The following is a 115,343-nucleotide window of genomic DNA, read 5'->3' as shown; positions in this document are numbered from 1 at the left end:
GGGCGTTTGTAGTTCCGCCGCAAGTATTAGAAGTTCTGTGCGCTCCATCAAATTGCACCCTCACACCAGCTGTCATATTCGTGAAGACGCCATTTGAACCTGCAAAAGCGGCAGAATAAGCTAGAGTATTTGCGCCACTTGCAATTGTAAAGGCTCCGCCTGCGCCACTCCCTGTTAGAGTAATAAAATATCTGCGGTTTGCAGCTCCACCAGCGCTATCATAAATACAAACTGCATCCGTAAGCTGCAAATCTCCTGACCCGCTCCAAGTCCCAAAAGCAAAATCATTCATATTGCTGATGCGCACAACTGCAAGAGCTGGATTTGTCCAAAATAAGATACAACTTAAGATTAGACATAAACTTTTTTTCATAGGCTTAATTAAAAACACTTCAACTGAAAACACAACGGGGCTGAAAAACAGCCCCGTTGTTACGATTTTCAATTAACAAGCACTATTCAGGGGTAACGACTAGTGTTAGTGTTCCAGAAAATGCACCGGCGTCAACTGATTGCATGTTAGCTTCAAGAATTTCAACGCTGTAGTTTGCGTTATCAGAACTACTTGAAAGTGGCTTTGACGCACCGCCTTGGGCTGTCAAGTTTATGTTTGTAGTAAGTGCAACACGCCCAGATGTTCCTGTCGCATCGTTCCAATAAACTGCATATGGAATAGTCTGCGATCCATCAGTCAATGTAAATGCGCTACTTGCACCACTACCTGTCGCCCTGATGCGATATGTACGAGCAGCAGTTCCGTAGTTTGTTGAAACAACAACGTTTTCATTGCCGTTAAAGTCACCTGTGCCCGTATATGTACCAAAAGCAAAATCCGCCAGTCCTACTAACTTAATTAACTTTGGAATTGTTAATGTAATATTGGCAGTTCCGGTTGAGGTTGCACCAACTGTTCCGTCTGTCGCAGCAAGAGCAGTAGTCGTTGACATTAAAGCTCCTACCACTAAAACCTTTGCGATTATCTTTTTCATTGCAGCTCTCCTTAAGGATAAAAAATAGAGGCCTCACACAGCGCCCCAACTAAGTATTTATTTCGTCATTAGAAGAAAATAACTATAGCTTTTAGTGAAATTCTTATTCATAAAAACTACATGGAATAGTAAAGTAAATACAGCTAGATAGCATTCCTCATGGGAACTCGTAGTGAAAATTACGGAAATGTCGTGAAAGTCAATTGAGGAGTTGATGTGAATGTTGAGAGCTGGAATCGCTCTATCTCTATTCGGACCAGGGGCCCGAGGTTGGCAAGTTGCTAAGTAATTCAGGAGAATTTCTATGCCGAGAGCCGGAATCGAACCGGCACGTCGCTTTCGCAACCCAGGATTTTAAGTCCTGTGCGTCTACCAATTCCGCCATCCCGGCATAAGGTGTGGATTTGAAGTAAGCTACACTTACTTATCTTTTAACAGAAAGAAAAGAATCAGTGAATTTCCCCAGAAGAGAGTTAAGATTTTGTTTTTTTGGTTGTGCGCCTAGGGACGCACAGGACTTGCTATTATATTTTTTCAGGGCCTGAGTTACTTAGCGACGTGCCAACCTCGGGCCCCTGGCCCGAATAGACATAGAGCGATTCCGGCTCTCGGCATTACTTATCTTTTTAGTATCACAAACCACTAGCGCATAAAGAGTCTAGCAATTTGCGAAGCTTCCTCCCTACGACGAGAAACTTGCTCGGCCGGAGTTATCCGATTGTAGCGATAAATTAAAAGCTGATTGCCACTACCTTCGATATGCAAATCACGATTCTGCATCAAATAAGTAATAACAGTTGGAGAAAATAAGGCTTGAACGTGCTGCTGCTCGGCGCCTTTGATTAGAAAGGTCTTAGAAAATTCCGGGTGCTGCGGCAAATCAATATCCTTAAACCCAAAAGTATCAGCAAGCTTATCGAAAAAATTCTCTGGGCGTAATTCGAATTGAGGCAAAGATAATTTATCAGATTGTAAAAGCATAATTGTCTGATTACGCGTATGCTTATTTTTACCTGAACCGGAGGTGTAACGGTAATCAGCAAGGATTAGTTCACCTTCCGAAATACGCCCTTTGAGAATATTAAAAAGCTTACGGCTGTAGGCTTTGCCAAAAGTAGCAAGCTGGAATGGAGCGAGCTGGGCAAAAAATGTGCCCGGATCGCTCTCTAAATATTGGAATCCAATTTGCCGCGATACTGCAAGCAAAGCCTCCCGCCGCTTCTTTGCCGTAAGATAGGCATAGTAAAGTATTGCGCCGACAAAAATAATTGCGCCGACAAAGAAATACGCTGGAAAATTTTGCGGGTTCATCGCCAAGGATTCTCTCTTTAAAGATCTAAGCTAGATCTGAATCAGCGTGTCTTCAAATAGGCTTCAAGCGCAGTGGTATCAATTGCTTCAGCCACTGATGCTAACTCCTCAGCCTTAAGTTCTTGCCCGCTGGTTTGCTCGACTTTAAACATCAAGCCCGAAGGAAGGTTAAGACTAAGTTCAGAATATCGTCCATTCTTTGCAACAACAGCGCGGTTGCCTTTGACGCGAACAGTTTCAGCGCCGTTTTGCCCATCCATCATCGCAGCCATTTGAGCAAAACCAGCAAGAGCTCCAAAACCCTGAGCTGCTGAGCCTTGACTGTTACTTGCGCCAAGTAAACTGACCTTTACTCCTGCTCCAGCTTGACTCTTATAATCACGCTCAACATTCATAAATCCCATTGCGTTATTGGCATCAAATTTACCGCCCGTAAAACTTCCCGCGGTGTCAGGAAAAAATTTCTTCAAACTCTCTTGATGTAGCTTTTCCAGTTGCTTGTTGGCCCAACTTAGTTCTTCCATTGCTGCAGGGTATTTTCCTTGCGCTTTAAGTTCTTCCGCACGCTTTAGAAGTCCTGCAAAATCTTCTTCAGCTAGTGCTGGCAATGCAAGTAAGATCACGAAAATGGTTAGTGTTAGTTTTTTCATAGTTATGCTCCTTAAAGTTTAAGTTATTAAGTTATTGTTGGCAAATCAACACGCTCTTTAATTGCAAAGCGCCCCTTCTCGTCACGGTGAATAATCGCTGCGGCAACATCAGGGTCATGTTCAAACACAATCACCCACTCCTCTTCAACTGCCTGATTTAAAAATTGAGCTTTCTCATCCATCGTAGACTGAGCGCACAAGTCATAGCCCATGACATAAGGGATTTGTAGATGTCTTGAAGTCGGAATTAAATCGGCAGGAAAAGCAATCGATCCTTTGCCATACCCAACCCGCACCCACTGCAATCCTGGAGTATGGCCATTTGATTGGAACACAAAAACGTTGGGTAAAACTTCTTTGCCATCAACACAAAACTCAAGTGGACCCTGAAGCAAGGGCTCAATATTTTCCTGCAGATAGCTCGCCCGCTCACGTGGACCAGGTGCACATGCATGTTTAAAATTTTTCTCGGAAACAAAAACTCTTTGGTGGAGAAAACGTCGCTTAGTAGTCCCGTCTTCTAGCCGTTTGGTAATTCCTCCGGCATGATCAAAGTGTAGATGAGTTAAGATAATGTCTGTTGGATTTCCAACAACTTCTTCAAGATCAGCTTTAAGCTTTGAATGAATTTTAAAGATTGCCCGTTCTTTGTCGCTCCATTTATCACCACAACCAACATCAATTAGCGCGCGACGAGGGTTAGAGCTTGCGCTAGACTCAAGCAGTAATAAGCGGGTGCAGAGTTGGATACGGTTCTGGTCATCGACCGTAATGAGCTTGCTCCACAAGGTTTTTGGCACTGACCCAAACATCGCGCCGCCGTCAAGCCAAAATTCTTCGGCAACGAGTTGAGAAATTTTATATCCAAAAGCTACGCTCATTGATTTAGCCCCACGGTGGATTTGAAGAATTATGCGTAGTTCTTCTGCGGAAGAAAAGATCTGCCCTAGTTGCCTGACTTTTCTTGCTCGGGCAGTCAAATCTTGACCGAAAAATGGCCTATGCTAGGCTAAGATGCAGCCAGGAGACTAAAATTGTGTTTACGCTACGTCATGTTTTATCGATTCTTTTTTTCGTAACATTTGTTTCTAAAACCTGGGCGATTGATCCTGCTTTAATCCCAGGAGTTGATCCTGGATCATTAAAAGACGCAGTCGTCGAGGACAGTAACCGTAATGGCGTCCTTGAACTAGCTGCCTTTGGAGATAGTATTACTTTTGGTATTGGCGATGAAGTCGGCCCTGAGCGCGGTTATCCCTTACGTTTAGAACAGTATTTCGCAGTCGGAGTTACAAATTTAGGTGACCCCGGCGAAAAATTAACGACCGAAGGTGTGCGTAGATATATTCAAACAATTCCCGGCGTGAATCCAGATCTAGTAACGATTGGAGAAGGAACAAATGACGCATTCTTTTCGATTTCTTCTGCAGTCTATCAGCGCAGTGTGCAGATGCTGATTAATTACACCCGTGGACTTGGAGCAATTCCAGTATTAGTTACCGCACCTCCAGCCTGCTGCGGACGTGTTGTTGCCAATAATGGTGCAATTAAACGCTACAATGAGATTCTTCGAAGTTTAGCAGCAGTCAACGCTGTGCCCCTTGCTGAAGTTAATCAAGCTTTTAGAAATTCCTGTCCAGAAATTGATCAATGCAATCTAATCGACACTGATGGAATTCATCCAAATAGCCTCGGTTACGATATTATGGGCGAGGTTGTGAGTGCCACCTATTTGGGTATTGATTTATTAGCTGAAGGAAACGCCACTAAACTGGAAAAAGCCTTGCGTTTGCCGGAAGGCAGCGTAAAGACTTTGCCCACAGTCGAAGGCTAGATGACTTTAGCTTCCTTAGCGCATTTGCAGATTCGGCAACTTCTCTTACGCTCGTTAATCTTAGTTTGCCTAGGAGTGACTTCTGGCTGCTCTCCATTTTTCGTCATGCGTGCTGGCTATGAAGAAAGCCGTATTCTTTTGGGCAAAAAACCAATCACTAAAGTGATTGAAAAGACAGCTAACCAAAAAACAAAAGCCAAGCTAGAGCTGGTTCAGCAGGCGCGAAGCTTTGCTGCAGCGCTTGGTCTTAAGCCGCGAGGAAGTTTTACCGAGTACTACGACATTCAGCGCGATGTATTAGTTTGGGTTTTAAGTGCTACACCAAAATTTTCTTTTGAGCCTTATACCTGGTGGTTTCCAATCGTAGGCAGCATGCCCTATCGTGGTTATTTTTCTAAGACAGCTGGGATAAATGCAGCAAAAGTACTTGCCGCAAAAAATTATGATACGTTTCTAAGATCAAGCGCGGCTTTTAGCACGCTGGGGTGGTTTGATGATCCACTACTCTCAACAACTCTTGCAGCTGATGAAGTGGCCCTGGTCGACACTGTCATTCACGAAATCGTCCACAATACGATTTGGGTGAAAGATAATGTTTTTTTCAACGAAACCATGGCAAATGTGATTGGTGGGCTTGGGGCTTATGAATTTTTTAAAGCTCGTGGCGATCTAGTGAATGCCGCAATTGCCGAAAAAAGAATTGCCCGCGAAAAGAAATTCTCGGAATTTATTCAGACAACAAAAACTCAGTTGATTACGCTTTTCCAAGAAAATATTGCAGCAAGAGATCAAGAACTGCGAAAGCAGGAAATCTTAGAAGCGGCAGTGCGAAACTGGGATGAAATTCACATTTTGGTCATGGGAGAAAAGCTAAAAAATCCTCTGGTCTTAAATAACGCTGCAATTATTGCCTATGAAATTTATTTAAAAGATTATCAGAAATTTCATGACTATGTTACCGCAAGAAAAAGTCAGAATACCACTTACGACTTAGCACAATTTATTGCAGAGCTTGAAAAACTAGCTAGACTTGCCGACAGCGAGCAAGTCGACCCTTATAGTTTATTGAATGCTAAATTAAATCCTTAAGTAAGGTTAAGGCCGGCATAGACTTATCTATCTGAAAATTGCGTAATTTAGACTAGGGGTGAAATTACACATGTGCAATTTCACCCCTAGTCTAAATTACGCAACGCTAAAATAGTCTATGCGAGCGTGCCCTACTCAAAACTATCTAATCCGCCAAAACTTGTGTTGCTGAACAGATAGTCTCCACTGCGGATTTTCTTCAACAAGCTTAATACACCAGGCAAGCGTCTTGGGGTCGAGCGTTGTGCCTTGAAATGCTGGAGAAATTAATTTGTAATCTGCCTGTACACTCGATTTAGGAATTCCCTGCCCATAAGCGCGCACATATTTGACTTCATTCGCAGTTAATTGCCTGAGTGTATGTTCCGCTGACTTTGGACTCACGCAAATCCAATCAATGCCCGCCGGGAGCTCCTTACTGCCATTAGTCTCAACTGCCAAAAAATATCCTGCAGATTTTAGGGCACTTACTAACTCAGCATCGACCTGCAAACTCGGCTCACCACCTGTTAAAATAACTGCCTTGCATCCCTGCCCACACGCAGCAAGTTCGACAAGAATTTCATCGAGCGCAAGCTTTCTTCCACTGACAAATTCCGTGTCACAGTCAAAACCATGAGTTTCTATGGCACAAGTCTCGTTACAGCCAGAAAACCGGATAAAGATATTTGGCGTGCCAACTCTAACGCCTTCGCCCTGCAGAGAATAAAATATTTCATTGATTGTATATGTTTTCATCTTACTTAGACATAAACTTAGACTTAATCGCTAACTAATCCCTTAACTCTGATAATTCGTCGGGTCAGCAACATTAGCAAGTGCAAACGCCTCTTTGCGTTCCACACATGTTCCACATGTGCCGCAATGTTTTTCCCCACCGCGGTAACAAGAATAAGTCAGTTCAAACGGGGCACCCGCTGCTGCACCAGCTTGGACAATTTCTGCTTTAGAGTAATTTAAAAACGGCGTGATTAATTTAATTGACGAATAATCACAGCACTGCAAAGCGTTCTGCATCGCTGCTACAAATTCAGCCCTACAATCAGGGTAAATTGCATGATCTCCGCGATGCGCTCCAAAAGCCACCGCTTCAAACCCCAGACTTAAAGCACGGCCAGTTGCAACTGCTAAGAAAATCATATTGCGGTTCGGCACAACCGTAATACGCATTGATTGATCGGTATAATGTCCAGAGGGTACGTCAAGTGCTGTATCAGTTTGAGATGAGCCAGTTAAGATCGCTCCCAAATTCGAAAGGTCAACAATCTCGTGCGGGATATGTAGTCGTGCGGCAACCTGTACTGCATGGTCAATTTCACGCCTGTGACGCTGTCCATAATTGATCGAAATAGATCGAAGCTGATGGCCTGCCGCCGCCAAAACAGCAATTAATGCAGTTGAATCTAATCCCCCTGAAAAAATACTCAATATTTTCATCTTTTGATCCGATATTCTCTTAAGCGATCTTCTTATAGATGATAAAGGATGTAAAGAGTCATGGGCATCGGATTAGCTGATATTGCACTATTTTCCTTACTTTTAATTACTGGGATTTATGTTTTTGTGCGCGGCAACAACAAAGCTGCACCATATGTAGCTCAAGGGGAGCCTAGAAAACGCCGCGAAATTGTCGCTGCCGATTTCAGCGAACCGACAAAGAGCGGTGTTTTTAGGGTGCATGAAATGCTTCGTGCTACAGAAAAAGCAACGCGCAAAACTGACGAACGTGTAATTCCAGTGCAAGATATCTTCAAAACTACCGACGAGGCTATTTCCGCGCTGCCTGATCCATTTAAAACTCACTAGGGCGTTCTAGTTACTAAGTAATTCTGCATTACTCTAAATGAGTAATGCTCAGCAATAATCATTGATCATCACTCATTTCTGTGTAATGACATCTGCTTTGCACGGAATTCGAGATGCGCCCTAAAATTACTCCACATCCAAGTCATACAGTTGATAGTTCACGCATCGACTCTGGCGCAATCGTTGAATACGAAAATAATGGTGAACCAATTCTGGCAGCTGCCCTACAAGAGAAAAAGGGCAAATGGGTTTTACTGAATGACCGCGGTAGAGAGATTGAATTAACTCCTGACAGGCTTTATCTTTATCCTGGAAAAGTTAAAATTGGCTTGGAGTCTTCAAATGAGAAACAGCAATACTTAGCGTCGCTAAGCAAAAAAGCAGATCAGGAGGCTGAAAACTTAGATCTCAATCAACTCTGGGAGCTCGTCCAAGGCGAGCAGCAAGAGTATAGCATCAAGTCCCTAACAGAATTATTGTTTAGCAATGACACTCTAGAAAAACGACTGGTCACACGACGTGCGCTGATTATTGACAAAGTATATTTTAAGCGCACTAAGTTTGGATTTGAGCCACGCAGTCCAGAGATTGTCGAAGAATTGCGTATTAAGCTTGCTGAGGAGCAAGCGCAGGCTAAGCTACGCTACGAATTAGTCCAAGCATTAATTGCGCGCATCAAAGGTGACTCTGCGACAATCCCTGAAATGGTTTCAATTCTTGAATCTCTCGCAGCAAGCGGCATTTCGGGAAAGGAAGGTAAGCTTGCGGCCGAAATTGTCGAGCAAATCGCCAGCGAAGTTCACTTAAATCTACCCCAGCGCATTGAAGACCAGGCATTTGAAATTTTAGTAGCAGCAAAGCACTTTACCAAGCATGAGAATTTATCACTGATCCGCTATCAACGTTCTCCACGCTTTACATCAGCAGTTGAAAATGCGGTCAGCGAATTAAAGACAAAATCTCAACCAAATCGCGCAAAAGTAAAGGCTTTCTCGGTTACAATCGACGCAGAAACAACCCGCGACATTGACGATGCCTTAACAATCCAAGCAGGAGCTGAGCAGACTACCGTTGGAATTCATATCGCTGATGTCAGTGCGCTGATCGAACAAGACTCCCCGCTCTTTAACGAAGCCCTGAAGCGCGCTACCTCCGTCTATTGTCCAGATATCCACGTGCCTATGCTACCGCGGTCACTTTCTGAGGATGCACTCAGCTTAGTGCAGGGTCAAAGCCGCCCCGTGATGAGTTTTTACGTCAGTTTCGATGCAGCGGGAGCAATCATTGATCGCCAAATTAACCTTGAGCTGATCGAAGTAACCCAACGCCTTACATACGACTTTGCCGACAAAATAATCTACGGAGAAGAGCAAGCAAGTCCTGAACTTACTGAAACATTAACAACTCTCTGGCAGCTTAGTGAGAAGCTCTATGAAAGAAGAATTGCGCAAGGTGCTTTCGATTTTGACCCTAAAGAGTTGCAGCCAACACTCGACGAGTCTGGGCGAGTAGTACTCGAATCGCAAAGCACAGATAGCCCCAGCAAGTCACTCGTCAGTGAGTTTATGATTCTGACAAACGAAACTGCTGCGCTCTATGCTGAGGAAAAAGCCTTGCCATTTTTATTCCGTAGTCAAGAAAAGCCTGACACTCCACTTAGTCAGTGGGGATTAGATATCCCCGAAGGTCCGGCACGTGAGTTTCAGCGAAAAACTTTACTGAAGCGATCAACCGTAACAACTCAAGCATTGCCCCATGCCGGCTTAGGTCTGAAGGCATACACCCAGCTAACGTCCCCAATTCGCCGTTTTCTTGACTTGATTGGCCAAACACAGCTGCGCAATTTAATAGAAAAGTCTGATCCATTATATAGTCCCAATGACTTAATGACCTTCATCGAACGCGCCACACCGGCCCTTGACGAAGCAAACTCCATTCAACGCGAAAGCAATCGTTACTGGCTGCTCCAATATTTGCGGCAAGAAAGAATTCGAGAAATTCAAGCTACGGTGGTGCGTACCGACGGTGTGCGCCCACTTGCAGAGCTTGATCAAATTTGCACGATTATTCCATTTGAGCCGGTAGATTTTGTGCGGGGCAAGCCATCCAGTAAAAAACTGGGTGAAGTCGTAACTCTTGTTTTTGAGGATATTAATCCGCGCAAAGACATTTTACGTACGAAGGAAAAGAAGATTTAATCTTTTAGAAAAACTAGAGAGTGAAAGCTACAGCCGGTAAACCAAATAAAACCAAAAAGAACCAAGGTGAGTGCACGCTTACGGCTGTAGCCTCGCCCTAGCTATGTTATCGGCAAGCGGTCGTTAATTCTTGAGGAAATTGATCTTTGGGAATGATTTCCGAGAGTTGTTCTTGAATTGTTTGTTGATCTTCTCCAGAAAGCAGGTTGTTTGGGCTACGGATTTCCACAAGTTCGGCCACAACCCTGCCCACCCAGACTTTAGTTTCTAGCCTTAAAATTCGCCTTGAGTTATCAGCAGAAATCCACAGTGCCGCACTGGTGAGACGCTTTTCAGGTTCCGTATCCGTGAGGCGACGGATATTAGGAATAACTTTATAGGCCTCAATTTCTCCAAATTTTGTTTTGAGCATTTCCTTCTCGCCAATCTCGAAAGAAATAATGAAACGATGTTTTCCACTCCAAATATCAAAATCTTTGACCTCGCCTGTATCAAATTTAAGCGCTCTAGCGAACATCGCTCCAGTAACAGGATCAAGCATTTCCTTGCCTTTAGGAAAATCCATCGCCAAGTCTAACTTTTCATTTTTCCATACACTTGTATGCACCATACCCTCAGGCTTAAAATGAATGAAGCGCATGCGTTCCCGAGAATTTTCCTTCTGCCAGGAAAAATAACAACTCGGGAGATATGTCTCATTGGTAAAAATGTTTTCAGAGTAGTGACGAAGTTTGTAAAAAATATCTATCGCTCCATTGGTTTCAACGTATATTCTGACGCGATTTAGCACCCGGGCTACTGTTGACTCTAAGTTGGATTTAAATTCACCACGCGTCGTAATAATTTCAGCATTCGCAACAGTAATTCCCTGCCATTTTATTTTATATACGTAGGTAGCAGCTTCAAATGAGGGAATTTCGACTTGATGATGCGGGACGTTAACTTCCAAAGTTGAAGGGTGAATATATTCCGCTAAGGCTGAGCAAACTAGAACAAAGACTAGCAAAGAAGGAATAAAAAATGTAATTAATCTAGATTTTAGCACCTAGCACCTTTAACATAAGGAACAGTTGTGGAACAAATCTCAGAAATCCTGGCACAAAGTTCTCCGCATTTAGACGGCGTGTTCAGACGGCTTCAGAAATATAGTCCCCAAGAACTGGAATTACTTAAGACTGCCTACCAAACAGCAATTCTGAATCACGGAGCAGTGGAACCTGATTTTTCACGCGACCCAGGGGTGTCATTCAATCCTCGACCAGCACGCATTAGTTTAATTTTAATCAACACAGTAGATATCAGCGATCTGCAATCAATCTGCGCCGGCATGCTTGCCTGTATTCCTAATTTAGACAGCGTTGACAAGTTACCACAAAGATTAAGCGACGCTGCCGCAATTGCCCAAGCGAGCCAATTGCCAGCAACCGCAATTAAACTCCCTGAAGCATTAATCATTAATGCCGCACTATTTCTCGATCGCGCACGACAATCTCATCGTTCTAGCAAACAAGAATTACCCACACTCCTGCTCGAAGAATCAAAGCAAATCTTGGAATTAATTACTCCGCTTTCGTCTCCACTGGCTGCACTTATTCAAGCCTGGCAGCAGCGAACCCGTTTAAGGCAAAGTCAATCCTAATGCCTAGTTCACGTATAATTGATTGGCTCCTTACACCAATTTATTTCGTAATCTTCCTTACGATTTTAGTTTTGTTCGATCTCCTGCAACGTATCGCACTTTACTGTCTTGGGAAAACAGCACATTTGAGATGCGTCAAGTTACTCAATCTCTGCCTTTTTTACTCGCTGCGGATCATTCGAACTAAAATCGAGGTTAATCACCAAGCAAAGCTTGAAGCACATCGTTCGTATCTAATCGTTGCAAACCATCAATCGCTTTTTGATATTTCAATCATCGCGCACATTCTTGCTCCACTTGATTGTTCGTTTATTGCTAAAAAAGAACTCAGTAGAAATATCCCTAGCGTTTCATTTAATCTTAAACACGGAAGAAATTTAGTAATTGATCGCGCCGATGGGTCAAGCGCCGTGAAAGAAATGATTCGCTTTAGCAAACAACTTCAGCAAGATCACTTTGGACTAGTAATTTTCCCTGAGGGCACTCGCGCCAAAGACGGGGTGCTAAAGCCTTTTAAGCAGGCTGGCTTAGTGACGCTACTACGCACCTTACCTGAGATTGAAGTAGTGCCAGTAACAATCGACGGGTGCTGGAGGATTGTTGCTCATCGTGGTCTTCCGCTTTTAAGCAACCAAGTAGTAAGAATTAGTATTGCTCAAGCATCTACCCGCAAAGAAGGCCAAAGTCCCGAAGACTTTGCCGGGCAAATTGAAAGAACTATTGCAAGTCAATTCATGCACACACGATAACATTCGCAATAACATTGCAGGATATGGTGCAAATTTTCTGTGCCTAGACGCAACAACGGCATCAAACCGGCCGAATATATAGTTGTAACCTCTACTTTTCTAAATATTAATTACAAATCATAGCTAACTTGCGGAGATCACATATGATTCAGGGCACAAATTTAAATAAATTTACATTTTGGGGACTTGCGCCACAAACGCAAGCAACTACTAAACCAGCTACAGTTGGCACAACTACGCCTTCAAGCACGAATTCCATTACGCAATACCAGGCATTAACCCGCCCTGTGCCTGTGACTCAACACAACCAAATTCCAGCGGGTTTACTCGGTGCACCGAACGCGAAAGAAGCAGAGAAGGTGTACATTAAAGCTTATGTCCCGACCCCGCCAATTGCGGGAGAACTCCGCCAAGCTGGGGTTGCTAATATTTTTACACCTGCCTGGCGTGAGCAGATTGAGGCGGCACGTAAGTTAAACGGCGGAATGGGAAATGCCACTGATGGGTATTTAGCGTTTAGTAAAAATGGTTTTATGCGTTTAAAGAACGATCACCTCACAGACGAACAAAATCGCAAACTTGCTGAATTCACTCTATTGACCGGTACTCCCGTAGAAAACACCCCCGCCCGGGCTTTGAATGAAATGGATCGCAAAGCAACGATGCAGGAATGGGCCAGCGAGTTCTTAGGTAAACACGAAGCTGCAATGACCGGCTTTATGACTGACCCTGCGGCTGGCTACAAAATTAAAGATGGGCGCAATCTATATACCATGCAGCTCGACCAAGCTTCAGGTTATGTTGTGTCTCAGCATCAAAAGTTACATGGTGGATTTAGAGGCTTTATTCAGAAACACTTACCAACAATTTCCAAAGTTCTAGGCGGAATCTCGACAATTGCCTCATTCATTCCTGGAGCAGGAACTTTAGTTGCAGCGGGAGCAAAGGCCCTTCAAGTCGGCGCCACCGCTATTGCTACAGGCAAGGCAAAGCTTGGTGATTTATTATCAACCGCAGCTAGTTTTATCCCGGGCGGCGGAATCATTAAGAATCTTGCGCGTGAAGGAATTTCATTACTAGGCAGCGTAATTGACAATGGAAAGGTCGCTCTGGGGGATTTAATTTCGAGTGGATTAAATCTCCTTGCTGACACGAAATTTGGTAAGGCGATTGGTGGCACACTCGGTAAGGGCCTAGATTTCGTCAAGGACCTTGCCGGCAAGGTTTGGAATTTACCAAATACAGTGATTGGAACGCTCTGGGGGATGTTGGGAGTGCCTTTTGGGGCAAATGTTACTTTTGATAATAACGCAATTCAATTTGAGAATCATCCGTTTATGTTTGATGAGGGTGCGATCACTCTTGGGAATACTACAATATATGATACCAATGCTTGGCCTAGTAAAACTATTGAGGCTCAACCTGGCGTCACTTATGCGCAACACGAGATACAGCACACTTTCCAAGGAGAGCTATTTGGTCCATTGTATCTACCAGCAAATATTTTAGGTGGGCTATTGGCTAATCTGAATCAAGGATTCTGGCATGGCGATTCAAATTTTATGGAAACTGGGCCGAAAAGCAGTTCACCAAAGCCATTTTAATATAGTAGATACTTTATGAATATTTACAAAATCATCGTGGTCTGTGTGTTCCTAGGATTGAGCTCCTGCGATCGGATGCATCGAGAAATAGTTGAAAGTCGCCCTTTAGATCTCAAATTTTCGGAGCAATGTCTGGCAACATATTTAAAAACTGATCCGTCGCTAGAATATCACTCTTATCAACCAGATCATAATGGACAAGCCTATCATCTGGTTTATAGGAGAAATCAAGATATCATATTTAGTGGTCAGCCGATGAATATTTGGGCTGGAATTAAACGAGATCTTAACGGTCAGAAAAAATTAATTTTCATGACTGGTTGGAACGAACTTTCCAACGATAAAGTTCGGCATAAAAAAGTTAATGCCATTCTTGAAGATCTCAAAGATAAAATCACTAGGAAATGCTTCTGAAAGCATCGTTTATGAAGTAGATTTTATGTAGGCCTTACTTATAAGCTCCAAATGACGAGGACTTATCTGCCTTCTTTATCTTAATGGCCGTAGCAATGCATTAGCATTTAACTCCATTGCAAACATTAGTTAGGTTTGACAATGCTTTTATCCCACAACGCTTTTCTACTGAAGCATCGATAGCTTTGATAACGTTCATCGCGTTGTCAACTTCAACTTGAGATGGCTTTTTATTGATCTGCTGATATCCGTGACGATACTCTAAGGTACCATCGAATTCCTCAGCGATTAAAAGCGAATGTTGAAAGCTATCAGTTTTATAAATGAAATAGTGTAAAAGTTTAGGCTTCTGTAGACCTGTTAGAGTTAATCTTCGGCCACCTTCCACAGTTCTAAGTTCAGCCTCGACAATTCCAGACACGGCACGGATCGCGCTGAGCACGCATTCATAAGAAGTAGGTTGTTCGATGATTGTATGTCGACTTACGCCGTAATAAATATCACAAGCACTCGTGGCGATCATAAAAAAGAAAACAATAAAGAGTTGGTGTCGCATATAGTTTACACTCTGCTGAAGATTATCACCTAGGCTTAGTTTACTTTTTTTTCTCGCACCCTATGACTTGTCGTCCTTATGGACGACGGTCAAAAGTACAAAAAGCAAGCTTACCGCTTTCTTTTTGCTTACTGCTTCTTTCTCGCACCCTATGACTTGTCGTCCTTACGGACGACGGTCAAAAGTACAAAAAGCAAGCTTACCGCTTTCTTTTTGCTTACTTTTTCTTTCTCGCGAAAGAAAAAGTAAGTAAGTGCCGGAGGAGAGACTCGAACTCTCACATCGTTGCCGATACTGGATTTTGAGTCCAGCGCGTCTACCAATTTCACCACTCCGGCGGGAGCGCAGAAAATAATGGATTTTGTAAAAAAAGCAAGAAAAAGAAAAAGCTTGAGAGGAAGCACGCTTGGCCGTTACTTTTAAAACAAGGCGGCGGCTGAGAGGGCGATATTTGAGCCGGTGTAGCGGTCGAAATAAATTCTTACTTCCCCCTTAGAGCGTTCTTCAGTTGTTAAAGGAATGAAATACCAGCGTCCATCGTGTAAGCCTTGAGCAAGTTCATTAAAACCCTGGCTTCGTATTCTGCCCATTCTCCAGTAGGAGTCGCCATCGGTCATAAAAACTCCCACAGCTTGAACTTGATCTGGGGGAAACTCGAAACGAAGCATTCCGGAATTATTCGCATAAACATACCAAGGAACTGCGCGATTCCAGCCTGAGCCAATTTCAAAACCTTCTAACCAAATCTTATGTCCGCGGGCTGGCAAGCGATCTTCGCCGAGTGTCGAATTTTTTCCAAGCTCAACCCAATACTGTGGTTTGAGTATTTTTTGATCTTGTTGATAGAGCGGATTCTGATAGTGCGCTTGTGTTAAGCTATGGGCCCGACGCGGTTGAAGTTGACGATAGACAATCGTATTTAATTGAGAAAAAATAACACAGAGTGCGGCACAAAATAGTGCGAGCGCGCACCGTTTAAACCAACCTTGGCGACGTGCTAAAATTTGCGCTGCTGCGACGTCTTGCATAATAATTAAACTTAAGAGAGTAATCTCAGCGCAGAAAGTTTAACGCCGCTGCCGGTTAATTCACGCAGGTTGATTTTCATAACGCCAGATTTTCTAACTTCCGGGCGCATGTTAATTCTATACCAGCTCCCAGACTGTGGAACGACGGCAACCTGCTTGAACTTGCCGCTACGAATTAGCGTTGTTCTTAAATTCGAATCATAATCTGAAAGGTAGATTTCGACTGCATTTACTTGGGAGATGATGCTGTTCGCAATAAATATTTCGATTGTGCCAGAGTAATTAGTATACACACACCAATCCACTATTTGCCGGTCATTTCTTTTTCCAGAGCAAGCGTTGCGAAAGCCGCTAAGCCTTATGCTAGTATGATCTATTTCTTCTGCCGGTGAGATTAGCGTGTCGATTCCAAACTCGAAGCGTAATAATTCATTGGCACTGACCTTAAAGTATTGATTGAAATCTAATGTTCTTGCGGTTGAGGTTGATTTCAATGCCCGAGAGATGGCAATGGCAGTAGTTGCAGAAAGCAGCAACAAAGTGACCAGCACTATGCGAGAAATTGCTGTTAAAACGCGAGGGTTAACAGGGCTTTGGTCAACTAAGAATTTCCTCGCAAATTTATCGCGCAGGCAGGGAATCGATAAGATAATCAACAAATATTGGAAGGGAATTAGATAACGTGGCTGTCCCATGGTTAGGAAAATTAGAGCGACAGTCATAGCCACAGGTAAAAATAAAAATATTATGCGTGAGCGTTCTTGATCGAAGCTAATCGTTGTTAATAATGTGTATAGAACTGGAATCATAATCAGCACTAGAAAAACAATGCGGCTAATCTTCTCGTAATACTCTGGCACATCAAGTAAGCGTAAGGGCCATTCCGGGTAGGGAGAGAAGAGTTCAATCACGCTTTGCAAGCTTCTTACAATCTGTCGCTTGAAGTCCTGCTGCCACAAGATTGCAACTTGATTCATGAAAAATTCTCGATCATGAATAGAAGCCTTAAACATTTGTGGCGCAGATAAATCCTGGTCAAAGAAGGCGTTATTGTTATGAAAAACATAGTAGTAACCTGCCCCGGGGTTATGTACGCCCAAGGCTTCAAGTCGGCTTTGACCTAGGAATGCATTAAATGCTCCGTTTGATGACAAGAAGAGGTCATCAGTATTTGTTAAATGCTGATTAAATTTAGCTTGGGCGTAGAGAGGGAGAGTAAGCGCAACGCTAAAAGCCAAAAGCAATTGAGGGTTTCTAAAAATGCGTTTAAATCCAAAGCAACCATAAAGTGTAATTGTTGCGGCAAAGCAGATACCTTGGCCGCGCAGCAGCATTGACCAGCCTAAGAGCAGTCCTAAAAGAATTACTTGTTCTAATCTAGCTTCAGTACGGTTAATTTTAAGAAAAAACCACATTGCAAAAAGTGTCATTGCAATAAACAGGGGTTCGGACATGAAAAAACTTGCTTGCCCAAAGAAGGGATAAAAGAGGCTTGCGAAAAGTGCTCCCCAGAGGGCGCCTCTGCGCCATTGAAATAATTCTTCCGCGAGTAAAAATGTAAAAAGCACTGCAAGTGCAAGTGCGCCAACCTGCAGCCAAGTTAAGACAGATAGGCCAGTAACAAAGTTAAAAACTTGAAAAATAGCGGAAAAGATATATGTCGTCCCAGCTGGATAGAATGCATCATATGTAACAAAATTGTCAGCTTGAGTGAGGCGCCAGGCTCGTTCGATATAGCCCTTCATGTCGGACTGGACGTATTCGACAGGGCTTGCAATGTAGATCACTTGAATGGCGCACGGCAGCAATGCAAACAAGAACACAAACAGACCAACAAGCGGCCGGGGTAAGTGATTTACATTGTTGCAATTTGAGTCAGTCATTAATTTGCGACAGTTTTAGCCTTAAAATTTAGTAATTGCACCTTAAAATACCTGGTGAATTTATAGTGTTTGGCAGATCAAGAATTTATGAACTCTGCCACCAGTGGACGCATCTAATTATATATAATCTCACGTTTTATGCACTGATTTTTAGGGGGTTTTAAGCGATGAAAACGATTTCTACTGAGCAGCATACTGCACCAACTGTCATTCTTAATGTGGACACAACGATTGGCGATTTAATCTGCGCGATTGCTGACGCTGCGCGGGAGTCGAGAATTGGCGATGATGATATCGCAAGTATCACTCACTATATCGTTTCTAAAATGGTCCGTGCCCAGCAAAAATCAGGTAACTAGGACTACACGGCAATGTCTTCAAGATTACTGCCACGAATGATCAGCATGCTTTTGATTATTACATGGGTACCAACCTTTGTAATTGGCACAAATCGACTTGTCGAACGTCACAATCGACAACATAACAGTATTTTTTCCGCTTTAACGAATGGGAAGAAACTCTTCGGCGTAAGAGTTAAAAACGATGAAGACTCTTGTGTTGGGATCATCGAAAGTACTTTTATGGAAGACGAGATCTCTACATGGGAGCTTGATGGAGTACTCAATGTCTCAGCTTTCAATCGATCGCACACAGCAGATATTAATTTCGCAGCATCCTTCGACGTTAGCCATCAACTCACCCATGCCGAAGCAAAAATTAAGTGGGGCACGTTAACAATTACAGCACGAAATGATGGTATTCACGATTACCTAGAATTGGCGATGAAAAATAGCGGCTTAGAAAAAACATTTAAGTTGCCGTTTCCTCAGCCACTGCGCCTCGAAGAAGTTGCTGGGAATCAGTATAAGCTAACTTTTCCAAGAGACTTTCAAACATATCTCAACACCCGCTCATTACTCCCAGGGCTAGAAATGTTCGTGCTGCGACGCGATCATCAAATTTACTGCAATGCGATCGATGCGCCAGAGCAAGAAAACTTAAAACTAGAAAGTGCCTTCCCAGAATTAGTAGGTAAAGCTTTATGATTGAATTATCTCAATTGACAAAGCGTTATGGCTCATTTTTAGCGGTAGACAACGTTTCCCTCGCGGTCGAGCGTGGTAATCTTTTTGCCTTTCTGGGAACTAACGGCGCTGGAAAAACGACAACAATTCGCATGATGACAGGAGTTCTACGACCGACAATTGGAACAATTCGCATTGGTGGCTATGATATTCAAACTCATCCGATTGAAGCTAAGAGTATTATGGGCGTTGTTCCCGACCGGCCATATATCTATGGTAAATTAACAGGTCGCGAATTTTTGCAATTCATGGCGGATCTTTATCGCGTAGACCCGAAATTAGCGCGCGTGCGTATCAGTGAATTACTTGAGCGTTATGGATTAGAGCGTGCCCAGCACGACCTAATTGATGGCTATTCACATGGCATGCGTCAACGCTTAATGATGTGCGCCGCACGAATTCACAATCCGCAAGTACTCGTTGTCGACGAACCGATGGTCGGGCTTGACCCTCCAGGAGCAAAACTTCTCAAAGATACTTTTCGCGAATTAACTCAGGCAGGAACAACTGTTTTTATGTCAACGCATTCCTTAAGCGTTGCTGAGGAGTTGGCACACAAACTTGCGATAATTAAAAATGGGCGAATCATTGCTTACGGAACGCTTGAAGATTTGTACAAAGAAGCGCGCACCGAGGACCGCGACCTAGAGCAGGTTTTTCTGGAAATCATCGAACGTCCGGAAGGTTAAAGCCAGCATGCTATTCTTACCTTTTCGACCGGCGCTACTATCGTTTAAGAATCGACTGAAAAGCGAAGAATGGCCTCGCGCACTCATTTTGTTGCTAACGATTGCGGGCATTAGCGTTGTCATATATTTTGCATCGCTTGAATCTCTCCGTAGCATTAATGGCAATGGGCAAGATCTAATTTATCCACTACGCAGGTTAATTTCTTCATTAACATCTGTAATTTTTGTTTTATTATGCTTCTCCAATATCGTTGGTGCCTTAAATTTTCTCTACTTATCTGCCGATCTATCATTACTACTAGTCACTCCAATTTCTCCAACTGCATTATTTTTTAATCGACTCACTGTCAGTATGATTAATTCAAGCTGGGTCATGGCGTTACTCTCCATCCCCGCACTACTTGCACTAGCTGATGCCCTGAACCTCTCTCCAGTTTATACACTACAAAGTTTGGCAATTGTGTTTCTCTTATTCACAATTCCTGCTGGGCTTGGAGCTTGCGTGGCGACGTTACTTGTATCGCTTTGCCCCCCTGAGCGCTTGCGGCAAATACTAACCATCATTTCCTTTGTAGTCGTTGCGATCTTGCTACTTTATCTGCACAGTGGTGCAAACAGTCTGCACTCTTCAGCGACTAGCTCAATTCGCCAAATCATCGAATATAATTTAACGAGCAATAGCTATCTTGAGTTCTGGTTCCCTCCTGCATGGGCAACTTCTGCCCTGCTCGCCCCACTGCTGCCTCAAGGTTCAGCCGCTAATCCTGAACTCGAATTTTTACTATTATTCTCAAGTGCACTGGCTGCTACAGCTGTTGCCTTCCTAGCTTATGAATTTTTGTTTCTTCAAGGACACTCGCAATCAACCACGCAAGAAAAATCTGCCCATGAATCAACTATCATTTTCGCCGATCTACTACCTGCTCAATACCGCGCGATTCTATCAAAAGAGTGGCATACTCTCACGCGCGACATGAGCCAGCTTGTGCAGTTAATACTTTTTGTCTCGCTGGGCATTCTCTACTTAGGGCATCTTAAGCAACTTGCTGCACGCCCACCAAGTGATCTTTCGGGAACAGATTGGTGGTCTTCGGGATTACTAATTTCGGCATACATCTTAAATAGCTGTGTCCTTGGAGCAATCGTCGGACGCTTTGTTTACCCGACAATCAGCTTAGAGGGGCGCTCCTACCCTACGCTGCTGCGCGCCGCCCCGCTTTGGGTTGGAGATTACGTCACAATCAAGTTTGCAATCTTTGCAACTGCGACAGGCATGATTTCAATATTAATGGCGCTAATCTCAGGCTTTAACCTGGCCTATAACACCCTCGGGTTAATTCTTTATGTTGGACTACATATTGCGACAAGCATTCTACTTGTTGCCTATGCACTACGCACAGGCTGCTACTATGCGCGTTTTGACTGGGAAGCTCCCTCACAAGTAATCTCCAATATGGGCAGCCTAGTTTTCATGGTGCATAGCTTTATTTTAATGATCGCACACATCCCCTTTGCCCTGATCATTATTGGGCTGGGATCGGTACCATCAACGCAACTGCAAATTGGTGTATTTTGGCCAGTGATTCTCGGCGGTGTAATTTTAGTTTACACCTCGATGACAATTAAACTAACTCGTGAAGCTCTTAAAAAAGGATCCCTAAGCCTGCTTCGTAAGGGTGGCTTTGTGGGTGCTCAAGAGCCTTTACATTAAAGTTATCTGGGATTGAAAGCCTGAATGGGGCTTCAAGGTTTCCCGGCTGACTAGCAAAATTCAAGCGATCGACATCGAGCTTGATTTGCAAGTCTTGATCGGGAAGATCGATCTCAACCCAGGAGAGCTTACCCTCTGATTGCCACTGTAAGGTCGAGTCAAAACTCAAGACTTGATCTACACCGGAGAACCAGCGTAATCGAATTGGGCGCGTCTCGTACAAATCAATCAAATATACGCTGCCATCTTGTAAATCATAGCGCAGTAAGTCGCGTTGCGTCTGTGGGTCGCTAGCAGCGCTACTTTGCTTAATCAACGTCGATTCAAATGGGAAAAAATAACCGCTGAGCCAAAAGCTTGCTTGCTTAGTCGAGAGTGGAATAAATAACAAATCCCGCATACGTTCGGATGTCGGCGCTTCGTCGGCAAGATAAACCAGGCGTTCTCGCGGGTTTAGCACTGTCATAGTATCCTTACGCACTACAACAGCTGCAAACAGAGTATTTAGGGCTGGATCAAAAAAATCAGTCCTTAAGTCCTCTTCGTTAGCGAAAAGTAAAGTTTGCGTGAAAGATTGGGTGCCCACGCTAGCTTTTGCACTACCAGAATATTTTGCGCGAATGACTTGAATTTTATCACTGCGCGTTTTTAAAACCGATTCAATTTGGTTTAAAGTCTGATTGGAAATTGGTAAATATCCTTCCAGGGATTGATCTTTAAGGTAAACTTTAGTGGAAAAGCATCCGCAAAAAATTAAGCAAAACTGCAAGATTATAAATAATTTATTCGGCGCTGACATGAGGGATACAGGTTTAGTTATCAATAAAAGTTCGGCGCTGGTTATAGCTTATAATTTTGTTAAAAAAATAGCGTTCCATCCTAGCGATTTTCTCTAGAAATCCGCCACTCAACGAGTGAAATCTATAAATTCCAGGTACTTAGCATAATTTTCAACAAATTAGGCATTTGTAAATATAATTTTATTATAAATCTCAGTACAGTTATAATAATTTTATAGATTTTAACACTAAAGCACGAGAAGTGATAAAAGGAGCATATGACCTATAAAATCAAGAATTTTCTAGAAATGACTTACGACGAGCTAGAAGAAGTAAATCTTGAAGCAAAGAAGAGTGTCCTAAATCGCACCCCCGAGGACAAGCTTAAAGAAGATACCTTGAAGTTCATGACAGACGAAAAGGGACTTAAGGCCGTGACAGTTTGCTTTTCTGACCTCGAAGGTCGTTTCCACATGCTTGACTACGATAAAAAGTTTCTGACCAAGTCGCATGACAACTTGACGTTTGACGGTTCATCAATTCGTGGATTTAGCGTTGTGCGTGAATCAGATTTACGACTAGAAATTGACTGGGGGTCAACGCGCTTTTTACCTTCTGATGTTTTTGGCCCAGGCAAAGTTCTTGTGTTTGGTCTAATTCGCGATCGCGACGGCTCATCCTATGCATCAGATATGCGTGGCATGCTGCGTAATTTTACCGAACAACTTTGGAAAAAAGATAAGACAGTTGCTAACGTTGCTGTCGAGATCGAAGGATTTCTCTTTCAGGGCCTCAATGCTGAGCAAACCTTTAATTCGCGTCAAGGCTTCGAATTCGTCTCCAGCGGAGGATATTACCATTCGCTACCAAAAGATGGACTCAAGGTGTTTATTGACCGCTTTGCCGAAGCGCAACGTGCACTTGGCTTTGAAAATGAAAAGGATCACCCTGAGGTCGCGCCTTCGCAGTTCGAATTAAACTACTCGTATTGCGATGCACTGCTTGGGGCCGATCAAATTCAACTCTACAAATTACTTGCTCGACAAATTGCTAACGATTTGGGAATGACTGCTTCATTCTTACCAAAACCAATGGCTGGCATTAACGGTAGTGGCATGCATACGAATATGTCGCTTTCACGGGATGGCAAGAATTTGTTTTACGATAAAAACGGCCAAGAAGGGATTTCAACCTTTGCCTGGGAATTTGTTGACCGCATTCTCAACAACGCTAACGAGCTATGCTTAATTATGAATCCAAGCGTAAATGCTTACCGTCGCTTAGATCCAAATTATGAAGCCCCAAATCAAATTAAATCTTCTGCAGTCGACCGCACTTCGATGATTCGCATTCCGTTAGGAAATGAAAAGTCAGCACGTGTCGAGGTCCGCACCGTTGCCCCTGACGCTAATCCTTACATGACAATTTACTCGTTGTTTAAAACTGGATTAACTGGGCCAATCACTGAGCAACTTGATAGTGATTCGCGGCGCACGCGCACACGTTTCTTGCCAGATAATATCTATGATGCAATTCGCCACTTTAAGGGCAGCGAATACATGAAAGAATTGCTTGGAGAGGGTTCGCATGAAAAGTTCTACGAGTTGAAAGCTGCCTCAGCGGATCGTTGCCCGAGATTGCTGGGCACGATGATTAAAACAGAAGAGATTCTTTTCCATCATGAGGTCACCAACCAATATATCTGGAAACGCTTCTAGGAAAGTTTGATTTGTCCAATCTTGGCGAATCTCTTCAGCACGGGAGGTTGCTCCGGAGCTTAATAAGCTAGGAAAGCTCTGCGGCAGATCGCAATCTGTGTGCGACCTAAGTCATTGCGAAGGAGACCAAAGCCATTTGGTCGACTGCGGCAATCTGTTAACCGATATTTAATAATTAAGTGAACAGATTGCGGAACTTGTCCTGAGCGCAGTCGAACGGACTTTGTTCGCAATGACTGGTGAATAACTAAGCAAGCAGAGTGCGGAACTTGCCTTAAGAAAGGCTAGCTAGAGCGCAAGACCAAAGCACGCTGCATTAAAGTATGCCTTAATAAAGAGCGCTTGAGCATCATCGCTAGCTACAGAAGGACAACCTCCAACAGCCGTTGCAGTCTTAGCTGTGATCTTATTGTTCGGTAAACCTGCACAGACAATCGGAGCAAGCCCAGGAGGTGAATCGAGGGTAACGAAAATGTAAACTTTTTTACCTTTTGGATGGCAGGCATAAGAAACATAGCCCTTTCCAGCGTAAGTTGTTGGCGCTGTATCAGTTCCACCTGAACCGATCGCGAGAGATTTAGTTTTCTTATACCCAGATAGCGTAGTTTCGCATTCAGCCCCGCCGCAGGTAACTGTATTGTACGCTTGAGTCCCTGCATAGATAGCTTCATTGGCAAGCATTAACGATCGCACTTCGTTAAAAGCAATTCTGTCATAAACTTTCACTCGATACTGCGCGATTTCTGTCATTGCAACCGCAGATAAAATCCCGATACATGTAATGCAGGCAAGTAATTCAATCAATGTGAATCCTCGCTCAGAATGTAATCTCAATAAAGTCTGTGAACTCATAAAAGTTTAGATATCAACGCTTACTGTAAATATCGACTGGTTAACGCAGCAACATAAGCATAATAAGGTATTTGCGAGAATCTCGTAGATAATTTTACAAGTTATACAGAGGATCAACCCTAGGGAAACTATGATTAAATTTGAGGTTGAGCTGAGGGCGGACTTAACCGCGGCTCACTAGCGTAAGTCTAGAGACTCTAGGCGTTTTTCAATACGCTCAATGCTGCTGCGATCTTCGGACTGCGGAGCTGCTTGCAAAGCGCGCTTGAAAAGCTCCTGTGCCGTAGAGGAATTGCCAAGCTTAAGCTCAATCTCTGCGAGATGCTCAAGCAGCACTGCATCATCAGGTACAAGTTCTAAAGCTTTTAACTGCGTCTCCTTTGCTTTTTTATATTTGGCTTGATGGTAATAAACCCAAGCTAGACTATCTAAATAATATCCATTCTTCGGTTCAATTTCGAGCGCACGCCTGACAAGCTTTTCAGCTTCAACTAAGTCCTTACCTTCTTCAGCTAGAGCGTAACCAATAAAATTCAGCGCTGCGGCATGCTTCGGATTGATCGCAATTACACGCTGCATAGTTGCCAAAGCCTTCACGCGATCGCCTTGCTGATCGTAGAGATAGCCGAGGTTAAATAAGTTTAACTCATTCGTTGGATCGACTTCGATTAGTTTATTTGCCGTTTCTAAAGCGCCCTGACGATCGCCTGATTGTTGCTGCAAGGTCACTAAGTAGCCTAAGAGATCTTTATTTTCGGGATATTTTTGCCGCGCAGCATTAATAAAATTAATTGCACGTGGATAATCTTTATTTTTTGCAGAGATATACGACCCAAGCATGCGCGACTCAAGGTACATTGCCTGGTCGCTTTTAATTTTATCTAGTTCTTGCAAAGCGTCGCTAGCGCGATTAGTTGCCACCAAAGCTGAAGCGAGGAAATATCTGGCTCTGGATTGCTCGGGTTCTTCAGCTAAAACTAAAGATAGTTCCGTAATCGCTGCTTCATATTCCTGCTTCTCGAGGTTAATTAGCGCAATTCTGAGTCGCACTTCATTGGGATTTGCCCCGGCATCTTGCAAGGCTTTTAACTCACCCAAAGCTTCATTATATTTTTTCCCTTGCCAGAAAAGCTGGGTTAAAAATTCGCGTGCAGAGGTATTATGCGGATTAGTTTTAATCAGTTCGCGGCAAATACTAATTGCTTGCTCGGTTTTACCTTGCATTACTAATTCACGTGCGCGATCCAGTTGAATTGATTCAGAACCAGGATTAATTTTTAGAGCTTCTAAATAATAGCGATCAGAATCCTTATAGTTCCCCGTACTCTGGTAAATCCGCGCTAAATAATAATAGCCCAATACCGAGTCAGGAATGCGCTTAACTAATTTTTGCAAAGTTGCAATTGCTGCAGACACTTCACCGTGATCGGCTTGTAAACTTGCCAGAAAAATATAGTTATCCTGATTATCAGGTGTGCGGTTCATCAACTCTTCATAGAGCTTTGTCGCAGCAGCAAAATTCTTTTCTGCTGCAAGCAACCCTGCATAGAGTCGTAATAATTCATTATCCGTGCGATCGCTTGTCAGGATTTGTTCTAGTTCCTGTTTTGCAGACTCGACCTTGCCCGAACGCAAGTAAAGTTGCACTAGCCGTTTGCGAATTACGGGAGCTTCTTCGGGACTCAGCCGCAAAGCCTCCTCATAGGCTTGCTCTGCAGCTTCATAATTATCTTCACGTAAAAGTAATTCAGCTTGAAGAAAGGTAAAAAGTGCATTCGCATCTTTACGCACACCACTCAACGCTACACCGGGGCGAGTAGTTTCCTCTCGCAATAAGGCACCTTTTAATTTCTCCGCAGTTGTTCCGTAGTCAAGAGGAGCGGTCTGACGTTTAGTCACACACCCGGATAGTGTGCTCAAGGCTAAGAGCAAAATTGTAAAGTGGCGCATCTTTTCTAAGAACAGTTGCTATGGATTAATCGTTAACAGCACTATTCTTAACATTATCAGCCACGATTTCGCGCGCACGTCCAGTAGGAATTTGCTGAACACGGTCCGAAAGCGACGGAGCAATGATACTTTCATAGCGGGAATCACGAGAAAGTTTTTCGCGAGCTTCCATGACAGCTTGCTTGCTTTGTCTTAAAGTCAATTTGATGCCACCCCAAGGCAATCCACCACTCGTAGAAAGATTTTCGCGAGGCGCACGGTCCAGCAAATATTCAACCATGCCTAGTAAATCGATTGCTTCACCGAGTTGTCGAACTGATTCAGATTTATCCATAATATTTACTCTCTATTGCCTAAGTTTTACAGAGAGGGACTTATACTCTTATTGATAAAATTACTCAATATTAGGCGGCAAATATCTTTAAAATGTGTAAATTTGCGATAAAATTGATGCCTCTCGAAACTTGCAATCGAAGCAGATTTACACTAGTCTGATGCGACTTTTTGCGCCGTGAAGAAGGTCGCAAGCATTTTTATAATTATTAATCTTATTTAGAGGGACTAGATAGTCGGAATGATTGAAATAATTGTTGACCAAAATCTTGAGAAAGCAATGCGAGTCTTAAAGCGTAAACTCATTCGCGAAGGCTTGTTTAAGGAGCTCAAGGCCCGACGTTTCTACGAAAAGCCTTCTGAGAAGCGCAAGCGCAAATCTAAAGAAGCTCAAAAGAAGAAACGCAAAGACGCAGATCGTTCTAAGCGTTTTACACAAGTGTAGAGTTTCTTTAAGTTTCACTGCTGATCTACGCGGAATTTTGACAAGCAGTAAAATTTTAAGAGCACTTGATCCACCCCAACGCTGACAATGGTGGTCGCTGAGGTTTTTTAGTTAAGAACTACTTTTGTAGAGAAACCCTAAAAGCCCATTGAAAATAATCCATCGCTATATCTTAAGGGAAGTTGCAGTGCCGTTTACGGTCGCACTCTTTGTCTTTACAGGGATTCTTTTCTTAACGCGTGTTCTAAAACTCCTAGACTTAGTTGTTAATAAAAATGTCTCTTTAATTGAAATCTTAACTTTATTCTCATACATCATTCCACGCTTCCTAGAAGTCAGTTTACCAATGTCGCTACTAATTGGCGTGATCGTCGGCTTTAGTCGCTTAAGCGCAGAAAGCGAGCTGATTGTACTCAGAAGTGCGGGATTAAGCTTGCGCGCACTAGCTTTTCCAGTCGTAATTTTTTCAGCAGGGCTAGTGTTATGCACATTAATCGTGACCCAAGTTCTTCGTCCTGAAGCAAATTATCGCCTTGGTCTTGGGCTTTTTCAAATTGCCCGGGAGGTAACATCGGCTTCAATTATACCTGGTGCATTTACTTCACTGGGCCGGCTTACAATCTATGCCGAGAAAGGCAACGAAGATGGTTCCGAGTTAGAAAAAGTTTTAATTGCCGACCAACGCGAAGGACAAGAAAAAACGTTTATTGCAAAGCAAGCACAAATTCTATCTGACGAGGGTTCACGCCTACTGACACTAAGGCTTTTTGATGGAAACATGCTTGAAGGTCACGGCACGACATTTAATGTCACCCAATTCGATATCAATAACATCAATGTTGATTACGACACTTTAGTCGAAGGTGGTCCAGCGCAAAAAGGCAAAAAATCAAGTGAGCTTTCCCGTCGCGAACTTGATGCTACGATTGCTAACCTGCATACCAATCGCAAACAACTCTCTAAAGACGAACGCAAGCGACTGTGGAGCTTACTTGTCGAGCGACACTACCGCTACGCCATTCCTTTTGCTTGTCTTTGCGTTGCACTTGCTGGATTGGCATTAGGAGTTCAGCCCAGTCGCGGCGGAAATTCTTGGGGTCTAACAGTGAGCGTGATTGTCGGCATTGTCTTGATTGTTAGTTACTATATCTTACTGGCAATCGTTAGTGCCCTAGGCAAAGAAGGCTATCAGCCGATTGGGCTTTTCGTATGGGCACCGAACATAATTTTCATAGCACTAAGTATTTATATTTTTCGCCTTGCGGAATCTGAGGATTGGATGACGATCAGCGATCGTTTTGCCTCAAGCCTTAAAAATTTCATGCGCTTTTTCACACAACGCAGAGCTTTTACAGATAAAAATGCCCTAGAGTAAGTATGTACCAGCGAATACCATTACTTTATCGTTACCTACTAGAGCAATTTCTAAGCTCACTGGCTTTAACGCTTGCAATTACCACGGCACTGTTTGTGATTGTCGATCTTTTCGAACGGATTGATGATTTCATCCGCGAAGGTGCACAAATTCGAGATGTTCTTTCCTATATAATTTTTAATATCCCCGTGATTCTGCACTTAATGCTGCCTGTGGCAATACTGGTTGCCACAGTTTTAAGCATCGGACGCTTATCTCAGCGTTCAGAAATTACGGCAATGCGCGCGTGTGGCATGAGTCTATTTTCACTCGCCATGCCACTACTGACAAGTGGCATGATGCTTGCGGGTATACTTTTACTAAGTGATGAAACAATTGTTCCCTGGGCATCTGATAAAGTCGATGAAATTTATCATCTCGATATTAAGCGGAAATTTGAGAAAGGGCGCTACGATCGTTCAAATTTCTGGTTTCGCTCAGGAGAGCGCTTTTATCAAGTTGGCTACTATAATTCTAGACAGTCCACACTAAATCAAATCAGCTCGATTGATGTCGATAGCAACGAATTTTCCTTAAAGCGTTTTACCGAAGCGCGCAGTGCGGATTGGCTCGGCGAGGAACTAGGTTGGTCAATGAGCAAAGTTGTCGAAGTTGGTTATTCACCTGGCCAACCAATGCACATTTCAAAGTATCGCAATTTGCCGTTAGTAATCGATCAAACACCTGAGGATTTTTATCAACGTAATCGTGAACCAGAGACGATGAGTCGTTCTGAACTTAAAACTTATATAGACAAGTTGAAGGCAGAAGGCGTTTCAGTAAAGCGTTTTTTAGTGCAGTACTATAACAAATATTCTTTTCCATTTATTACTTGCCTAGCCGTGCTTTTTTCTTTTCCTTTTGCACTGAAATCTGCGCGGTCGGGCACTTTAACAGTAGGATTCGTTGCGGCAGTGGCCTTAGGCTTTAGCTACTATGTCGTCCATGCATTTGCCACTTCGCTGGGTAGTGCCGAATTAATCCCACCGCTTTTAGCCAGCTGGACAGCAAATATTATTTTCCTTGGAGTTGGTAGTTTTGTTTTTCTCGGAATGGAACACTAGGGCGTTTCACCGTATACCCGTTGAATTAATTATTTATCTCAATAGAGCATCCCAAATAGATAAAGCGGAATATTATTGGCAAAGCCAATTTGAATATCATCTAAGGCGGAATAGACTTCGGTTACTTGCTGCGTGGTCTTTAATTTTTTATTTCTACCCCCGATCTCCACACGGCAACCATGCTCCAAAACAAAATCATATTCAGAGTCGATAAAAACACCAGTTTTCACTCGCACTTGATGCAGAAAAAAACTCTCTCGCACAGAAGCGAGATGAATTTCAAGTCTCTGCGCCGTATTGATTGCAAAAAATAAATTGGGGTTATTTAAATATAATTTGGGAGATTTCCTACCAACTTTTTTGCCCTTAGCGCGTTGTCCAAGGATAGTAATTAACTCGCTCTTTTCTAGGTATCTTAAATAAAGCATTAAATACTCTTTAGAAACTCTTAGCTCCTGACTCAAATTATTTACCTCTAAAGTAAACGGTGGAGCTGAAGAAACGATTTGCAATAAACGCCTGAGCATTTGTACACGATCGGCCTTCATGCCAAAAATCATTGGGATGTCTTCGGCAATAACTTTCTCGATCGTTTCTTGCACGCACAGCGGATATTCCTTAATGCCTTCATTAAAATACGGATAGACGCCAAAACGTAAATAATCGCGAAAATGCCGGAGTAGATCGGCTGGTAATTTTAAGTCCGAGGCAAGTTCGATATGATTAGTAAAGATCTGATTCAGTTCAATCGGCTCGATCGACAGGCCTAGTGTTAAATTTAGGTATTCTCGAAAAGATAGGCCCCATAAAGGATAACGGATGGCGCGACGTGATAAGTCTGTAGACTTAGCTTGCAACTCAAGCGAAGAACTACCTGCGATAATTAATTTTAATGCAGGGAAGCTGTCGTAAATATTTTTTATTTCCTGGCCCCAATTCTTATGGCGATGGACTTCATCAATTAGTAGCAGTTTTCCGCCTCAGGCATGAAACTCCCTAGCAACACGAAAAAGTCCTAGTGAAGCAACTAGTATATTGTCCGCACTAAAATATAATTTTTGCTTAGCAGGTAAATTGCTTTGTTTAAGGATTTGTAAAAGTAAAGTTGTTTTCCCCGCACCTCTGGCTTCGGAGATAACGATCAATTTATTGCGTAAATTAATTTCGTTGAGTAAATAGCGCTGAAAGCTTGTTTGTAGCTGAGTGACCAGGATATTTTCAATGTTTTTAAGCTCTTCAAGCATTGGTAAAGTAGAGTTTACCAGAAAAGTATTGAGTGGTTAAGCTTACTTTACCACTCGAATAAGGGAGCTCTAATTAGAGCGTTTCATAATAAAATTATCTCTGCTCGCCGCAGGCGAGTCACTTATAGCTAAACTTTAACGTGAAACGCTCTAAGCTACGATCTTAGCCATTAATTAAAATCTCAATTTGCTCCAAAAGTTCTGGGAATTTTCGGTAGCCAGCCGCGGAATTTAAATGCTTGCCTCCTGGAACAAGCACTGGTTCAATCCCTAAATACGCTGCAATTTCTTGAGCGTATTCGACTGGCACATAAGGATCGTCAGTCCCAGACCAAATTTGAAAATATAAAGAGTTGGTTTGGATTTTCTTCCAGTTGAAAGGTTCTGCTACAAAAGTTTCAATCAGGGGATCGAACTCGGGATTATCGAGTTTACGGATAAATCCAGCTACTAAAAATGCTGCGTAGGCTTGTTGTCTGCTTTGCTCTGATAAGCGCAAGGCAAAAGTTGCTCCAATGCTATGGCCAATTAAAATCGTCTCGGCATCAATCTCGCCACATTCTTGCGCGAAGGTCTCAAGCCAATTCGCTAAGCTCTGCCCTTCCGGTGTTGGGAACTGGGGCACTATGACTTGGTGTCCAGCTTGCTCTAACTCTCCTTGAAGCCAACGGAACCAGTTTGCTTGAGGACTAGATTGCGTTCCATGAAGAATAATAAATCGCATCATCAATTAACCTCACCTTTGGTAACAATCATGCTAATCGCCTGCCCGCCAAAACCCAAGGCATTAATCATAATTTTTTGGATTGGCCTTGTGATTTGACCTTGCAATGGAGTCGGATTCAAGCCGTTAAAAATTTGGCAAGCATAAGCTAAACTTAAGGCTCCAGCTGCGCCAAAAGTATGGCCAATTAACTGTTTATTCGAAAGTATGACAGGTAGCCCTAAAGTTTTAAAGACTGCATTGAACGCAGACATTTCAGCGCAATCTCCAAGTAGCGTTCCTGGAGCGTGCAAAATAACTGCATCAACGGGCAGGTCTTTAGACATGCGATCGAGCGCTTGGGTCATCGCCACACGAATACCAACTCCATCTGGAGAAACTGAGGTATGCCCAGCATCAACTTCGAACCCGATGCCAAAAGATTCAATGCAGGCAACTGCAGGTAATTTTAGCTTTCCAAGTGGTGCAAGATAAAACGCAGCTGCACCCTCGCCTAAAACGAAAGTATTTTGCTCGCTGCCAAGCGGGCGGCAAGGTCTTTGGTCAGCTGAAAAGACAGAATAAATCCCCAAGGCCTGCATTTGCGCCAAGCTAAAGTCTGTAAGTGGCGCTTCGCTTGCGCCGACAATCATCGCTTCAACCAATCCAGCATTAATCCAGGCAATCGCATTGCAAATTGACTGGAGGCCAGTGCTGCAAGTCATAGAATGGTCAATTGCCACTCCAGATAGCCCTAAAACGCGGGCAACCCAGGAACTTAAATTTCCTGAAGTAGTTGTCGGCGAGCACTTTGCAAAAACTTTTCCTTTATCAAGAAAATCCCCATAGTGTTTTTCCAATAAATCTGTGGCACCTCGTGATGATCCAAAACTCACCCCGATAGAACTAACTTGCCCACGGTTGATGGCTGTTCCCGCCTCAAGTGCGGCAAGCACTCCAAGTTGAGTAACGCGGTCAACATCGCGTAGCGAATTATGACGTTGATACAATTGCTCAAGATCGATTTGCAGGTCGGCAGAAGCTCGACCGACGGCAATTTGTCCTAGACGGCTTTGCAAATTAGAGAAATTCCCCTTTCCTGCTTGCAAGTTTTGTAACGACTCTAGTCGAGACCTACCAGCAGCAGATACTTCGCCCCAAGCATAAATTCCAAGATTAAGTGGGAATACAGAATTACGCACAGCTAGACCAGAATTGTGTGAAGGCCCGATCAACTGCCTCCTGGACGCTAAAAGCTTGCTCTTGAATCCAGCTTGCATCAATTGAGCGGCGCGTCGGAATAAAGCCTAAATTCGCTACAGTGCTATATTTCGTGATGAAATCTTCACTATATGAGTTTCGATCGCCATTAAAAATCAGTCCTAAAATCGGTATTTGGTTTTGCTTTAAAATCTCAATTGTCATTAGCGTATGGTTAATGCTGCCTAGGTATGTGCGCGAGACAATTAGCGTAGGGAATGATATTTTTTTGATAAAATCAAGATTTAAGTGTTCAGCGCTAATTGGCGACATAATCCCACCAACGCCTTCGACAATGAGTGGTCGATTAGCTTTAGGGAGTAGCGTCAATCGAGAGAAATCAATTTCAACTTGCTCTTTCTGTGAGCCTTCATGCGGCGAAGCAAACGTGCCGAGCACATAGGTCTCCTGATGAATAACTGAGTTAGTCGGGCTTGTTAAGTTTGCAACAGTTGCCCGGTCTGTGCAATCGAGTGAGCCGGCCTGCAACGGCTTCCAGTAGTCTGCATTTAAAGCTTTAACTAGAATCGCCGAGACGACTGTTTTTCCAATTCCAGTGCCATTGCCAGTCACAAATATGCCTTTCATCTGTGAAGTTCCTTGCCAATTGCTAATTCAGCTATTTTAAGTCGGGCTAAATATCGCTTAAAATGCCCTCTTATCGCCCGGCTGTTACTTTACAATATAATTTAAATAATGCTAAATACCTGACATGCTTGGAGGCTAATATGAGTGACCCAAATACACAAACTCAATGCCCACTATGTGCGGGAGAATTTGCTTTACCACAAGGGGCAGAAATCGGTGAATTACTTGACTGCGGCGAGTGCGGTGAAGAGCTAGAAGTAATCAGTGTCAGCCCCCCTAAGCTTAAACAAGCCCCCGAAGAAGAAGAGGACTGGGGCGAATAAAAATCCAGAAAATTTATGATTCGTAAAGCCCAGACCTCTGATGAGGCTGGGCTTTTATATTTTATCTCAAGGCAAAGAGTATTTATGGCAAAAGATTTAGGAATAGCAGTACTGTGTTCGCTGGTCCGTCCAGAAGAGAAAATGATTTTTGATGCATTTCGTGCGCGCGATGTCGACTTTCAAAGAATAGATGACCGTGAAGTAATTTTAGACTTACACCAAATGAGTCTCCCCTACCGCATTGTTCTCGAGCGTTGTATCAATCACTCGCGTGCATTACACACTTTGAAATATTATAACGACCGTGAAGTGCGCACGATTAATTCCTACGACACGGCGAATATTTGTGGGGATAAATTACTTACTTCTCTTGCGCTCTCTAAAGCAGGCATTCCGATTCCGCGAAATCTAGTTGCCTACACTCCAGAATCAGCTCTCTTGGCGATCGAACAGCTTGGCTACCCAGTAGTGCTTAAGCCTGCGGTTGGTTCGTGGGGAAGATTACTTGCGAAAATCAATGACCGTGACGCAGCAGAAGCAATTTTAGAGCACAAGAAAACTCTCGGGTCGTACCATCATTCGACTTACTATATTCAAGAATTCATTGACTCAGGCAATCAAGATATTCGAGCCTTCGTTGTCGGTGGAGAGTTAATTGGAGCAATTTATCGCAAGGCCGATCATTGGATCACTAACACGGCACGTGGCGGGAAAGCTTCAAAAGTTGAATTAAATACGGACTTGAAAAATATCTGCGAAGCTGCTGCTCGGGCTGTGCTTGGAGATATTGTCGCAATTGATGTTTTTGAAACACCACAAGGTTACTTAGTCAATGAAGTCAACTATACGATGGAGTTTCGCAATTCGATTGCGGTTACTGGGGTAGATATTCCAGGAAAGATTGTGGATTATGTGATTGAATGCGCGGGGTAAAAGAATTAGGGGAAGGTTAAGGTAAGAAGGTTAAGTTCAAGTTCAAGTTCAAGTTCAAGCCTAAGCATAAGGATGATTTATGAGAGTGTCTGTCGTAGGAGCATCGGGATATACTGGAGGCGAGGCGCTAAGACTTTTGCTCGGTCATCCTCAAGTAACGATTCATCAAGTCACGAGCGAATCCAATGCAGGGAAACTTGTCCACGTGACACATCCCAATTTGCGGGGCGCGACTAAGTTAAAATATTCATCGATTAAGGATCTGGAACCAGTTGATTGTCTCTTCATTTGCTTACCAAACGGATTAAGCCAAGATCGCATGGAAGCATTTCTCAATTTAGCGCCACGAATTATTGATTTTGGTGCAGATTATCGCCTACGGGATCTTGCTGACTACGAAAAGTATTATGGAGAAAAACACAGGGCTCCTCAGCACATTGGAAAATTCATTTATGGCTGCCCCGAATTACATCGTGAAGAAATTCGCGCGGCAACTTTAGTCTCTGGCTGCGGCTGTATTGCCACAAGTGCGATTGTCGCACTTTATCCACTATTTGCCGCTGGCATCGTAAAAGACAATTCAGTCATGATTGATGCAAAAGTTGGTAGTTCTGCTGCCGGAGCTTCTCCTTCACTTGGATCACATCATCCGGAGCGGGCTGGTAGTTTGCGTTCGTTTAAACCGACAGGTCATCGACATGTTGCAGAAATCAGCGAACAACTAACGAATCAAAACGGCAAGCCTCAAGTTTATTTAACAGCGACCTCAACTGACGCTGTTAGAGGAATTTTAAGCACGTCTCAAATTTTCCTCAAGAATAACTTGAACGATCTTGAAATTCGCACAATTTACCGTGACTACTATAAAGACGAGCCCTTTGTACGTATCGTTAAAGAAAGCAAAGGAATTTATCGCTATCCTGAACCAAAATACGTAATCGGGACTAACTTTATTGATATCGGCTATGAAGTTGAGCCTGAAACCGGACGCGTTGTAGTAATCAGCGCAATTGATAACCTAGTTAAAGGGTCAGCCGGACACGCCATTCAGAGTTTAAATCTGATGTCTGGGTTTAAGGAAACTACAAGCTTGGAATTTTTAGGCTTACATCCAGTTTAGAATCTTATGACAAGCACAAGCGAGGGAGTAATCATTGTAAAAACTGGTGGCGCTAAAGGCATTGACGATACTCCAGTGCTTGACGACTTAGCTCAACTGCATCACAACGGACAGAAAGCTATTCTTGTTCACGGCGGTTCTGAAGAGACAAATGAAATTTCCGAGAAACTAGGTCACCCCCCGCGCTTTGTAACTTCTGTCTCTGGATTTGAAAGTCGTTTTACCGATCGAAAAACTCTTGAAATTTTCACAATGGTCTATTGTGGCAGACGCAATAAGGCTTTAGTCGAAGGCTTGCAACAACGCAGCGTAAATGCCGTCGGACTTTCTGGAGTAGATGGTAGAATCTTCGAAGGACCAATTAAGACCAGCGTAAAGGCGCTGGAAAACGGGAAAAAAGTTATTCTTCACGGTGACAATACGGGGAAAGTTACGCGCGTTAATCGCAAACTCATCGATCTATTACTTGCAAGTGGATTTTTTCCTGTCATTTGTCCTCCTGCAATTTCAGAAGAAAGTTCCTTGATGATGAATGTCGATGGAGATCGAGCTGCGGCCATGCTTGCACAAGCATATGAGGCAACTGCGCTGATTATTCTTAGTAATGTTCCGGGGCTTTTAAGAGAGTTTAAGCTTGGGCCGGCTGCTCCTGGAAATTTAATTTCGACAATAGACCTTTCTACAACTGTTGACCCTTATGTCTCGGCAGAAGGTCGCATGAAGAAAAAAATCATGGGAGCAGTTGAGGCAATTACAGGCGGAGTACAGCGAGTAATTCTTTCATCAGCAAATATTAGTAGGCCCATCAGCTCAGCACTAGCTGGAGCTGGAACTCATATTTTCAAAGCACAATGAATCAAGAAAAAGCTATCAGATTTCTCTACGATCTTGTGAGCATTTATTCACCAAGTTTAGCTGAACGGGCTGTCGCAGAGCGGGCACTTTGTGAATTAAAAGATTTAGGGTTTCGATCTGCGCACATTGATGAAGCTGGTAACGTCGTCGGCCAATGGGGCAAGCCTGGAGCATTAAGAAAAATTGCTCTCGTAGGCCATATTGATACTGTGAAGGGTGAACTACCAGTAACAATTACTGACACTGCCCACGGCGAAGTGTTGACGGGGCGTGGCAGTGTTGATGCTAAAGGACCATTTGCTACTTTTGTGTATGCTGTTGCAAATTTACCCTTAAATATTGATACCGAATTTACTGTTGTCGGCGCCGTAGAAGAAGAAGTTGCCAGCTCCAAAGGTGCGCGCTATCTAGCACGCACAATGCAATCACCTGATGCTGTGATTATTGGAGAACCTTCACAAACAGCCGGCATCACCCTCGGATATAAAGGGCGGTTAATCGTAGAAGCAACTGCCCAGCGATCAATGACTCACAGCGCGCACCAACATATTTCCGTAGCGGAGCTGTTGATTGACTACTTTACAGCAGTTCGAAACTGGGTAGCAGGCAAAAACGAGCATAAGACAAACGCATTCGAGACAATTGACCTCACAATTCAGAATTTCAATACAGAGTCTGATGGTTTAACTGAACGCGGCAAAATAACACTCGGGTTTAGATTGGGAATTGGATTTCATCCCGCAAGTGTCCAAGAAGATTTAATCAAGCTTAATTCATCGCCAAGCAATATCAATCTGCACGCCATGGGGCGCGAAATCCCGGTTCGTTTTGATAAAAAGATGCCTTTAGCCAACATCTTTCGCGCGGCAATTCGGCATCATGGGCTAGAACCAAGGTTATTTCTTAAAACTGGCACTTCCGATATGAATGTTCTAGCCCAAAGTTGGAATTGCCCAATGCTTGCCTACGGGCCGGGCGATTCCAGTCTAGATCACACTCCTGAGGAGCATATTCTCGTTGCAGATTATCTCAAAGCAATACAAATTCTAAGTGATGCACTTACGCGAATCAACTAAAACGAATCAAATCTTCTGCTCTTGTTGTTTGGCGTTACTCGCTGCGTTTTTTTCGCTTTTTCCAACAAATCAATACACTCAAGGGTTAGCAGCCTTAGTGACTTTGATGCTGCCTGGAGTAGTTGCCTGTGAGGTATTTTTTCAGACCAAATACAGTAGCTACGAAAAGTCATTTTTTCAATGTAGCTTTGGCTTTATTTCAGCCGCCGCAATACTTTATTTATTACAGTTACTCCCTGGTCCGATCTCAAGTAGTCTGACGATCGGCAGCAGCTGTATATTGACGCTTCTGATTGGCCATGTTGCGCTTCGACCCAATGTTGGTGAGCGCTCTCGTTCCCCTATCAACTGCGCCAACAAAGATTTAAAAACATCCTTCATCCTTCTTGCCGCAATAATAATTGGGTCCTATTTTCGTATTGCACACCTCGGATCTTCCGAATTTCAAGGCGATGAGGCGCGAGCGATGATCATGGTCGCAGCAATTCACGACGGCACAGAAGACATTTTATTTTCTCATACCAAAGGTCCGGTCGAAGTTTTAATGCCACTAGCTACCAGTATCGGGTCAGAAACAACCAATGAATTTTTGGCGCGTTTACCTTTTGCGCTTGCTGGCGTTTTTACGATTCTTGGAGTGTTCATTCTTGTTAATTATTTATCACTCCAGCGCTCCCCCTGGGTTGCGTCATTAGCTGCATTGCTAGTGGCAAATGATGGCTTTCTCATCGCGTTTTCTAGGATTGTGCAATATCAAAGCCTGGTTGTGCTCTGGTCACTTGCTGGACTGATTCTTGCACTTAAAGCATTACAAACTAAAAATCTAGAACAAACTTCCGAGCAGGCAATGCGCTATTTTGCCCTTTCTTATCTGGCGGTGGCATTTGCAGTACTTGCACACTATGACGGAATTTTTGTGCTTGCCCCAATTGGACTGCTAACTTTTGTATATCTATACCGCTATCCACGCGAGATTCTAAAAGTCGCCCTGGCAACACTTCCTAGCTTATTTGCGCTAGCAATATTTTTCATTCCTTATTTACAGAGTGACAATATTGGGTCCATTTATAATTACCTAGCACGGCGCACTACCAACAATCGACAGGGGCTTTCTTTAAGAAACAACTTTCCACAGTATTTTATGAAGCTTTGTTTCTACAATGAAGCTCGCTACCTCATACTACTGCTTTGCCTGAGTGCTTTTGGAGTAGTTAAAATGGTAGGAAATTGCCTGAATAAAAAGTATCGATTGCACGCATTCGTCGTTTTGGCTTGGTTAGCATTTGGCGCAATTACTTATGGATGCATCATCCGGCGCCCGAACACTCACTTCTACGTGGCAATCATTCCAGCTCTGCTCCTTGCCGCATTTGGCTTTGAATTTATAAAAACTAAAGCACTAGAGGCCAGGCCAACCGGCTGGCTGGCGACACTTTTATTTACCTCAGCATTTTGCTTTGCTCTCTTTTATAATTACCGGATTTACTTAGTGCAGTACCCATCATATCAAGTCTATTACCCAGAAGGGCGTAACCCACTATTTTATACCCCCTATGGCAACAAGCGTCCTTCCGGTGGTTATTTTGGATTCCCGCATAATGGAGGCTGGAAGTCAGTTGGCAGCTTAGATCAACAAGGGAAGTTAAATGGAAGTTTGCGTCCGAATGAAGATCCGCTGGTTGTTTCTTGGTATTTAGGCAGGCTGGTAACGCGTGAGCAAATTCCGCAATTTTATGCGCTAAGCACAAAGGCCAGAGAAACCCGCAAAGTCGAACAAAATATATTGGCTAAACATTACAAGCTAAAATATCAAGTGACTAGCCAAGGGCGCGATCTAATCAATATTTATCAAAGGGTTGAAGGCGATCTTTCTGCTGAAATCGAAAGGCTTGAGATCAAAGATTTAATCCAGAGTTTCGATCAGCGCAAGCTTAGCACCATCAAGCTCACGCAAAGTCTGAGTCGTGACCGCCACGGGCATCAACGTGGCTTTTAGTACTCTCAGTGGCACTATTAATTTATTTAAAATAAGGGTCAATCTGGCTTTTAGTCGCGCCTAAAATATCATTATGAGTGGCTTGAGAAGTTTTAATTAGAACGCTTCGACCAGTGCCACGATAGGCCTGGAGTATCTCGCCGCTCTGCTCAAACGGAATAATCGGGTCTTGTGGGCTGTGTGCAATAATTAAGTCTGTGGCTTTTAGCTCAGCAACATATTTCCGCACCGGGAATTCAAGTAGAATCAACGGCTGTAAAAAGCTGGGGTAGCCACGATCTTTCGCTACATCGGGAATACTACTAAATGGAGCTAATAAAATTAAACGTCTCACGCGATCTGTCGTGTGCTTAGCAGCAAGGTACGCGGCGGGCCCACCCCCAAGCGAGAAGCCAACAAGATTAATTTCCTGATCTTCTGGCGTAATTACTGCATCCCAAAACGCGTCAGCATCGCGATAAAGCCCAGACTCAGTCGGAATGCCTTGACTGCGGCCGTAACCACGATAATCCAAAACATAAGCATCAAAGCCAAGCTCTGCCATCCACTCAAGTAGGTATAAACACTGGTCAACTGTCTGGCCATTGCCATGAAAAATAAGAGTTTTACCTCGCGTCAGATTTGCAGATTTGCTCTGCATGCGCCAAACTTCAAGTTCAATGTTATCACTGGTTCTAATCCTACTCGAAGTAACCCCTGCAGGTAATTTAGTTGGCTCAGTTTGTTTTTGCTTATAGAGCAGTGAAGTATAATACTGTGGAAAGACTTGAGCGTGTTGCGTTGCCGCAATAGCACAAATCCCCAATACAAAAATTAGCAGCGGAATACGAATTTTTGCAATCAATTGCTGCATGCGACGTATGAATTTAAAGCATCAACCAAAGCAGAAATTTCTTGATTAGTGTTATAAGTATGTAAAGAAATTCTTAAGCGTTCACTTCCCTCAGAAACAGTCGGAGAGAGAATCGGATAGACAAAGAAGCCTCGTTCTTGGAGAAACCCTGCACATTTTTTTACAGCTGTATTCCCAGGCAGAATCACAGCTTGAATTGGACTTGCACTTTTAGTCATCATCGATTGAAGTTTAGCAGAGCGGAGTTCTTTAAAAAAAGCTATTTTTTGAGTTAGATCAGTTCGCAGGTTTACTGCTCTTGCTATGTACAAATGTGCTTGCCGAATAGTTTGCAGTGTTCCGACTGGAAGAGCGGTCGTATAGATAAAAGCACGCGAATAATTGACTAAAAAATCCTTCAGCATCTGAGAACCAACCACCACTGCCCCATGTGTGCCAAGCGCTTTTCCGAAGGTATGAACTCTTGCCCAAACTTTAGCAGTCAACTCGAGTTCAGTAACTAGACCTTGGCCCATTTGGCCATAGATGCCACTACTGTGCGCTTCGTCCACAATTAGCTGAGCTTGATATTTTTCGGCAAGCTCAACAAGCTCAAACAAGGGGGCCTGATCGCCATCCATAGAGTAAATACTCTCAACTACGATGGCCGAAGGCCCTTCACAACGAGACAGTTTTTCCGCTAAATCTATGGTGTCGTTATGCTTAAAGCAATAATTCTTGCCCATGCCTAGCCTTAGACCATCACGAATTGAGGCATGGACGAGCTGATCGTAAAAAATAGTAACTTCACGTCTAGCAATCGCACTAAAGACGCCCAGGTTTGCGTTGTAGCCAGAATTAAAAATTAAAGCCGCTTCGGCCTGATAAAAGTCCGCTAAATAACTTTCTAATTCCAAGTGCGCGACGGTTGTGCCAGAAATTAATCGAGAACCGGTTGATCCTGAAGCATGTCGATCGGACCTTTCAGATTCTTTTTCTCGAGCAAGCCCGAGATAATCGTTTGATGCGAAATCAATTAAATTACGCTGGCAAGGATTAAGCGTTCTTAGTCCTCCGCTCGCTTCGCGCTCGGCTAAGAGCTGCGCTAGTAATTCAGGTAGAGAATTAAGATCGGACTTGGCACGATTCATCAGTGTAAGGCTTTCTAGCTTCAAGGCCTAAGCTTTTAAATAAGAGCTGGTCTTGGTTTACAGCAGGATTTGGAGTGGTCAGTAGCTTATCACCACCAAAAATTGAATTGGCCCCCGCTAAAAAACAAAATGCCTGCATTTCTTCGCTCATTTCAAGTCGCCCCGCAGAGAGTCTGACCATTGATTTGGGCATCAGTATGCGGGCAGTTGCAACCATTCTCAACATTTCAAAGCCTGGAACGTCCGGGGCGTATTCAAGTGGCGTGCCCTTGATCTTAACCAATAAATTAATGGGCACAGACTCTGGGTGTGGGTCGAAATTCGCAAGTGTCGTTAACAGGTCAATTCGATCTTCACTCGATTCACCTAAGCCAATAATTCCACCACAACAAACTGTTAAGCCTGCTTCCCTTACTGCCTTAAGCGTATTTAAGCGATCCTGGTAGGTGCGTGTCGTAATTACTTCTTTATAGAAATCTTCGCCCGTATCGAGATTGTGATTATAGGCATAAAGACCAGCCGCCTTTAATTTACCGGCTTGCTCTGCGGTGAGCATACCTAAAGTGCAACAGACTTCTAAACCAAGCGCGCTGACATCTTTTACCATCTCAAGCACGCGGTCAAAGTCACGGTTATCCCGAACTTCACGCCAGGCTGCGCCCATACAAAAACGTGTTGCGCCTGAGTGCTTGGCATTTGTTGCCGCCTCCATGACTTGTCCGTGATCGAGCAAGGGATGAACCTTTACCTCAGTCTGATGCTTGACTGATTGCGAGCAATAACCACAATCTTCTGCACATCCACCAGTTTTGATTGAGAGTAAGGTGCAAACCTGAACTTCGTTTGCTTTGTGAAATTCGCGATGTAATGTCGCAGCTTGATAGACTAAATCAAGCAACGGACTTTGATAAATTTCTGCTACTTCTTGTTTTGTCCAATTATTGCGAATTGCAGTATTGTTGCTCATTTAAGCATTCCTTCGTATTCGAGCCAGTAAGCAAATAGACTGTGTAGCGTCGCTTCAAAGTCAATGCGTGGCTTCCAACCGACATCTTTCTGGGCCTTATCATAGCTGCCGTAGTGATCCGAAATATCAATTGGTCGCAGGCGTGCCTGGTCGACTTGAATTTCAACTTCGACCTCAGCAATCTTAATCAATTTTTGTAACACTTCTCCGACACCAATCGACTTTCCAGAGCAGAGGTTATAGACATCATGCTTTTTTCCGTTCAGCATAATTTCACGATAACCGCGAACGATATCAGAAACATCGCTAAAATCTCGCTTGGCTTCCAAATTACCAACTTCAATCACAGCTTTCTTTTTGCCGAGCTTGATTTGTGCAACTTGTCGGGCAAAGCTTGAGATAGAGAAACGATCTGTTTGACCCGGGCCGATATGAGGAAAGGGACGTATGCGAACGGTGTCCAAACTATCGCGCATGCTGTAGGTAAAAGTTGCCACATCAGCCCAAGCCTTAGATAAGCCATAGGAATTTACTGGGCGCATTGTCGCTAATTCCGTAAGCGGCAATGTCCCCGGCCGTGGCTCTCCGTAAACCTCAGAAGAACTAACAAATAGAAAGCGCGTTGCTGGCGAATGATGTTTCAAAGCCTCAAGCATATTAATCGTGCCTTGGACGTTCGTTTCGTTGACGCGTTGGAAATCATCGCCTGAAGCATCGTGAACAGTTGGCACTCCAGCTAAGTGATAGATTGCATCAGGACGAAGCACCATCATTAATTCCTTGCAAGCCTTCCCATCACGGATATCAAGCGCCAAAGTCTGCACAGCTTTCGGCAAAGGGCACAATTTATCCACAATTGGGTCTTTACTTTCTTCCTTAAAGTAAGTCAGTCCGACATCGTCTCCCGACTTAACTAAGTGCTGCGCTAGATGACGCCCAACAAAACCAAAACCACCCGTAACTAAGACTCGCATATTTCAACCAAAATTAATTTTTCTTACCATAAAGCGCGAGATCGGCATCGACCATCATCGCCACCATTTCTTCAAAACTTACCTCGGGTTCCCATCCAAGTTGGCGTTTGGCTTTCGTTGGGTCACCAATCAATAAATCGACCTCTGCAGGACGGATAAAGCGTTCATCGGTCTTCACGTAATCCTTCCACGATAGACCAACATGCTTAAACGCGAGGTCGACTAAGTATTCCACGGTATGAGTGCGCCCAGTTGCAATCACATAATCATCAGCTTGTGGTTGTTGTAGCATCAGCCACATTGCGCGCACGTAATCTCCAGCAAACCCCCAGTCACGCTTGGCATCGAGGTTACCCATGCGTAACTCCTTGGCTTGTCCAAGTTTAATTTTGGCAACAGTTGAAGTAACCTTACGCGTCACAAACTCGAGTCCACGTCGTGGAGATTCGTGGTTAAACAAAATCCCTGAAACTGCAAAAATATTATAACTCTCACGGTAGTTCACAGTAATATAGTGGCCATAGCACTTGGCTACGCCATAGGGTGAACGTGGATGAAATGCGGTTAACTCCGTTTGCGGGACATCACGCACTTTGCCGTACATTTCCGAGCTTGAAGCTTGATAAAAACGGATTGCGGGGTCAACTAAACGAATTGCTTCAAGCATGCGCGTAACACCAAGTGCCGTAAATTCACCCGTCAACACTGGTTGATCCCAGCTTGTTGGTACAAAACTCTGCGCTGCGAGATTGTATACTTCGCGAGGCTTGGCTTGTTTTAAAACTTGGATCAAGGAGTATTGATCAAGCAAATCTCCCTGCACTAACTCAATTTCATTTTGAATGTGTTTAATACGTTCGAAATTTTCCGTAGAAGAGCGTCGCACCATACCGACGACATGATAGCCCTTTTCTAGCAATAGCTCTGCAAGGTAAGAGCCGTCTTGCCCGGTAATTCCTGTAACAACTGCAGTTTTTTTCTCAGCCATAATTAATTTCCTACTCTCTTAAATTAAATCTGAGCGATCTTGTTTCTCTAGCATCTCCACAACTTCTCGCACTTTTTGACTCGAATCTTGATGGCAAACCAAGATTGCATCTTCCGTGTCGACAACGATCACATTGGAGAGCCCAACTAACACAACAGGTTTTTTATGACCTACAACCGCATAACGGTCAGAATCAATACCAATCACCTCACCGTGTGTTACGTTTTCAACCCCTAGGCGTTCTCGCAAACTTTCAGCCCAAGCATCCCAAGAACCAACATCGCTCCAGCGAAAACCATGCCCTGGCATGACGACCACATTTTTAGCGCGTTCTAAAACGCCGCGGTCGATCGAAACACCATCAAGCTTTAGATAAAGTTGGGCGACTGTCTCGAGCGGGTTTGCAGATTTAGCAACAGCATCAAAAGCCTCTGCGTGACCGGGTAGAAACTCTGCAATCGCCTTACGTAAGACACTTGGCCGCCAAGCAAAAATTCCTCCGTTCCAGGAATATTCTCCGGAAGCAACAAATTGTTCAGCGCGTTCTAGTGAAGGCTTTTCCACAAAAGATTTGACAATGCGCGATCTGCCAGGTCCGGGATTTCCGGCTTGGATATAGCCGTACCCTGTTTCTGGATGCGTCGGGTTAATGCCCACAGTAACTAAAACTTCATTTTGCTCAGCAACTTGCAAGGCTTCTTCGAGGATTGAACGAAAAGCATCTTCTTCGTGAATAATATGGTCTGAAGGAAAACAGACAATTGGGATATCTCCGACAAGTTCTTCAATCACGCGCGCTGCGAATCCAAGACAAGCTGCAGTATTTTTTGCCATCGGCTCACTAATAATTCTTGCCTCTGGTAAATGCTCTTTGACTAAGTCAGCTTGCGCGCGACTTGTCACAACGAGGACGTTTGACATTCCGCCGACAAGCGGAGCAACACGCTCTGCAGTCAATTGAATTAAGCTCTTTGAGCTACCAGCAAGTGGCAGATATTGTTTAGGACGTGATTTTCGGCTAAGCGGCCAAAAACGTTTACCTTCGCCACCTGCCATAATCAAAGCAAGTCGCGAGACTTCCTTAGGAAAACTACTAGAAACCAGTTCGCGCATAGGGGCTAAGGTCTACATTCCCTACGCTTAAGGTGCAAGTCCACACTTTCCTTCCAAGAAATAGCAGTATTTCCTAAGTATTTCTCGAGCTTATCGAGACAAAAGGTTGAATATGCTGGCCTCGGCGCAGGACGCCCAAGCTCTTTCGTAGAGATGCGTTTTACCCTGGTTTGCATCTTGGCGGCTTTAAAAATCTCTTCGGCAAAATCAGCCCAAGTAATATCGCCACGTGATGAAGCATGAAATGTCCCCGAGGCATTTTTAAGAATTAAGTCTCGGATGACTACACTAAGCCAACCGGTATAGGTTGGAGATCCGACCTGATCACTCACAACCGAGACTTCTTGCTTGTCAGCACCGACACGCAGCATTGTGTCGATGAAATTCGGACCATTTACTCCATGCAACCAACTTGTGCGGATAATCAGTGCTTGCTCCTGCAAGACCATTCTTGCAGCTTCCTCACCCAAAAATTTGGTCTTACCGTAGACTCCACACGGAGAAGCTAGGTCATCTTCTTTCCAAGGAGCGTGTTTAGCCCCGTATGGAATGTCAGACCCAAAAACATAATCTGTCGAGATCTGGGCAAATCTTGCACCGCCTAATTTTGCAGCTTGAGCAAGATACTCCACCGCACTAGTATTAACTTCTCGCGCAGCTTGATCATTTACTTCGGCATCATCGACCTTAGTGTAAGCCGAGCAATTAATAATCCAATCCGGATTTACAAAACTAACAAATTCCGAGACCTCATGCGCTTGCGTGACATCAAGAGCCTTAATGCGTTGATCCTCGCTTTGAGTTTTATCAGTTAGAATCAACTCAAAGTTTTCAGCTGCTAGGCAAGGGATCAAATCACTTGCGAGCATTCCTTTTGCACCGGTGATTAAGATTTTCATGGATTAGGCTATAAAAGCTTGCCCTGATTCAAGGCGCCCTTTGTAATAAGTTTGATAGAAACTTTGATATTCACCAGATTTAATTGCTTTCCACCAATCCTGGTTGCTAACATACCAGTCAATTGTGTCAGCGAGTCCCTTCTCGAAAGTTACTTGCGGGGACCAGCCCAGCTCAGTTTTAATTTTTGAAAAATCTACCGCATAGCGGCGGTCGTGCCCGAGGCGGTCTTCGACATGGCGAACTAGAGTCGCAGGCTTTTTCAAATGTGCCAAAATTAACTGAGTCACATTGACGTTTTCGCGCTCACTTTCCGGAGCACCGCCCACATTATAAACCTCACCAGCTTTTCCCTTTTGTAAAACTAACATTAGCGCATGTGAGTGATCGTCAACGTGAAGCCAACTGCGAATTTGCTTGCCGTCTCCATAAAGCGGCAAGGGCTGGTCGGCAAGGGCATTAGTTACAAAAAGCGGGATTAATTTTTCTGGGAATTGATACGGGCCGTAGTTATTTGAGCAACGCGTGACAACTGTATCAAAGCCATAAGTATGGTGAGCGGCTAAGACGAGTAAATCTGCGCCTGTTTTCGAGGCTGAGTAAGTGCTACTTGGTTGTAGTGGAGACTGTTCAGTGAATCTTCCTGTGGGACCAAGCGAGCCATAAACCTCATCTGTCGAGACCTGCAAGTAGCGCTTTACGCCGCAAGCGCGCGAGGCATTTAATAAAACTTGAGTGCCTTCAATATTCGTTTTTACAAAAGATAAAGGATCGACAATCGAGCGGTCAACATGTGACTCAGCTGCAAAATTTAGCACCCAGTCAATTTTTTCGTCAGTTAAAAGCTTAGTAACAAGTTCACTATCGCGAATATCACCTTTCACGAAGCGATAATCATATTTACCGTCGAGACCAGATAAATTTGCTAAGTTGCCAGCATAGGTCAGGCTATCAAGCACGATCACGCGATGTGCACCAAACTTTTTACCCTCGCGCTCAAAGAGCCAACGCACAAAATTTGAGCCGATAAAGCCTGCTCCACCTGTTACTAAAATCCGCATAGTCTTTTCCTCAATAATAGAGCGAAGACTAGAAAAAGACGCTTCAGAAAGCAATCTTTGAAGCAATTTTTGAAGTATGCCAATAATTCCTGGGATATCAAAAGCAGACCTATGGACCAAAATATCCTCGAGAGAGTAGCAAATTTAGAAACTCAGGTTGATAAAATTAACAACCGCAACGACCGCGTTGAGAAAGATAAGCTTTGGGAAAAAAGTAAAACCCGTCTAACCGCAATTTCTTTGATCACGTATTTTGTGATGGTGTTAGTTTTAAGAAGCTTAGGTGTAGGTCAGGCGTTTTTAAATGCAATCGTGCCTACATCTGGTTTTGTGCTTTCAACTTTATCATTGCCATATATTCGAAAATTTTGGGAAAAATTTTAATTAGATCTTTCTCTTTTTTAAAAACGCTTCAAGATCGGCAGCGTCTCTTAAATCCTTTTCACGTCCAGCGCTTCTTTTATTGATCATTAAATGTTTGCTAGATAAGAAATTAACTTTCAACCCATCCAGTTCTGAAGCAAACTTTTCTGCCCAAGCTTCATCAAATTCGACGCCAGAAATATCTGTAATAATATCAATACGACATGGCTCAACACCTAGCTGAACCACAAAATGAGCGCGACATAAATCCTCTTCGGTAATATCAAGTGAACCAAAACCAAATTCTTTCAAGACCTTTAAAATTTTCTTGGAATTATCCTTAGAACGTCGAACATAGAAATCGATATCGCCACTGAATCGAGGTCGGCCATGTGCAGCAAGTGCCCACGCACCAACTACTAAATAATCAACATTGTTCGAGTTTAGTAACTCGATAAACTCTTTCCAATCGGTGGGAAGCTGGGTCTTTTGCATCACGCCACATCCAATATAACTTGAGTGCCATTTGCAAGCGCTCAATTGCCGTTAGTTTACGATACGCCTCATAATCTGCATCTTCAGCTTGTTCAAAACTAGAAAATTTTTTCGCTATTTTCGGCCCAATCATTCCTAAATTATAGCATAAATCTAAAAGAAAATCACTGTCTAAATCTGATTTGCACCACTTTGAGAAACTAAGGTAGATGCCCTAAGCAATGACTCAAACGTCCCAGCATCGGACCACCAACCATCTAATTGATCGTAGGTTAAAGTTCCCTGCTCGAGATACATGTTGTTTACGTCCGTAATCTCTAGTTCGCCCCGGGCAGAAGGCTTACATTGCTTAACTAAGGAAAATACATTCTCATCGTAGAAATATATTCCAGTTACAGCCAAATTACTCTTAGGATTTTTGGGCTTCTCAATAATTCGTAGAACTTTGCCATTTTCAACTTCAGCCACTCCAAAACGCTCCGGGTCTGGAACTTCTTTTAGTAAAATTTTTCCGCCCTTACCTTGCTTACGGAAAGCATCCGCGGCAGCCTTAACGTTCTTTTCAATAATATTATCACCGAGAATTACACAAATCTTCTCGCCGGCCGCAAAATGCTCTGCAAGTGAAAGCGCTTCAGCAATGCCGCCTTCACCCTCCTGATAAGTATAATTAAAACCCTTGAGTCCAAAAGAACGACCGTTACCAAGCAACTTTAAAAAATCACCGGCAAACTGCCCACCTGTTACAATTAAAATATCCTCAATCCCAGCATTAATCAGTGCTTGAATTGGGTAAAAAATCATCGGCCGGTCATAAACAGGCAACAAGTGCTTGTTAGTAACAAGTGTACAGGGCTTGAGCCTTGTTCCTAAACCACCAGCTAGAATAACACCTTTCATCTTTGTCCAACTCCTGAAAATTATGTGTTGTTGTTATTGCGGCCAAACGCATCTTTAGAAAGGAAGGAACTACCAAACTCTCCAATCCCCATTAAAGTAAATGTCAACGAAAAGCGCGTTTCATCCGGATTTGAACGCTTCGTTAAATCAACATCGATAAACCAACAATCACACGAACTTAAAAAACGGACCCCCAGTTTATCTTCAATACTCTTATTTTGTAGATCATCATAGCGGCCATAATATCCAAGCCGCACGCGATCTGTTACACCAAGTTCCAAACCTGACTCGAGCTGACGGTATTGACCATCAACCATCGTCAAGCGATTACGCAACTCATCTCCACGCTTAGAAAGTAACTGCCACTGCGCAAAATAAGAACTAAAATTACTTTGATTTGTATCAAAGTTCGACCCTAACTTAACACGCACGTACTCGTTTGGATAAAAGCCAAGTGTCGCATTCACATCGCTCAATGCATCTACGTTTTCAAGACGATCATTTTGCGCTTCGTCAAGATCGTAGCTCTGGAGCAATGCAAAATTCATCAATTCACGCACCTGTGGTCGACCAAAAACTCCCGAATTCGGCAACTGCGTTACCGGAGCATCTAGCCCAAAAGGATCAGAAAGCGGACCGAGATCGCGCAGCGGAGTTAAGTCTTTAATTTCAGGAGTTGTTTCCTCTACACCATAACGATACTCGTCACGGTCTTCATAGCGCCCATAAAGTCGTTGAACCAATCCATAGGTAATCAGGTTTTTACGTGGAAGAAAATCAGCAGAATCAAAACGTGGATTCTCTGACTGATCAACAAAAGGCACATAGCGATAACGCAGCACTGGCTGAAGTGTGTGTTTAACTTTCTTTACTTCCTGCGCACGTCCCCGAGTACCCAGTTCAAATAAAGTTTTAAAATAACTCTCTGGTTCAAGTTCATACACGCGCTCAACAGTGGTCGATAGATTCGTATCAAAAAGCGGCACAACGCGGTCAGTTTTATCCTTTAACTCTGCCTCGGGGTTTGTCTTCGAGAGCGCATTACGATCAGCCAAGTCATAACTCGCTAAAACCAGCCCCGCTGATTGGTCGCCTTCTAGGAAATTACCAATATGAAAAGGAACTTTTAACTTCTGATTGGCCATTAAACGCATGCCATCAAAGCCCCGGTCACGTGCAAATTCAACCGCTTGTAGAGCATTGGTGTAAATTAAACGCGCCCCGAATGGATTGTCACCAAAGGGTCGAAATCGATGATAGCCAACTAAATCTAAAGCCGGCAAGCGCTGCAGCACTACATCATCATTGGTAATTAAGGCTTGACTATATTCGCTCGAGAGCTCCGTTGAATACGCATCAAAGAGGAAGGTGCGCATTACAGCAGTAGAGTTTACATAGCGATCATTACGGCGCGCCACACGTTGTACAGTCTCTGACTGATCCAGTTCGCGCGGTATTAAATCATCACTCGCATGCCTTCCATCAATTAAAATTTGCACTGGAAGCTGCGCCAGATCACCACTCCAGGTCTGTTTCCAAAATCCACTAAAGCGATGCACATCAAGATGCTCATCATCTAAGTTTAGTTGATCGAACTCAGTGCCCTGCGCCTCACCATTACGCCACTCTTCATTCGAATATAATCCGCCAGCAATTAGCGTATGTCGCCGAGAAAAAATCTTGCGAACCTCAAGCTCGCTCCCCACCCGAGTATTGGTTTCAACAAATGGCGTAATCGTAGCATCTGAAGTCTCATTCCAAACCCAGAAAAATGGTGCTTTAAGTTGAAAGCCGTGGCGCTTACTGTTGCCATATGTACCCGGCAAAAGGCCTGTTGCACGCTTAGTTTTCGCTGGAAAAATCATGTAAGGTAAGTAAAAAACTGGATAATCGTGAATTCGTAGCGTCGCATTCTTCAGTCGCGCGTAACCTTCCTTCTCCACACGACCACTGGTCGACTTTAAGCTCCACGGAAATGAACAATCTTCGTCACACTCGCAAGTAGTCAGCACTCCATCTTGAAAAGTAAATTCATCGCCTGCATACTTCTCAATTTCTCTAGCTTGAATGCGATAATCACCGTCAGCAAAATACATGTCCGGCTCAAAGAGTTTCCCCACCCTAGTTTTCAAATTCAAATCAGCACTGCTAGCAATAACATCCCCACCCGGCTCACTCAGCCAGACATCATCACTTAGCTTCGCATTATAGTTCTCTAAATTAACTTCCGCCTTCTTCGCTTCAAGCACCGCCGGACCATTGACAACCGTAATACCCTTATCCGTAGAGACTACATTTTTAGTTGAATCAAACTTAAGCTTTGAAGAGTCAAGGTCAATGTTCACACGCTCAGGGTCAAATTTTTGCAATTCACTGCGTGCGTCTGCAATTTTCTTTTGCCGCGCTTTTCTAACTTTTGAACGTAAGCGTTCCTCGCGGAAAAGGAATTTCTTATCTGGAGGCTCAACCTGTGCATGTGCAAGAGAACTGCTAAAAATCAAAAAAACAAAAACAGTGAGCGCACGCTTCATGCCCGACCCTCAAATTCTGAGACGATTAATAATAATAATGGAGACTATTTAAATTTAGATGAAGTTGCAAAGGGCAAAATCAGTGCTGCCAGCAAAGCATTTCCAAGAGATTTGCTAGCTGCTGACGCAAGTCCTTACGGTGAATAACCAGGTCAACCATGCCATGAGTTAATAGAAATTCTGAGCGTTGAAATCCCTCAGGAAGTTTACGCTTAATTGTTTGCTCAATTACCCGCGGGCCAGCAAAGCCAATCAAGGCTCCAGGTTCTGCAATAATAATATCGCCCTGCATCGCAAACGACGCGGCCACACCGCCAGTCGTGGGATCTGTTAAGATCGAAATATAAGGCAAACCCTTTTCACCCAGTTTATGCAGTGCAGCAGAAATTTTCGCCATCTGCATCAAGGAATAAATTCCCTCCTGCATCCGCGCACCCCCAGAAGAAGAAAGTATAACTACCGGCCGAAACTGCTCAATCGACTTCTCAATCATGCGCGTAAGCTTCTCGCCCACAACCGGCCCCATGCTTCCACCCATATAGGCAAATTCAAAAATCCCAATCCCAATCGGTCGTCCATTAACCCGACCAAAACCAGTGCGCACCGCCTCATTCTTTCCGGTCTTCTTCTCACTCTGACGAATCCGGTCGCGATACTTAATCGTGTCTTTAAATGCTAAAGGATCAACTGATTTTAAATCCTGATCCATCTCTTCAAAAGATTGGCGATCCAGCAAAAGTCGAATGCGGCTGTCGGTATTTAAACGAAAATGATGCTCACACTTCGGACAAACGTTCTCATTACGCTCAATCTCTCGTGTGTAAATAATCTCAGAACAACCATTACACTTCGTCCATAATCCAGTTGGCACCTGTAGACGATCGGACTCCTCCGTCGTCGTCGGCTTAGGAGCGCGAATTCGTGAAAACCATGCACACATAAAAATTATTCCAGCATTAACCTAGCGGTTTATAGCAATAATGCCCTGAGTTGTCTAATTAGCTCAACTCTTTCTGCTTCCACGCCAAATCTTCAAACGCCTTTTCAATCGCTTGAGAAATTTCATGCAAACGTAAAGATAATTCCTGAATTCTTGCCGGGCTTGACTCCAGCGCCAAAGCCTCAAGCTCTTTCTGCACCGCTACCTGCTCCCCTTCTAAAGCAATAATCGCCGCCTCTCCATCCGCAATCTCTTTTTCAAGCTTACGTCGCCTCGCTTCAGCACTCTTACTCACACGCGTAGTCTGATGATCCTGCACCACCTGCGTCTTAGGCTCAACTTTTGCCTCAATCATCGCACTTGGCTTTTGAACCTGAAACGGCGCCTCATCCTCCCAGCCATATTTATCAAGAAAATAGTCGTAACCACCTTCAATCAAAAACGGCTTCTCCCCCTGAAAAACAATCAGGCGCGTACAAAGCTCACGTAACAACATCTCGTTGTGCGTAACTAAAATCACCGCCCCCGCATAATCATGCAGTGCATCCTTCAGCGCTTCAACCGATTGCAAATCTAAATGGTTCGTCGGCTCATCCAACAACAAAAGATTCGAAGGTGTCGCAATAATCTTGCCCAACAAAACACGGCTACGCTCCCCACCCGAAAGCACCTCGACCTTCTTTAAAGCCATGTCTCCAGAAAACATCATCGTCCCACAAATGCCACGTATCTGCGTGCGCCCCCAACCAGGATGCGCACTCGTTATCTCTTCCTCAATCGTCATCTTCGGGTGCAATCGATCAATATTAGTCTGACCAAAATACGCAACACTCGTACTCGGGCTGGTATTAACTGTGCCCACTTGCGGCTTCATTTCTTGAGCCAATAACTTTAAAAGCGTCGACTTGCCGCGCCCATTCTTCCCAATAATCCCAATCCTGTCACTCTTACCTACGTGAAAAGCTAACTCGCGAATCAAGGGCACATCCGCTTGATAACCAAAAGTAAGATCCTGCACCTCTATCACCGTCTTGCCATGAAATGGCTTAGATGAAAAAGAAAACTCTAAGCTGTCCTCCTCAACTAGCTCCTCCTTAACCTCCATCCGCGCCAAAGCCTTAACCCGCGACTGCACCACCGAGGCCTTACTCGCTTGCGCCCGAAAACGATCAATAAAGCGCTCCAACTCCTTGCGCTTCTTGTCCTCATTCAGCCTCGTCTTCTCATAAACTTCCTCGTCCAAGGCAATTGCATCGTAAAGCTTCTGCGTGTTGCCCGGAATCTTGCGAAATGTCCCCCGATAAATCAACATCGTATGCGTCGTCACCGCATCCATAAACGCCCGGTCGTGCGTAATCACAATCAACTCACCCGGCCACTCCCGCAACGTCTCCTCTAACCACCGCGCCGAAACAATATCTAAATAGTTCGTCGGCTCATCTAATAATAATAAATTCGGCTCTGACAATAATAACCGAGCTAAGTTAATGCGAATCTGAAATCCACCCGAAAATTCACTCGGCGCTCGCTGCATGTCCGCTTGCGAAAAACCAAGACCACTTAAAATAATCTCCCCCCGATACGTCTGGTCCCGCTCATCCTTCGGCAAACCTAAACAGGCTTCCTCCAAAATCGTCGGCTGCGAAAACTTTAAATGCTGCGATAAATGCCCAATCCGATAACCACGCGGAAACGTAATCGACCCACTATCCGCATGCTCCTCATCCAAAATCATCTTCAACAAAGTCGACTTTCCCGAACCATTCCTCCCAACCAACCCCACCCGCTCCCGCGCTCCCAACACAAATGACGCGTCGTCAAATAACAACTGATCCGCATACCGCTTCGTCAATCCATTAATCTGTATCACTTACTTTTTCTTTTGCGGAAAAGAAAAAGTAAGCAAAAAGAAAACGAATAGCTGCCTCTTCTTCAATCCCAACTCCATTTGTTATATTGATAACTTCATTAGTAAATCTGGCGACCCTCACTCGCAATAACCCTTGCTCTCAACTTAAAAAGTAAGCAAAAAGAAAACGAATAGTTGCCTCTCCTTCAATTCCAACTCCATTTGCTATATTGATAACTTCATTAGTAAATCTGGCGGCCCTCACTCGCAATAACCCTTGCTCTTAACTTAAAAAAGTAAGCAAAAAGAAAACGAATAGTTGGTTGCCCGCTATCCCGCTCTAATCAAATACTTTGCATTTTTAGCCGTCATTGCGAGGAGCGCAGCGACGTGGCAATCTGTCGCACGACAGCTAATAAGTCAACCAGATTCATCATTTTTTAGGAGTTAAAAATGAAGTTCGTAGATACATTAAATCTAAAAGGCAAAAAAGTTTTCCTACGCTCAGACCTCGACACCCCCCTAAACGACGCAGGCACTGAACTCGAAGACGATACCCGCCTTAAAGCCGCAGTCCCAACAATAAAATTACTACTCGAAAAAGGCGCAGCAGTCATCATCGCCGGACACCTCGATAGCCCCAAAGGCAAACGCGTCGAATCCTGTAGCCTACGCGCCCCCGCTAAACGCATGGGCGAACTCCTCGGCCAACCCGTCCCACTTGCTCCCGACTGCATCGGCCCCGAAGTCCAAACACTCGCCGCAAAACTCCAACCCGGACAAGTCCTGATGCTTGAAAATACCCGCTTCCATAGCGGTGAAGAAAAAAACGATGAAGAATTCGCCAAAGCTCTAGCCGCTCTCGCTGATGTCTACGTTAACGACGCCTTTGCAACCTCACACCGTAAACACGCCTCCACTGCCGGCATGGCCAAGTTTTTTACAGAAAAAGCTGCAGGACTAAATCTCAAAAAAGAACTCGAGTATTTTTCCAAGGCATTCGACAATCCGGAAAAACCATTTGTCGCTGTCTTTGGCGGCGCAAAAATCTCCACAAAAATTGCCGCAATTCGTAACGCCGCAAAACGCGCACAAAAAGTTATCGTCGGCGGGGCCATGGCCAATACATTTTTTGCAGCAACAGGCATTAATGTCGGCAAAAGCTTAATCGAGCCAACAGAAGTTGAAAACGTCAAGAAATACTGCGAAGAAATTAAGAATCACGGCTGTGAATTAGTGCTCCCCGTCGATGCCATCATCGGCAAAGCTTTTGCGGCAGGCACGGAGACTAAAGTCGTCGGTCTGAATGAAATCAGCCCAGACTGGATGATTCTTGATATTGGCCCAAAAAGTCGCGAACTTTTCGCCAAAGAACTCAGTAACGCAAAAACTATTCTCTGGAATGGCCCCATGGGCGCATTCGAAATTCCAGAATTTTCAGAAGGAACTTTCTCGATCGCCCGCACTATGGCCGAGCTAACCATGGCACCACTTAAAGCCCTAACTGTTGTCGGTGGCGGCGATACGGATTTAGCCCTACATCAATCACATACTTTCGATAAAATGAGTTATGTTTCCACAGCCGGTGGCGCATTTCTAAAATTGCTCGAAGGCGGCGAACCGCTGCCTGCAATCGTAGCCTTGGGCTAGTGGGAGTAAAGTAGAGGTCAAGCCGAGAGCTTTAGGCTTAGGCTTGAACTTATACTTCCCCTTATCCTTATACTTTGCCTTCCCCTTATTCAATTAGGGTGTGGACTCTACTCAGGACGGGACATTAAGGATCAGTTCAAGTGCAAGCCTAAATCAAAAACAACAGGTGCATACCAAAAAATAAAAAAAGTTTAGAGACAAGGAATAAGCAGTAACGCTCACCCCTCATCTCAAAAACTAAGACTCTTACGTCTAGTGACTCTGCATGTTGAGTAAAAACCACGCCAAGTTAGCTGCAGTTGGAACAAGTGTTGTCACATCCAACCACTCACCCTTAGAGACATGCATCTTGCCCCCGATTGGACCGAGACGATCAATCGCAGGAACTCCATACTTTGCAAGCTGATTCGCGTCACTTAAGCCGCCAACCATGGGCACAACTGATCGCGAAATCCCAAACTGCTCAGCTGCTTCAGCATATTGCTTGGCAAGTGCATGTGAGGGATCTGTTTCTTCCAGCGGCTCAACCCGCTGTGTGATTTCAATCGTGACACCGCAACCCGGAATTCGCACATAAGGAAGTCCAACCTGCAAAGATTCGGATGAAGGCGCACAGTTCATAGCGCGGATACGTTTGGCAATTGAATCCAAAGCTGCGGCTGTCTCAACGCGAATCTCAAATTGAAATTCGGCAGAGCATGGGACGACATTCAGTTGAGTGCCACCGCTAACACGCCCAACATTGGCAGTAATTCCCGAGTCATAGTTTGTTAGGCTATGAATTACTGGAATAACTTGCGCCATTTGAGCGATCGCGTTTGCACCACTTGCATGGTCATTTCCCGCATGAGCTTCCTTTCCAGTGACTACGCAACGACCGACGAGCATTCCCTTTCGTGCCGTGACGATTTGGTATTGCCCATCAAGCGAAGGCTCGATCACAAGTCCAAACGCACACAGCTTTGCAAGTTCTGCAAAGAATTGGTCCGATTCGGGAGACGGCTTTTCTTCAGCTGAATGCACTGCAAAGATTAGTGGCATGCCCGCTAACCTACCCATCTGATGCAAAGCATTAAGCGCATAAAGCGCAGCGACAATGCCGCCTTTCATGTCTGCAACACCGGGACCGATTACTCGGTCCGAGTCGTCCGGATCTATTCTCATGTATTGGAACGGATCGTCTGGTCCATATACCGTGTCGGCATGTCCCAGAATCAACGGCACCTTGCCACCGTTAGTGATCACGCGCGTTGCTGCCGGCGTGCTAATGATCAGGCCCAGATTCGCTCCTGTTGGAGAACGAACCATGCGTGACTGCATGCCAAGAGTCTCACAAAATTCACTGATTAGACGTTGAACAGCAGTTACACCTTTTGTGTTGTCGGTGCCGCTGTTTTGTTCTACGAGTTGCCGAAGCGTTTCTAAAATCGGCGCTTGACGACCTCGAAGCCAAGTTAACAATTGTTCTGAACTCATTTTCTCTCCAACCGAGCAGCTAAAACCTTAATTTGGTATGCACCCGGGAAGTGGAGAGTTCATGCACACTTCCCGGGGCATAGTTTTGAGCTTCTACTCGAAGAGAAAAAGATTTGAAGAAAACAATAGCTTATGTAAAGCCAAGGCGTCACCTATAGCACAATGCCAAACTTAAATCATCTCTTGGGATTTCTAAAAAAGTTAGCTCAGCTTTTTCAAGAACTTCAGTGCTTCGCGATAAAAAAGTTTCGACTGTTTCAAGGAAATCTTGATTTTCAACGCCTAAATAATCGTGCACGGATAGATTGCGATCGTTGATGAATGTCGTCCAGAGCAAATTTTACGTGAGAAAAGCGAACATCCTGAGTTGCGTGGTCTCCAATTACTAGAACCTCTAAAGCCACGCTTTTTGGAGATCCATTCGACTCGTTATCATGCTCATTAACATTCGCCTGAAACTCGCTCAGGATGACAATGAAAAAAGAGTAATTTACACGATCTATTCATTACCAAATTATTTACTCCGACACTTCCTTTGGAGTTTCAACCAATCACTTAAACGTCCACCTAAAAATTTCATGCCCGGCCCAATACTTTTCAGGAAATTGTCGTCGGCTTTGTTTAAATTCACCAAATCAATAAATATTGGCAGGTCCTCAGACAGTTTCTCCTTAATCTCAACTAAACATCGATAGTCTGCATGCGCCAAACCTTTTTCACAGTAAACACCAAGATCAAAATCAGAAAATTGCTTTGCACCACCTCGTGCGCGTGACCCAAACAGCACTAGGCAACACTCTGGATATTTTTTTAGTATGGCATCAACGATCGGAACAACTAGTTCCAGAGTGTATTGTTTTTTTGGCTTCGCAATAATGTCTTCTGGTTCGACTGCCAAGGCAAAAAAGAGTTTATTTAAGGAATCAGGAAATACTGATGTTCCGGATAGATAGTGATGGAGCGTGTTGCGGTGCACGCCAATCCTTGAAGCTAGCTCCGACAAAGAATCATAACCAGCGCGTTCAAGTGCAGAATTAAATTTCTGGCTGTCGATGATGTAATATTGATGGTCCATAATAGCTAATGCACATATTTATTATGCAATGTAGCATATAGTTATGCAATCTATAGCATCAATTATCCGTGAGACTCGGTGCTAGTCGCTAACTACTGTTGACAATGGCTCGAGCACAGTGTCGACCACAGTGGCAGCCCCCTTCGCAACCACTTGATTTTATTGAACAAATATTTTTGCACAAAAATGTACAATTAACTGTACATTTTTCTAAAGTTTTTCGAAAAACCTGCCGTTAACATTACTTAAGAGGCAATGGGGTGAACAAATTTGAACACTTCCTGAAACTCGAGGCATCCAAATAATCGGATAGTTGGCGGTGTCATTACTAAACACAGCACTTTAAGTAAGAGGGTCGGACATGGAAAACACAGTTGAAAAAATTGCACTAGAAATCTCAAATGAAGATGCAGTTTCCAGTGAAGGCATTGAAGTCAGGCGCCCACGTAAAGCAACACTGCTTAAATTACAATGGTTAGCAGAAAGAATTCGTAAAGTAGAAAGAATTAAGAAAGAGCTCGCAGAAGGCACTTACGCAGTATCTTCAGAAGACGTAGCCCGATCAATGTTAGGATTAAAGAAATAAAGTAAGGATTTAGTATTAATAGATTTTCCTCCTCCGGTCTCGGGAGCAAGTTTGAAAAAACGTGACCTCTAGACCTCACACACACGCACCGCTTTGGGTGGTTTGATTTAAAATCAAATCACCCAAAGTTTTTTCATGTCCGAGATTGTCCTTGCAGGAGTTCCAAGAATAAATGGGTTTAATTTCCATGCTATCTCCAGCAAATCATTGGATATTTTGAATTAATCACTAATTGCCAAGATTTAAGCATAACCTTTTATTGGGTAGAGGATTAAGGGAATTATTAGGTTTCTTACTGTGTTAATAACCCGTGGACTTAAGAGCGCGAGTCTTTCGCGTTTTTACGCCCATGGGAAATCAAACACCTCAACAATGCATCGCCCTAGGTAAGGCGGCGCTGGTTTCCGTCGGAGGCTCGCACGTTGCGTTGATCTTCGTTGACGGGAATCGGGTCATCGTCAAAGTGCCGACATCGCTTGCAGCTCAAAACGAAAGCGTAAAACCTTTCGAAGAAACGCTCAGTGACGGCAACGGCTGTCCGCGATCTGTTTCCTTCCCGTTGCCTTGGTGCGCTGGCTTGACCATTCGTATCGAGATTAACGGCCCAGGAACTCACTTTGAGATCCAGGCGGCACAGATCAAAGTCGCGTCAACAGATCCAGACGAAAGCAACGCCTGGACATGACCAACTCCGGGAGGTTTTTCTTAAGGTCCAATCCCTTAACCTCCCCCTGATTTTAAACAACAAATCAATTTTTCATCCCATCAAGAAAGTGGCTGCCGAGCTCCTAAACCTGTTTGAATAAACCTGTCAGTAAGCTCGGCAACTAGCTGTTGGGATTAGGTCTCAGCGCCGCCTAGTACGTGAATCAACATCAGCTCGCTGCTGTTTAGCTTTGCGAGTAAGTTCGACGCCGTTTTCTCCACCTCTGGCGACCTTGACGGGCCAGATGGGATGTTGCGAACAGGATCGGTCACGCAGGGCTTCGAAAACTGCTTTGCGGTGAGTTCGAGAGCCTTCTTTAGGCTTCACGAAAACCTTGCCCCCTTCAGCGGTGCACACCACTTCCATTCCCTTTGCCTTAAAAAAGCCATAAACGTCGCCGACGAGTTCCGAATCACTTCTGTGTGGAGTCATTTGATAGTTGATTTCTCCGAGTTTAATTTCGATTCCAAGTGGAGCCGAAAAGAGCCGTGTGCGTTATGAAACATAACTCTTTTCGACTTCACGGAAATTAGAAACGAAATAAAAAACCTTTTTAGGATTAGCTTGCAGCCAATCACTTGATGGGACTACTCATAAAGAAATGACAAAGAACGGCATTTGTTAACGCTTAACAAGCGCCAGATTTTAGCAGAACATAACAAAATTGTCACACTGCATAAACACATTGAAAACTATCTTAATTTCATCCCATCAAGAAAGTGGCCACAGGCCTCCTAAACCTGTTCGCATGAGAACCTGAGTAGGAGACCCGTAGTAGGAGATTAACCAGTCACGGTTTGCTCAGAACCACCTCCTTGTCGTGCTTTTTCGAGTCCAGCACGAAATGCCGCCAGCAGCTCCGCGTTGCAATCGGAAGCACAAACGGTGAGAGCCGCTGTAAATCCCGCAACCGCATCTTCTGAGTTCACGCCTTCCTTTCTGAGGGCTAAGCCCTGGGCGTATACCGTTTTCTGATCTTCGGAAGCCAGCTCGAGATTGAAATCCAAGGGCTCATCTTCGTCTTGCCCCGTGAGCGCTTCTTCAACTTCACGCCCAGGATGCTTCGTGTCTTTTCCGCCAGGCTTCTTAGCCTTGTTACTTAGAAGCACGCCTCTCGCTCCCTTTGGTGGCTTCAAGTGCTTGAGCATCCACTGCTCAAGTTCGAGAGTTTCGGCACAGTGCTGGCCCGATTTTCCCGAATCCCAAAGACTTCTGAGTTTTCTGATCTTTTGTGCACGCGGGCTTTGATCGGAATCTTTCAGCTGAACGTCTTTGAGAAGCTTTTCAACTGCTGGTCGAAGGCTTTTGGCCCGAGCTGACACTCGCCCAAGATCTCCGTGCTTCCCGTGCCCGGGTCTTTTGCGCGGATTTCCCTTTCTGTTCGCTGATGATTCGGTCACGGCTTTTGGATCGGTCGTGATTCTGATCGCCCATTTACCAAGCCCAAGAAGACTAAGAAGAGTCTCCCTAGTATGCTCTCCTTGATCGTAAGCCTTGAGCGCTTTCTCGAGGCCTTTGACATTTGCAGCAACAGCAGGACGCCTCATCATCTCTTGAGTGATCGCAGGAACGGCACGACGAATGTCCTCCTCCAATGCACCAACCTCCTTTTCGAGGCTTGCAACATCAAGATGCCCGTGCTGCTCCAGCATCGCCTCGAGGCTGAATCCTTCCATCGCGACTTCTCCTCCGTTGCCTTGTTGTTGTGCCGAATCCGTCGGCACTTCCTGATTGTTAGGGCGCTCCAATACTGCGCCAGTTGGGTCGATTGACATGATTATCTCCTACGCTTTCCCCCTCGAAGAGTTTCCTCTCCTTTTAGAAAGCGTGCTTTGACTCCTTACGAAGTCGTCGAGAAGAATACTCCTCGACGACTTCGTAATTTAAAATCAAAGCAAGTATTTTGATAAAACCTGATAAGGTTATGACCGCAGCCATTTCCTTGATGGGACTACTCAAGATAGAAATATGGTAAAGAACGGGCCATAACTGCCGGCCGACATCCGACTAGTTTAACAGAAATGAAGGATTTTGTCATCGTGCGGACTTTGGTCTCTGGAATTTCTGATTCAGCCCCGATCTTGGCCAAGTTCCTGCTCCTACGCGGCCTTGCAGACATGACGGACAAGTCAGAACGGGAGATTTACGCGATCAGAGTTTATTGTAATCAAACGTGCAGTCGAAGGGCAACAATCTGTTAACGCTTCGTGTCGTTGCAAATTTAAACAGCAAAAGCATGGCGAGCTGCTTGCATCTTGGGTCATTGCAAGCTTGCGATAGCAAGCGCGGCAATCTGTTTGCTTTTCGTGTCATTGCGAAGGAGAACAAACTTGTTTGTTCGACTGCGGCAATCTGTTTACCGCTAAATTATATTTATCATTTTAAATGAACAGATTGCTTCACTGCGTTCGCAATGACCAATGAATTACTAAGTGAACAAATTGCTTCGTCACGTTGTTCCTCGCAATGACGATGAATAACCAAGTTAACAGATTGCGGGGTCTACCCTGCCTTCGACCCGAGCCCTCGGCGTAAGCGTTGCAATAACAGCAAATCCTGAGTGATTGTGAAGGCTATCCTCCCAGCAGTATTTGCAAAAAATTGCCGCAGGCAATCCGCCTCACCAGGATCAACCAGGGCCTTACTTTTTCAAAATCGTGGGTTTGGAGACGTGTACAGTTTCCGTCAAATTATGCACCTGTTCTGATAAGGCTAGCTTAATCACCTCAGTTACAGTCTTCACCGGCACAAATGTCACCTTAGACTTTAAATACTCAGGATATTCCACCAGCTCGCGTTTATTATCTTCAGGAATAATCACAACCGGAATGTCGGCGCGTAATGCCGCCAAAGCCTTCTCGCGCACTCCACCAACTGCAAGCACATTGCCACGCAAGGTCACTTCACCAGTCATCGCAATATTGTTAGAAATCGGTTTTCCAGTCAGCACAGACACTAAGGCTGTTGCGATTGCTGTCCCCGCAGATGGCCCATCTTTGGGGATTGCGCCGTGCGGAACATGCACATGCAGATTAACTTTCTCAAAAATTTCCGGATTAATACCCAGCTCCTCTGCACTAGCTTGCACGTAAGTTAAAGCCGCCATCGCAGACTCACGCATGACTTCACCCAGTTGCCCAGTAAGTGAAAGTTGCCCTTTACCTGGGGTTGAGGAAACTTCGATTGTGAGGATTTCCCCACCAACTGGCGTCCAAGCAAGTCCTGTGACCACGCCAACCTGCGGATCTTTGAGTTTGCGGTCGGCAATAAACATCACTGGGCCGAGGAATTTCTCGATCACTTGCGGAGTAATTGTGCGCGGTAAATCTTGACCCTCAGCTGCGAGGCGCGCAACTTTGCGGCAAATTGAACTAATCGTGCGCGTCAATTCACGCACCCCACTCTCCCTCGTATAGCCTTCAATTACAAACTGAATGGATTTTTCCGGAATCTGGAAATCATGCTTACCGTCGATAATTTTATCAAGCCCATTTTCGGATCGTTCGCGGGGGACAATATAACGCTTGGCAATTTCGATCTTCTCCTCTGCGGTATAACCGGGGATTTCGATAATTTCCATGCGGTCAAGTAAGGCTGAAGGAATGTTATCGGTGACATTTGCAGTTGCAATGAACATCACTTCGGATAAATCAAAGGGCACGTTTAAGTAATGGTCTTCAAAGTTGGCGTTTTGCGCAGGATCTAAAACTTCAAGTAACACCGAAGCTGGGTCGCCTCTAAAATCCGAGCCGATTTTATCAATTTCATCCAGTATAAAAACTGGATTCTTACTTTGTGCAGTTTTTAAACCTTGAATAATGCGCCCAGGCAGAGCTCCAACATAGGTGCGGCGATGCCCACGAATTTCAGCTTCATCACGTAGTCCTCCGACAGAAGCGCGCACAAATTTACGCCCTAAAGCGCGCGCAATCGAGCGACCGAGAGAAGTTTTTCCTACACCTGGAGGACCAACAAATAAAAGAATTGGGCCACGCATGTTCTTCTTGAGTCTACCTACAGCAAGACAATCAAGAATACGTTCCTTGGTTTTTTCCAGGCCATAATGATCCTCATCCAGAATCTGACGAGCAGTTTTAACATCAAGGCTATCTTTTGTGCGCGTCGCCCAAGGTAAATCCACCATCCAGTCAATATAGGTGCGCGCCAGCGCAGCTTCACTCGTGTCAGGATGTAATTGCTTTAAGCGTCGCAATTGCTTGGTTGCCTCAGTTTTTACTGCAGGCGGCATTTTACTTTTTTTCAACTGCTGCTCGAGTGTTTCAAGTTCGTCAGTGTCATCAGTTTCTTCGCCAAGTTCAGCTTGAATCTGACGAATTTGCTCGCGCAGTAAAGTCTCGTGTTCACTCTTAGTAAGCTCCTTGCGTGCGCGGTCAGAAATCCGTTCGCGAATAGAAACTAGATCTAGGTGTGAAGCTAAGATCTTTGCCACTGCATCAAGGCGCTTAAAAGCGTCGCATTCTAGATAAATTGGTTCGGCATCTTTGTATTCCAGCGGCAGTGCCATCGCCACAAGGTCGGCAAGCTCGCCTGGTTCATAAGTATCTTGCACCATCAATTCGTATGCAGAAGCGTTTTCATCAATCTGGCTTAATTGCGTGAATTTATTTTGCACGCTCGAAATAAGCTTTTGCTGTTCGCGACTAAGTTTCTGCGGATGGTTATTCGCCAAGCGAGTAATTTGTACGCGTGGATATGTGCCACTTTGTGTAACCTTATGCACCTTGGCGCGGCTAAGCACTTGTAAACGGATGCGTAACTCTGAACTGGGCATGTGCATGCTATTGACGATTCGACAAACAACAGCAACGGGCAGCACATGATCGGCCGTAAGTGCTTCATTATGATCGTCAGCAATTTGATTGACGAGGATAATTTCTTTTGCACCTTTCAGCGCGGCATTAACTCCACGCACATGTGGAGAATCAAAGAGCGTTACAGGGATCATACTTCCCGGGAAGCAGATCAGTTCCCGCACCGGGATATAAGGAAGTATTTCAGTCGATGTGCGCCGTGTCGGACGTTGCCCGGTAGTACGGGGTTTGGCTGCCTGCGTTTGCTTGCGCCGAATACTGTTGCGTGTTTTCTTGCGTGCCATAAAAACCTGATTTCTCTCCTAGTCGCGTGTCTGCGCCTTGTGCCTGACCCTGATAGCCTTGACTATTGTCATTCTGGCCTGGGGCCGTAAGCACGCGTCGCGCAGGAGGTAAGCCCGAACTTGTAGTCGCCTCGCTTACTTCCCCATTATTTAGACTCACAACCACCATAGATCGATTTATTTCTCCTGTAGGCTCAACATTGAGCTTTCCAGTAACACCCATAAATTCTTGGGTTTTCTTAATTCCCTCAGCAATTTGTTGAGAATTATTATTTGCACTGATTTGCTGCAGAAGTAAGCTGGTAGCGTCATATCCTTGGGCGGCAAGTAGCTCAGGCTGGCCTTGAAACTGCATAAAGAATTTATCTTTAAAGGCCTGGATTGAGGGATTTTGCCCTTTCGTAAAAAATGCTGAAACAAAATATGCCCCAGTCAGTGCTTTGCCAAATGCACGGATTGATTTCTCGTCGTCCCAGAGTGCTGAGCCAAGTAAAACCGTGTCGCGTAATTGAGAGGATTTTAAGAGTTCAACAAAACTTCGCGCGCCTTGCAGTGTGTCTGCCACAAAAATTGCCTGAGGCGGGCGCATTTCTGCCGAGCCACGAAAAGCATCTAAAGCTTGGGTCACAGAATTCTCATCGCCAGGAAGATAACTGACACTACCAACAAGCTCAGCGCCGACACTAGTTAAGCCTTGTATAAACGCATTTTTTAACTCTTGATGAGTTTCCCCTACCGGCGAAACTAAACCAAAACGCGTCATTCCAAGTTGCCGCGTAGCAAAGTTAAGTAACTCTGAAATCTGGTTTTCAGCCGTTGCGCCAAGCTGAAACACTGCAGGAGAAAGATCGGTAATGTTAGGGCGTTTTGTAAAAGTAATAAAGGGAATGCCGGTCGTAACAGAGGCCTCAGCCACACTTTCCGCAGCTCGCGCCTGAAGTGGACCAAGCACAACTGCGCATTTGTCTTGAGTAACCAGGCGTAAGTATTCCGCACGCGCCTGCTCGGGAGTCGTCTCACCATCGACAAAAAGCGGTTCGACTTTTACTCCGCGCTCCGTAGCCTCCTGCAATGCAAGTTCAATGCCGTGACGGACCTGGAGTCCGTGTGCGGCATACTTTCCTGACAGTGGTAAGATTACTCCGATGCGGATTACTCCATCGCTCGGTTGCTGAAGATTTAAGGCCGCTGCTGCAACAACTTGCGACTTTGCGGCGTAAGTTTGCGGTAGGAAATAAGCTTCAAAATTGGCAACCAGAGGAGTGCCTCCAGCATCGCGGCGCATTTTCTCATCGAAGACAAAGCCGGAAATAATGCGGTGAGAGTTCCAACGTTGCAGGGCAGCAGAAAAATTTGTTGGATATAAACCCTGGAGAATTTTCTTAACTTCAGCAGCAGCAGCCTTGGCGATCCAGCCTTCACTTTTTTGTTGGAGCGTTACGCCAAACCAGGCAAGGCTTTGGTCAAAATCGCGTTTATGTAAGTAGGCATACGCGGCCATGATTGCATATTCAGGAGCTAGCATGTCGGGCTTTTGCCCAGTAGACTGGCTTAGTCCAGCAAGTAGATTCAAAACTCCATCCGAATTTCCCGTTTTAAGTAATTCCGCAAGACGTTTGCCGTCAGCTGATAATTCACCAGCTTCCCAAGGTGCTTTAACTACAATCTGCTGGACTGGAGTTGTAGTGCTATTAGATTCTGAAAATGGATTAGCAATCTCACTGGAAGAGCAGCCCGATAGGACGATAAAGATTGCAACAGTAATCAGTTTCCTGAACGAGATCGCTCGGGTCATTGGCTCAAGGTTACTAACTCTTAGCAGGTCTAATTTTGAGGCAAAGGCGAGGCGTGAAAATTTTTTAGGAACCGACTTTATGTAACGATAAACGAGGTTCCGAAAAAATTTTTCACAACGAAGTATTTGCCCAAAATTAGACCTGCTAGTCGAAGAGATCGCGCACTTTGTTGAAAAACGACTTCCCCTCGGCCGGCAGAGGTTTGCCTTCGACCTTTGCAAGCTGTTCAATAATTTTTCGTTCTTCTCCGGCAACTGACTTTGGCACTGCAACATAAATCCGAACATGCTGATCCCCTACTTTTCCGCTTTGAATATCTGGAACGCCCTTTCCACGGATTCTAAATACTTTTCCGGATTGAGTGCCAGATGGAATTTTCAGCGACACCTTACCATGCAATGTCGGAACTTCAACCTCACCACCTAAAACAGCCTGAGTGTAGCTAATTGGAACTTCACAATAAATTTCTGATTCGCGGCGCTCAAAAAATTTATGGTCTTTAATTTGCACCACGACGTAAAGGTCACCATTGACAGCACCCTTACCTAGCATTTCACCTTCGCCTTGAAGTTTTAAACGCTGACCATCATCAATCCCTGCTGGGACTTTGACGTTGAGCTTAACTTTCTTGGTTTTTTGGCCTGCCCCATTACAGTCAGCGCAGGGATTGGCGACAACTTTTCCTTCACCGCGACACACTGCACAAGGACGAGAGATCGCAAAGAATCCTTGTTGCATGCGGATTTGGCCTGCGCCACCGCACTGCTTACAGGTCTCTGCGCTTGTTCCCTTTTTGGCGCCACTGCCTTCGCAAGTTTCACACGGCGCGGGGCGTGCATAGGAAATTTGTTTTTCTATGCCAGTTGCAGATTCTTCAAGCGTGATTTCAAGCGAGAACTGTAAGTCCCTACCGCGCTTCACTCGACTCTGTGTGCGCGAACCCCCACTTGTTCCAAAAAAAGCTCCGAATAAATCGCCAAAAATGTCTTCGGCAAAATGACTGAAATCGCCTTGGAAGCCCCCGCCGGCACCACTACCAAAAGCTGCATGTCCGAACTGATCATACTTGCGGCGATTGTCCGCATCAGAAAGCACGCTATAGGCTTCCGATGCCTCTTTAAATTTAGCTTCAGCTTCCTTATTGCCGGGATTACGGTCGGGATGAAATTTCAACGCAGCTTGACGATAGGCTTTCTTAATTTCATCAGCAGAAGCACTGCGCGCTACGCCTAAAATTTCATAATAATCACGTTTTGACATATTTGATCTTTGAGGATTCCAGCCCCTGAGGCAACTGCAGCAATCTAAAAAATCAAGCGTTTAACTTGGAAACTAGATTGCTGCGCAAATTCTACAAGCACGAGGCTTGCAATCAAAGCATTGCTACTTAACCTCTTCGTAATCAGCATCAACTACATCGTCGCCACTAGCGCCTGTTGACGAACTTGAAGTTGAGGTCTGTTCTGCTGCTCCGTCTTGAGTAGCGCCAGCCTGTCCGGCTTGGGCTTGAGCTGCAGCTTTATACATTTGCTCGGCAAGCTTATGGGCAACTTGTGTTAAGCGCTCAGTTGCAGACTGAATTTCACTTGGACTCTGCGAATCCTTAAGCGTGCGTTTTGCATCTTCAAGGGCAGTTTCCAATTGAGTTTTATCGGCAGCTTCAAGGGCACTACCATGCTCATTCAAGGATTTTTCGGTTGAGTAAATTAAACCATCAAGCTGGTTACGCGCTTCAACAAGCAGCTTGCGCTCCTTGTCTTCAGCTGCATGCTCTTCAGCATCGCGCACCATCTTTTTGATTTCTTCCTCAGAAAGTCCTGAGCTGGCAGTGATCTTAATTGACTGCTCTTTACCTGTGCCCAGGTCTTTAGCCGAAACATGCACAATGCCGTTTGCGTCAATATCAAAGGTAACTTCGATTTGCGGCACACCGCGCGGTGCAAGTGGAATACCGACAAGCTCAAAACGACCAAGCGTTTTGTTATTTGACGCCATTTCACGCTCACCTTGTAGCACGTGAATACTTACAGCTGGCTGGCTATCAGTTGCCGTGGAAAAAACCTGGCTTTTCTTAGTAGGAATAGTTGTATTCTTATCAATCAACTTAGTCATGATGCCGCCTTGGGTTTCAATCCCAAGACTTAATGGCGTCACGTCAAGTAGTAGCACGTCCTTAACATCGCCCTTAAGCACGCCAGCTTGAATCGCCGCGCCAATTGCAACAGCTTCATCCGGGTTAATATTCTTACTTGGCGATTTGCCAAAAATTTTCTGCACGCGTTCTTGCACTGCAGGCATGCGCGTCATTCCACCGACAAGAATCACATCGTCAATGTCTTTAGCAGAATAACCCGCGTCACTTAAGGCCGTGCGGCAAGGCTGATCGAGGCGACTCAAGAGATCGTCGCAAAGTGCTTCCAGCTTGGCACGTGTTAACTTAATATTTAAGTGCTTTGGACCAGAGGCATCGGCAGTAATAAATGGGAGATTTACATCTGTTTCCATTGAAGTCGAAAGCTCGTGTTTAGCTTTTTCAGCGGCTTCTTTCAGACGCTGCAAAGCCATGGTGTCTTTACGTAAATCAATCGCTTGGTCTTTTTTGAATTCATCAGCAAGAAAATTAACGATATTAATATCGAAATCTTCACCGCCTAAGAAAGTGTCACCGTTAGTAGACTTAACTTCAAATACGCCTTCCCCAAGTTCAAGGATTGAAATATCGAATGTTCCACCACCAAGGTCAAAAACTGCGATGCGCTTGTCACCCTTCTTATCTACACCATAAGCAAGTGCAGCGGCAGTTGGTTCGTTTATGATACGTAATACTTCAAGACCAGCGATACGGCCGGCATCCTTTGTGGCTTGACGCTGAGCATCATCAAAATAAGCCGGAACTGTAATCACAGCTTGGCTTACCTTCTCGCCGAGGTAATCTTCAGCAGTTTGTTTCATTTTTTGCAAAATGTAAGCAGAAATTTCCTGCGGGCTTTTCTTCTCACCACGCAACACAACGCAAGCATCGCCATTGTCGAGTGTTTGAATTTCGTAAGGCAACACCGCCTTAGCCTTCTCGACTTCCTTGCTCGAGCCCTTACGTCCAATCAGACGCTTAACGGCGAAAATTGTATTGGTTGGATTTGTCACAGCCTGACGACGAGCAATCTGACCGACAAGTCTTTCGCCAGATTCATTCACCGCTACTACAGATGGAGTGGTGCGTCCGCCTTCACTGTTAGCGATTACCACCGCATCTTTTCCTTCCATGACGGCAACGCAAGAGTTTGTCGTTCCCAGGTCAATTCCAATCACTTTAGACATGTTGCTCTCCTTACAAAATTCTCTAAAATCTTAGCCTCTTAGGTAATAATCAATCTTTTAAAAGGCAAGTTTGCAGCTATTAATTCTTAAATCCTAACTGACTATAATCATTAATCTTATTCTCACGCGGGATATTTTACAGCTGAATTTCCCGAGATTATCCTACTTTCCCCCATTTTCACCGGCAGTTTTTTCCGTAGCGTTAGTTGTATTTTCTTTAGCAATTGAAACTACAACTTGAGCTGGGCGAATTAACTTATCTTTATACATATAGGCCTTACGGTATTCCTCGAGGATTGTGCCTGGCGCTTCTGCCTCAGAAGGCACTGAGGCCATTGCCTGGTGCATGTTGGGATCGAATTTCTCCCCTCGACAAGCCTTTGCCCGCACTGAATGTTTATCCAAAATACTGACAAACTGATTACGAATCATCTCAATGCCCTTCACCAACTCATCAACTGAATTTGTGTCTTTGTGACTGAGGGCGCGCTCGAGGTTATCGACGACTTCAAGCAGATCAAAAATAACATTCTCGCCAGTATACTTTAGCAAGTCAGATCGTTCTTTAAGGGCGCGCTTTTTGAAATTTTCTAATTCAGCCACTGCTCGCAAATACTTGTCATAGTTTGCATCAGCTTCGGTGCGAAGTTTTGCCAATGTTTGGTTTTCGTTCAAACCCTCGTCACCGGAGACCTCGGCTGGCGCTGCAGTATCAAGTTCAGTCTCGTCCTCTAGCATAGTGCCGTCTTGTGTCGTTTGAGTTTCTTCGATTTGTGAACTATCGTTAGCCATTTGTGCTACTGCTTCTCCTTGTTCCGGAGCTTCGCTCACAGCTCCTTCTTGCTTCTTACCTTTTAAAAAAGAAAATCTGCCGGGACTCACTGAATAAAAACTCCAAGTTGCATAAGGGGTATAGGGTTAACAAATAAGCTTGCGAGGGTTAACATTGGCAAGCAAACAAATCAAGAAATACTGTTTTGTCTCGATAGATTATGTAGTCTGGTAATGAGCACCTTTCCTAGATATTAGGGTGGAGCTTTGACTCTGACCTACACAGCTTAGCGCAGATAATCATTTGCTCGATCTAATCATGATCTGCTCTAACTGTGCTATGCAGTCCCAAGTCGAGCCCGGCATAATTTTGCGCGTCAGTCCACATAAAGAAAGTGATGCGGTTTTAACAATCCTTGGGAAAAACCAGGGACGTTTCGCTGCATACGCCCGTGGAGTGCGTAAAAGCAGTAAACGTTTTTCGGGCGGAATTGATGTTTTCGACAGTGGCGATTTTGAGCTTGAAGAAGCTTTTCGTAGTGGCGGCATGCCCAGTCTTGTAGGCATCCGCTCGCGCACAAATTATCTTGGATTAAGAAAAAATTACGAGCGCTTTCATATTGCCGCAATTTGCTTAGAGCTTGTGCTGGTGATTTCACAAGAAGGCGACCCAGCAAGTACGCGTTATTACGAGCCAACACAAGCCTGCTTGGCCTGTCTCGATAGCTTAGAATCACGAAACGAGTTGTTTTTAGCAGGCTCACTTTTTATCTATCGCATTTTACAGACAACGGGCGTTGATCCACTACTTAATGCTGCGGGTGTTGGACCAGAAACGCGCAAAAGATGGGAAGCTGTGATCAAGCAAGAGGGCAACTTAACGCTGGTGGCAAGCGACTACGAGCAAGCATTTTTAGAGCTTGTAAATCACGCGCAAAACTTCATTGGCAAAAATCTAAAAAGCACTCGCGGGTTATTGCAATCGCAGAGCGAGTAAGTGGTTTTGCCCCCCGTGATCCTGCTCCATCGAAGCTTAGGCTTGAACTTATACTTCCTCTTATACTTTGCCTTCCCCTTATTAAATTTTGTCCCATCCCGAATAGAGTCCACACCTAATTTAAAAAGGGAAAGGAAAAGTATAAGTTCAAGCCTAAGTCATCACGATCGGAACTCTAGTGACAGCTACAGCCTCCACCACATCCCCCACTACCGCCACTGCCTGAACCGCTATCTGTTTTTTTAGTCGTGTTGGTTGAACTTGAAGTCTCGGTGCTTGAAGTCTCGGCGGATTTTTCAGAACTTGCTGTAGGCTTCTTAGTCGACCCGGAAGATGAGGAACCCGAGTAATCAGTTTTATACCAACCAGATCCTTTAAGATGAAATGCTCCGCCACTTAAGAGGCGCTCTACTTTGGCGCCACAAGTAGGGCAAGTTTTAAGGGCATCTTCGGAGATTTTTTGAACAAACTCAAATTCTCCGCATTTATCACATCTGTATTCGTAAGTCGGCATAAACCTCGTTTCAGAGCTTACTTTTGGCCAATCTATAAATATAATTAATTTCTGCGATGCTCGTTTATAATTATAAAGTCCGCTTCTCGAAATTAATTATATTTATACCTTGTCTCAAAATTAAGCTCTGAAACAAGGTTTGGGGCTTGAAAACATTACCTCAAAAATTCGTTTATTCAATTATCAAAATGGCCCGTGACGTCAAGTGGATTTGCTCAAAATTCCTATTTCCTGTGATTTTTGTTATAAGGGCTTGGTTCTGGCTTGGTAAGCCAAGACGTTGTTCTTTTTTATCAAACTAATATTTTGTAGAAGTAAAATTGATATTACTCCAAAGACTATAGCTCGAGACTTATAGTCTTTGGAGTTTAAAATATCAGTAGATCGGAAAAGGTTTTTTGGATCGCGCCTAGTAGAGTTTGGGCTTAAATCGCCAATGCGGATGTTTAGGCCCAAACTTGTTATAGGAGTTGATTATGAGATTATTTGGAAAAAAACCAAAACTGGACTTGCATCCAGATATCGTCGACCGTGCAGCAGCGCTGCACGGTGGGGAGAAATTGAGAAACCTCACAATGACTACCGAGCAACATGGCCTCTACGAAGGTGGTCCGAAGGCTGTCGTTGAGTATGCCTTGATTGATTGCGCAAAGCCGGAGACTACTGTCGGTGATGCAAAAGACCAGGCCCGTGGTGCCTTAAGCGCATTGAACGACAAGTATGTCACAAAGGCAGCAAGAACACTCGGCGAGAGTCCAAGCATGACTGACAAGGAACTCGAGGAATTCCTTAATGAGTTACGTGAATTCTTCCAGAGCGTCCAAGCCTTGAGCTAGTCAGGCCAAGTTGTCACCGCCAAGCGCCCGCCATTCATCTAGAGGCATCCATTTTAAGGAGTTTTTTGGAATATACTTCAAGACAGGAAGACCCGATCTACTGACTCCTTATTTTAAGTCAGCTCAAGAAAATCTTACTTCAACATCATTTGCCCGTAAGTGCGTAGCGAGGCGACCAAGAACTGATCAATAAAATAAAGCCCGAGAATAATTACTACAATTGAAATATCAAACATCCCCATTGGCGGGATTTTGCTGCGAACTTTGCGTAAAACTGGCTCAGTTGAACCATACAGAAATTGCACAATCGGGTTACGCGGGTCAGGATTGACCCAGGATAAAATCGCCCGTGCAATAAACAAGAAAATAAAGATTGAAATCAGACCGCCAAGCAAATTGGCTGTGGCAATAAAAAAGTTAGCAAGCAGTATCATTTTATCCCAAATCCTCCATTGCTCTTTTCGCGCTAGCTTCCACAGCATCGATCATGGCGGCACGCACTCCAGCAAGTTCCAGCGCATGAATACCCTGAATCGTTGTGCCATTTGGAGTGCAGACCATGTCTTTTAAGCGGGCTGGATGTTCACGAGATTCTTTGAGAAAAGCCCCTGTGCCAAGCATTGTTTGCACAGAAACCTGCAAAGCGATGTCGCGCGGCAGTCCCATTTTGACTCCACCATCGGCAAGCGCCTCGGCCACTAAAGCAAGAAAAGCTGGGCCACCGGCTGAGAGGCTTGTCATGATATCAATTTCTTTTTCTGCGCTAGCGAGATAGACATCGCTGATTGGCGCAAAAATACTTCGCGCTGTTTCCAGTAAGGTCAAGTCTGTTCCAAAAAGTCCAGTCATCCCGGCGCCGACAAGGCAGGGGATATTGGGAATTGCGCGCACTACTGTGCTTTGCTCGCCAAGTGTATCACGGATATCAGCAATTCTTATTCCTGCTGCTACCGAAATCAGTTTTGCATTGTCGCGGGTTTGACGAACTTCGGCGATTGCGGCGAAAAAATCTTTAGGCTTAACTGCGCAAATAATTGTCTCGACTTTGCGACTTAATTCGCTGATTGACTCAAGCTTAGTAACTTTAAATTGCTCAGCAACTTTCTTGGATCGCTCCGGGTTATGGTCAACGAAAAATAACTTTTCTGGTGCAAGCGATTTTGAAAGCACCAAGCCCCGCAAAATCGCCAGGCCCAAATTCCCGCAACCGATAATCCCCACTGTTCCTTGAACTTGATTTGTCATCCCCAAAACTCCAAGCTACTTCTTATTTACAACTAAAAGTGAATAACTCAGCGCAGCAAGATTTGCCAACAGCAGGCATGTTCTTTAAGAATTAGAGTAGATTTTAATTCTCTGGAGATTAGTAGACGATGGCGCTTGAGATTTTTTAATACCTTAAAAGTCTCAAAACCCTGTTTTGATTGCTAATGCTCTTCTGGGGTAGGGTCACTACCCCAGATGCAGTTCACCAGTCCAACAGTGTCGGATGATGAAGATAGACGCGGTCTGATACCTTGCCTCCAGTCTCCTCCGGCCTGACGCCGATGTCACGAAACTTCAGATTGTGAAAGATCGCAAGCATCGCATCGTTGGTCGGCAGTGTGCGCGAAATGATTCCATCGCCTTGGATTAGGTTTGGAAGCAGCGGCAGCTGAGCTCCATAGAGGCAGCCTTCCGCTTGCGCCTCGTATCCGCGCCGACCGATTTCTCGCTGACGCTTAAAAGCACAGCTCACTAGACATTTTGTCAGTTCCAGTCCTACGTGCTGTCCACGAGCACTCTGAACTACAGCAACATCGGCGATGTAGTAAGCATTAGCAGGAACGTTGCGCTCTTCGAGAAAAGCGCGCGAATCCTCGTTGAAACAAGGTGCGCCATTGGGAACACCAATCGCAATTCCGATGACCTTACCTGTTTCAGCTTCACAGGCACAAATAAAATCTGCGCCTTGCTTTTCAGCCTCGCTGAAGCGCTCAAGAGCGCTTGCGATTGTCCACGCTTCATTCCACGGCTCACCATTGAAGCACGCCATGTAGACTGAAGCGCATTCAGGAAGTAGCGGCTCAGGGAACTGAGCCGCAGTGACGAAATTAGTTCTCACTTTTGAAGCATTATGCATAGGTTCCAATAGTGAGATGGCAACTACTCGAACCCACGCACAATATGCATTGACAAACACACAGATTAATAAAACCCTTAAAATCTCAAGCCATCCTCCTCTGATGATAATGAGGATGACCTGATTAACTTCTACTACCCGTATTAAATTGTATGGAAGCTCTGGAGTTTTAATGTCGATGCAGAGTATGAGAATGCTGCTTTACTAACAGCGTGAAGATGCGTTGATAGTCAGTGACTGCTTGTTGAATACTGCCGATCTCAATCCACTCGTTTGCAGTGTGTGCTTGTTGAATCGATCCGGGTCCGTATAAAATTGCTCGCGCCTCGAGTGCTGAAAAATTCGGAATATCGGTAGCATAGGCAGCTATCGCTGTATCGAATCCAGGCAATGTCATTAATTTAATTGCTGGCACGTTATAATCAATTGAAAGTTTAGCGCCATCTAAGCAGAGCGTCTGAATTTTTGCTAAGACATCTGCGTTTGAGCTAACTGTGCGTACTAAAAAACTCAGGGTCGCGTAGTCAGAAATAACATTGGGCTGATTATCAGCAGCAATCAAGCCAAAATTGATCGTAGCTGGTCCTAATAAATTGTCTTGGCCAAAATTTTGAGCAGCTAAACTTGATGCAAAATTCAACATTTCATTATTGGCATCGACGGCAAGTTCTGGGTAGCCACTGTGAGCAGCTCTTCCCGTAAACGCAACTTGCCCTCCCAGTCCGCCTTTAGTTGCAAGCATTAATTTATTTTCCGTGGGCTCTCCGTTGATAATATATTCGATGCCACGACCTTGTAGGTATCTGCTTGCCCTCAGTGCGCCAATTCCATCTTCTTCTTCGCCCACAACAAGTAATAAGCCAAAATCACTTTGACCGCTTTTTAACAATTGTGAAATAACTCCGATCATCGTTGCCGCAATTCCCTTAGCATCGCAGGCTCCGCGTCCGTAGATTTTCTCCGCGTCGACTCGTGCTGCGGTCGAGCCGGGCACCGTATCGATGTGAGTTGTAAATACAATTTTAGGTCTACCCCAACTCAGAAAAAGATTTTTACGTTCAGACGTAACCTCAATCAGCTCAATTTCAGTTGCAAATTGACCAAGAAAATCTCTTAGAAAGTCTATAACTTTCTGCTCGGAGCGTGTGTTTGAAGGAATCGCGATTAACTTTAACGTCAAATCTACGATTTCATTTAATTCCATATTAACCCCTACCCAAATCCAAAGCTGGGTACTGCTGAGAGTGCGCGAGCACTATATAAATCTCTAACTAGAGTAATAAAAAGTATTGATAACTGAGTAGCTTTAAGAGCTTAAAAATATTGCGGCGCTAGGCGCCGTGTTTGTGATGTCGCTGCATTAAAAATGCATCAACCGGGATAGAAAATGTAGGAAAACTTATTAGCATTTGTGAGTGAATATAGCAGAATTACGTTAAAAGGCAAGTGCTCTAGAAATTTTTGCTTTAGTTTAATAAAGTGGCAAATCTTGGGAAGTTTTGCTTCGCACTAAAAGCTCAGAGCTTCACTATAACGTTTAACTTTTTTCACTATAAGCTAGATATATATTAAGCTTTCTTCGAGTCTAGAAGTAACTTGGAAAAACCAAATTAATATGCAACTTGCATGACATTGACAAATCATGGCCATGCGATACCCGATCACTGTAATCATCCGCTCGCTAGGGCGAAAACGAGTGGTAGAAGCCCTAAAGAGTCTCACGCAGCAGACCTTTAAAAATTTCCAAGTCGTTTTGCTCGAGATGAGTCCGGCGGGTAAGCCGATTGCGACTGCTCAATTTGCAGCACAACTTCCAGGCTTAAAGCAACTTATAACTAATAAAATTTTACCGCGCTCCGCTGCGCTTAATCTTGGAATTGAAAATGCCAATGCTACAGCCATTGCAATTCTCGATGATGATAATCTGTATGCGCCAGAACATCCCTAAAATTTAGTCGCGGGCCTGAAAAATACTGACGCCGATCTGGTCTACACCTCAACGCGCTATCAGACCTATACAAAAGATGGCAAATTGATTGACGAAAAAATCGTCTCCTCAGAATTTGATTTTACGAGATTACTCTTTACTAATTATATCTATGCCACCTCTCTGGCTTTTAAAAAATCGCTCTGGGAGAAAGTTCAAGGTTACGACTTAAAATTTCCAGTCTACGAGGACTGGGATTTTCTAATCCGGGCGGCGCGTGATAAATTTATAAAAATTTAGAAGAGCAAGCAGGTCCAGAATTTATGGCGTTGGCGCGCGAGCATGCCCGGACGAAATTTTTATTGCCCGCGCAATAACACCGGGGCAGCTTACTTCGCGCGGTTATTTGGGAAAGTGGCCGATACCGGCTACACTTTCCACTTCGGCTTTTTCCCGAATTTAATTACTTACTGTTTCTTTTCTCAATCTTAGCTTGGCGCTTTTCTTTTTTAGTTTTTTGTGGGGCTTTTTTAACGTTTTTCTGTGCATTGTGTGACTTAGCCATAATCTCTCCTTAAAATAAATTTACAATCTACTTGATCGTTTGTAGCAGGTTATTTACTAGCACGCATGTGGAAATACAAGCAGAGACTCCCAACTACATTATCGTCCAGATTCGTCTATTTGTAGCGTGTCGCGTAAAATATTTCAGTTATTAAGAAGGAAAACATGTTAAGAGATTCTGTGTATAGCCATAAATAAATACGTTAGTAATTGTAACTAAGTAGTAGCTATTTCGTGTTTTTTTAATAGATAGCACTAGAATCAGTATTAGATATTGACGAATTCAATTTTTCTGTACACGTATAATGGCATGTAGTTTCGTTTCTTAATTCATAGATATAAGTTGTTTTTACCTTTGATATCAACTTGGCTTTCGCTGTTTTAATGCAAGATTTATCTTCATTTACATATGAACAGACACCAGGAAAATTTCCATCGGCACATCCATAAGGTAGCGTACATTCGCCGTTTGTATCAGGACAAGAATCTTGCGAATACTTTGGATCTCTAGAAAGACCATCACAAAGTCGGTTTAGTTTAGCTGCAAGTCCCTTAACGTCCTCCCTTCCACCAACGTGATTCAGAGCAAAAGTATAACTAATTGAGGTACTTGATATTTTCAAATCCTGACAAATAGAATTTGGCATGCTAGTTGGTTCATCGCAGTGAGATTTTTCAGCCAAGGCAAATTTGTCGAAAGCCATACTGAATAACATCGCTGTAATAACGATGATTAGTTTATTTCGAGTAACCATAAAAAACTCCTTAGTTAATACTCTGATTGCATAGTAGAGCCAGCACTAGCGCCTGCAGAAAATAATTTTGAGCATTTAAATATCATCGTAGATGGTTCGGGGCTAGCATTACAGCCAATCTCAACGGAACATTCTTGTGATAAGTCAGATTTATTATAAGAAACCCTGTAGGCAGTAGATCCGCAGCCGGTGATGCTTGTTGCACAAATACTGGGGCACGTTGGCAAAGGGCTTGGAGGAACCCCAGTAATTTCACAACTACATTCGCATACGGCAGAATTTGTTGTACTTGTATTACATTCGCCAGAAATTTCCTTAGTGCATAATATTGACATAGTCGAACCAGAGCATTCATCGGTCGCGGGTTTAATTTTAAGACTTTTCTTGATTCCAGTATTACTGCCATCAGATTGGGGCAATGAAAGAGCTACGTTCCAACAAGAAAATAAATATAGGTTCAATAATGATAATCTTAGAAGTAAATTTAACATAAATTTTAATCCAATAGACCTATCTCAAATCTCTCATCATAATTGGAAACGTTAAAGATTCATACATTACTATTATGATGCGCAAACAGAATACTATGTTGCAAACTATTATCCTTCAAGAAAATTAATCATAATTACTTAATTTTATTTCTATGATTTTGTTAATTATTAATTGAATCAATTCTGATAGTTAGATTGAAGTCGTTGGCATTGTTGCTAAGCGATGGCTGTCGAAATCGAGAGCAAAGGTAGGCCCCTTTTGGCCGTGGGTACGGGGTTACTTTCTAGCGCTCTTTTTAGAACCTAAAATTACACCTCCAACTACATTATCGTCCAGATTCATCTATTCGTTGTGTGTAGTCCTAAATATTTTAGTTTTATTGCTGTTTGCGATTTTGCACATTTGCTTGGGGATTTGCTTGGGGGAGTAACCCTATACCAGCTTGAACAAAAAATTTAGCCAACCTGCCGCCGGTCGGGTATATGGACGGTCATTCAGATCAAGAGTCGAGAACTAAATTGTCTCTTTAGTCCTAAACGCGCGATCCGAAAATCAGCGACCCCACGCGAACAATCGTAGCGCCTTGCTCAATCGCAATTTCAAAGTCATCTGACATCCCCATCGAAAGTTCCGGCAAGGTTATAGAGTTTTGCTGCTCGATCGCGACCCGCAAATCCCGCAAACGACGAAATTCGGCCCGACGCTCCTCGCGCTCGGCTCCCTCACGCCCAATTGTCATTAAGCCCAGGAGCTTAATATTCTTAAGCTTTACTACTTGCTCGACAACAGCAAACACTTCAGCCTGATCCAAGCCAGACTTATTCTCGTCGCCTGCAACATTGACTTGTAACAAAATCGCCTGAGTTATTCCTCGACTAGCTGCAGCTTTTGAAATTTCGTGAGCAAGATCGAGTTTATGCACAGAGTGAATCAGCGAAAAATTGCCAACGACTTTTTTAACTTTGTTCGATTGTAGCGGCCCAATTAAATGAAACTCAGCTGCAGGGACTATTACCTTCTTTTCTAAGGCCTCTTGTACATAATTTTCCCCAAAAATCCTCTGCCCAGCAGCAAACGCCTCTTGGATTAATTCTAAAGATTTTTTCTTCGAAACTGCAACGAGTTTGACTGAACTCGGGTCGCGACCAGCACGAATAGAAGCTGCAGTGATGCGGCTTCGAACCTGATCTAGATTGGCTTTAATCGTCATAGATAAATTTCACACGTATGAGCTTAGGCTTGAACCTAAGTCTTCTTTTATACTTTTCCTTGAATAGTGAACAGATTGCTTCGCTTCGCTCGTAGTAACAGATAATTTATAAAACGGAGACTGTCAGTAGAGTCGGCTTTTGCTGCGCAGGTTGGAGATCCGTTCGACTCGTTTAATACTCATGATCATTCGCATTAAAATCGCTCAGGATGACAAGCTAACTCAACCTCGCACAGACACCTATAATGACAAGTTAACTCTGTTCACCGAGTGACAAGATCGCTGGGCTGCCAGGCGCCAAGAGCTTTTAAATCTTCTAAAACTTCAACCAATGGCAAGCCAACTACATTAGTATAAGAGCCCTTCACCGCTTTCACAAAAAACGCTCCCTTGCCCTGGGCGGCGTATGCTCCAGCTTTATCTAGCGGCTCTGCTGATGCCACGTAAGCTTTGATTTCATCATCGCTCAAGACCTTGAAAGTTACGTCTGTAACTACCGCACGCTGAATGAAAAGTTTTTTCTCGATGCAAACTAAGCAATACGCTGTAATTACCTGGTGAGTTATGCCTGATAAAATTCGTAGCATCCGAGTAGCATCTTCCGGCGATGCTGGCTTTCCTAAGATCTGGGGTCTGGTTGCCTGGTTTAGGACCACGATAGTATCTGCGCCAAGAACCAACCTTCCAGGGAACCTCTCTGCGATTACTTTGGCTTTTCTTGTTGCAATTTCAAGCGCTTGATCTTGAGGGCTTAAGGCAGGGTTAGAATTCTCATCAGCGCTTGATGGCATAATCGCAAACTTCACCCCAGCCGACTCGAGTAAGTCCTTACGCCGTGGTGATTGCGAAGCTAGAATTAACTCATGTTCCCATGTATATACTGCTTCCATTAAGGTTTTCCCGAAAAGATGGTGCTGGCAAGCAGTATATCCGTTTTGCCGAAAGGCGAAACAAAACAAAAATATACCTCTTCCAAAAAATAATAATTCCCCACAGTTGGAAGCAGTATATTTATTTCCCCCTGTGATTTGCTTAAGCAAATCATCCGTCCCCTAAGGGGACATACCCCTTCTTACTTACCCTTGCGCTTCCTACAAGATTCCAAATTGGAAGGGGTATACATGATTCGTGACATAGCATGTCGGGAATTCTTTTCCAATGATTTAAGGTAGAATTAGGACTCTAACGATTAATCCCGAAGTGACTGCACTTTTATCACAACATTAACTTGTCTACTCCAGTCAGCAATGCTATCAGAGCGCAAAGTTGTTGGAAGAAACTTAAAAGATGAAGCAGCAGACCACACCTCGCGCAGCAATTTATAACGACATCGCTCGCACAAAAGAACTATTGGAGAGTGAACAAATCAGTGCCCAAAACGGCGCGCGTAGTTTATTTCTGCTCGGTTATGAGCTGGAAAAAATTGGCGACCGCTCCAGCGCAGATTCTGTTTACCGTGACACCATCAACATGCTTGATCATTTGGTTTCTAACCAAACTAAGAAAATAACTCCCTACGATTACACGCGCTTGGCGATCAATCATGGTCGCAATATGCTAACTCTCGGGCGACTTGAGCCTGCCTGTGCTGCATTTCGTGAAGCGGTCTTGCGCTTTGAGCTTTTAATACACTCAGATGTTAGCCGTCCGTTGATTGATCAATATGCCCGCGCAGTGCGGTTGCTTGCGCTAACGCTACGCCTGCTTGATCGACCGAAAGAAGCAATCATATTTTATAAACGTGCGGCAAGTCTTTACGGCAGTTTATTACTCTTTAGTACGCCACAATTTGAATACTATAGCCAAATGCTGCAATCCTGCATTTCTGGTTACCGCAAATGCTCACCGGCGCATGCCAAAAAAGACCGGCAAAAACCCCCGAGCTTTTAAATTAAGGATTTCCCGCGATCCTGCGTTTATTCCGAGTAAACGAAGTGAGCGAGCAGAGAGTTAAGTGGATTTCTACCATGTATTTTGGAGATCTTTCGACTGCACGTTGAGGCTGTATAAAAAATCGCCCTAGCTATGCGCACTGTTGGCGTCGAGGTTAGAGCAAGAGCGAAATGCGGTTTATACTATTTCTTTTTCAAATTTTCGAAGAAAATTTAGCCGCTTTCTTTTTGCTTACTTTTTCACCGTTCACGCTGGTGTGAAAGAAAAAGTAAGTTAGGAGAATAAAAAGCGGCGCATCCGGATTCCTGCGACTAAACCCAAGCCGGACATAATTGTCACAACTGAGGAGCCTCCATAGCTTAAGAGTGGTAATGTTACGCCGACAACTGGAAGCAGGCCGATAACCATGCCGATATTCATGACTACGTGCCAAAAGAGCATTGCTGCTACGCCTACGACGACAAGGGCGGAGAAGCGGTCGCTTGAGCGTTCGGCAATGCCGAGGGCGTGAAAAACCAAGAATCCGTATAAGATTAAAGCTAGGGCGGTGCCGACAAAGCCGCGTTCTTCGGCAAGCACTGAGAAGATGAAATCGGTAGTTTCTTCAGGGAGGAAGCTCAGCTGAGTTTGTGTGCCTTGGAGGAAACCTTTTCCAGTAAGTCCGCCTGAACCTACCGCAATTTTCGATTGAATTGCATGGTATCCGGTGCCTAGTGGATCATTTTCTGGATTGAGAAAATTGACCACGCGTTCGCGTTGATAATCTTTAAGCATGCTCCACGCCGGGATCAGTGCCAGGCACCCAGTGAAGATGAGAATTAGCAGGGTTTTGGGGCGAATGCCTACAAGCAGCAGCATTGTTCCGCCGATTGCGGTGTTAACTAGCGCTGTGCCGAGGTCGGGTTGGACGAGGATTAGCACGACTGGGACGAATAAAATAATTAATGGGAGCAGCAGAGTTTTGAATGTTAGTCCTTCGTGCGGGAAATTATCATCATCAAAGTAGCGAGCGAAAGCAAGGATAATGCCGAGCTTCATAAATTCTGAAGGTTGCATGCGGAAGCTTCCGAGATCGAGCCAGCGGCGAGAGCCTTTAACGGTAATTCCGCCGAAATCTAAGAGAGCCAGAGCGAAAAGTGCTAAACCGTAGAAGACCCAGGCCCAGCGCTTAAAGAAGGTCGGGTTTAGGCTCATGGCGATCAGAAACGCAACTGTGCCTACGCACATTGCGTAGAGTTGCTTTTTCATTTGATAGCTTTGACCGGTTTCGGGGTTATATCCGGCGCTATATAAAACGCTTAGGCCGAAGCAACAAATCATCAGCATGGAGATAAAGAGTGTCCAATCTAGATTAGCTAAGAGAGAGCGTTGTTTACGGGCAATTGTGGTCATGGCTAATCGCTTAGATGCTCCTCAGTTACTGGCGCTGCCTGTTCTAGTGAGGGATCAGGACCTGCAGTAGGCGTGGTGATCATTCCCTTTTTCACAAAATATTTTTCAAGAACTTTCTGAGCCACAGGAGCTGCGGCTGCACCGCCGTGTCCTCCGTTTTCAACCAATACGGCAATTGCAACTTGTGGGTTGTCTACCGGGGCAAATGCCACAAACCAGGCATGGTCTTGAAATTCTTTACCGAGATGCTCTTTGCCGAGTGAAGCAACTTGGGCTGTTCCTGTCTTACCACCAATGCGCAGCCCCTGAATTTGAGCTTTGTGTCCGGTGCCATGGGGGTCAATCACGACTGACTCAGCAAAGGACTTAATTTGATCGAAAATTTGCGGAGCAACTTCAATTTTCCGAATTACCTCAGGGCGAACTTCTTTTAGCGTAGATTCAGGAATTGAGTTTTGTTGTTGTCGAATGACTTTGGTAACGAGGTGCGGCTTATAAACTGTGCCGCCATTGGCCAGCGTTGCAGTTGCCAGAGCCATTTGTAGTGGAGTTGCAGATACATAACCTTGACCGATTACAACAGAGAGGGTTTCGCCCTGATACCAACGTTCGCCGAGGTTTTTTAATTTCCAAGATTCCGAGGGAATGATGCCTGCTTTTTCGCCGGGTAGGTCGATTTCAGTTTTTGCCCCCATGCCAAACATCGTTGCATATTGATGGATACGCTCAATTCCGAGGACTAAACCGAGTTGATAAAAGTAGCTATCGCAGGAGGCCGTAATCGCCATTCTTAGATCTGGGTTGCCGTGGCCAGAATGCTTATGACAGCGGTAGCGCCGTCCCTTAAAAGCGTAAAATCCGGGACAGTAGTACGTGTGAGAACTATTAATGACTTTTTCAGCAAGGCCAGCAAAGCCTGTAAAAAGTTTAAAAGTTGACCCAGGATGGAAAGCCAGTAGGGCGCGGTTTAATAATGGCTTGGCTTTGTCGGTCTGTACGTGTCGCCATTCAGCTTGATTAATATTTCCAGACAATAAATTTGCATCGAAAGTTGGCGTTGAGGCTAAAGTTAAAACTTCGCCAGAGTTAACATCGAGCATTACGACAGCACCTTTCTCGACGCCTAAAGCTTGTTCGGCGGCGATTTGTAGATCGGCATCAATCGTCAAATATAAATCAGCGCCTGGGGTATTATCTACGGCACCTAGTTCGCCACGCCGATTGCCGTGGGCATCAACCTCAACATAAACAAAGCCACTTTTCCCGCGTAGGCTTTTTTCCCACGTTTTTTCTAGGCCCTGCTGGCCAACAAGATCCCCGACCTGATATCCGCGATAAATTTCATCTTCCAACTGTGTTTTTGAAATTTCCCTAGTATATCCAAAAAGCTGAGCCGCGAGATTTTGATAGGGGTAAATTCGCTGCGGGGTGACATTAATAATTACGCCCGGGAGTTCATAACTGTGCACTCGCACCATTGCTAATTCTTCCCGCGTAATATCGGGGATCAGGACCTTGGGTTCGAAAGGGTGGTGCTTGCGGCTGTCTTTTTTCAACTGCGCTTGTAGCGAAGCGACACTACGACCAGTCAGACTTGCGAGTTTTTCAAGCAAGAGATCCAGTTTAGGCACGTCTTCTAAAATAACTGCGACATCAAAAGCTGGTCGATTTTTTACAAGCGGCCTGCCTTCGCGATCATAAATTATGCCGCGTGGGGCACTAGTGCGGACCATACGGCGTCTATTATTTTCTGATAAGTCGCGGAAATACTCGCCCTTAACTCCCTGTAGGTAATAGAGGCGTAAAATGATTGTGAGAAATGCTAGGCTGACAACTGCCGCACTGAGGACTAAGCGTTTTCCAAATACATTGTGCTCGAGTATCATTGGAAGCGTTCTAGTGTTTGCCTACGCACCGTGTCACGGCTGGGAATTCGCTGCGCCTTACTAAGCATGAACATCACTAGTGGCGCGATAATTACTGTCAGCAGCAGTTCTCCGGCGAAATTCTTACTAAAAAATAGCGCTGTATTTAGCGGGTGATTCGTATAAAATGCGATCAAGCCAGCTGTCGTTAATTTTTTAAGCGGCAAGGCAACTGCGACAAGAATAGAAAATGTCAGCGCATGTTCAGCATAAACATTGCGCGCAACAAGCGTAATAAAAAGGAAAACCATAATTCCAGCGGCAGCATCTGGGCCAAGATATTGGGCCGAGGCAAAGTCCGAGGCAAGACCCAGTAAGAACGCACCGGCAACACCTGCTGGAGAGTGATGCTCGACGGCCACAAAAACCATTAAAATTAAAATAATATCGGGGGCAATGCGCGCGGGGTAAAATGTATGTGCAAAAATCGTCTGCACAACTAAACCAAATAAGAAAATGAAAAAGAATTTAATAAACGTCTTGCCCATAGGTTAATTTGGTTTTGTTTGCGCTGGCTGAGAGTTGTTTTTAGGAGTTACATTTACAGATGCTTGGGGGTGACGTGTAGGTAAAATCACCATCACAGTTTCCAAGCGGTTCAAATCAACGCTGGGCGTAAATTCAACTTCTTGAAATAAATCATGGCCATGTGGATCAACCTTTGAGACTACGCCAAGTAAGGTTCCCTTAGGAAAAATCCCGCCAAAACCCGAAGCAATAACGCGGTCTCCAACCGCAATTGGATATTCTTTAAGTACATAACGTAAACGTAATTTATCTAGACCATCGCCTTCAGCGATCCCTGGGGCACGGCTACCTTGAACGATGGCATCAACTGCACTGGTGCTGTCTGTTAACAACAAAACACGAGCGCTGTGGTCGGTGGCGACAATTGTCTGGCCAATAATTCCATGCCCATCGACAACTGCCAATCCAACGTCAATGCCATCGGCGCGTCCCTTGTCAATGGTGATCGACCTCACCCGGTGTAAAGCGTCATGTCCGATCACATTGGCAGTTGCTCCTTCAAAGCCAGTCTCTGTGGAAAAAGTTAATAGTTCGCGGAGCCTTTTATTTTCGCTTTCAAACTCAAGTAGTCTCGAGTTCTCTGCTTCAAGAGCTTTCAGGCGCTGGGCCAGCTCCGTTCTTTCAACTTCTACGTTAACCAAGTCGATATAGCGGTTCCAGATTGAACTAAAGGAGGATACCGAGCCGTGGTGTAGCGCTTGCACTGGTGCAAGCAGATACTGCAAGCCGCGTGAACCACTGCGAGCAAGTTCAGGATCTTTCACGCTAGCCGACATAAGCTGCAAAGAACTTACAAAAAGCAAGAGTGAAGTTAAGATCAAGCTATGGCGGCGTAGAAATTCCATTACTTATGACTGCTATTTTTTACAACGAGCCGTATAGTTCCATAGGTCTGTGGTATGATACAACGGTCAATCATTGTGCCTGGTTTTGGTGTGCAGTTTGCTACAGCAATTGCACTCAAGAAAGGAGGTATTTGAACATAAATACTTCCCCGCTTCGGAACTATTTTTAGAACTACTGTAGGGTAACTTCTCGCAACAGATCGGGCTGATCGAGGATTTTACCTGAGCCAATTACGACTGCAGAAAGCGGGTCCTCAGCGAGCATGACTGGCAGGCCTGTCTCTTGATGGAGTAAGAGGTCTAAGTTACGTAATAATGCGCCGCCGCCTGACAGAGTAATGCCGCGGTCCATGATATCTCCGGCAAGTTCAGGTGGGGTTTTCTCTAGAGCTTGTTTAACTGCTTCAACGATTTGCTTAAGTGGCTCCTGGAGCGCTTCGCGAATCTCGTCTTCAGCTACAACGATTGTCTTAGGCACGCCCTCGATTAAGTCGCGTCCGCGGATTTCTACCTTATGCTGTTCCCCTGTAGCCAGAGCAGCGCCAATTGCGATTTTAACTTTTTCAGCCGTCTGTTCACCAATTGAGAGGTTATAGGCACGTTTTACGAAATTAACGATGGCCTCATCCATTTTATCGCCACCAACGCGAACTGACTTTGAATAGACAATTCCTTTAAGTGAAATTACGGCAACTTCGGTCGTCCCACCACCAATATCAACAATCATTGATCCGCAAGGCTCAGAAATCGGAAGGCCTGCCCCGATTGCGGCAGCCATTGGTTCTTCGACGAGATAGACTTCGCGAGCTCCAGCTGATTCAGCTGATTCTTTCACGGCGCGCTTTTCAACTTCAGTAATACCAAAAGGAACGCAGATGATAACTCGCGGGCGAGCAAAGATTTTGCGGTTGTGTGCTTTCTGAATAAAATGCCGCAACATTTCTTCGGTAACTTCAAAATCAGCAATCACTCCATCTTTCATGGGGCGCACAGCAGTGACCCCGTTAGGGGTGCGGCCACGCATGTTTTTCGCTTCTTTGCCGATGGCAACAACCTTACGACTGTTACGGCCGTTTTGTTGCACCGCAACTACCGTTGGTTCGTTCGAAACAATCCCGCGACCTTTGACATAGACGAGTGTGTTTGCAGTACCTAAGTCGATTGCCAAATCGTTTGAAAAAATACCAAGGAAAGAATCGAAAATCATAAATCTTATTTGAAACTTACAACGCAGTAACTACGGTTGATATCGGGTAGGACTTAATACCACGCCCAGAGAATAAAATGCAATCTGCGTGGCTGGATAGGTTAAGCGAAGTGATTTTCGACAAGTTTACGTGAAGCAGGACTCAGGGCTTCGAGGCACTCTGTCGTCACTTCAAGTTTCGTATCGAACAAGAAGTCTGTAAGGATTGAGTTCTGTTGGACGGCAGATAGTCGATTGTCCACAAAAAGCATGCGCTCTTGCTTAAGAAAGCACGAGCCGCTTTTGACGCGGTAAGCACGGCTGCGGCTAAGTTGCTCGCGCCGCACAGCAATACCATTATGCTTGAAAACTTTTGTCAGAGCACGAAATGTCTGCTCAGCTAATTTTTCCTTGTCAGCTTCTTTCTGTTTCTTCACTGCCATATGCCCAGATTCATACAAGAATTTTAAGTCGCTGACAACCTCTGCAAAGGTTGGATGCCAGCTGAATCGAGCTGGATAAATGTAATTGCCAATTTCTCAAGTTCAGCCAGGAAAATCTCTGCCAGGGTTTCTGCTTGCGAGGTAATAGCTGGGTCATAAACAATTGAGAGGCCAAGCTTATGGTTATAAGTGATCAAGCCGACAGCAATGCCCTGTCCGCGCATTAAAGCCGGCAAGCCATAGGTTGCACTCACCGTGGTGTTGCCCAAATAAAGCGGGCTTGCCGCCGAAATCGGCACATTTGTACAAATAAAATGCGTGCGTCTGGCTTGCAACTCACAGAGAAAACGTTGGAACCTGAGACTTGGAATTCTCGAAACCATTTCGCCAACAACAAAATAGGCCCCCTGTGCCCCGCTTTGCATTAGATCAGAGATTTCTCGCGACACTTTGGAAATTAATGCTGGGATTTCTAAAGTGTCGAGTTTAATTGGCACAGCTACACCTGAAAGGCGGTTTCCCAAAGCATACTGCTCAGAGGCTGCACGCGAACTAAAAGGTACTAAAAAGCGAATTTCCGGCAACTTAGTTCCAGTCTGCTGATGCAAGAGGCCACAGGCACGCGCGAGCATGGCAACTAACAAATCATTCATCGAACAAGCATAGTGTTTCTTTAAAGGCTGCAAGCGCTGCAAATCAAAATCGCGAAAAATAACTTTACGTTGATTAGAATTCTGACCATTAAAGACGGAAGTTGCCGGGGCTTTAAATAATTCCGCCAGCCATCTAAGGACGCTGCGCTTCTGACTATAGATTTTGTTGTACAATTTAGCTTCATGGCTTCCGTCTTGTTCTATCGGCTGAAGTTTACGCTCAGAAAGAATTCGTTTTGAATCAATTTTCCCAGTTGTGAGCTTACATAAAGCTTCAAGAATTTTTCGGCATCCTAAACCATCGACGAAAGCATGGTGATATAAGTTCAAGAGCACTGGTTGATTATTAGTCGTAGCTTGGCCGGATAGAATCTGGCCCAGCTGAATCTGGCTGGGCTGAATCTGGCCGGGCTGAATCTTACTAGGTAGAATTAACACTACTTTCCAGGGTTGGTCTCGAACATCTAACCCCCGAGAGAAGCGTTCTTCCAGACGCTGCTCTGTGGTCTCGCCAGGAAGACATTTGATAATTTCTAAAAAATCTCGGTTGCTACTTTGTGCCGTCCAAGATTTATCCTGATAGGACTCCCCAAGTCGGGGCAGTACTTTTAAAAGATCGTCAACGGCGTAATTTAATACCTCAACGTCTGGAGCTTCAGTTAGAAAATTAACGATCGCGATCGTTTGGCGAGTGGTAACGGTTTCTAAGTTTACGAAAAGTTGATCTAGGGCGGATGCTCGATGCATTAAGAATTTCTAACAAAATTGGCAGAAAAACTCTAGCTCTGCTAGCTTGCCTATCCTTATGACTAGAAAGAAACAAATTATTTATGCCGTTTCGGCATTCGGGATTTTATTCCTTTGTTTGGCTGGAATTAAAGGCTGCCAAATTGCGCAGATCATGTCTCAGCGATTCGGTCCACCGCCAGAGGCAATCACTACGATGAAAGCTAGAGAAGAAGTTTGGAATGATAGCTTGCAAGCTTCGGGATCGGTTAGCCCACTGCGCGGGGCGCTCTTGAGTGTTGAAGAAGCAGGGACAGTTAAAGCTGTGCATATTACTTCAGGTCAAATTGTTGAAGCTGGCACATTAATTGCTGAGCTTGATACTGCAGTTGAAGAGGCTGATTTAAAATCAGCGCAGGCTAAATCTACCTGGGCGCGTAGAAATTTTTTGCGAGCACAGGAGCTTTTCAATCGCAAAGCATTCTCTGAAAGTGATTACGAAACCGCCAAAGAGCAACTGGCATCTGCAAACGCTAATGAAGAAGCTCTAGCAGCGCGAATTGCCAGAAAGAGAATTATTGCTCCATTTCGTGGAGAACTTGGGATTATTCAAGTCACAATTGGTCAATATCTGACGGCAGGAACGGCAGTTGTGCCCTTATTTGACCGTTCTCAAGTTTTTATCGACTTCAGTTTACCGCAGGCTTACTCTTCGATCCTCACGACAGGTCTAGAAATTACTGTAACAACCGAGGCACTACAAAACCAAAGCTTCAGGGCGCAAGTTTCCACAGTCAATCCTCAGGTCGACCAACACACGAGAAATATTGGGGTGCGCGCGCTCTTAAATAACGCAGAAGGATTAATTCGCCCCGGGATGTTTGTCAGCATTGAACTCAAGCTCCCACAAGTTACGAAAGTCATTCCGCTGCCTGTGACAAGCATCAATTACGCCCCCTTTGGTGATACTGTTTTTATCGTCTCAAAAATGAAAAATGAAAAAGGTGAAGAATACACGGGTGTAAATCCTCAAGTCGTGCGCTTAGGGAAGCAGCGCGGAGATCAAGTAGCGATTCTCTCCGGCCTTAAACCAGGAGATGAAGTTGCTACGTCTGGCGTCTTTAAGCTTAGACCAGCAGCCCAAGTCACAATCAATAACGAAGTTGCACCTGCCAACAGCCTCACCCCCACTCCAGCAAACAGCTAACCCGGAATAATTTAAATGGGATCATTTACCGATATTTTCATTCGTCGTCCGGTTCTAGCAACTTGCATCAACCTAATTATTCTGGTTGCCGGCATCTATGCCTTATTCACACTGAATGTGCGGCAGTACCCACGCAGCGATGTCTCTGTCGTCACCGTTAAGACAGCATATATCGGGGCTAATGCTGACTTAGTACGTGGATTTGTGACCACAGCACTAGAGCGCGCAATTGCGAGTGCCGATGGCATTGATTACCTTGAATCTTCAAGTGCACAAAGCTTAAGCACAATCACTGCGCACCTTAGACTGAATTACGATGTCAATGACGCTCTCACACAAATTCAAGCTAAAGTTGCACAAGTCCGCAATGATTTGCCGCCTGAAGCAGAAGCCCCGATCATCACAGTTGAGAGTGCTGACAACCGTTTTGCCTCAATGTATTTAAGTTTCGCTTCGGATGTTTTAGAGCAAAATGAAATTTCAGATTATCTGTTACGCGTTGTGCAACCACAGCTTTCCGCAGTCCCCGGAGTACAAAAAGCTGATATTCTGGGAGGTCGCACCTTTGCGATGCGCGTGTGGCTAAAGCCAAACCGCCTTGAGGCCTTCAAGATAACTCCTGCGCAAGTTGAGCAGGCCCTTCGTGCCAATAATTTTCTCTCGGCAATCGGCAGCACTAAGGGTTCAATGACTGTTGTTCCACTTACTGCTAACACCGATGTGCAAACCCCGGAGCAATTCAAGAGTTTGATCATTCGTGAAGAAGCCGGCAGCATGGTAAGATTGGGCGATATTGCCGACGTTATTCTTGGCGCGGAAAATTATGACGAAGAAGTGCGCTTTGGTGGCAAGAAAGCAACTTTCATGGGTATCTGGGCGCTACCTAATGCAAACTCCCTTGATGTAATCAAACGTGTGCGTGACGTCATACCCCAAATTCAGAATAACGCACCCAAGGGCCTAAGCGTGGGGATTCCATATGACGCCACGGCTTATATTCGTAATGCCTTAAAAGAAGTAATTAAAACTCTGACTGAAACAATCTTAATCGTGATTGTAGTAATTTTCCTTTTTCTGGGGTCGCTACGCACGGTAATTGTACCAGTTGTTGCTATTCCCTTGTCGCTAGTTGGAGCTGGGATGATCATGGCGGCAAGTGGATTTTCCGTAAATCTACTTACGCTTCTTGCCATCGTCCTTTCGGTTGGACTTGTTGTCGACGATGCGATTGTGATGCTCGAAAATATTGAGCGGCACGTGGCCGAAGGTTTGCCGCCCTTGGATGCGGCAATTAAAGCCGCCCGAGAGCTTGCCGGGCCAATCATTGCGATGACAATTACCTTAGCAACGGTTTACACTCCAATTGCAATTCAAGGCGGATTGACTGGAGCCTTATTCAAAGAATTCGCTTTCACACTTGCCGGTGCGGTTCTAGTCTCTGGTTTCGTAGCGCTAACACTTTCACCAATGATGTCTTCTCGGCTGATCAAGCATGGTGAAAAACCAACTAACTTCAAAATTAAGATTGAGGCGACTTTCGAAGCTCTACGTCTGCGCTATATCAAGCTATTGTCTAAATCACTAAATCTCCGGCCCGGCATGATTACTTTTGCGATCTTGATGATGCTCTTAATTTTTCCACTATATATGTTTTCGATGAAAGAGCTTGCTCCACGTGAAGATCAAGGCGTGGTTTTCGGGATCGTGCAAGCCGCTCCAAATTCAACGGTCGATCAAACCTTACTCTATACCAACAAGGTTCAAGATGTTTTCACAAGCTTTCCCGAATATCAAACATCTTTCCAGCTCACTATGCCAACAGGTGGCTTCTCCGGGATGCTCCTCAAACCCTGGAGTGAGCGCAGTCGCACTGTTGAAGAAATTGAACCAGAAGCCTGGCAAAAGGCGGGAACTATTCCCGGGGTGCGCGTGATTATGACTTCCCCGCCTCCACTACCTGGAGGAAGCGACTTTCCTGTCGAGTTTGTTGTCACAACTACAGCTGAACCGCGCCAGCTTGTAGAGATTGCCTATACTTTGGTTGGCGAAGCTTTCAAAAGTGGAATGTTTATGTTCGCTGATGCTGATCTCAAATTTGACCTACCGCAGGCTTCAATCGAAATTAATCATGACCAAGTTGCAGCAATGGGACTACGCTTACAGGATGTAGGAAGAGATCTCGGCGTATTACTTGGAGGAAATTATACAAATCGCTTTAGAATTCAAGGGAGAAGCTACAAAGTTATTCCTCAAGTTGAGCGCCTTGCTCGCTTAACTCCTGAGCAAATCAAAAACCTCTACATCACTGGGCCTAAAGGTGAAATGATTGCCCTGGGAACGATTGCTACGATCAAAAATACCGTTGAGCCGCGTTCACTTAATCGCTTCCAGCAGCTTAACTCTGTAAAAATTCAAGGCGCCTTTACTCCGAATGCCAGTATTGATCAGGCTTTAACTGTGCTCGAAAAGAAGGCTAAAGAAATTTTACCTGAGGGTTACACGATTGACTATGCCGGAGAATCTCGCCAGCTTCGCAAGGAACAAAATGCACTAACAACAGTGATCTTACTGGCTGCGATTTTAATCTTTCTCGTGTTGGCGTCTCAATTTGAAAGCTTTCGTGACCCGCTGATTATTTTACTCGGTTCAGTGCCACTTGCACTAGCAGGTGCTTTAATTTTCGTATTTCTTGGCTTTACTTCTTTAAATATCTATTCACAAGTTGGCTTGGTAACCTTAATTGGGCTTGTTGCGAAAAATGGTATTTTAATTGTTGAGTTTGCCAATACCTTACGCGAGCAAGGGGTCACAAAACTCGAGGCAATTATTCAGGCTTGCTCGACTAGGCTGCGCCCAGTATTAATGACCTCTGTTGCTACAGTTGCTGGACACTTTCCCCTGATCCTTGCTTCGGGGGCAGGCGCTGGGGCACGTAATAGCATTGGAATCGTACTCGTAACGGGCATGATTATTGGAACTTTTTTTACACTTTTCGTGGTGCCTTCGATTTACATGTTGGTATCAGGAGAGCACAAGCGACAGCACTAAGAGGAGTATATGCGTCAACTACAAGTTTGTTCTTTATTGGTTTTAGTTTTATTTGTTGTTTCAATGAGCGGCTGTTTACTGGCTGCAGGCGCAGGTGCTGAAGCTGGTTATATACTAGCTCAGGATGACCGCAGCACCAAAGAGACAGTTAAAGATCAGTACTTAGTGTCTGCGATCAAAACAAAACTCCTAGCAAATTCCAAAACACCTGGCATGGATATTAATGTCGACTCATATAAGGGCAAAATAACACTACGTGGAGCGTTAATGTCGCAGGACGAAGTGGATCAAGCACTTTCGATTGCCCGTAACACTGATGGCGTAACTGAAGTCGAATCCAAGCTTGTAGTCGTGCAGTAGAGACCTCGATCGCACTATCCTAAGCAACTGTTGCTGCGCAGCTGGCAACAAGTTTATTAATTCCTGCACCTGAATAACTTTTCGCGCTAGATCTTACATGCGCGAGGGAAAAACCGACTAATACGCTTTCGATTCTTGGCAAAAATTAAATATAATAGATCGAAAATTGATTTTAATCCTGGCCAGCCAGTTGGAGCAAGTAACCAACCGAGGCCAATTTCTCGATAAGCTCGACGAAAAACTTCAACTCCTGTAACGATTGAACCATCAGGTAAAGCTGCATGAATGACACGGTTAACATCCGTTGAGATCCCATATTTTTGCGGGTCAAAATCTGCCGTTGTCGTGTCTTCAAACACTAGTGTGCCGCGAGTATTCTTTCGCATTAAAAAGCGCATTTCTCTGGAACAAAGCGGGCAAGCTCCATCATAAAATATTTTTAGTTTCCAGTTATGCATTTCCTCAACTTGAGATGCGGTTCCTTTAATGTTATAATGCACTCATCTTTATGAGTGTAACTGAAACCGATTCTTATTTAATACTAGTTGAGAAAGCTCGTAAAGCAGCGCTTGAAATACTACGGGAAAGTCCAGAACTTGATTACTCAACTATTTTGCACACCATATTAAATTTATCTCCAACTGAGCGTTTAGCAAAATCTAGACGGCGCGCTAATTTATTCCGCCAAGCACAAGTATTCAATGGCGAATAGAGCTTTATCAGATCAGGAAAAACAAATCTAAATGTCACTCATTAGTTTAAACGAAGTTGGCAAAGACTTCGGCACTAAACCTTTATTCGAAAATCTGTCGTTTGTAATTAGCGCACGTGAGCGCGTGGCCGTGATTGGACAAAACGGTTGTGGCAAATCAACGCTATTAAAAATTATCTCCGGCAAAGAAGACTTAAGTTCGGGTGAGATCGTGCGCCAACGCGGACTGGAAATCTCCTACGTTAAGCAAGTCGATAGCTTTGCCCCCGAAGCAACTCCGCTTTCAGTGATTAGCGATGTTTCAGGGGATGCACAGCTTGCCCAGCATTTACCTGAATATAAAATCAAGCTACTCCTAAATACAGCAGGTTTTACCGATGTGAACATTCCAGTAACTCAGCTTTCTGGTGGCTGGAAAAAACGGCTCAGCATTATTGCCGGCACTTGTACAACTCCAGATTTACTTTTACTCGATGAGCCGACAAACCATCTCGACTTACCGGGGATTCTTTGGCTCGAAGAGCTTTTAATTAATTTTTCCGGGGCGGTATTATTTGTCAGCCACGACCGTTACTTTATTGAGCGAGTTGCTGAGCGGAGCATTGAAATCGATCGGCGCTTCCCCGCCGGCTTTGTTTCAGCCGCAGGTGGTTATAGTGCGATTGTAGAAAAACGCGAAGAAATTTTAAGTAATTTACGGTCACAAAAATCCTCCCTCTCTAACAAAGTCCGACGCGAAGTCGAATGGCTCAGAGCTGGAGTAAAAGCACGCACCACTAAATCTAAAGCTCGGATCGATGAAGCGCATCGCCTGATTGATGAATTAAATAAAATGCAGCTCGATAGCAAAGCTGCTGAACTTGGGTTTGCTTCAACTGGAAGAAAAACTAAGGAACTGATTAAACTCGAACATACGAGTGGCGGCTATGACACAAATATTTTATGGCAGGACCTATCATTAATTATCTACCCGGGCTCCCGCGTAGGTATTGTCGGCGCTAACGGCTCGGGCAAGACAAGTTTATTAAAAACCATGATCGGTGAGATTCCGGTTTTAAAAGGTAAAATCATTCCAGCAAAGAACCTAAAAATAAATTTTTTTGGACAAATGCGTGAGGGTTTAGACCCCAGTAAAACAGTCAAAGAAATTCTCTCCCCCAAAAGTGATTTCGTTGTTGTCGAGAATCGAGAAATTCACGTGATTACCTGGGCCATGCGCTTTCTTTTTCGCAGTGAACAACTTGGTAGCCGCATCGCAGACCTCTCTGGTGGTGAGCAAGCAAGACTGCTCTTGGCAAAAATCTCGCTGCTTGAGTCCGATCTATTAATTTTTGATGAACCTACCAATGATCTAGATATTCAAACCTTAGAAGTGCTCGAGCAAAGTTTTATTGAATATCCGGGTGCAATTTTAATTGTTTCACATGACCGCTACTTAATGTCGCGTGTGTGTACAGATGTTTTGGGATTTTTACCGCAACCAAATGGCTATAATCAGGTGCTGCGTTTCGCAGACTATATGCAATTTGAAATTGCCTGGGATGAAGTTGGTGGTAGTAAGTTGACGAATAAGTCCTCTAATGAAGTCCTGACGCCCAAAAAGACTAAGGCCGCGCCTACTCAACCAGAAAAGCCCAAGGCAACTAAAGGTCTGACTTTCCATGAGCGTAAGGAGTTTCAAAGTTTAGAACGTAAAATTGAGAGTGCCACAAAAAGACAAGATGAATTAAAGAGCAATTTAATTCATCCAGATTTTGCAACGGATGCAAATAAGCTAATGGAACTTCAAGCTGAAATTACAACGCAATCAGCCGCCCTAGAGGAGATGCTGGCACGTTGGCTTGAGCTTTCAGAAAAGCAATAAGCCCTAAAAACTTAGCTGAGGTTCGTTTATCTCGCGATTGCTTGCTCGACAAATGCGCTTAAATTAAGCGGCGCGTAGCTTGAAGGTTTTCTAACCTTGCCGTTTTTGTCTTTACCGACAGCATAGAATGCGCCTTGGTAATCGATAACTTCAACTGTCGTAACTTCGGCTGGCCAGTTAACACCTTTGCCAAAATTCCATTCTACTTGCTCAACTGCACCAACACCCTTGGTCCAGCTATCAAGTGACACGAACTTCTCGAGATTATTATCGCAGACCATATCGTAAGCTTGTTCAAGTGGAACACCAAATGTGACTGAATTCCAGTACATGGTGTAGGCGGTATCGGCTAAGCCATCAACCATTTCAATCAGGTCAGGCTCAGTTGTTGCTGAGTAAGTCAAGGCGTTAGCGTCGGTAATTTTTGTGCCGTTAAATTCAGGCGTCACCCCTAGACCTGAGATAATATACTCCAGGACCTCTGACAAAAGCAGTTGTGCGCCGAGTTTTCTCTGTTCGGCAGTGCCAGTTTGCAACTTAGTTGCTGACTTTTGGCCCGCTAGTTCGATAAATGCTTGAACTTTATTGTCTACCATCTCTTTTACCTCAGTTAAGAGAGAACTAGCTCTAGAGCTTACTAATGTCAATCTGCTAGGGTAGCTACGGTATTTGAAAAATCTTTGATCGGGCTGGCTTTTCGATTTATATTTTCTTGATGAATAACAAGAAACTGATTTTCCTAACGCTCTTTGTCATTCCTTTCGTGCTTGCCTGCGCAAAGCGCCCCAGTCCCGACACTTTAAATACTGGCCTCTATCTGGAAAACACGACCAAGTTGGAGTTTTTAGATCAGTTACGTGGCTACAAAAGAACTGCAATTAAAGAATTTCCCGATCCAGCGCTTGGCGTCGGTCTCACCTACAAACTCGAAGATGCTTGGTTTGACGTTTTTATTTATCCAGCCCCTCAGGGGACTCCAGATGGTGCCAGATCCCAACAAATTGCAAAGCACTTTAAAACTGCAATCAAAGATGTTTCCAATCAGTGGAAAAACGCAAGAATTATTCCAGGCAAGGAAATAATCAAGCTCGGCTTAAGCAAGCAAAGTCCCGAGTCTCGTTCCGCTAAGTTTCAGATCACCCAGCAAAGTGGCCCAAAACTTTACTCGCAATTATACCTTACCGTCTTTAAGGGGCAGTTCATTAAAATTAGAGCAAGCGTGCCGTTCCAGAATAAAAATTCGCTGCTGATGACAACTGGATTTGCAGATGCAATTGCTGAACTGATCAGCAAAGCAAGTAGTGCCAGTGCAGTAAATCCAAAGCAGCCAGTGGCTAAATTTCCAGCAAAGCAAGCTACGGCAGGAAAAAACAATAAGATATTCAATCAAAAGACAAAGGCTAAAGCAACGCCTGCGAGTTCAAAAAAGGGCACCAGGCAGCCAAGCGCCGCTGATAAATCAAAGCCTGAGGCCTCTATCGAACCCGATGACAAGGCTTTGATGAAAGCCTTAGAAGATGCGCTGAATGATTTCGATCAGCGCAAACAATCGCAATAAAGCTACTTGTTTTCTTGCTGGCCAAGGTCTTGAATTTTCAATGATCATTCGTTAGTATGCTTGCTTCTCAAAGCAATCCGGGTATTTGTCTACCATTGCCAGTTCTAAAAATACTAGGCTAGTCGCTTTCGTATTTTCTGAACTGGTTCTCAAGCTTTAGGTTTTTTTTCTTTCTCCATCATTACGGCCCCAATTTCAGGAGTGGTCACGTGACCAAGCAGTTACGTGACCACTTTAAGGGGGAAATAAATCATGGATGAAATCCTAAATGAAATAAGATCACGTCTTCACCATCGCTGGGGTATGGAGCGAGAATTCGCTCGATATGACCGCGCAGTCTTCATTACTTGGGCAGTATTCTTTGGATTTGCCCTGGTCTCTACGCAAAGCAATCCTGCAATGATTTGCATATTGATTGCACTTGCCTTTCTGATCGTATTGCTCTTGCGAGTAGCGGAACAAATCGTTCGCATCATTCCGTTTTGCAAGGATAATCCAGCGCTCAGTAAAAAGCGCAACGCGTGCTTGAAGGCCTTGCGTAAAACACTGTTTCTTGCAGAGTTTAGCTTTAAGCGTGCCAAAAAAGCTGACATTCTCCATTTAGCAATTGAGCGCGAACGCGAATTGGTAGCATGTGTTTTTGCTAAGTACAAAGAACGGTACGCCAATGACCTCGCGATCATTGATGATACTGTGATCTACTTCTTAGAGAAAATGCAGCAAGGAAAGCAAGAACTTACAGAGAAAGAAAATCAACGCAGTAATCATGCGATTGAATTACTGATGTTCTGGAGTTCTGTTTTTTCTGAGCTTAAAGGGGGATCTGTTTTAATCTTTCCCGAAATCCTGGGGAACCTCCGCGAGCGCGAGGCTCAGCTTCAAGCTGCTCTCGACATCATCCGTGGCAAGCCAGATGAGTCTGAAGAATCTGAGGGTGTCGTCTAGGCCGTTTAGGTCTAATCAGGCGACACCCCAAAGGTTCAAGCGGTTATTTTGAGAACCAGATCTTTTTTCTAAACATAAAAAAACGGGGGGTGCTACTTTCGTAGCTCCCCCCGTTCGATTTAAATCTCAAAAGAAAACTTAATTAACGGCCGACTTTCTTCGTCGAGCGATTATTAGTTTCATTTGCTTCAGCAATTACAGCGCCAGAATCAGCAGTAACGATACAGCGTGAATGGCTGGTTTTCTTTTTAGATGAAATTTTCACTGACTTAGCGCCAGCAGCAATTGCTGCGACAGCGGATTCTTTCATCAATTTAGTGCCTGAGCCATTTGATTTAGAAGATTGGATCTTCACAGTAGAGGCACCTGCATTACCAAGTCCAGCGTTCTGTACTTTAAAGCTACAAGTTAATTTGCCACCGCTCTTGCTCGCCTTAAGATCAGAAATCTTCAGGTCAGGACGATCTCCAACTTCTCCAAATACAGCTGTGCGGTAGTTAGCAGTCTCTGTATCGTTTGAAACGATATCAAGGAATGTGAAATTAAATCCGCTTGAGCCTAGTGGAGGTGCATAGGCAAAAGAAAGTGAACGAGTATCTCCTGGAGTGATTACTTGCCCACTAGCAGTATCAGCAGTAATGCTAAATAGCGATGAATCAACTCCGCTAAGAGCAGCAGATGTAAAACTCAAATCACCAGTTCCGCATGATTTAACTTGAACATCAAGAGTGCCAACAGCGCCATCAATTACGCTACCCATGTCAACTGGATCAGAGCTAAGCTCTAACTGTGTTCCAGAGCATGATGTGATTGTGAATTTATATTCACACGGAGTTACAGGGACGCTTGTATTACTATGCACGACAATACTGAACTGTCCTCCTGCAGGAACATCGACTGCAAAAGGTTGAGTTATGCTAGCTCCAACATCGCCTAGATATGTATATGGACGCGCACCACCACCGCAAATTGTTTCATTTGTGCCAGGGTTTGTTACGGCATCTGGAGCATATACTCCTGCGTATGCGATTGCGTGAGCATTTATGCCGCAAACTGGTCCTCCATTTGTTGCAGTATTTGGATCAAAAAGAATAGTCATGCACTGACTTGATGCACTTGAATTGGTATAAGCGTATACGTCTGCAACTTGATCACTGCCACTATTACCAGCATTAACCCCTGGACAAGCTTTAGCACCGCCACAAGCTGACATAGCGCCATCTCTGAAAATGCGTCCGAATTGGTGGCTATCAGTTGCACCGTCTAGTGTCCCAGTCTGCACCTTAGGTCCCAAGGCGCACATCGTGCAGTCTGCAGCTACGGCAGCCTGGGCGCCGAGCATTGAGAGAATAAAAACTAATCCGATTTTTTTCATAATCAAGTATCCTTCTATTAAATTTGGACATTGAGAATATTACTTGCCAATGCGTTAGCAGCAATTAAACTCAGCAATGTATTTATCCTTTCTGGGAAAGATTCTCAATTAGTAAATAAAGCGCTCTTATGCCTAGGCAAATGGTAGGTATCTCTAATATGCACAGGAGCATTTGTTCCTAAAGTTGCGGTTATTATTTTTAATGATTACAATAGCATTTAGACTGAGTGCCCAAATAGCTGTTGCTTCAGCTGTAGCCTGGGCAATCAGTCTAAACGTCCAGTCAACTGATTTTACTGGATAAAATAAATACTTACCCGTTGACGAAAGTTTCGTTAACCAAAAAACTTTTGGCAACGAGTAATCTACGGGGGTGAAACGGGTTCGACGCACTGGCGGACGATGAAGGTGGCATGTCCCGGGGCCGTTGGCCGGGTTATCAAGCGGCAAAATTGTAATCGCAAACCAAGACGATTACGCAACAATCGCATTAGCCGCTTAAGCTGATGCGCCTGACTAGGGTGGGCTCATTATCCTAGAAAGGCTATTACAAGTGGGCTAGGAATTTAGGTCTGTCTTGAGCTTAAGTTCCGAAACTACATCCGGGCTCGTCAGTCTGTTTCCTGTCTGGGGGAGTGCAGCTGATTAAATACAATTCTCAGGCTACACATTGTAGATGCCTTCTTTTTTCACTTTGCGGACGGGGGTTCGACTCCCCCCACCTCCACTCGACTCGCTTCGCTCGCTCGTGGCGAGTCATCTAAGCCTTTCTCTTACTTAAAAATTTCAACGCTTCCATGCCACTTCAAATCAATGCTTTTTTTTAATCGATCCATCTTTTAATTTGCTTCTCTCTGGCAAAGGCTTCAGACGTGTCGCTAAAACATTCCACATATACAATTTGTCATGGAATATATTTTGTCATGCGCAGAAATTGACAATGGTTATTACGCTCTAATCTTTTTACAAGACAGGTTGGGCACCCCCCGAGCATCGCCCCAGCCATTTGTCATTAACTACCTAGGTCGACTTCTTAGCATTCTCAGTCTTACAGATTTAGAAAACTTATACCTAGGCATTTTCGTGCACAATAAATCCTTACGAAATCTTTATGCTTTGGCCATCCTTCTTTAGGGATTCTTTATGCCTGACGCTGCTACTGTGCGGGCATGGAAACACTTGCATTGATTCTTAGTATCGCTCTTGTTGTCTATCTATTCACAGCGCTTCTTTTACCGGAGATATTTTAATGACAGCAAATACGCTCCTACAAATAGTTTTCTTTTATGGGCTCTTAACAGCGTTGGCTGTACCCGTAGGGAGTTGGCTCTGTTGGTGTTTTACCAACCAAAAATCAGTATGCCAAAACGAAAGCATGAATTGGAAGTCCTATTGCATATCCGTCATCGCGTTTAGTTCAGTATGCATGACGGCACTAACACTTTTGCTCAAATATCAACATTATCTCCCGTTCAATCCGCAAGGATTCGATGGAATGACCTGGGCGTTAGCATTTAATACAGCTGCAAGTTTTGTCACGAACACGAATTGGCAGGCATATGGTGGAGAATCTTCGCTCTCATTGTTTAGTCAGACTGCTGGACTTACTGTTCAAAATTTTGTCTCCGCAGCCGTTGGCTTATGTGTAATGGCAGCTTTAATTCGAGGAATAAAAAATCATGAATCGGGAATGATTGGAAATTTCTGGAGAGATCTTAACCGAGTAATAATCTGCTTCTTGTTGCCATTATCAATAGTGCTTTCACTACTGTTAAATCAGCAAGGTGTTCCTCAAACCATTACTGCGTATCTAAATATTCAAACGTATGAGTCCGCAAAGGATGCAAAAATTCCGTTAGGTTTGGTGGCTTCTCAAGTCGCTATTAAGCAATTAGGAACAAATGGAGGAGGATTCTATAATGCTAACTCTGCACATCCTCTAGAAAATCCAACGCCGATTTCAAATCTCTATGAATTGCTAGCAATTCTTTTAATTCCTGCAGCGTGCTGTTTTGCATTTGGAGCAATGATTAAAGATAAACGACAGGGTTGGGCACTCTACGGCGTCATGCTCCTTGTCAGCATATTTGCAACTGTATTTACTGCGTATTTTGAGCAAAATCCTCAATCAAAATATTTCCCATCGAGTATCAACATTCAGCCATCCAGCGAAAGTGCCGGCGGAAATATGGAGGGGAAAGAGGTTCGATTTGGAATTGCCGCATCAAGTCTCTGGGCAGTTGCAACGACTGCCGCATCAAATGGTTCAGTTAATGCTATGCATGACTCCTTTACTCCACTCGGAGGATTGGTACCGATGGTTATGATGCAGTTGGGGGAAGTAATTTTCGGAGGAGTGGGTTCTGGTCTTTACGGAATGCTTGCATTCGTTCTTGTCACTGTCTTTATCGCTGGGCTCATGGTGGGGCGAACTCCCGAATATTTGGGAAAAAAGATTGAGGTCTTTGAGATGAAGATGGTTTCTCTAATTGTTTTAGTCCCGTGCATATTAGTGCTGGCAGGAACAGCTCTTACGATCTTTTGTGGGTTAGGAAGCAGCTCAGTTTCAAATCCTGGACCACACGGTTTTAGCCAAATTCTTTATGCGTATAGTTCTATGGGTAATAACAATGGAAGCGCGTTTGGAGGCTTTTCGTCCGGGCTTCCGCTTCATCTATGGTGGGGAGCAATCACCATGATTCTCTCTCGATTTCTCATCATCGTCCCGGTCCTTGCTCTTGCGGGAAATATCGGGGCAAAAAAAATCACCCCGCCATCAGCTGGCACACTACCAACACACACAGTTCTTTTTTCGTTTCTTCTCCTTGGAGTGATCTTGATCGTTGGAGCGCTCACCTTTGTGCCGGCTCTTGTGTTGGGTCCAGTAATTGAACATCTTTTGTGAGAAAAAACTTATGGCTTCACTATTGTCAAACAAGATAGTCTCTGCCGCCTTAATCGGATCATTTAAAAAACTAGATCCACGCGTGCAACTAAAAAATCCAGTTATGTTCTGTGTCCTCATAGGCGCAGTGTATACTACCTTGGCATGTATTCTTGGTGACAATGGAAGCTCATCAAGAGCCTTCAACGTGCAAATTTCTGGCTGGTTATGGCTAACTGTTTTTTTTGCAAATTTCGCAGAAAGCATTGCTGAGGGTAGAGGAAAAGCTCAGGCAGATTCTCTTAAAAAGTCTCGAAAAGATGTAGAAGCAAGGAAAATTCACTCGATCTCATTCTCGGATAGTTTTAATATCATTCCAGCAGCAGATTTGAGAAAAGATGACCTCGTTATCGTTTGGACAAACGATACTATCCCGGGAGACGGTGAGGTGGTGCTTGGCGCAGCAACAGTGGATGAAAGTGCTATTACAGGAGAGAGTGCGCCGGTAGTCAGAGAAGCTGGTGGAGATAGAAGCTCTGTTACCGCAGGGACAGTGGTTCTTTCGGATAAGCTCATTATTAGGATTACCAGAAATCCAGGGGAAACATTTCTCGATCAGATGATATCGATGGTTGAGGGCGCAAAACGTCAAAAAACTCCTAATGAGCTAGCATTGAGCATTTTGCTCGCCGCGATGACAATAATATTTTTGTTTGTATGCGTCACATTAAAAGGATTTTCTGATTTTGCCATAGAAGTAGGTGGTAATAATTCTCCCGTATCAGTCACGATCTTAGTTGCTCTTTTAGTGTGTCTTATTCCAACCACCATCGGCGGTTTATTATCTGCAATCGGAATAGCAGGTATGGAACGACTTGTTAGAAAAAATGTTATCGCCCTTTCAGGAAGAGCGGTCGAAGCCGCAGGTGACATCGATGTTTTGCTCCTAGATAAAACAGGAACTATTACTTTGGGTAACAGACAAGCTGTCGCATTTTATCCTGCCGAAGGAAAAATGGTGAAGGAAGTTGCGCATGCCGCACTAACTTCGTCGCTTTCAGACGAAACTCCTGAAGGTAGAAGTATTGTAAAGCTTGCAAGCGATTCATATGCAGTAAATGCAACTAAAATTGATCCCAAAGCTGGGACTATTATTCCATTTACTGCTGAAACAAGGATGAGCGGTTTTGATACGGAGGGAAATCGATACAGAAAAGGCGCTGCTGATGCGATTAAGCGCCTAGTAGGCGGGATTTCTTCAGCTGTTCAAGAGATTGTGGATTCAATAGCTAAAAAGGGCGGAACCCCACTTGTCGTTGCTTTAAATGAAGATGTTGTTGGAGTTATAGAGCTAAAAGACATCGTAAAACCCGGCATTAAAGCGCGATTTAGTGAGCTTAGATCTATGGGCATAAAAACTGTAATGATCACTGGGGATAACCCACTGACAGCAGCTTCAATCGCTGCTGAAGCTGGAGTAGATGATTTTCTTGCCGAGGCTACGCCCGAAGCAAAATTAAACCTGATAAAAAAATATCAAAATGGCGGTCGCTTGGTAGCAATGACAGGAGACGGTACAAACGATGCGCCCGCACTTGCTCAAGCTGATGTGGCAGTGGCGATGAACTCAGGCACCCAAGCAGCAAAAGAAGCTGCGAACATGGTTGATCTTGATTCGAATCCGACAAAACTTATTGAAGTAGTCGAAACTGGTAAGCAACTCCTTATGACAAGAGGTGCACTTACTACTTTTAGTATCTCCAATGATGTCGCGAAGTATTTTGCCATTATTCCTGCTGCATTTGCGGGGATTTATCCTCAGCTTCAAATTCTTAATGTCATGGGATTGGCTTCTCCTGAGAGCGCAACGCTGTCAGCAATCATTTTCAATGCGCTTATTATCATTTTCCTTATTCCTCTTGCGATGAAAGGAGTTGTGTATAGACCAGTAGGAGCTGCAGAAGTTCTTCGACGACATATTCTAATATACGGCGTAGGGGGATTGATCGTTCCATTTATAGGAATAAAACTGGTTGATCTTTGTATCGTGGCAATCGGTCTTGTTTAAATAGGGATGTATATGAAGGCTATAAAAACATCAATCATTCAGTTTCTTTCGTATACGGTTCTTTTAGGGGCTATTTATCCGGCGATTGTGACAGTCATAGGGCAGCTTTTATTCTATGAAAATACTATTGGATCTCCGATAGCGAGTGGAGCAAAGCTAGTTGGCTCAGAGTTTATCGGCCAAGAATTTAAAGAAAGTAAATATTTCTCCTCTCGACCCTCCGCTATCTCGTCTTGGCCCTATAATCCAGAGAGCTCAAGTGGTTCGAACTTAGCGCTTAGTAACCCAGCATTTCAACAGCAGCTAAAAGATAGGGCACAGCTCTGGAGTCATGGAGCAGTTCCAGTGGATCTAGTTACTGCTTCAGGAAGCGGATTAGATCCTGAAATAAGCATAGCAGCTGCAAAATATCAGGTAAAAAGAATCGCAACAGAGCGAGGCATTTCTGAAGAAAAAATCCTTATGCTCATAACGAGTCTTGCAAAAAATCGAGTGCTTGGTTTTTTAGGGGAGCCGCGCGTCAATGTACTTTTACTCAATATGGAATTGGATAGATTATGAAACGTTTATTACTGGCAGCTTTGATAACATTTATTCCTGAGGTAGCGTTCTGTGATAGTTCCTTAACATTGTCAATATTTGTAGACACATATTCAGCGTATGCGAAAAATAACCTCTCAAACGAGGAGCGGCCGTATTTTACTCAATCGAGTCAAGATCAAGATTATCATCTGAATTTGGCTTCAGCGGGTTTAACGTACGATAATAAAGTCATTCGCGGCAAACTTGTCGGCCAATACGGGGATTCGGTCGATATTAATTATATTGCAGAACCTGAGGATGATTTTAAATTCATACAGGAAAGCTATCTTGGAGCCTATCTAGATGATAGCACTACGGTAGATCTCGGTACCTTTCTGGCTCATATCGGAGCAGAAAGTTGGTTAAGCAAGGATAATCTAAATTATACGAGATCTTTTATTGCTGAGTTTTCTCCCTACTACGAAACTGGAATTAGGTTATCTCACACATTTGATGCTAACTGGTCGGGTCAATTGCTAGGCTTAAATGGTTGGCAAAATACTACCGAAGCAAAACATTTAGCATTGGGAACACAACTTGCGTATACTAAAAACGGACTGACGATTACCTCTAATACATTCTTAGGGGAGGAAAATGATGGTAATAGGCTTTTTCATAATCTCATAGTCAGCAAAAACTTCGATTCGGGCTTATCATTAATTGGATCTACAGATCTGGGTTATCAATCAAAATCAAGTCCCGTATCGGGCACCTTCTGGGGCTATTCTTTAATGGGGCGCCAAGCGCTTGATAATACATTCTCCATCAATGCTCGTTTTGAGTCTTACCAGGATCCTGATGGTGTAATTGTAAGCTCTATTACAAATAGTGATTTCAAAGCCTATGGTGCATCTGTTGGGCTTGATGCCAGCTTAGGATCAGGATTATTTTTACGCGGCGAAATAAAACATTTATTTTCTCCAAATAAAATTTTCTTGGACGACCAAGATGAGGTAAACAATGATACTATATTTGTAATTTCACTAAGTTTCTTTGATGAAGAAAAGTTCTAGGCGAGGAAGGTTAAAGATTTACCTCGGAATGTCTGCCGGGGTTGGTAAGACTTATGCAATGCTGAAGGACGCTCAAGAGGATCTAAAATCCAGGGTCGATATCGTTGCTGGCTACATTGAGCCGCATGGCCGTGAAGAGACGGAAAGCCTTATTAAACCTTTTGAGGTAGTTCCAAGTAAGGAGATTACCTATGAAGGGATAACGCTTCGGGAGTTTGATCTAGAAGCCGCATTAAAACGAGATCCTCATACGATTCTTGTTGATGAGTTAGCACATAGCAATGCTCCAGGGTGTCTTCATAATAAAAGATGGTTAGATATTCAGGCTCTTCTCGATGCAGGAATCAATGTCTATTCGACGCTAAATATTCAGCATTTGGAGAGTGTCTCAGAACTTGTCTCATCTCTTTCAGGAATTACAGTACATGAAACCGTTCCTGATTCGGTGCTACGAGAAGCGGATTCTATTGAAGTTGTAGACATACCTCCCGAAGAATTAATCGAACGGCTCAAATCAGGAAAAATCTATAAAGGTGATAAAGCAGAAACAGCTTTAAGAAATTTTTTCAAAGAGGGTAGTCTTTTAGCACTTCGAGAGATTTTACTGAGAAAGGCAGCAGAAAAAATCGATCGAGATGTAATTAAGTTTAGAGAGTCCCTCGCAGTTAAGGATTCTTGGGCTACATCCGACAGGATGGTTTTGGCGGTTGGCCCTAATCGGTTTGCAAAGAGACTAATTCGAAAAGCATCTAGTATTGCTGCAGCTAGGAAAAGCTCTGTGGCAGTCGTATATGTGCAGACCCCACACTTAGGTAAGTTGTCTGAACAAGATCAGTTATTGATAGAAGATGCACTTATTACTGCTCAGAAAATGGGATTTTTTATTGAAAGGAGATTTGGCACAGACATTGTCTCGGAAATTTTAAAAGTCGCCGTCGCTTTGAATGCTTCACTGGTTGTTGTTGGGAAGCCTATAAAAAATAGAATAAGAGATATCCTCTTCAATTCTCTTGCCGATGATCTCGTGCGAAGAAGCGGCAACATAGATGTGCTTTTAGTCACTGGAGACGAGGAAGATGCCACTCCACGACCGCTTTTCCCAAAAGATAAAAGACCCCGCATTTTCACAACTCTGTATGCATTGGTAGTTGTTGTTCTGTGCACTCTCTTAGGAGCATTGCTTGAGCGTTACGTTGAGATCGCCACTATTTCAATGATCTATATTCTAGGGGCAGTTTTGATTGCAAGACGATCCGGACGGACTGAATCCGTTGCAGCTGCTATTGCTTCAAGCTTATGCTTAAACTTCTTTTTCATTGATCCTAAATATTCTCTCACTGTTCATAATCCGGAGTATGTTATTACGCTTCTTGCCATGGTCTCTGTCAGCCTTTCACTAAGTGGTTTAGTTGCACGAATTAGATCACAGAATCAAATCGTCGAAAGTAGAGAACAACGAACCCTTGCTTTGTATGAGGTCGGAAGAAAGCTGAGCGAAGCAACGACACAAGATGAAATATTAGTTGCAGCACAACAGTCAATACTAAAGCTTGGAAAACTGGATTGCGGATTGCTTATCGTTCAAGACCGAAATCTGAAGACAGGTATAGAGTCAAAAAGTTTATTTGAGATCGAGTCGGAAGAGTTTGCGGTTGCAAAAATTGTAATGGACAAAAAAGTAGCCGCAGGTGTTACGACTGATATTTTACCTGGTGCCGGAGGATTATATTTACCCATCCAAACTGAGCGAGAGCTATTTGGAGTCTGTGCTGTCCAATCAGAAACCGACCATATTGATCCGGAAATCATTCCAACTATCGAACTAATTCTGCAACAAACAGCGCTTTGCCTAGAGCGTTTAATTCTTGAAGCAAGCGCACGTGAGTCTCAAGTTAGAATAGAAACTGCATCAATGCGAACACTTGTCTTAAGCTCCGTTTCTCATGATTTTAGAACTCCATTAACTGTAATTGAGGCTGCCGCTGAGCAAATTGGCATTGCTACCGATCTCAAAGAGGTACAAGAATTTGCTTCTCTCATTCGGGATCATAGTAAAAGGCTTTCAAAACTTGTTGGTAATGCATTATCGTTTGCTAAACTTGAACAAGGGGCCCCGCAATTAAATTTGGAGTGGGAATCTTTGGAGGAACTCATTGGCCAAGCTCTAGAAAAATACCGAAATGAACTTTCGAAACGTACCATTCGAATAGAGTATCCTGAGAATCTCCCGCTTATGCGCGTTGATGCAGTGCTTCTTGATCAGTTGATTTCTAACGTGATTGAAAATTCCATTATTCATGCAAAATTTGCCTCTCTATTACATATCTCAATTTCCTTTGATGCTCAGAATGTTATTATTAATATTGCCGATGACGGTCCCGGCCTTGCGCACACAGCTTCTCCGCATTCTGTGAGGTTAGATACTGAGAAGAATGTAGGTGCAGGGCTAGGAGTCTCTATATGTAAAATGATAGCCAAGCTCCATGGAGGAAAATTCGTGCTAGAATCGAATGATTATGGAGGCGCTACCGCGAAAATTTTCTTGAGTCTTGCTCATGCAGCCAAAAATTAAAATTCTTATTGTAGAGGACGAAGAGTCGATACATAAGCTTATTAAAGCCGCTGTTTCTGCTGATGAGTATCAAATTATAAGTGCATTTGATGGGAAGGAGGGGATACAAGCTGCCGCGTCACATCAGCCCGATTTGGTGATATTGGACTTAGGTCTACCTAATAAAGTAGGTTTTGAAGTGATTAGTTCCATTCGAGGATGGAGTGACAGTCTACCCATACTTATTTTATCAGCGCGAACTGATGAGGAAAGTAAGGTGAAAGCCTTAGATGACGGAGCTAATGATTTTGTGAGCAAGCCATTTTCCGTTGCAGAACTGCTTGCCAGAGTGAGAGCACTCCTCCGTTTTTCAAGACAGAAGGGTTTAGAAAGCAACGAATTAACAGTGGGTCCTTTTCACCTCGATGTTGCGGCGCACATACTAAAAAAAAATGGAACTGAGCTTCACCTTACACCAACCGAATTTAAACTTTTTGCATTATTAGCTAAGAACGCAAATCGAGTGATACTGCACAAACAACTTCTTAAGGATGTATGGGGGCCTGGTTTTGGTACGGACGTACAGTACCTAAGAGTATTTATGAAACAGTTGAGGCAAAAGGTAGAAGATTCGCCTTCTCAGCCATCATACATCATAACTGAACCGGGTGTGGGGTATCGGTTCAAGCTCACTTAATTAATAACTGTCTTTTTTCGGTTCGATCTGTCACTTACAGAAGGCGCGATATTTCTGAATAATTCATACCAGAAATATCGCGCTCTATGTGCATTGTGTCAGCCTCATTGCTAATCAATTAATTTTACATCGGTCGTTCAAGTAGCTGAAGTCTAGACTATCGGATTAGCAAGAACTTAGCAGACAGGATGGCATCGGTGGTATCCTGCCTCTGCCCTAATTCAATGCTGATTGAATTAGGATTAAGATCCAAATCTAGTGCTGAGCTTGAATAAAACACCCAGCCGTTTTTTGTTCTAGACTACTTAAGGCCTCACCTGCCATGACAACCGGAACTCCATTTACAAACACCCACTCAATCCCTGAAGGAAGCCTACAGGAGTCGTCATAGCTTGCATGGTCTTGAATTGCTACAGGGTCAAACAAAACTAAATCTGCAGCTGAGCCCTCTTCAATCACCCCTCGCCCTTTTAACCCAAAACGCCTTGCCGGATATGTGCTAAGTTTTTTAAGCGCCGTTTCCAAATCTAAGACCTTGAGCCTTCGCCGATAATCTCCGAGAATTTTTGCTGAACTGCCGTACATGCGCGGATGAACGTTTGCACCAGGGAAATAAATCCCATCACTGCCAATCATGCTAGTTTTATGCGCGACAAAAGGTGCAACTAAATCATCATTGCCCTTTCTAAATACAAGAAGTACAGAAAAATTTTCTTCGATTAATAATTCAGACAACGCTAATGCCGCAGGTTGATTCGCATGCCGAATATATTCACTGAGATTTATGCCACTAAGTGCCGTATTGGAGCTTGCCCCCCAAGCAATATATGCGGCATCTAAGTTTTCCCGAGCTAAAAGCAAGGAAAATTTCTCCTGGATTGCGGGATCCAATAACTTGCTTTTTGCCGCCAGTGGACCAGCTGACCAAATTTCATATGGCAACAGGTAGTGCAGCATCGTTGAACTTGCCGCGTAGGGATAAACATCAAAGCTAAAATCTACTTCATGCACCGCCACACGATCGATATAATTTAAAACTTTTTCAGTCAACCCTGGGTCAGTGCATTTAAGATGTGAAATATGGACTGGAACATTCGCAGCTCTACCAATTTCCACAGCTTCCATTAAGCCTTCGACTAATCCTAGGGGATAGCGAATATGAGTCACATATAAATACTTTGTTCCCGAAAACGCTCGACATGCATTGATAATTTCTTCAGTGCTGGAAAAACATTCGGCAACGTATTCTAGTCCCGTTGAAAGTCCAACGGCACCATGACTTAAGCCCTCCTGGATTAAAGCTTGCATGTTTTTTGTTGCTTCAAACCCCGGCTTGTCAGGACTCCAACCGTGACAAATTGTTCGCACATTAGCATACGGAACATGCGCAGCAGTATTCATGCAAGTTTTTCGATCAAGTAGCCGCATGTAATCGGCAACCGATTCCCAACCAGTATAATTATCAGAATCTAAACCATTTAGAGATTTAAGATAATAAATCCACTCTTTCCAGGTTTGCCCGTTGACTGGCGCATAGGAAATTCCATCAGCCATTAAAACTTCTGTTGTATATCCCTGCTGAGTTTTTAAGTTAAACGCCGGATTTTTAAGCAACCAACCATCAGTATGCGTATGAACATCAATAAATCCAGGCGCTAAAATTTTCCCCTTCCCTTCGATGACCTTATAATTCGTCAGATCGCTAGGAAGAATAAAACTGACTTTGCCATTGCTAATGGCGATCACTTGATCAACAAATTTTTCGCCAGTAAATATTCGTGCATTTTCAACGATATACATAAAGCTTCAACCATACTTTAAAGCATTTTCGATTCGTGCTACAAGTTTTACTTCACAATTTTTTCCTCGGGCAGTAAGCAATACAATGCAGTCGATTTAGTCCAATCATTGAGTCGATTGCAGTAGTTGATCAAGGTTTTTTTCGATTGCAGCTGATTTCCTCCTCTAAAGCAAAGTCTCTTTAGGCTTAGTTTTGCAGGAGGAAGTAGATGCCATCAAGTCTCAGCAGTAACGTCTCTAAAGCTAACTTATCCAATCCCGATATTCAAGAACTCGTCATCACTATGACCCTGGAGTTGCAGCGAGGAGGAAGAGCTCGCTTGAACTACGGCACAGATGTTTCTGACGAACACGCCGCAAACACCACAAAGCAGCTGATACCACTTCTGCTTGAAAACGGCGGCCACGTCTTCCTCGCTTACCAGGGAGACGCGTGCGTCGGCATCATGATCTGCCTGAACTCGATCTCGTCATACACGCTTCGACTGGTTCTCAACGTGCATGACATGTACGTGCGCGAAGAGAATCGTCAGCAGGGCCATGCCAAAGCCTTGCTAGAAGCTGCACGTAATTGGGCCAAGCTGCAAGGTTACGTCCGCTTGAGCCTAGAAGTCCAGGCTAAGAATACGCGTGCAGTCAAGCTCTATCGGGAGTTTGGGTTTAAGGGAGTGCCTGAGAACAGGATTATGGAGGACCTCGCCAAGACCGAAACCAAGCTCTACCTTGAGCTAGGTCTCGCCAGTTAGGCAGAGTGAGCATCTAAGTTTTCGTGATGCGCTTTAAGGTTCAACCAAAAAGCGTATCACGAAATGTTTTTTCAAACTACTGCAACTTGTCTTACTTGTTCGAGAAAAATCTTAAAACTAAATAACCCCAGATTCCAGACAAGAATGATCCTAACAAAATTCCAAGCTTAGCTTGGTCCATATGTAACTGGTCATTAAAGGCAAGGCTTGCTACGAAAAGTGACATCGTAAATCCAACACCACCCAAGCAAGCAACGCCATAGATATGAATTTTATTTGCTCCACGCGGTAGTTCGACTAGACCTAATTTAAGCGCACCAAGCACTGCAGAAAAAATTCCAATTTGCTTGCCAAAGAAAAGTCCAAGCAGCACTGCAAGCGAAGTTTCTGCTGGAGGAATGACTGAGATCCCGCTCCCCAACGTCACTCCAGCATTCGCAAATGCAAAAACTGGCATAATCCAAAAAGAAACGAGCTTACTAAGCGCATGTTCATATTTATGGATATCAGCAAGCGGGATCATCGCTGCGCATAAAACACCTGCGACAGTTGCATGCACTCCGGACTGAAGCGTAAACCACCATACCACTACGCTCATTAATAAGTAGATCGCCCAGCTTTTAAGCCCTACACGGTTACAGCCAAACAAAATCACTAGCCCTAGCAAGGCTGTGACGCCTGCATTAAAATCTAGGCTCGTTGTATAAAAAAGTGCAATCACGATGACAGCACCGAGATCATCTGCAATCGCAAATGCTGCAAGAAAAATCTTAAGTGTTGCAGGAACGCGATTGCCGAGCAGCGAGTATATACCTAACGAAAATGCAATATCTGTCGCCACCGCCACCCCCCAACCGCGCGTAGCCAGAGGGTCAGAACTAATTGCTAGATAAATTAAGGCCGGTAGGATCATTCCCCCTGCGGCGGCAATCACTGGTAATAATGCCTGTTTACGCGTCGAAAGCTCGCCAACTAAAAATTCGCGTTTAATTTCAAGGCCAACAAGAAAAAAGAAAACTACCATCAGTAGGTCGTTGATCAAGAAATGAATGTCCCACTCGTGTTTTCCTAGTCGACCAATTTTAGTGTGCAAGAACCCGTAGTAGTGCTCCGCAACGGGAGAATTAGCAGCCAAAAAAGCGCATACGCTAGTTACTAGTAGAATTATGCCACTTGCAGATTCGTGTTGAAGAAATTTTTTAAATCCAGGCACCATACAAGGCTGTTATAGCCTCGATGGTAGGACTTAAAAAGAAATTTATTTATGATGAGTAAGCTCTAACCGGGGCACGATGTACCCGAGGACGTCCATCCAAGGTCTCAACTTTTACGTGCGTTTCTCCAAAACAAAGGATTAAACTCAAAGCAATTCCCGCTGCCGAATAAAAGTACCCGCGTAAAGCCCCAAATTCGGTGCCTAAATAGTCTGGAATAAGTGAACTAATCGCAGCAATAATTACAAATAGAATTTGCACACCACCG

Annotated in this window: 109 protein-coding genes, 2 tRNA genes and 1 other RNA gene (2 of these 112 cut by a window edge); 48 read left to right on the top strand and 64 right to left on the bottom strand. The window is 44.2% G+C overall.

Going from position 1 to position 115,343, the window contains the following annotated elements; translation table 11 throughout:
- From JNK13_01295 to JNK13_01270, 6 genes are all read right to left on the bottom strand, one after another.
- Positions 1-373: the 5' portion of a hypothetical protein gene (locus JNK13_01295; protein MBL7661363.1), read on the bottom strand. It extends 89 nt beyond the left edge of the window; the window shows 373 of its 462 coding nt (coding positions 1-373); its start codon is at positions 371-373; its stop codon lies off the left edge, out of view.
- Between the two features lie 82 nt (positions 374-455).
- On the bottom strand, positions 456-989 hold the full coding sequence (locus JNK13_01290) for a hypothetical protein (GenBank protein MBL7661362.1): 534 nt from the start codon (positions 987-989) through the stop codon (positions 456-458).
- 305 nt (positions 990-1,294) lie between these two features.
- Positions 1,295-1,380, bottom strand: a tRNA-Leu gene (locus JNK13_01285).
- A 251-nt stretch (positions 1,381-1,631) separates the two neighbouring features.
- The gene (locus JNK13_01280) at positions 1,632-2,300 is read right to left on the bottom strand and encodes a hypothetical protein (protein ID MBL7661361.1); all 669 of its coding nucleotides are present in this window, start codon (positions 2,298-2,300) and stop codon (positions 1,632-1,634) included.
- A gap of 41 nt (positions 2,301-2,341) precedes the next feature.
- Positions 2,342-2,950, bottom strand: coding sequence for a hypothetical protein (locus JNK13_01275; GenBank protein ID MBL7661360.1), 609 nt, complete (start codon positions 2,948-2,950; stop codon positions 2,342-2,344).
- 26 nt (positions 2,951-2,976) lie between these two features.
- Positions 2,977-3,831, bottom strand: a complete 855-nt coding sequence (locus JNK13_01270) for an MBL fold metallo-hydrolase (GenBank protein MBL7661359.1) — start codon at positions 3,829-3,831, stop codon at positions 2,977-2,979.
- A gap of 155 nt (positions 3,832-3,986) precedes the next feature.
- Between JNK13_01270 and JNK13_01265 the strand changes: the two genes are divergently transcribed.
- Both JNK13_01265 and JNK13_01260 read left to right on the top strand, forming a co-directional pair.
- Positions 3,987-4,784 (top strand): SGNH/GDSL hydrolase family protein, encoded by a 798-nt coding sequence (locus tag JNK13_01265; GenBank protein ID MBL7661358.1) that lies wholly within the window; start codon positions 3,987-3,989, stop codon positions 4,782-4,784.
- The gene (locus JNK13_01260; protein MBL7661357.1) at positions 4,785-5,873 is read left to right on the top strand and encodes an aminopeptidase; all 1,089 of its coding nucleotides are present in this window, start codon (positions 4,785-4,787) and stop codon (positions 5,871-5,873) included. It abuts the gene before it with no gap.
- A gap of 141 nt (positions 5,874-6,014) precedes the next feature.
- Here the strand turns inward: JNK13_01260 and JNK13_01255 are convergent, their stop codons facing one another.
- Together JNK13_01255 and queC are read right to left on the bottom strand one after the other, a co-directional pair.
- Positions 6,015-6,611 (bottom strand): 4Fe-4S cluster-binding domain-containing protein, encoded by a 597-nt coding sequence (locus tag JNK13_01255; protein MBL7661356.1) that lies wholly within the window; start codon positions 6,609-6,611, stop codon positions 6,015-6,017.
- 42 nt (positions 6,612-6,653) lie between these two features.
- The gene (queC, locus tag JNK13_01250; protein MBL7661355.1) at positions 6,654-7,310 is read right to left on the bottom strand and encodes a 7-cyano-7-deazaguanine synthase QueC; all 657 of its coding nucleotides are present in this window, start codon (positions 7,308-7,310) and stop codon (positions 6,654-6,656) included.
- A gap of 60 nt (positions 7,311-7,370) precedes the next feature.
- On the opposite strand from queC, the gene JNK13_01245 reads away from it, so the two are divergent.
- Positions 7,371-7,679: a hypothetical protein gene (locus tag JNK13_01245; GenBank protein MBL7661354.1), complete on the top strand. Its 309-nt coding sequence runs from the start codon at positions 7,371-7,373 to the stop codon at positions 7,677-7,679.
- 113 nt (positions 7,680-7,792) lie between these two features.
- On the top strand, positions 7,793-9,877 hold the full coding sequence (locus JNK13_01240) for an RNB domain-containing ribonuclease (protein ID MBL7661353.1): 2,085 nt from the start codon (positions 7,793-7,795) through the stop codon (positions 9,875-9,877).
- A 106-nt stretch (positions 9,878-9,983) separates the two neighbouring features.
- Here JNK13_01240 and JNK13_01235 read toward each other — a convergent pair whose 3' ends face one another.
- The gene (locus JNK13_01235) at positions 9,984-10,922 is read right to left on the bottom strand and encodes a DUF3108 domain-containing protein (GenBank protein MBL7661352.1); all 939 of its coding nucleotides are present in this window, start codon (positions 10,920-10,922) and stop codon (positions 9,984-9,986) included.
- 27 nt (positions 10,923-10,949) lie between these two features.
- Here JNK13_01235 and JNK13_01230 point away from each other — a divergent pair, with 27 nt between their 5' ends.
- The 4 genes from JNK13_01230 (at position 10,950) to JNK13_01215 (ending at position 14,283) form a co-directional block, all read left to right on the top strand.
- On the top strand, positions 10,950-11,516 hold the full coding sequence (locus JNK13_01230) for a hypothetical protein (GenBank protein MBL7661351.1): 567 nt from the start codon (positions 10,950-10,952) through the stop codon (positions 11,514-11,516).
- Positions 11,516-12,265, top strand: coding sequence for a 1-acyl-sn-glycerol-3-phosphate acyltransferase (locus JNK13_01225; GenBank protein ID MBL7661350.1), 750 nt, complete (start codon positions 11,516-11,518; stop codon positions 12,263-12,265). Before JNK13_01230 ends, JNK13_01225 begins: the two co-directional genes overlap by 1 nt.
- A 143-nt stretch (positions 12,266-12,408) precedes the next feature.
- A complete protein-coding gene (locus JNK13_01220; protein MBL7661349.1) occupies positions 12,409-13,869 on the top strand; it encodes a hypothetical protein in 1,461 nt (486 codons plus the stop codon).
- 15 nt (positions 13,870-13,884) lie between these two features.
- A complete protein-coding gene (locus JNK13_01215; GenBank protein MBL7661348.1) occupies positions 13,885-14,283 on the top strand; it encodes a hypothetical protein in 399 nt (132 codons plus the stop codon).
- A 100-nt stretch (positions 14,284-14,383) separates the two neighbouring features.
- On the opposite strand, the gene JNK13_01210 is transcribed toward JNK13_01215, so the two are convergent.
- From JNK13_01210 to JNK13_01195, 4 genes are all read right to left on the bottom strand, one after another.
- Positions 14,384-14,839: a hypothetical protein gene (locus JNK13_01210; GenBank protein MBL7661347.1), complete on the bottom strand. Its 456-nt coding sequence runs from the start codon at positions 14,837-14,839 to the stop codon at positions 14,384-14,386.
- A gap of 254 nt (positions 14,840-15,093) precedes the next feature.
- A tRNA-Leu gene (locus tag JNK13_01205) sits at positions 15,094-15,177 on the bottom strand.
- An 81-nt stretch (positions 15,178-15,258) separates the two neighbouring features.
- A complete protein-coding gene (locus JNK13_01200; protein MBL7661346.1) occupies positions 15,259-15,867 on the bottom strand; it encodes a hypothetical protein in 609 nt (202 codons plus the stop codon).
- 11 nt (positions 15,868-15,878) lie between these two features.
- The gene (locus JNK13_01195; protein MBL7661345.1) at positions 15,879-17,750 is read right to left on the bottom strand and encodes a glycosyltransferase family 39 protein; all 1,872 of its coding nucleotides are present in this window, start codon (positions 17,748-17,750) and stop codon (positions 15,879-15,881) included.
- A gap of 167 nt (positions 17,751-17,917) precedes the next feature.
- Here JNK13_01195 and JNK13_01190 point away from each other — a divergent pair, with 167 nt between their 5' ends.
- The 4 genes from JNK13_01190 to JNK13_01175 are packed head-to-tail and all read left to right on the top strand — an operon-like array spanning position 17,918 to position 21,235.
- Entirely contained in the window at positions 17,918-18,109 is a 192-nt protein-coding gene (locus JNK13_01190) for a hypothetical protein (GenBank protein MBL7661344.1), read from the top strand.
- Between the two features lie 12 nt (positions 18,110-18,121).
- Entirely contained in the window at positions 18,122-18,796 is a 675-nt protein-coding gene (locus JNK13_01185; protein ID MBL7661343.1) for a hypothetical protein, read from the top strand.
- Positions 18,793-19,524: an ABC transporter ATP-binding protein gene (locus JNK13_01180; GenBank protein MBL7661342.1), complete on the top strand. Its 732-nt coding sequence runs from the start codon at positions 18,793-18,795 to the stop codon at positions 19,522-19,524. The genes JNK13_01185 and JNK13_01180 overlap by 4 nt, the downstream gene beginning before the upstream one ends.
- Before the next feature lie 7 nt (positions 19,525-19,531).
- Complete coding sequence (locus tag JNK13_01175; protein MBL7661341.1) at positions 19,532-21,235, top strand: hypothetical protein; 1,704 nt, start codon at positions 19,532-19,534, stop codon at positions 21,233-21,235.
- On the opposite strand, the gene JNK13_01170 is transcribed toward JNK13_01175, so the two are convergent.
- Entirely contained in the window at positions 21,168-22,034 is an 867-nt protein-coding gene (locus JNK13_01170) for a hypothetical protein (protein MBL7661340.1), read from the bottom strand. The two genes, JNK13_01175 and JNK13_01170, sit on opposite strands and share 68 nt — an antisense overlap.
- Before the next feature lie 258 nt (positions 22,035-22,292).
- Here JNK13_01170 and JNK13_01165 point away from each other — a divergent pair, with 258 nt between their 5' ends.
- Complete coding sequence (locus tag JNK13_01165) at positions 22,293-23,732, top strand: glutamine synthetase (protein MBL7661339.1); 1,440 nt, start codon at positions 22,293-22,295, stop codon at positions 23,730-23,732.
- A 288-nt stretch (positions 23,733-24,020) separates the two neighbouring features.
- On the opposite strand, the gene JNK13_01160 is transcribed toward JNK13_01165, so the two are convergent.
- The 3 genes from JNK13_01160 to JNK13_01150 form a co-directional block, all read right to left on the bottom strand.
- Positions 24,021-24,584, bottom strand: a complete 564-nt coding sequence (locus JNK13_01160; GenBank protein MBL7661338.1) for a type II secretion system protein — start codon at positions 24,582-24,584, stop codon at positions 24,021-24,023.
- A 177-nt stretch (positions 24,585-24,761) separates the two neighbouring features.
- The gene (locus JNK13_01155; GenBank protein ID MBL7661337.1) at positions 24,762-26,483 is read right to left on the bottom strand and encodes a tetratricopeptide repeat protein; all 1,722 of its coding nucleotides are present in this window, start codon (positions 26,481-26,483) and stop codon (positions 24,762-24,764) included.
- 76 nt (positions 26,484-26,559) lie between these two features.
- Positions 26,560-26,868: a hypothetical protein gene (locus JNK13_01150; GenBank protein MBL7661336.1), complete on the bottom strand. Its 309-nt coding sequence runs from the start codon at positions 26,866-26,868 to the stop codon at positions 26,560-26,562.
- A 243-nt stretch (positions 26,869-27,111) separates the two neighbouring features.
- On the opposite strand from JNK13_01150, the gene JNK13_01145 reads away from it, so the two are divergent.
- The 3 genes from JNK13_01145 to lptG all read left to right on the top strand — a co-directional run bounded on the left by JNK13_01145 (position 27,112) and on the right by lptG (position 29,790).
- Positions 27,112-27,312, top strand: a complete 201-nt coding sequence (locus JNK13_01145) for a 30S ribosomal protein S21 (GenBank protein ID MBL7661335.1) — start codon at positions 27,112-27,114, stop codon at positions 27,310-27,312.
- Between the two features lie 148 nt (positions 27,313-27,460).
- Positions 27,461-28,687: an LptF/LptG family permease gene (locus JNK13_01140; protein ID MBL7661334.1), complete on the top strand. Its 1,227-nt coding sequence runs from the start codon at positions 27,461-27,463 to the stop codon at positions 28,685-28,687.
- 2 nt (positions 28,688-28,689) lie between these two features.
- Positions 28,690-29,790: an LPS export ABC transporter permease LptG gene (lptG, locus tag JNK13_01135; GenBank protein MBL7661333.1), complete on the top strand. Its 1,101-nt coding sequence runs from the start codon at positions 28,690-28,692 to the stop codon at positions 29,788-29,790.
- 38 nt (positions 29,791-29,828) lie between these two features.
- On the opposite strand, the gene JNK13_01130 is transcribed toward lptG, so the two are convergent.
- The 5 genes from JNK13_01130 to bioD all read right to left on the bottom strand — a co-directional run bounded on the left by JNK13_01130 (position 29,829) and on the right by bioD (position 33,585).
- The gene (locus JNK13_01130) at positions 29,829-30,761 is read right to left on the bottom strand and encodes an ATP-binding protein (GenBank protein ID MBL7661332.1); all 933 of its coding nucleotides are present in this window, start codon (positions 30,759-30,761) and stop codon (positions 29,829-29,831) included.
- A gap of 9 nt (positions 30,762-30,770) precedes the next feature.
- A complete protein-coding gene (locus JNK13_01125) occupies positions 30,771-31,034 on the bottom strand; it encodes a hypothetical protein (protein ID MBL7661331.1) in 264 nt (87 codons plus the stop codon).
- Between the two features lie 163 nt (positions 31,035-31,197).
- Positions 31,198-31,761 (bottom strand): serine hydrolase family protein, encoded by a 564-nt coding sequence (locus tag JNK13_01120; protein ID MBL7661330.1) that lies wholly within the window; start codon positions 31,759-31,761, stop codon positions 31,198-31,200.
- Entirely contained in the window at positions 31,761-32,939 is a 1,179-nt protein-coding gene (locus tag JNK13_01115; protein MBL7661329.1) for a hypothetical protein, read from the bottom strand. The genes JNK13_01120 and JNK13_01115 overlap by 1 nt, the downstream gene beginning before the upstream one ends.
- A complete protein-coding gene (gene bioD / locus JNK13_01110; protein ID MBL7661328.1) occupies positions 32,932-33,585 on the bottom strand; it encodes a dethiobiotin synthase in 654 nt (217 codons plus the stop codon). The genes JNK13_01115 and bioD overlap by 8 nt, the downstream gene beginning before the upstream one ends.
- 140 nt (positions 33,586-33,725) lie before the next feature.
- Between bioD and lysW the strand changes: the two genes are divergently transcribed.
- The 6 genes from lysW (at position 33,726) to JNK13_01080 (ending at position 39,888) form a co-directional block, all read left to right on the top strand.
- On the top strand, positions 33,726-33,908 hold the full coding sequence (gene lysW / locus JNK13_01105) for a lysine biosynthesis protein LysW (protein MBL7661327.1): 183 nt from the start codon (positions 33,726-33,728) through the stop codon (positions 33,906-33,908).
- An 84-nt stretch (positions 33,909-33,992) separates the two neighbouring features.
- Positions 33,993-34,841 carry a lysine biosynthesis protein LysX gene (gene lysX, locus JNK13_01100; GenBank protein MBL7661326.1) on the top strand — a complete coding sequence of 283 codons (849 nt, stop codon included), beginning with the start codon at positions 33,993-33,995 and terminating at the stop codon, positions 34,839-34,841.
- A gap of 79 nt (positions 34,842-34,920) precedes the next feature.
- Positions 34,921-35,961 (top strand): N-acetyl-gamma-glutamyl-phosphate reductase, encoded by a 1,041-nt coding sequence (locus JNK13_01095; protein MBL7661325.1) that lies wholly within the window; start codon positions 34,921-34,923, stop codon positions 35,959-35,961.
- Between the two features lie 6 nt (positions 35,962-35,967).
- Positions 35,968-36,816: a [LysW]-aminoadipate kinase gene (locus JNK13_01090; GenBank protein ID MBL7661324.1), complete on the top strand. Its 849-nt coding sequence runs from the start codon at positions 35,968-35,970 to the stop codon at positions 36,814-36,816.
- Positions 36,813-37,892 (top strand): [LysW]-lysine hydrolase, encoded by a 1,080-nt coding sequence (locus JNK13_01085; protein ID MBL7661323.1) that lies wholly within the window; start codon positions 36,813-36,815, stop codon positions 37,890-37,892. Before JNK13_01090 ends, JNK13_01085 begins: the two co-directional genes overlap by 4 nt.
- Positions 37,867-39,888: a glycosyltransferase family 39 protein gene (locus tag JNK13_01080; protein MBL7661322.1), complete on the top strand. Its 2,022-nt coding sequence runs from the start codon at positions 37,867-37,869 to the stop codon at positions 39,886-39,888. The genes JNK13_01085 and JNK13_01080 overlap by 26 nt, the downstream gene beginning before the upstream one ends.
- A 22-nt stretch (positions 39,889-39,910) precedes the next feature.
- Here the strand turns inward: JNK13_01080 and JNK13_01075 are convergent, their stop codons facing one another.
- The 8 genes from JNK13_01075 to rfbB are packed head-to-tail and all read right to left on the bottom strand — an operon-like array spanning position 39,911 to position 47,871.
- Positions 39,911-40,741, bottom strand: a complete 831-nt coding sequence (locus JNK13_01075) for an alpha/beta fold hydrolase (GenBank protein MBL7661321.1) — start codon at positions 40,739-40,741, stop codon at positions 39,911-39,913.
- Positions 40,729-41,871: an 8-amino-7-oxononanoate synthase gene (locus JNK13_01070; GenBank protein ID MBL7661320.1), complete on the bottom strand. Its 1,143-nt coding sequence runs from the start codon at positions 41,869-41,871 to the stop codon at positions 40,729-40,731. Before JNK13_01070 ends, JNK13_01075 begins: the two co-directional genes overlap by 13 nt.
- Positions 41,846-42,838, bottom strand: a complete 993-nt coding sequence (gene bioB / locus JNK13_01065; protein ID MBL7661319.1) for a biotin synthase BioB — start codon at positions 42,836-42,838, stop codon at positions 41,846-41,848. The genes JNK13_01070 and bioB overlap by 26 nt, the downstream gene beginning before the upstream one ends.
- Entirely contained in the window at positions 42,835-43,812 is a 978-nt protein-coding gene (locus tag JNK13_01060) for an SDR family NAD(P)-dependent oxidoreductase (protein ID MBL7661318.1), read from the bottom strand. Before JNK13_01060 ends, bioB begins: the two co-directional genes overlap by 4 nt.
- 13 nt (positions 43,813-43,825) lie before the next feature.
- Positions 43,826-44,800: a GDP-mannose 4,6-dehydratase gene (gene gmd / locus JNK13_01055; GenBank protein MBL7661317.1), complete on the bottom strand. Its 975-nt coding sequence runs from the start codon at positions 44,798-44,800 to the stop codon at positions 43,826-43,828.
- A gap of 18 nt (positions 44,801-44,818) precedes the next feature.
- Entirely contained in the window at positions 44,819-45,913 is a 1,095-nt protein-coding gene (locus tag JNK13_01050) for a mannose-1-phosphate guanylyltransferase (GenBank protein MBL7661316.1), read from the bottom strand.
- A gap of 5 nt (positions 45,914-45,918) precedes the next feature.
- The gene (gene rfbD / locus JNK13_01045) at positions 45,919-46,812 is read right to left on the bottom strand and encodes a dTDP-4-dehydrorhamnose reductase (GenBank protein ID MBL7661315.1); all 894 of its coding nucleotides are present in this window, start codon (positions 46,810-46,812) and stop codon (positions 45,919-45,921) included.
- Between the two features lie 3 nt (positions 46,813-46,815).
- Positions 46,816-47,871 carry a dTDP-glucose 4,6-dehydratase gene (gene rfbB, locus JNK13_01040; protein MBL7661314.1) on the bottom strand — a complete coding sequence of 352 codons (1,056 nt, stop codon included), beginning with the start codon at positions 47,869-47,871 and terminating at the stop codon, positions 46,816-46,818.
- A gap of 111 nt (positions 47,872-47,982) precedes the next feature.
- On the opposite strand from rfbB, the gene JNK13_01035 reads away from it, so the two are divergent.
- Positions 47,983-48,255 carry a hypothetical protein gene (locus JNK13_01035; GenBank protein MBL7661313.1) on the top strand — a complete coding sequence of 91 codons (273 nt, stop codon included), beginning with the start codon at positions 47,983-47,985 and terminating at the stop codon, positions 48,253-48,255.
- Here JNK13_01035 and JNK13_01030 read toward each other — a convergent pair whose 3' ends face one another.
- The 5 genes from JNK13_01030 to JNK13_01010 all read right to left on the bottom strand — a co-directional run bounded on the left by JNK13_01030 (position 48,256) and on the right by JNK13_01010 (position 54,970).
- Entirely contained in the window at positions 48,256-48,729 is a 474-nt protein-coding gene (locus tag JNK13_01030; GenBank protein ID MBL7661312.1) for a nucleotidyltransferase, read from the bottom strand.
- Between the two features lie 171 nt (positions 48,730-48,900).
- Positions 48,901-49,629 (bottom strand): NTP transferase domain-containing protein, encoded by a 729-nt coding sequence (locus JNK13_01025; GenBank protein ID MBL7661311.1) that lies wholly within the window; start codon positions 49,627-49,629, stop codon positions 48,901-48,903.
- Positions 49,630-49,649: 20 nt separating this feature from the next.
- Positions 49,650-52,160, bottom strand: a complete 2,511-nt coding sequence (locus JNK13_01020) for an LPS-assembly protein LptD (GenBank protein ID MBL7661310.1) — start codon at positions 52,158-52,160, stop codon at positions 49,650-49,652.
- Positions 52,161-52,239: 79 nt separating this feature from the next.
- A complete protein-coding gene (locus JNK13_01015) occupies positions 52,240-53,100 on the bottom strand; it encodes an acetyl-CoA carboxylase carboxyltransferase subunit beta (protein ID MBL7661309.1) in 861 nt (286 codons plus the stop codon).
- Between the two features lie 58 nt (positions 53,101-53,158).
- Positions 53,159-54,970: an ABC-F family ATP-binding cassette domain-containing protein gene (locus JNK13_01010; GenBank protein MBL7661308.1), complete on the bottom strand. Its 1,812-nt coding sequence runs from the start codon at positions 54,968-54,970 to the stop codon at positions 53,159-53,161.
- A 432-nt stretch (positions 54,971-55,402) separates the two neighbouring features.
- Between JNK13_01010 and JNK13_01005 the strand changes: the two genes are divergently transcribed.
- Positions 55,403-56,599 carry a phosphoglycerate kinase gene (locus JNK13_01005; GenBank protein ID MBL7661307.1) on the top strand — a complete coding sequence of 399 codons (1,197 nt, stop codon included), beginning with the start codon at positions 55,403-55,405 and terminating at the stop codon, positions 56,597-56,599.
- Between the two features lie 252 nt (positions 56,600-56,851).
- On the opposite strand, the gene JNK13_01000 is transcribed toward JNK13_01005, so the two are convergent.
- Entirely contained in the window at positions 56,852-58,075 is a 1,224-nt protein-coding gene (locus JNK13_01000) for a M20/M25/M40 family metallo-hydrolase (protein MBL7661306.1), read from the bottom strand.
- 514 nt (positions 58,076-58,589) lie between these two features.
- The gene (locus JNK13_00995) at positions 58,590-59,150 is read right to left on the bottom strand and encodes a nucleotidyltransferase domain-containing protein (GenBank protein ID MBL7661305.1); all 561 of its coding nucleotides are present in this window, start codon (positions 59,148-59,150) and stop codon (positions 58,590-58,592) included.
- 361 nt (positions 59,151-59,511) lie between these two features.
- Here JNK13_00995 and JNK13_00990 point away from each other — a divergent pair, with 361 nt between their 5' ends.
- Together JNK13_00990 and JNK13_00985 are read left to right on the top strand one after the other, a co-directional pair.
- Positions 59,512-59,736: a flagellar biosynthesis anti-sigma factor FlgM gene (locus tag JNK13_00990; protein MBL7661304.1), complete on the top strand. Its 225-nt coding sequence runs from the start codon at positions 59,512-59,514 to the stop codon at positions 59,734-59,736.
- A 349-nt stretch (positions 59,737-60,085) separates the two neighbouring features.
- Complete coding sequence (locus tag JNK13_00985; protein MBL7661303.1) at positions 60,086-60,421, top strand: hypothetical protein; 336 nt, start codon at positions 60,086-60,088, stop codon at positions 60,419-60,421.
- 803 nt (positions 60,422-61,224) lie between these two features.
- Here JNK13_00985 and JNK13_00980 read toward each other — a convergent pair.
- The 6 genes from JNK13_00980 to JNK13_00955 all read right to left on the bottom strand — a co-directional run bounded on the left by JNK13_00980 (position 61,225) and on the right by JNK13_00955 (position 71,503).
- Entirely contained in the window at positions 61,225-62,217 is a 993-nt protein-coding gene (locus JNK13_00980) for a hypothetical protein (GenBank protein MBL7661302.1), read from the bottom strand.
- 866 nt (positions 62,218-63,083) lie between these two features.
- A complete protein-coding gene (gene lon / locus JNK13_00975; GenBank protein ID MBL7661301.1) occupies positions 63,084-65,558 on the bottom strand; it encodes an endopeptidase La in 2,475 nt (824 codons plus the stop codon).
- Positions 65,458-67,353, bottom strand: a complete 1,896-nt coding sequence (locus JNK13_00970; protein ID MBL7661300.1) for a penicillin-binding protein activator — start codon at positions 67,351-67,353, stop codon at positions 65,458-65,460. The genes lon and JNK13_00970 overlap by 101 nt, the downstream gene beginning before the upstream one ends.
- A 145-nt stretch (positions 67,354-67,498) precedes the next feature.
- The gene (dnaJ, locus tag JNK13_00965; GenBank protein MBL7661299.1) at positions 67,499-68,614 is read right to left on the bottom strand and encodes a molecular chaperone DnaJ; all 1,116 of its coding nucleotides are present in this window, start codon (positions 68,612-68,614) and stop codon (positions 67,499-67,501) included.
- Between the two features lie 123 nt (positions 68,615-68,737).
- Positions 68,738-70,672 (bottom strand): molecular chaperone DnaK, encoded by a 1,935-nt coding sequence (gene dnaK / locus JNK13_00960; GenBank protein ID MBL7661298.1) that lies wholly within the window; start codon positions 70,670-70,672, stop codon positions 68,738-68,740.
- 162 nt (positions 70,673-70,834) lie between these two features.
- Positions 70,835-71,503, bottom strand: a complete 669-nt coding sequence (locus tag JNK13_00955; GenBank protein MBL7661297.1) for a nucleotide exchange factor GrpE — start codon at positions 71,501-71,503, stop codon at positions 70,835-70,837.
- 280 nt (positions 71,504-71,783) lie between these two features.
- Between JNK13_00955 and recO the strand changes: the two genes are divergently transcribed.
- Positions 71,784-72,440 carry a DNA repair protein RecO gene (gene recO, locus JNK13_00950; protein ID MBL7661296.1) on the top strand — a complete coding sequence of 219 codons (657 nt, stop codon included), beginning with the start codon at positions 71,784-71,786 and terminating at the stop codon, positions 72,438-72,440.
- 175 nt (positions 72,441-72,615) lie between these two features.
- On the opposite strand, the gene JNK13_00945 is transcribed toward recO, so the two are convergent.
- Complete coding sequence (locus JNK13_00945) at positions 72,616-72,954, bottom strand: zinc ribbon domain-containing protein (GenBank protein MBL7661295.1); 339 nt, start codon at positions 72,952-72,954, stop codon at positions 72,616-72,618.
- Positions 72,955-73,430: 476 nt separating this feature from the next.
- Here JNK13_00945 and JNK13_00940 point away from each other — a divergent pair, with 476 nt between their 5' ends.
- The gene (locus tag JNK13_00940; GenBank protein ID MBL7661294.1) at positions 73,431-73,790 is read left to right on the top strand and encodes a hypothetical protein; all 360 of its coding nucleotides are present in this window, start codon (positions 73,431-73,433) and stop codon (positions 73,788-73,790) included.
- Positions 73,791-73,924: 134 nt separating this feature from the next.
- Here the strand turns inward: JNK13_00940 and JNK13_00935 are convergent, their stop codons facing one another.
- From JNK13_00935 to JNK13_00920, 4 genes are all read right to left on the bottom strand, one after another.
- A complete protein-coding gene (locus JNK13_00935) occupies positions 73,925-74,224 on the bottom strand; it encodes a YggT family protein (protein MBL7661293.1) in 300 nt (99 codons plus the stop codon).
- 1 nt (position 74,225) lies between these two features.
- Positions 74,226-75,035 carry a pyrroline-5-carboxylate reductase gene (gene proC, locus JNK13_00930; protein ID MBL7661292.1) on the bottom strand — a complete coding sequence of 270 codons (810 nt, stop codon included), beginning with the start codon at positions 75,033-75,035 and terminating at the stop codon, positions 74,226-74,228.
- Positions 75,036-75,258: 223 nt separating this feature from the next.
- Entirely contained in the window at positions 75,259-75,894 is a 636-nt protein-coding gene (locus JNK13_00925) for a hypothetical protein (protein ID MBL7661291.1), read from the bottom strand.
- 187 nt (positions 75,895-76,081) lie between these two features.
- Entirely contained in the window at positions 76,082-77,116 is a 1,035-nt protein-coding gene (locus tag JNK13_00920) for a M20/M25/M40 family metallo-hydrolase (protein ID MBL7661290.1), read from the bottom strand.
- Positions 77,117-77,554: 438 nt separating this feature from the next.
- Here JNK13_00920 and JNK13_00915 point away from each other — a divergent pair, with 438 nt between their 5' ends.
- Together JNK13_00915 and JNK13_00910 are read left to right on the top strand one after the other, a co-directional pair.
- The gene (locus JNK13_00915) at positions 77,555-77,860 is read left to right on the top strand and encodes a glycosyltransferase family 2 protein (GenBank protein ID MBL7661289.1); all 306 of its coding nucleotides are present in this window, start codon (positions 77,555-77,557) and stop codon (positions 77,858-77,860) included.
- Between the two features lie 84 nt (positions 77,861-77,944).
- Positions 77,945-78,139 (top strand): hypothetical protein, encoded by a 195-nt coding sequence (locus JNK13_00910; GenBank protein MBL7661288.1) that lies wholly within the window; start codon positions 77,945-77,947, stop codon positions 78,137-78,139.
- A 506-nt stretch (positions 78,140-78,645) separates the two neighbouring features.
- Here the strand turns inward: JNK13_00910 and JNK13_00905 are convergent.
- A complete protein-coding gene (locus JNK13_00905) occupies positions 78,646-79,158 on the bottom strand; it encodes a hypothetical protein (GenBank protein MBL7661287.1) in 513 nt (170 codons plus the stop codon).
- A 192-nt stretch (positions 79,159-79,350) separates the two neighbouring features.
- Here JNK13_00905 and JNK13_00900 point away from each other — a divergent pair, with 192 nt between their 5' ends.
- On the top strand, positions 79,351-79,704 hold the full coding sequence (locus tag JNK13_00900; protein MBL7661286.1) for a hypothetical protein: 354 nt from the start codon (positions 79,351-79,353) through the stop codon (positions 79,702-79,704).
- Between the two features lie 478 nt (positions 79,705-80,182).
- On the opposite strand, the gene JNK13_00895 is transcribed toward JNK13_00900, so the two are convergent.
- Together JNK13_00895 and maf are read right to left on the bottom strand one after the other, a co-directional pair.
- The gene (locus JNK13_00895; protein MBL7661285.1) at positions 80,183-80,860 is read right to left on the bottom strand and encodes a YggS family pyridoxal phosphate-dependent enzyme; all 678 of its coding nucleotides are present in this window, start codon (positions 80,858-80,860) and stop codon (positions 80,183-80,185) included.
- Positions 80,861-81,123: 263 nt separating this feature from the next.
- A complete protein-coding gene (maf, locus tag JNK13_00890; protein MBL7661284.1) occupies positions 81,124-81,750 on the bottom strand; it encodes a septum formation protein Maf in 627 nt (208 codons plus the stop codon).
- A gap of 397 nt (positions 81,751-82,147) precedes the next feature.
- Between maf and JNK13_00885 the strand changes: the two genes are divergently transcribed.
- A complete protein-coding gene (locus tag JNK13_00885) occupies positions 82,148-82,750 on the top strand; it encodes a hypothetical protein (GenBank protein MBL7661283.1) in 603 nt (200 codons plus the stop codon).
- Between the two features lie 276 nt (positions 82,751-83,026).
- On the opposite strand, the gene rodA is transcribed toward JNK13_00885, so the two are convergent.
- From rodA to JNK13_00850, 7 genes are all read right to left on the bottom strand, one after another.
- On the bottom strand, positions 83,027-84,145 hold the full coding sequence (gene rodA, locus JNK13_00880; GenBank protein ID MBL7661282.1) for a rod shape-determining protein RodA: 1,119 nt from the start codon (positions 84,143-84,145) through the stop codon (positions 83,027-83,029).
- A 2-nt stretch (positions 84,146-84,147) separates the two neighbouring features.
- On the bottom strand, positions 84,148-86,031 hold the full coding sequence (gene mrdA / locus JNK13_00875) for a penicillin-binding protein 2 (protein ID MBL7661281.1): 1,884 nt from the start codon (positions 86,029-86,031) through the stop codon (positions 84,148-84,150).
- Positions 86,028-86,558, bottom strand: coding sequence for a rod shape-determining protein MreD (gene mreD / locus JNK13_00870; protein ID MBL7661280.1), 531 nt, complete (start codon positions 86,556-86,558; stop codon positions 86,028-86,030). The genes mrdA and mreD overlap by 4 nt, the downstream gene beginning before the upstream one ends.
- A 3-nt stretch (positions 86,559-86,561) precedes the next feature.
- A complete protein-coding gene (gene mreC / locus JNK13_00865; protein ID MBL7661279.1) occupies positions 86,562-87,443 on the bottom strand; it encodes a rod shape-determining protein MreC in 882 nt (293 codons plus the stop codon).
- A 172-nt stretch (positions 87,444-87,615) separates the two neighbouring features.
- Positions 87,616-88,647, bottom strand: coding sequence for a rod shape-determining protein (locus JNK13_00860; GenBank protein ID MBL7661278.1), 1,032 nt, complete (start codon positions 88,645-88,647; stop codon positions 87,616-87,618).
- Between the two features lie 104 nt (positions 88,648-88,751).
- Positions 88,752-89,072 (bottom strand): hypothetical protein, encoded by a 321-nt coding sequence (locus JNK13_00855; protein ID MBL7661277.1) that lies wholly within the window; start codon positions 89,070-89,072, stop codon positions 88,752-88,754.
- A gap of 23 nt (positions 89,073-89,095) precedes the next feature.
- Complete coding sequence (locus JNK13_00850) at positions 89,096-90,472, bottom strand: DUF1298 domain-containing protein (protein ID MBL7661276.1); 1,377 nt, start codon at positions 90,470-90,472, stop codon at positions 89,096-89,098.
- Between the two features lie 58 nt (positions 90,473-90,530).
- Here JNK13_00850 and JNK13_00845 point away from each other — a divergent pair, with 58 nt between their 5' ends.
- From JNK13_00845 to JNK13_00835, 3 genes are read left to right on the top strand one after another with little or no spacing between them, the layout of a single operon-like run.
- On the top strand, positions 90,531-91,658 hold the full coding sequence (locus tag JNK13_00845) for an efflux RND transporter periplasmic adaptor subunit (protein ID MBL7661275.1): 1,128 nt from the start codon (positions 90,531-90,533) through the stop codon (positions 91,656-91,658).
- 15 nt (positions 91,659-91,673) lie between these two features.
- The gene (locus JNK13_00840) at positions 91,674-94,706 is read left to right on the top strand and encodes an efflux RND transporter permease subunit (GenBank protein ID MBL7661274.1); all 3,033 of its coding nucleotides are present in this window, start codon (positions 91,674-91,676) and stop codon (positions 94,704-94,706) included.
- Between the two features lie 9 nt (positions 94,707-94,715).
- A complete protein-coding gene (locus JNK13_00835; GenBank protein ID MBL7661273.1) occupies positions 94,716-95,066 on the top strand; it encodes a BON domain-containing protein in 351 nt (116 codons plus the stop codon).
- Between the two features lie 86 nt (positions 95,067-95,152).
- Here JNK13_00835 and JNK13_00830 read toward each other — a convergent pair whose 3' ends face one another.
- The gene (locus tag JNK13_00830; protein MBL7661272.1) at positions 95,153-95,524 is read right to left on the bottom strand and encodes a DUF393 domain-containing protein; all 372 of its coding nucleotides are present in this window, start codon (positions 95,522-95,524) and stop codon (positions 95,153-95,155) included.
- 50 nt (positions 95,525-95,574) lie between these two features.
- On the opposite strand from JNK13_00830, the gene JNK13_00825 reads away from it, so the two are divergent.
- Both JNK13_00825 and JNK13_00820 read left to right on the top strand, forming a co-directional pair.
- Positions 95,575-95,778, top strand: coding sequence for a hypothetical protein (locus tag JNK13_00825; protein MBL7661271.1), 204 nt, complete (start codon positions 95,575-95,577; stop codon positions 95,776-95,778).
- A 31-nt stretch (positions 95,779-95,809) separates the two neighbouring features.
- On the top strand, positions 95,810-97,642 hold the full coding sequence (locus tag JNK13_00820) for an ABC-F family ATP-binding cassette domain-containing protein (GenBank protein ID MBL7661270.1): 1,833 nt from the start codon (positions 95,810-95,812) through the stop codon (positions 97,640-97,642).
- Positions 97,643-97,668: 26 nt separating this feature from the next.
- Here JNK13_00820 and JNK13_00815 read toward each other — a convergent pair whose 3' ends face one another.
- Positions 97,669-98,238, bottom strand: coding sequence for a hypothetical protein (locus JNK13_00815; protein ID MBL7661269.1), 570 nt, complete (start codon positions 98,236-98,238; stop codon positions 97,669-97,671).
- A 119-nt stretch (positions 98,239-98,357) separates the two neighbouring features.
- On the opposite strand from JNK13_00815, the gene JNK13_00810 reads away from it, so the two are divergent.
- Together JNK13_00810 and JNK13_00805 are read left to right on the top strand one after the other, a co-directional pair.
- Positions 98,358-99,200 carry a hypothetical protein gene (locus JNK13_00810; protein MBL7661268.1) on the top strand — a complete coding sequence of 281 codons (843 nt, stop codon included), beginning with the start codon at positions 98,358-98,360 and terminating at the stop codon, positions 99,198-99,200.
- A 252-nt stretch (positions 99,201-99,452) separates the two neighbouring features.
- On the top strand, positions 99,453-100,145 hold the full coding sequence (locus tag JNK13_00805; protein MBL7661267.1) for a hypothetical protein: 693 nt from the start codon (positions 99,453-99,455) through the stop codon (positions 100,143-100,145).
- 142 nt (positions 100,146-100,287) lie between these two features.
- On the opposite strand, the gene JNK13_00800 is transcribed toward JNK13_00805, so the two are convergent.
- Positions 100,288-101,520 (bottom strand): hypothetical protein, encoded by a 1,233-nt coding sequence (locus JNK13_00800; GenBank protein ID MBL7661266.1) that lies wholly within the window; start codon positions 101,518-101,520, stop codon positions 100,288-100,290.
- A 369-nt stretch (positions 101,521-101,889) separates the two neighbouring features.
- Between JNK13_00800 and ssrA the strand changes: the two genes are divergently transcribed.
- The 8 genes from ssrA to JNK13_00760 all read left to right on the top strand — a co-directional run bounded on the left by ssrA (position 101,890) and on the right by JNK13_00760 (position 111,315).
- Positions 101,890-102,250: a transfer-messenger RNA gene (gene ssrA, locus JNK13_00795) on the top strand.
- A 439-nt stretch (positions 102,251-102,689) separates the two neighbouring features.
- Positions 102,690-102,770, top strand: coding sequence for a potassium-transporting ATPase subunit F (locus tag JNK13_00790; GenBank protein MBL7661265.1), 81 nt, complete (start codon positions 102,690-102,692; stop codon positions 102,768-102,770).
- Positions 102,770-104,425 carry a potassium-transporting ATPase subunit KdpA gene (kdpA, locus tag JNK13_00785; GenBank protein MBL7661264.1) on the top strand — a complete coding sequence of 552 codons (1,656 nt, stop codon included), beginning with the start codon at positions 102,770-102,772 and terminating at the stop codon, positions 104,423-104,425. The genes JNK13_00790 and kdpA overlap by 1 nt, the downstream gene beginning before the upstream one ends.
- A gap of 10 nt (positions 104,426-104,435) precedes the next feature.
- Positions 104,436-106,472, top strand: a complete 2,037-nt coding sequence (gene kdpB, locus JNK13_00780) for a potassium-transporting ATPase subunit KdpB (protein MBL7661263.1) — start codon at positions 104,436-104,438, stop codon at positions 106,470-106,472.
- Between the two features lie 12 nt (positions 106,473-106,484).
- Complete coding sequence (gene kdpC, locus JNK13_00775) at positions 106,485-107,033, top strand: potassium-transporting ATPase subunit KdpC (GenBank protein MBL7661262.1); 549 nt, start codon at positions 106,485-106,487, stop codon at positions 107,031-107,033.
- Positions 107,030-108,067, top strand: a complete 1,038-nt coding sequence (locus JNK13_00770; GenBank protein MBL7661261.1) for a porin — start codon at positions 107,030-107,032, stop codon at positions 108,065-108,067. The genes kdpC and JNK13_00770 overlap by 4 nt, the downstream gene beginning before the upstream one ends.
- Before the next feature lie 28 nt (positions 108,068-108,095).
- On the top strand, positions 108,096-110,639 hold the full coding sequence (locus tag JNK13_00765) for a sensor histidine kinase KdpD (GenBank protein MBL7661260.1): 2,544 nt from the start codon (positions 108,096-108,098) through the stop codon (positions 110,637-110,639).
- Positions 110,623-111,315 (top strand): response regulator transcription factor, encoded by a 693-nt coding sequence (locus tag JNK13_00760; protein ID MBL7661259.1) that lies wholly within the window; start codon positions 110,623-110,625, stop codon positions 111,313-111,315. Before JNK13_00765 ends, JNK13_00760 begins: the two co-directional genes overlap by 17 nt.
- A gap of 255 nt (positions 111,316-111,570) precedes the next feature.
- Here the strand turns inward: JNK13_00760 and JNK13_00755 are convergent, their stop codons facing one another.
- A complete protein-coding gene (locus JNK13_00755) occupies positions 111,571-113,115 on the bottom strand; it encodes an amidohydrolase family protein (GenBank protein ID MBL7661258.1) in 1,545 nt (514 codons plus the stop codon).
- Positions 113,116-113,324: 209 nt separating this feature from the next.
- On the opposite strand from JNK13_00755, the gene JNK13_00750 reads away from it, so the two are divergent.
- Positions 113,325-113,861, top strand: coding sequence for a GNAT family N-acetyltransferase (locus tag JNK13_00750; protein ID MBL7661257.1), 537 nt, complete (start codon positions 113,325-113,327; stop codon positions 113,859-113,861).
- A 91-nt stretch (positions 113,862-113,952) separates the two neighbouring features.
- On the opposite strand, the gene nhaA is transcribed toward JNK13_00750, so the two are convergent.
- Positions 113,953-115,077 carry a Na+/H+ antiporter NhaA gene (gene nhaA, locus JNK13_00745; GenBank protein MBL7661256.1) on the bottom strand — a complete coding sequence of 375 codons (1,125 nt, stop codon included), beginning with the start codon at positions 115,075-115,077 and terminating at the stop codon, positions 113,953-113,955.
- 46 nt (positions 115,078-115,123) lie between these two features.
- Positions 115,124-115,343, bottom strand: the 3' portion of a protein-coding gene (locus tag JNK13_00740) for a hypothetical protein (protein ID MBL7661255.1). The gene runs 395 nt beyond the window's last position; 220 of the gene's 615 nt are visible here — the last part of the coding sequence; the start codon falls outside the window, past its right edge; it ends in the stop codon at positions 115,124-115,126.

Source organism: bacterium, from assembly GCA_016786595.1.
Lineage (GTDB): Bacteria > Bdellovibrionota_C > UBA2361 > SZUA-149 > JAEUWB01 > JAEUWB01.
This window is presented reverse-complemented; position numbering and strand designations above follow the sequence as displayed.

What these genes read in the sequence shown, in the direction of transcription:
- JNK13_00905 (MBL7661287.1), bottom strand. Translation starts at nt 79,158, where the DNA reads ATGGTTACTCGAAATAAACTAATCATCGTTATTACAGCGATGTTATTC.
- JNK13_01090 (MBL7661324.1), top strand. Translation starts at nt 35,968, where the DNA reads ATGACAAGCACAAGCGAGGGAGTAATCATTGTAAAAACTGGTGGCGCT.
- JNK13_00840 (MBL7661274.1), top strand. Translation starts at nt 91,674, where the DNA reads ATGGGATCATTTACCGATATTTTCATTCGTCGTCCGGTTCTAGCAACT.
- JNK13_00750 (MBL7661257.1), top strand. Translation starts at nt 113,325, where the DNA reads ATGCCATCAAGTCTCAGCAGTAACGTCTCTAAAGCTAACTTATCCAAT.
- JNK13_01290 (MBL7661362.1), bottom strand. Translation starts at nt 989, where the DNA reads ATGAAAAAGATAATCGCAAAGGTTTTAGTGGTAGGAGCTTTAATGTCA.
- JNK13_01270 (MBL7661359.1), bottom strand. Translation starts at nt 3,831, where the DNA reads ATGAGCGTAGCTTTTGGATATAAAATTTCTCAACTCGTTGCCGAAGAA.
- kdpC (MBL7661262.1), top strand. Translation starts at nt 106,485, where the DNA reads ATGAAGGCTATAAAAACATCAATCATTCAGTTTCTTTCGTATACGGTT.
- recO (MBL7661296.1), top strand. Translation starts at nt 71,784, where the DNA reads ATGCAGTCCCAAGTCGAGCCCGGCATAATTTTGCGCGTCAGTCCACAT.
- JNK13_01280 (MBL7661361.1), bottom strand. Translation starts at nt 2,300, where the DNA reads ATGAACCCGCAAAATTTTCCAGCGTATTTCTTTGTCGGCGCAATTATT.
- kdpA (MBL7661264.1), top strand. Translation starts at nt 102,770, where the DNA reads ATGACAGCAAATACGCTCCTACAAATAGTTTTCTTTTATGGGCTCTTA.
- JNK13_00805 (MBL7661267.1), top strand. Translation starts at nt 99,453, where the DNA reads ATGGATGAAATCCTAAATGAAATAAGATCACGTCTTCACCATCGCTGG.
- JNK13_01120 (MBL7661330.1), bottom strand. Translation starts at nt 31,761, where the DNA reads ATGATGCGATTTATTATTCTTCATGGAACGCAATCTAGTCCTCAAGCA.
- JNK13_01050 (MBL7661316.1), bottom strand. Translation starts at nt 45,913, where the DNA reads ATGCGCGAACTGGTTTCTAGTAGTTTTCCTAAGGAAGTCTCGCGACTT.
- JNK13_00920 (MBL7661290.1), bottom strand. Translation starts at nt 77,116, where the DNA reads ATGGAATTAAATGAAATCGTAGATTTGACGTTAAAGTTAATCGCGATT.
- JNK13_00945 (MBL7661295.1), bottom strand. Translation starts at nt 72,954, where the DNA reads ATGCCGACTTACGAATACAGATGTGATAAATGCGGAGAATTTGAGTTT.
- nhaA (MBL7661256.1), bottom strand. Translation starts at nt 115,077, where the DNA reads ATGGTGCCTGGATTTAAAAAATTTCTTCAACACGAATCTGCAAGTGGC.
- JNK13_00755 (MBL7661258.1), bottom strand. Translation starts at nt 113,115, where the DNA reads ATGTATATCGTTGAAAATGCACGAATATTTACTGGCGAAAAATTTGTT.
- lon (MBL7661301.1), bottom strand. Translation starts at nt 65,558, where the DNA reads ATGGCACGCAAGAAAACACGCAACAGTATTCGGCGCAAGCAAACGCAG.
- gmd (MBL7661317.1), bottom strand. Translation starts at nt 44,800, where the DNA reads ATGGCTGAGAAAAAAACTGCAGTTGTTACAGGAATTACCGGGCAAGAC.
- JNK13_01255 (MBL7661356.1), bottom strand. Translation starts at nt 6,611, where the DNA reads ATGAAAACATATACAATCAATGAAATATTTTATTCTCTGCAGGGCGAA.
- maf (MBL7661284.1), bottom strand. Translation starts at nt 81,750, where the DNA reads ATGGAAGCAGTATATACATGGGAACATGAGTTAATTCTAGCTTCGCAA.
- JNK13_00810 (MBL7661268.1), top strand. Translation starts at nt 98,358, where the DNA reads ATGAATAACAAGAAACTGATTTTCCTAACGCTCTTTGTCATTCCTTTC.
- rfbB (MBL7661314.1), bottom strand. Translation starts at nt 47,871, where the DNA reads ATGCGGATTTTAGTAACAGGTGGAGCAGGCTTTATCGGCTCAAATTTT.
- queC (MBL7661355.1), bottom strand. Translation starts at nt 7,310, where the DNA reads ATGAAAATATTGAGTATTTTTTCAGGGGGATTAGATTCAACTGCATTA.
- JNK13_00800 (MBL7661266.1), bottom strand. Translation starts at nt 101,520, where the DNA reads ATGAAAAAAATCGGATTAGTTTTTATTCTCTCAATGCTCGGCGCCCAG.
- JNK13_01260 (MBL7661357.1), top strand. Translation starts at nt 4,785, where the DNA reads ATGACTTTAGCTTCCTTAGCGCATTTGCAGATTCGGCAACTTCTCTTA.
- JNK13_01035 (MBL7661313.1), top strand. Translation starts at nt 47,983, where the DNA reads ATGGACCAAAATATCCTCGAGAGAGTAGCAAATTTAGAAACTCAGGTT.
- JNK13_00985 (MBL7661303.1), top strand. Translation starts at nt 60,086, where the DNA reads ATGGGAAATCAAACACCTCAACAATGCATCGCCCTAGGTAAGGCGGCG.
- JNK13_00995 (MBL7661305.1), bottom strand. Translation starts at nt 59,150, where the DNA reads ATGGACCATCAATATTACATCATCGACAGCCAGAAATTTAATTCTGCA.
- JNK13_01020 (MBL7661310.1), bottom strand. Translation starts at nt 52,160, where the DNA reads ATGAAGCGTGCGCTCACTGTTTTTGTTTTTTTGATTTTTAGCAGTTCT.
- rfbD (MBL7661315.1), bottom strand. Translation starts at nt 46,812, where the DNA reads ATGAAAATCTTAATCACCGGTGCAAAAGGAATGCTCGCAAGTGATTTG.
- JNK13_00820 (MBL7661270.1), top strand. Translation starts at nt 95,810, where the DNA reads ATGTCACTCATTAGTTTAAACGAAGTTGGCAAAGACTTCGGCACTAAA.
- proC (MBL7661292.1), bottom strand. Translation starts at nt 75,035, where the DNA reads ATGACAAATCAAGTTCAAGGAACAGTGGGGATTATCGGTTGCGGGAAT.
- JNK13_01000 (MBL7661306.1), bottom strand. Translation starts at nt 58,075, where the DNA reads ATGAGTTCAGAACAATTGTTAACTTGGCTTCGAGGTCGTCAAGCGCCG.
- JNK13_01165 (MBL7661339.1), top strand. Translation starts at nt 22,293, where the DNA reads ATGACCTATAAAATCAAGAATTTTCTAGAAATGACTTACGACGAGCTA.
- JNK13_01190 (MBL7661344.1), top strand. Translation starts at nt 17,918, where the DNA reads ATGAAAACGATTTCTACTGAGCAGCATACTGCACCAACTGTCATTCTT.
- bioB (MBL7661319.1), bottom strand. Translation starts at nt 42,838, where the DNA reads ATGAGCAACAATACTGCAATTCGCAATAATTGGACAAAACAAGAAGTA.
- JNK13_00970 (MBL7661300.1), bottom strand. Translation starts at nt 67,353, where the DNA reads ATGACCCGAGCGATCTCGTTCAGGAAACTGATTACTGTTGCAATCTTT.
- JNK13_00760 (MBL7661259.1), top strand. Translation starts at nt 110,623, where the DNA reads ATGCAGCCAAAAATTAAAATTCTTATTGTAGAGGACGAAGAGTCGATA.
- mrdA (MBL7661281.1), bottom strand. Translation starts at nt 86,031, where the DNA reads ATGATACTCGAGCACAATGTATTTGGAAAACGCTTAGTCCTCAGTGCG.
- JNK13_00765 (MBL7661260.1), top strand. Translation starts at nt 108,096, where the DNA reads ATGTCTGCCGGGGTTGGTAAGACTTATGCAATGCTGAAGGACGCTCAA.
- JNK13_01085 (MBL7661323.1), top strand. Translation starts at nt 36,813, where the DNA reads ATGAATCAAGAAAAAGCTATCAGATTTCTCTACGATCTTGTGAGCATT.
- JNK13_00770 (MBL7661261.1), top strand. Translation starts at nt 107,030, where the DNA reads ATGAAACGTTTATTACTGGCAGCTTTGATAACATTTATTCCTGAGGTA.
- JNK13_01210 (MBL7661347.1), bottom strand. Translation starts at nt 14,839, where the DNA reads ATGCGACACCAACTCTTTATTGTTTTCTTTTTTATGATCGCCACGAGT.
- JNK13_00830 (MBL7661272.1), bottom strand. Translation starts at nt 95,524, where the DNA reads ATGCATAACTGGAAACTAAAAATATTTTATGATGGAGCTTGCCCGCTT.
- JNK13_01225 (MBL7661350.1), top strand. Translation starts at nt 11,516, where the DNA reads ATGCCTAGTTCACGTATAATTGATTGGCTCCTTACACCAATTTATTTC.
- JNK13_00940 (MBL7661294.1), top strand. Translation starts at nt 73,431, where the DNA reads ATGAGATTATTTGGAAAAAAACCAAAACTGGACTTGCATCCAGATATC.
- JNK13_01180 (MBL7661342.1), top strand. Translation starts at nt 18,793, where the DNA reads ATGATTGAATTATCTCAATTGACAAAGCGTTATGGCTCATTTTTAGCG.
- kdpB (MBL7661263.1), top strand. Translation starts at nt 104,436, where the DNA reads ATGGCTTCACTATTGTCAAACAAGATAGTCTCTGCCGCCTTAATCGGA.
- JNK13_01245 (MBL7661354.1), top strand. Translation starts at nt 7,371, where the DNA reads ATGGGCATCGGATTAGCTGATATTGCACTATTTTCCTTACTTTTAATT.
- bioD (MBL7661328.1), bottom strand. Translation starts at nt 33,585, where the DNA reads ATGAAAGGCATATTTGTGACTGGCAATGGCACTGGAATTGGAAAAACA.
- JNK13_01220 (MBL7661349.1), top strand. Translation starts at nt 12,409, where the DNA reads ATGATTCAGGGCACAAATTTAAATAAATTTACATTTTGGGGACTTGCG.
- JNK13_00980 (MBL7661302.1), bottom strand. Translation starts at nt 62,217, where the DNA reads ATGTCAATCGACCCAACTGGCGCAGTATTGGAGCGCCCTAACAATCAG.
- JNK13_01170 (MBL7661340.1), bottom strand. Translation starts at nt 22,034, where the DNA reads ATGTCAGCGCCGAATAAATTATTTATAATCTTGCAGTTTTGCTTAATT.
- JNK13_01060 (MBL7661318.1), bottom strand. Translation starts at nt 43,812, where the DNA reads ATGCGAGTCTTAGTTACGGGTGGTTTTGGTTTTGTTGGGCGTCATCTA.
- JNK13_01215 (MBL7661348.1), top strand. Translation starts at nt 13,885, where the DNA reads ATGAATATTTACAAAATCATCGTGGTCTGTGTGTTCCTAGGATTGAGC.
- JNK13_00825 (MBL7661271.1), top strand. Translation starts at nt 95,575, where the DNA reads ATGAGTGTAACTGAAACCGATTCTTATTTAATACTAGTTGAGAAAGCT.
- JNK13_01070 (MBL7661320.1), bottom strand. Translation starts at nt 41,871, where the DNA reads ATGAATCGTGCCAAGTCCGATCTTAATTCTCTACCTGAATTACTAGCG.
- JNK13_00935 (MBL7661293.1), bottom strand. Translation starts at nt 74,224, where the DNA reads ATGATACTGCTTGCTAACTTTTTTATTGCCACAGCCAATTTGCTTGGC.
- JNK13_00845 (MBL7661275.1), top strand. Translation starts at nt 90,531, where the DNA reads ATGACTAGAAAGAAACAAATTATTTATGCCGTTTCGGCATTCGGGATT.
- JNK13_00815 (MBL7661269.1), bottom strand. Translation starts at nt 98,238, where the DNA reads ATGGTAGACAATAAAGTTCAAGCATTTATCGAACTAGCGGGCCAAAAG.
- JNK13_01160 (MBL7661338.1), bottom strand. Translation starts at nt 24,584, where the DNA reads ATGAGTTCACAGACTTTATTGAGATTACATTCTGAGCGAGGATTCACA.
- JNK13_01015 (MBL7661309.1), bottom strand. Translation starts at nt 53,100, where the DNA reads ATGTGTGCATGGTTTTCACGAATTCGCGCTCCTAAGCCGACGACGACG.
- lptG (MBL7661333.1), top strand. Translation starts at nt 28,690, where the DNA reads ATGTACCAGCGAATACCATTACTTTATCGTTACCTACTAGAGCAATTT.
- JNK13_00885 (MBL7661283.1), top strand. Translation starts at nt 82,148, where the DNA reads ATGAAGCAGCAGACCACACCTCGCGCAGCAATTTATAACGACATCGCT.
- JNK13_01275 (MBL7661360.1), bottom strand. Translation starts at nt 2,950, where the DNA reads ATGAAAAAACTAACACTAACCATTTTCGTGATCTTACTTGCATTGCCA.
- lysX (MBL7661326.1), top strand. Translation starts at nt 33,993, where the DNA reads ATGGCAAAAGATTTAGGAATAGCAGTACTGTGTTCGCTGGTCCGTCCA.
- lysW (MBL7661327.1), top strand. Translation starts at nt 33,726, where the DNA reads ATGAGTGACCCAAATACACAAACTCAATGCCCACTATGTGCGGGAGAA.
- mreC (MBL7661279.1), bottom strand. Translation starts at nt 87,443, where the DNA reads ATGGAATTTCTACGCCGCCATAGCTTGATCTTAACTTCACTCTTGCTT.
- dnaJ (MBL7661299.1), bottom strand. Translation starts at nt 68,614, where the DNA reads ATGTCAAAACGTGATTATTATGAAATTTTAGGCGTAGCGCGCAGTGCT.
- JNK13_01195 (MBL7661345.1), bottom strand. Translation starts at nt 17,750, where the DNA reads ATGACTGACTCAAATTGCAACAATGTAAATCACTTACCCCGGCCGCTT.
- JNK13_01030 (MBL7661312.1), bottom strand. Translation starts at nt 48,729, where the DNA reads ATGCAAAAGACCCAGCTTCCCACCGATTGGAAAGAGTTTATCGAGTTA.
- JNK13_00915 (MBL7661289.1), top strand. Translation starts at nt 77,555, where the DNA reads ATGGCCATGCGATACCCGATCACTGTAATCATCCGCTCGCTAGGGCGA.
- JNK13_01150 (MBL7661336.1), bottom strand. Translation starts at nt 26,868, where the DNA reads ATGGATAAATCTGAATCAGTTCGACAACTCGGTGAAGCAATCGATTTA.
- rodA (MBL7661282.1), bottom strand. Translation starts at nt 84,145, where the DNA reads ATGACCACAATTGCCCGTAAACAACGCTCTCTCTTAGCTAATCTAGAT.
- JNK13_01185 (MBL7661343.1), top strand. Translation starts at nt 18,122, where the DNA reads ATGTCTTCAAGATTACTGCCACGAATGATCAGCATGCTTTTGATTATT.
- JNK13_01095 (MBL7661325.1), top strand. Translation starts at nt 34,921, where the DNA reads ATGAGAGTGTCTGTCGTAGGAGCATCGGGATATACTGGAGGCGAGGCG.
- JNK13_00835 (MBL7661273.1), top strand. Translation starts at nt 94,716, where the DNA reads ATGCGTCAACTACAAGTTTGTTCTTTATTGGTTTTAGTTTTATTTGTT.
- JNK13_01025 (MBL7661311.1), bottom strand. Translation starts at nt 49,629, where the DNA reads ATGAAAGGTGTTATTCTAGCTGGTGGTTTAGGAACAAGGCTCAAGCCC.
- JNK13_01200 (MBL7661346.1), bottom strand. Translation starts at nt 15,867, where the DNA reads ATGCAAGACGTCGCAGCAGCGCAAATTTTAGCACGTCGCCAAGGTTGG.
- JNK13_00855 (MBL7661277.1), bottom strand. Translation starts at nt 89,072, where the DNA reads ATGGCAGTGAAGAAACAGAAAGAAGCTGACAAGGAAAAATTAGCTGAG.
- mreD (MBL7661280.1), bottom strand. Translation starts at nt 86,558, where the DNA reads ATGGGCAAGACGTTTATTAAATTCTTTTTCATTTTCTTATTTGGTTTA.
- JNK13_00900 (MBL7661286.1), top strand. Translation starts at nt 79,351, where the DNA reads ATGCTTGTTGCACAAATACTGGGGCACGTTGGCAAAGGGCTTGGAGGA.
- JNK13_00850 (MBL7661276.1), bottom strand. Translation starts at nt 90,472, where the DNA reads ATGCATCGAGCATCCGCCCTAGATCAACTTTTCGTAAACTTAGAAACC.
- JNK13_00990 (MBL7661304.1), top strand. Translation starts at nt 59,512, where the DNA reads ATGGAAAACACAGTTGAAAAAATTGCACTAGAAATCTCAAATGAAGAT.
- JNK13_01125 (MBL7661331.1), bottom strand. Translation starts at nt 31,034, where the DNA reads ATGCTTGAAGAGCTTAAAAACATTGAAAATATCCTGGTCACTCAGCTA.
- JNK13_00790 (MBL7661265.1), top strand. Translation starts at nt 102,690, where the DNA reads ATGGAAACACTTGCATTGATTCTTAGTATCGCTCTTGTTGTCTATCTA.
- JNK13_01240 (MBL7661353.1), top strand. Translation starts at nt 7,793, where the DNA reads ATGCGCCCTAAAATTACTCCACATCCAAGTCATACAGTTGATAGTTCA.
- JNK13_01005 (MBL7661307.1), top strand. Translation starts at nt 55,403, where the DNA reads ATGAAGTTCGTAGATACATTAAATCTAAAAGGCAAAAAAGTTTTCCTA.
- JNK13_00895 (MBL7661285.1), bottom strand. Translation starts at nt 80,860, where the DNA reads ATGACGATTAAAGCCAATCTAGATCAGGTTCGAAGCCGCATCACTGCA.
- JNK13_01075 (MBL7661321.1), bottom strand. Translation starts at nt 40,741, where the DNA reads ATGCAGCAATTGATTGCAAAAATTCGTATTCCGCTGCTAATTTTTGTA.
- JNK13_01175 (MBL7661341.1), top strand. Translation starts at nt 19,532, where the DNA reads ATGCTATTCTTACCTTTTCGACCGGCGCTACTATCGTTTAAGAATCGA.
- dnaK (MBL7661298.1), bottom strand. Translation starts at nt 70,672, where the DNA reads ATGTCTAAAGTGATTGGAATTGACCTGGGAACGACAAACTCTTGCGTT.